At 63.0% G+C, this 115,343-nt stretch carries 72 protein-coding genes (2 of these 72 running past the window's edge); 26 read left to right on the forward strand and 46 right to left on the reverse strand.

Going from position 1 to position 115,343, the window contains the following annotated elements; genetic code table 11:
* The 10 genes from IPM16_01415 to hoxE form a co-directional block, all read right to left on the reverse strand.
* Positions 1-6,637, reverse strand: partial view of a PD40 domain-containing protein gene (locus IPM16_01415; protein MBK9121768.1) — the 5' portion only. Its footprint begins 1,655 nt before the window's first position; 6,637 of the gene's 8,292 nt are visible here — the first part of the coding sequence; it begins with the start codon at positions 6,635-6,637; its stop codon lies off the left edge, out of view.
* 408 nt (positions 6,638-7,045) lie between these two features.
* A complete protein-coding gene (locus IPM16_01420; protein MBK9121769.1) occupies positions 7,046-8,047 on the reverse strand; it encodes a dihydroorotate dehydrogenase-like protein in 1,002 nt (333 codons plus the stop codon).
* Positions 8,048-8,050: 3 nt separating this feature from the next.
* On the reverse strand, positions 8,051-11,611 hold the full coding sequence (gene nifJ / locus IPM16_01425) for a pyruvate:ferredoxin (flavodoxin) oxidoreductase (protein ID MBK9121770.1): 3,561 nt from the start codon (positions 11,609-11,611) through the stop codon (positions 8,051-8,053).
* 104 nt (positions 11,612-11,715) lie between these two features.
* Positions 11,716-13,983, reverse strand: coding sequence for a carbamoyltransferase HypF (hypF, locus tag IPM16_01430; GenBank protein MBK9121771.1), 2,268 nt, complete (start codon positions 13,981-13,983; stop codon positions 11,716-11,718).
* On the reverse strand, positions 13,980-14,447 hold the full coding sequence (locus IPM16_01435; GenBank protein MBK9121772.1) for a hydrogenase maturation protease: 468 nt from the start codon (positions 14,445-14,447) through the stop codon (positions 13,980-13,982). Before IPM16_01435 ends, hypF begins: the two co-directional genes overlap by 4 nt.
* A complete protein-coding gene (locus IPM16_01440; protein ID MBK9121773.1) occupies positions 14,444-15,856 on the reverse strand; it encodes a Ni/Fe hydrogenase subunit alpha in 1,413 nt (470 codons plus the stop codon). The genes IPM16_01435 and IPM16_01440 overlap by 4 nt, the downstream gene beginning before the upstream one ends.
* Before the next feature lie 20 nt (positions 15,857-15,876).
* Complete coding sequence (locus IPM16_01445) at positions 15,877-16,410, reverse strand: NADP oxidoreductase (GenBank protein ID MBK9121774.1); 534 nt, start codon at positions 16,408-16,410, stop codon at positions 15,877-15,879.
* Positions 16,407-17,117 (reverse strand): bidirectional hydrogenase complex protein HoxU, encoded by a 711-nt coding sequence (hoxU, locus tag IPM16_01450; GenBank protein MBK9121775.1) that lies wholly within the window; start codon positions 17,115-17,117, stop codon positions 16,407-16,409. Before hoxU ends, IPM16_01445 begins: the two co-directional genes overlap by 4 nt.
* On the reverse strand, positions 17,114-18,454 hold the full coding sequence (gene nuoF, locus IPM16_01455) for an NADH-quinone oxidoreductase subunit NuoF (GenBank protein MBK9121776.1): 1,341 nt from the start codon (positions 18,452-18,454) through the stop codon (positions 17,114-17,116). Before nuoF ends, hoxU begins: the two co-directional genes overlap by 4 nt.
* Positions 18,444-18,944 carry a bidirectional hydrogenase complex protein HoxE gene (hoxE, locus tag IPM16_01460; protein ID MBK9121777.1) on the reverse strand — a complete coding sequence of 167 codons (501 nt, stop codon included), beginning with the start codon at positions 18,942-18,944 and terminating at the stop codon, positions 18,444-18,446. The genes nuoF and hoxE overlap by 11 nt, the downstream gene beginning before the upstream one ends.
* 245 nt (positions 18,945-19,189) lie before the next feature.
* On the opposite strand from hoxE, the gene IPM16_01465 reads away from it, so the two are divergent.
* Positions 19,190-21,931, forward strand: coding sequence for a pyruvate, phosphate dikinase (locus IPM16_01465; GenBank protein ID MBK9121778.1), 2,742 nt, complete (start codon positions 19,190-19,192; stop codon positions 21,929-21,931).
* A gap of 75 nt (positions 21,932-22,006) precedes the next feature.
* Here the strand turns inward: IPM16_01465 and IPM16_01470 are convergent, their stop codons facing one another.
* From IPM16_01470 to IPM16_01480, 3 genes are all read right to left on the reverse strand, one after another.
* Positions 22,007-23,485: a HAMP domain-containing protein gene (locus IPM16_01470; protein MBK9121779.1), complete on the reverse strand. Its 1,479-nt coding sequence runs from the start codon at positions 23,483-23,485 to the stop codon at positions 22,007-22,009.
* 9 nt (positions 23,486-23,494) lie between these two features.
* Positions 23,495-24,175: a response regulator transcription factor gene (locus tag IPM16_01475; protein MBK9121780.1), complete on the reverse strand. Its 681-nt coding sequence runs from the start codon at positions 24,173-24,175 to the stop codon at positions 23,495-23,497.
* Positions 24,176-24,269: 94 nt separating this feature from the next.
* A complete protein-coding gene (locus IPM16_01480) occupies positions 24,270-26,153 on the reverse strand; it encodes a hypothetical protein (GenBank protein ID MBK9121781.1) in 1,884 nt (627 codons plus the stop codon).
* Positions 26,154-26,291: 138 nt separating this feature from the next.
* On the opposite strand from IPM16_01480, the gene IPM16_01485 reads away from it, so the two are divergent.
* The gene (locus IPM16_01485) at positions 26,292-27,077 is read left to right on the forward strand and encodes an alpha/beta fold hydrolase (GenBank protein ID MBK9121782.1); all 786 of its coding nucleotides are present in this window, start codon (positions 26,292-26,294) and stop codon (positions 27,075-27,077) included.
* Between the two features lie 137 nt (positions 27,078-27,214).
* Here IPM16_01485 and IPM16_01490 read toward each other — a convergent pair whose 3' ends face one another.
* Positions 27,215-28,054: a hypothetical protein gene (locus IPM16_01490; protein MBK9121783.1), complete on the reverse strand. Its 840-nt coding sequence runs from the start codon at positions 28,052-28,054 to the stop codon at positions 27,215-27,217.
* A 75-nt stretch (positions 28,055-28,129) separates the two neighbouring features.
* Positions 28,130-28,813 carry a PspA/IM30 family protein gene (locus IPM16_01495; GenBank protein MBK9121784.1) on the reverse strand — a complete coding sequence of 228 codons (684 nt, stop codon included), beginning with the start codon at positions 28,811-28,813 and terminating at the stop codon, positions 28,130-28,132.
* A gap of 144 nt (positions 28,814-28,957) precedes the next feature.
* Between IPM16_01495 and IPM16_01500 the strand changes: the two genes are divergently transcribed.
* Complete coding sequence (locus tag IPM16_01500) at positions 28,958-30,880, forward strand: amylosucrase (protein MBK9121785.1); 1,923 nt, start codon at positions 28,958-28,960, stop codon at positions 30,878-30,880.
* Positions 30,881-30,889: 9 nt separating this feature from the next.
* Positions 30,890-32,098 carry a cysteine desulfurase-like protein gene (locus IPM16_01505; GenBank protein ID MBK9121786.1) on the forward strand — a complete coding sequence of 403 codons (1,209 nt, stop codon included), beginning with the start codon at positions 30,890-30,892 and terminating at the stop codon, positions 32,096-32,098.
* On the opposite strand, the gene IPM16_01510 is transcribed toward IPM16_01505, so the two are convergent.
* Together IPM16_01510 and IPM16_01515 are read right to left on the reverse strand one after the other, a co-directional pair.
* Complete coding sequence (locus IPM16_01510) at positions 32,099-32,806, reverse strand: SDR family oxidoreductase (GenBank protein ID MBK9121787.1); 708 nt, start codon at positions 32,804-32,806, stop codon at positions 32,099-32,101.
* Between the two features lie 9 nt (positions 32,807-32,815).
* On the reverse strand, positions 32,816-33,985 hold the full coding sequence (locus tag IPM16_01515) for a M20/M25/M40 family metallo-hydrolase (GenBank protein ID MBK9121788.1): 1,170 nt from the start codon (positions 33,983-33,985) through the stop codon (positions 32,816-32,818).
* 178 nt (positions 33,986-34,163) lie between these two features.
* Here IPM16_01515 and IPM16_01520 point away from each other — a divergent pair, with 178 nt between their 5' ends.
* Positions 34,164-34,841: a winged-helix domain-containing protein gene (locus IPM16_01520; GenBank protein MBK9121789.1), complete on the forward strand. Its 678-nt coding sequence runs from the start codon at positions 34,164-34,166 to the stop codon at positions 34,839-34,841.
* Positions 34,842-34,919: 78 nt separating this feature from the next.
* On the opposite strand, the gene rpsT is transcribed toward IPM16_01520, so the two are convergent.
* From rpsT to IPM16_01565, 9 genes are all read right to left on the reverse strand, one after another.
* Positions 34,920-35,189, reverse strand: a complete 270-nt coding sequence (gene rpsT, locus IPM16_01525) for a 30S ribosomal protein S20 (protein ID MBK9121790.1) — start codon at positions 35,187-35,189, stop codon at positions 34,920-34,922.
* Between the two features lie 74 nt (positions 35,190-35,263).
* Positions 35,264-36,112 (reverse strand): hypothetical protein, encoded by an 849-nt coding sequence (locus IPM16_01530; protein MBK9121791.1) that lies wholly within the window; start codon positions 36,110-36,112, stop codon positions 35,264-35,266.
* A 90-nt stretch (positions 36,113-36,202) separates the two neighbouring features.
* Positions 36,203-37,300, reverse strand: coding sequence for a CHAP domain-containing protein (locus IPM16_01535; GenBank protein ID MBK9121792.1), 1,098 nt, complete (start codon positions 37,298-37,300; stop codon positions 36,203-36,205).
* 18 nt (positions 37,301-37,318) lie between these two features.
* Positions 37,319-38,173, reverse strand: a complete 855-nt coding sequence (locus IPM16_01540) for a hypothetical protein (GenBank protein ID MBK9121793.1) — start codon at positions 38,171-38,173, stop codon at positions 37,319-37,321.
* On the reverse strand, positions 38,166-42,125 hold the full coding sequence (locus IPM16_01545; GenBank protein MBK9121794.1) for a hypothetical protein: 3,960 nt from the start codon (positions 42,123-42,125) through the stop codon (positions 38,166-38,168). The genes IPM16_01540 and IPM16_01545 overlap by 8 nt, the downstream gene beginning before the upstream one ends.
* A 16-nt stretch (positions 42,126-42,141) precedes the next feature.
* Entirely contained in the window at positions 42,142-42,411 is a 270-nt protein-coding gene (locus IPM16_01550) for a WXG100 family type VII secretion target (GenBank protein MBK9121795.1), read from the reverse strand.
* Positions 42,408-42,707: a WXG100 family type VII secretion target gene (locus IPM16_01555; protein MBK9121796.1), complete on the reverse strand. Its 300-nt coding sequence runs from the start codon at positions 42,705-42,707 to the stop codon at positions 42,408-42,410. The genes IPM16_01550 and IPM16_01555 overlap by 4 nt, the downstream gene beginning before the upstream one ends.
* A 75-nt stretch (positions 42,708-42,782) precedes the next feature.
* Positions 42,783-43,808 (reverse strand): protein kinase, encoded by a 1,026-nt coding sequence (locus tag IPM16_01560; protein MBK9121797.1) that lies wholly within the window; start codon positions 43,806-43,808, stop codon positions 42,783-42,785.
* Entirely contained in the window at positions 43,805-44,389 is a 585-nt protein-coding gene (locus IPM16_01565; protein ID MBK9121798.1) for an FHA domain-containing protein, read from the reverse strand. Before IPM16_01565 ends, IPM16_01560 begins: the two co-directional genes overlap by 4 nt.
* Before the next feature lie 109 nt (positions 44,390-44,498).
* Here IPM16_01565 and IPM16_01570 point away from each other — a divergent pair, with 109 nt between their 5' ends.
* The 21 genes from IPM16_01570 to IPM16_01670 all read left to right on the forward strand — a co-directional run bounded on the left by IPM16_01570 (position 44,499) and on the right by IPM16_01670 (position 78,530).
* Positions 44,499-46,013, forward strand: coding sequence for a serine/threonine-protein phosphatase (locus IPM16_01570; protein ID MBK9121799.1), 1,515 nt, complete (start codon positions 44,499-44,501; stop codon positions 46,011-46,013).
* A gap of 11 nt (positions 46,014-46,024) precedes the next feature.
* Positions 46,025-48,139: a VWA domain-containing protein gene (locus IPM16_01575; protein ID MBK9121800.1), complete on the forward strand. Its 2,115-nt coding sequence runs from the start codon at positions 46,025-46,027 to the stop codon at positions 48,137-48,139.
* Positions 48,140-48,141: 2 nt separating this feature from the next.
* Positions 48,142-48,996, forward strand: coding sequence for a hypothetical protein (locus tag IPM16_01580; GenBank protein ID MBK9121801.1), 855 nt, complete (start codon positions 48,142-48,144; stop codon positions 48,994-48,996).
* Between the two features lie 169 nt (positions 48,997-49,165).
* Entirely contained in the window at positions 49,166-51,259 is a 2,094-nt protein-coding gene (locus IPM16_01585) for an ATP-binding protein (GenBank protein MBK9121802.1), read from the forward strand.
* Between the two features lie 12 nt (positions 51,260-51,271).
* On the forward strand, positions 51,272-51,931 hold the full coding sequence (locus tag IPM16_01590) for a DUF4255 domain-containing protein (protein MBK9121803.1): 660 nt from the start codon (positions 51,272-51,274) through the stop codon (positions 51,929-51,931).
* A 61-nt stretch (positions 51,932-51,992) separates the two neighbouring features.
* Positions 51,993-53,558 (forward strand): phage tail sheath family protein, encoded by a 1,566-nt coding sequence (locus IPM16_01595; protein ID MBK9121804.1) that lies wholly within the window; start codon positions 51,993-51,995, stop codon positions 53,556-53,558.
* A gap of 37 nt (positions 53,559-53,595) precedes the next feature.
* On the forward strand, positions 53,596-54,048 hold the full coding sequence (locus IPM16_01600; protein ID MBK9121805.1) for a phage tail protein: 453 nt from the start codon (positions 53,596-53,598) through the stop codon (positions 54,046-54,048).
* A 26-nt stretch (positions 54,049-54,074) separates the two neighbouring features.
* On the forward strand, positions 54,075-54,437 hold the full coding sequence (locus IPM16_01605; GenBank protein ID MBK9121806.1) for a phage tail assembly protein: 363 nt from the start codon (positions 54,075-54,077) through the stop codon (positions 54,435-54,437).
* Entirely contained in the window at positions 54,437-54,583 is a 147-nt protein-coding gene (locus IPM16_01610; protein MBK9121807.1) for a hypothetical protein, read from the forward strand. The genes IPM16_01605 and IPM16_01610 overlap by 1 nt, the downstream gene beginning before the upstream one ends.
* A 171-nt stretch (positions 54,584-54,754) precedes the next feature.
* Positions 54,755-55,222, forward strand: a complete 468-nt coding sequence (locus tag IPM16_01615; GenBank protein MBK9121808.1) for a phage tail protein — start codon at positions 54,755-54,757, stop codon at positions 55,220-55,222.
* 92 nt (positions 55,223-55,314) lie between these two features.
* Entirely contained in the window at positions 55,315-59,322 is a 4,008-nt protein-coding gene (locus tag IPM16_01620) for a hypothetical protein (protein MBK9121809.1), read from the forward strand.
* 14 nt (positions 59,323-59,336) lie between these two features.
* Positions 59,337-60,026, forward strand: coding sequence for a hypothetical protein (locus IPM16_01625; protein ID MBK9121810.1), 690 nt, complete (start codon positions 59,337-59,339; stop codon positions 60,024-60,026).
* Positions 60,027-60,030: 4 nt separating this feature from the next.
* The gene (locus IPM16_01630) at positions 60,031-61,791 is read left to right on the forward strand and encodes a hypothetical protein (protein ID MBK9121811.1); all 1,761 of its coding nucleotides are present in this window, start codon (positions 60,031-60,033) and stop codon (positions 61,789-61,791) included.
* Between the two features lie 13 nt (positions 61,792-61,804).
* On the forward strand, positions 61,805-62,197 hold the full coding sequence (locus IPM16_01635) for a GPW/gp25 family protein (protein ID MBK9121812.1): 393 nt from the start codon (positions 61,805-61,807) through the stop codon (positions 62,195-62,197).
* A 13-nt stretch (positions 62,198-62,210) separates the two neighbouring features.
* A complete protein-coding gene (locus IPM16_01640) occupies positions 62,211-63,599 on the forward strand; it encodes a putative baseplate assembly protein (GenBank protein MBK9121813.1) in 1,389 nt (462 codons plus the stop codon).
* Entirely contained in the window at positions 63,575-64,186 is a 612-nt protein-coding gene (locus IPM16_01645) for a hypothetical protein (GenBank protein MBK9121814.1), read from the forward strand. Before IPM16_01640 ends, IPM16_01645 begins: the two co-directional genes overlap by 25 nt.
* Before the next feature lie 5 nt (positions 64,187-64,191).
* Positions 64,192-65,076, forward strand: a complete 885-nt coding sequence (locus IPM16_01650; protein MBK9121815.1) for an FHA domain-containing protein — start codon at positions 64,192-64,194, stop codon at positions 65,074-65,076.
* Between the two features lie 12 nt (positions 65,077-65,088).
* Complete coding sequence (locus IPM16_01655) at positions 65,089-65,934, forward strand: DUF4157 domain-containing protein (GenBank protein MBK9121816.1); 846 nt, start codon at positions 65,089-65,091, stop codon at positions 65,932-65,934.
* A 25-nt stretch (positions 65,935-65,959) separates the two neighbouring features.
* Positions 65,960-72,529 carry a protein kinase gene (locus IPM16_01660; protein ID MBK9121817.1) on the forward strand — a complete coding sequence of 2,190 codons (6,570 nt, stop codon included), beginning with the start codon at positions 65,960-65,962 and terminating at the stop codon, positions 72,527-72,529.
* Entirely contained in the window at positions 72,526-74,640 is a 2,115-nt protein-coding gene (locus IPM16_01665; GenBank protein ID MBK9121818.1) for an FHA domain-containing protein, read from the forward strand. Before IPM16_01660 ends, IPM16_01665 begins: the two co-directional genes overlap by 4 nt.
* Positions 74,641-74,657: 17 nt before the next feature.
* Positions 74,658-78,530 (forward strand): SpoIIE family protein phosphatase, encoded by a 3,873-nt coding sequence (locus tag IPM16_01670; protein MBK9121819.1) that lies wholly within the window; start codon positions 74,658-74,660, stop codon positions 78,528-78,530.
* Between the two features lie 69 nt (positions 78,531-78,599).
* On the opposite strand, the gene IPM16_01675 is transcribed toward IPM16_01670, so the two are convergent.
* The 20 genes from IPM16_01675 to IPM16_01770 form a co-directional block, all read right to left on the reverse strand.
* Positions 78,600-79,922 carry a beta-glucosidase gene (locus IPM16_01675; protein MBK9121820.1) on the reverse strand — a complete coding sequence of 441 codons (1,323 nt, stop codon included), beginning with the start codon at positions 79,920-79,922 and terminating at the stop codon, positions 78,600-78,602.
* 213 nt (positions 79,923-80,135) lie between these two features.
* Positions 80,136-81,233, reverse strand: a complete 1,098-nt coding sequence (locus IPM16_01680; protein MBK9121821.1) for a LacI family DNA-binding transcriptional regulator — start codon at positions 81,231-81,233, stop codon at positions 80,136-80,138.
* 125 nt (positions 81,234-81,358) lie between these two features.
* Complete coding sequence (locus IPM16_01685) at positions 81,359-82,474, reverse strand: carbohydrate kinase family protein (GenBank protein ID MBK9121822.1); 1,116 nt, start codon at positions 82,472-82,474, stop codon at positions 81,359-81,361.
* A gap of 7 nt (positions 82,475-82,481) precedes the next feature.
* Positions 82,482-83,030 carry a D-lyxose/D-mannose family sugar isomerase gene (locus IPM16_01690; GenBank protein MBK9121823.1) on the reverse strand — a complete coding sequence of 183 codons (549 nt, stop codon included), beginning with the start codon at positions 83,028-83,030 and terminating at the stop codon, positions 82,482-82,484.
* A 20-nt stretch (positions 83,031-83,050) separates the two neighbouring features.
* On the reverse strand, positions 83,051-84,202 hold the full coding sequence (locus IPM16_01695) for a Gfo/Idh/MocA family oxidoreductase (GenBank protein ID MBK9121824.1): 1,152 nt from the start codon (positions 84,200-84,202) through the stop codon (positions 83,051-83,053).
* A gap of 6 nt (positions 84,203-84,208) precedes the next feature.
* Entirely contained in the window at positions 84,209-85,042 is an 834-nt protein-coding gene (locus IPM16_01700) for an aldolase (protein ID MBK9121825.1), read from the reverse strand.
* 3 nt (positions 85,043-85,045) lie between these two features.
* Positions 85,046-86,140 (reverse strand): aldose 1-epimerase family protein, encoded by a 1,095-nt coding sequence (locus IPM16_01705; protein MBK9121826.1) that lies wholly within the window; start codon positions 86,138-86,140, stop codon positions 85,046-85,048.
* Entirely contained in the window at positions 86,130-87,077 is a 948-nt protein-coding gene (locus IPM16_01710; protein MBK9121827.1) for a sugar kinase, read from the reverse strand. Before IPM16_01710 ends, IPM16_01705 begins: the two co-directional genes overlap by 11 nt.
* Positions 87,078-87,224: 147 nt before the next feature.
* Positions 87,225-88,289 carry a GTP-binding protein gene (locus tag IPM16_01715; GenBank protein ID MBK9121828.1) on the reverse strand — a complete coding sequence of 355 codons (1,065 nt, stop codon included), beginning with the start codon at positions 88,287-88,289 and terminating at the stop codon, positions 87,225-87,227.
* A gap of 13 nt (positions 88,290-88,302) precedes the next feature.
* The gene (locus IPM16_01720; GenBank protein ID MBK9121829.1) at positions 88,303-89,337 is read right to left on the reverse strand and encodes an SIS domain-containing protein; all 1,035 of its coding nucleotides are present in this window, start codon (positions 89,335-89,337) and stop codon (positions 88,303-88,305) included.
* Between the two features lie 141 nt (positions 89,338-89,478).
* Positions 89,479-90,348 carry a hypothetical protein gene (locus IPM16_01725; GenBank protein ID MBK9121830.1) on the reverse strand — a complete coding sequence of 290 codons (870 nt, stop codon included), beginning with the start codon at positions 90,346-90,348 and terminating at the stop codon, positions 89,479-89,481.
* A gap of 246 nt (positions 90,349-90,594) precedes the next feature.
* Complete coding sequence (locus tag IPM16_01730; protein MBK9121831.1) at positions 90,595-91,020, reverse strand: hemin receptor; 426 nt, start codon at positions 91,018-91,020, stop codon at positions 90,595-90,597.
* 86 nt (positions 91,021-91,106) lie between these two features.
* Entirely contained in the window at positions 91,107-91,520 is a 414-nt protein-coding gene (locus tag IPM16_01735) for a hemin receptor (GenBank protein ID MBK9121832.1), read from the reverse strand.
* A gap of 11 nt (positions 91,521-91,531) precedes the next feature.
* Entirely contained in the window at positions 91,532-94,690 is a 3,159-nt protein-coding gene (locus tag IPM16_01740; protein ID MBK9121833.1) for a tetratricopeptide repeat protein, read from the reverse strand.
* Between the two features lie 88 nt (positions 94,691-94,778).
* Positions 94,779-95,792: a GTP 3',8-cyclase MoaA gene (moaA, locus tag IPM16_01745; protein MBK9121834.1), complete on the reverse strand. Its 1,014-nt coding sequence runs from the start codon at positions 95,790-95,792 to the stop codon at positions 94,779-94,781.
* Between the two features lie 207 nt (positions 95,793-95,999).
* Positions 96,000-99,704 (reverse strand): pullulanase-type alpha-1,6-glucosidase, encoded by a 3,705-nt coding sequence (gene pulA, locus IPM16_01750; GenBank protein MBK9121835.1) that lies wholly within the window; start codon positions 99,702-99,704, stop codon positions 96,000-96,002.
* A gap of 96 nt (positions 99,705-99,800) precedes the next feature.
* The gene (locus IPM16_01755) at positions 99,801-100,976 is read right to left on the reverse strand and encodes an MFS transporter (GenBank protein MBK9121836.1); all 1,176 of its coding nucleotides are present in this window, start codon (positions 100,974-100,976) and stop codon (positions 99,801-99,803) included.
* A 4-nt stretch (positions 100,977-100,980) separates the two neighbouring features.
* Complete coding sequence (locus tag IPM16_01760) at positions 100,981-104,154, reverse strand: glycosyl hydrolase (protein MBK9121837.1); 3,174 nt, start codon at positions 104,152-104,154, stop codon at positions 100,981-100,983.
* Positions 104,155-104,323: 169 nt separating this feature from the next.
* Positions 104,324-112,126 carry a tandem-95 repeat protein gene (locus tag IPM16_01765; GenBank protein ID MBK9121838.1) on the reverse strand — a complete coding sequence of 2,601 codons (7,803 nt, stop codon included), beginning with the start codon at positions 112,124-112,126 and terminating at the stop codon, positions 104,324-104,326.
* A gap of 26 nt (positions 112,127-112,152) precedes the next feature.
* Positions 112,153-115,343: the end of a tandem-95 repeat protein gene (locus tag IPM16_01770; GenBank protein MBK9121839.1), read on the reverse strand. 5,473 nt of this gene lie beyond the right edge of the window; 3,191 of the gene's 8,664 nt are visible here — the last part of the coding sequence; its start codon lies beyond the right edge, outside the window; its stop codon occupies positions 112,153-112,155.

Below are 115,343 nucleotides of genomic sequence, written 5' to 3' on the forward strand. Positions count from 1 at the left end.
GGACGTCCTGCGTGAGCACGACCTCGCTATCCGCATTGACGACTGTCACCGTCTGCGGAAGCAGCATGTCGGTGCCGTTGTTGACGATCTGGAACGACGGCGTCTGCGCGCACACGTAGCTGGCGCTCAAGTCAGGGCTGACGCACTGCGTAAGCGCGTCGACTGCTGTGCCGAAGCCAAGCATGGCGAACGTGTAGCTGTCGTACGGGTTGAGGCCGGTCAAGTCGACGGCGACCGAGCCGCCCGACGGCAGAGACACCGAGCCGCTGGCGACCGTGACATTGCTGCTGTCGAGCACCGACCACGGCTCGCTCTGGAGCGCGTCGGCGCCGGTGTTGGTCACCGTGACCGCCACCGGGTATCCGCAGACGTTGGTCGCCGTGTATTCCGGATACTCGCAAGTGTAGTCGATCGTCAGCGAGTCGGCGTAGCCGTCAGACACCAGCGTATACGTCCCGTACGGGTCGTCGCTCACGGGCTGCGTGAAAGTGAACGACTCGCCGGTGTTGAGCATCAACGAACCGGAGTACACCACCTGCCCGTCACGCAGGATGTCGAAGTCCTGCGGCGACAGCATCGGCGAACCATTGTTGGTGATTGTGAAGTAACGCGGCGCCGCGCATGCCGATCCCGGCTCGAACTCCGGTTGGCCGCACGTATGCGGCTGGTTGAGCGTCGCGGCGAACCCGTTCGTCACGAACGTGTATTCGCCGTACGGGTTGAGTCCATTCGGCGCGGCCACGTCGACGCTTGCGCCTCCAGCAACCGTGAACGTTGCTGTACGCACGACCACCGCGCCTTGCAGGATCTGGTACGTCTGGCCGGTCAGCATGTCACCGCCGGTGTTCGTGATTGTGAAGACGCGCGGATCGCTGCATACACCTGCCACGGACAGATCCGGATTGGCGCAGTCGTGCGGCAGATTGATGGTGGCAGCAAACCCGCTGGTCACGAACGTGTATTCGGCATACGGGTCAACTGTCGTGGGAAGCGGCACCGTCAGCGGGAAGCCGGTCGCCGGCGAGAAGGATCCCGTCACGATCGGCGTACCGGAGCTGTCCTGAACCTCATACGGCTGCGGTTCGAGGATCGGCCCGCCGGTGCTGGTGATCGTGAACGCGCGCGGCCATGCGCAGACGGCCGATGCGGCGAGCACAGGCTGTGCACACGAGTCGGAGAAGTTGACCGTAGAGGCGAACCCGGTCGTCGAGAACGTGTACGTGTCGTACGGGTTCAGACCAGCGGGCACGTTGACAACGGTGCTGCTGCCGGACGGGATTGTGATGTTCCCGCTGGCGACAGTGCTGTTGCTGCCGTCGAGGATCGAGTACGCCTGCGCCTCAAGCATCGCGCCGCCGGTGTTGCTGACCGTGAACGAACGCGGCCACGCGCACGAGTACGTCGCGTTCAGCGCCGGGCGCTGGCACGCATGGGTCTGGCTGAAGGTGCCGACAACGCTGGCGCTGTTGAATGTGTACGTCGCGTACGGATCTTCGGCGTCCGGCACGACAAGCTCGATGAAGCTGTTGGCCGGGACTTGGAATGTACCGCTGCCCGAATACGACCCGCCCGTGATGGTGTACGGCTCGGGCCGAACCATCGGGTTGGCGCTGGTGTTGATGACGCGGAACACACTCTCAGCCACGCCGCCGGTCGTGCGGCAGAACGTGTCGAACGTCAGCGTCGGCAGCAGCGAGCACTGCTGTGACAGGTCGAACGTCCCCGTATAGCCGTTGCTGGCGAACGTGTACGTGTCGTACGGGTTGCTGCCGGGCGGTAGGGTCACGTCGACGGACGGCACACCGAGGCCAAGCTGGAAGGTGCTGTTGACGACCACACCGGAGGCAGCGCCCGTGATGGTAAAGCTCTGTGGGAACGGCATCGGGCCGTCGCTGGGGCGCGCGTTGGTGATCGTGAACACCGGCAAGTTGCCCGTGCAGACCACCGCTACGCTGATCTCGGGCGGGTAGAAGCAAAGCGTTGTCGCCGTGACCGCCGGGCGATCCGTCAGCCGGCCAGTGATGTTCCCGGAGACGTTGTTGACAGTAAAGTTAGCCGACTCGTTGGCGCCCAGCAGCACCGGTGCGATCAGCAGAACGTTGTTCGCCTCATCACGGATGATGATCTGGTCGGGGACGCTCATCGCCGCGCCGCTGTTGGTGACCGTGAAGGTTGCCGTCCGGTCTGCCGAGCACGAGGCCGACATGCTCAGGTTCGGCGTGCCGCCGAGGGGTGGAACGTAAGGTACTTCGCGGCAGTAGGTGCCAGTGGGCGTGCCGCCCGGACCGGCAAAGTCCATGCAGACGAGGTACTCGCCCGGTTGGCTGAACGACGTGTACTGATGGCAGATCTGGTTGTTGTTGTTCACCACGACGATGCTGCCGTCACCGAAATCCCATTCGGTCACGTCGACGCCCGGGTCGACCTGCGGCGTGAAGCAGAAGTAACCGCCGCCGTTGTCCTGGACCGTGAACGAGGCGTTCGCTTCGAAGATGCTGTAGGTGCGAACGGTGTTCTGCGCTGACCGGATGAACTGGCTGTTATAGACCGTCAAGAGCGGGCGGTAGGTCGTGTTTGGCGAACCGTAGGTGTAGCAGATCAGGTTCGGCGCGCCGCCCGGGCCGTATGTCAGGTCGATGGTGCCGTCGTCGTCGAAGTCCCACTCCCACAGCGTGATGTTCGTGCCGACGCTCAGGTCGGTGAAACAGGCATTGAGCGGAGCGACACCGAGATACGGGTTGACGCGGAAGGCCGCACGCAGGTCGTTGGCCAGCAGCAGTTCGAAGTCGAGCCGCGCGATCGTCAGGCCGAGCGGGCCAGTGCCGCGAACCTCTGCCGTGTACAGGCCGGCGGCCAACGTATAGCTCTGCGGGTTGCCGGTGTTGGGCCCGGCGATGAGGTTGCTGGTGCCCTGCTGGTAGATGCGCCACGTGTAGCCGCTGGTGATGTTCACGCCAGTGGCGGTGAACGTCTGCAGCGTGCCGCCGAAGTCCGAGCCGCTGCGGTTGATCAGAATACTCTGACGACCGTAGACGTTGAACGTACGGGTGAAGTTGTCTTCGAGGTCGAAGCCGCCATCGCCGAAGTTCGGCGTGTTGCCGTCAAGCCGGATGGTGTACGTGCCCGGCGTGTTGAAGCTGATACAGGCTGGCAAGTCCTGTGTCGTCGCAGACGTGATGCCGAGGCTGTTTTGGCCGGCTGAGCCGCTGATCGTCCACGTGTATTCGAGGGCTTCGGGGTTCGGTGCGCCGGCGCTGCCATTGGTGTCGTACGACGTGTTGGTGATGCAGACCGGTTCGTTGACCGGCAGGGCGGAGCGCGTCCAGCCGTTGCCGATCACGTCGTTGTACTGCACCTCGATCTGGCCGACGACGATGTTTCGCTGCAGGCCGCACGTGTAGGGCGTTACGAGCGGGTCGACGGCCGACACGTCAATGCGGATGATGTAATTGCCGAGTCCGTAGTTCGCGGTGAGCTGCGCCCATGTGAAGTTCAGTGATGGGGGCGGCGTAACGATGCCGTCCGCTGTGCTGTCGAAGAACCCGAGCGGTACGGTTGCGCCATTTGGTCCGATCAGCGTGTAGGTGTAACGGAGATTGATGCCGTTGCCATTGTCGACATCCAAGCGATACGGATAGACGTCAGACGTGCTAAAGACGGTCGGATCGTTGTAGATGCCGCTCTCGCCGGGGAATGCGTCGCAGTCGAAGGTGGTTTGTGGCAGTGTCACGTTGAGCGTACGGAAGTTCGTGCACGAGTCGCTCGGTACGCCATCAACCGACACGGTTTGCACGACACGATACTGCTGTCCTGGGATCAGGAACTCGTAGCTGATCGAGTTGCCGCTGACGACTCCCGGTGGATCGACCAACGTGAGACCCGGCATAAGATACAGCGCCATCGTACGCGTGACCGTACGCCCGAACACGTTGCCCGGGTTGCCAGCGGTGTAGATCTCCGTTTCGCCAACGACCGGTGTCAGGTCGCCGCTGATCGCCGCGCAGGTTAGCCGCGGCACGGTCGGCGTGACGTTCAGATTGCAGCTCACCGGGACCTGCGCGCCATCCGGGTTGGTGACGGTTGCGGTCAAGCTGACCGAGGAGTTGTAAGTGTAGGCCGGTGTAGACGCCCACAGGACGTTGGTGTCGTTGAGCGTCGGGTTGATGATCGTGCCGTTCGCGCCTGCCGCCCAGAACGGGTTGCTGACCGGACGGCCAGTTGTCGTGTAGACCACCGTGTAAGTCGCAAGGCCGCTGGACGAACCGACGTTGGGCAGCGGTGTTGCTGGCCCGCTGATCACGCAGACCGGGTCCGGGAACGGCACCGTCTGGAACGGAATTTCCTCGTAACACTCGCTCGTCTCGCCGCCGCCGTCATCGACAACCGCGTCATAACGCACAACCCAGTTGATCGGGCTTCCGATCGTCGCGATTTCATTGGTGAAGACGTACGGGATCGCACCGCTGCCGTTGGCAAACGGCGCGCCGTTGCGGGTGATCGTCCACGTGCGCGAGATGATCGGCCGGTTGGCCGGGTCGGTTAGCGTGCCGGTAAACGTATACTGATCGGCACTCGGGTAGAGCGGGTTCGGGATCGCCGGGTTGATATTGGCGACGCAGTTGATCGGCGGGAACGTCACGTTGACGGTCGTCGCCGTATTGCAAATGCTGCCGTCGTCCAGCGTAATCTCCAACGAGATCAGATAGCTGCCGGTGCCGTAGCCCGCCCAGTTGACGTTCAATGCGGGGTCGGTGACGGTGAGCGGAAGCCCTGCTGCCGGACCCGCAAGGATCCAGCGCTGTTCCGTCACTGTCCGCCCTTGCAGTTGGCTGGTTGTGTAAGTGTAGGCAGTCGGTCCCGTGCTTGGAACGACCTCGAGCGGGCCATTGATGACGCAACCCGCCTCAAGGTAGCTGACGACGAGAATCGCCTCGACAAACGACGTGCCGCCGGGGCCGGTCACTGTCAAGCGGATCGGGTTCGGCCCGAGCTGGGTAAACGAGATGCCGGTCGGGTTCTGCTCGTCGCTGTCCTCGACGCCATCGCCGTCGAAGTCCCAAGACCACGTGTCGATGACACCGGTACTGGCATCGACGAGGTCGATGAGCGTGCCGAGCGTGATCGAGTTGCCGGGGACGATGCTGAACGCGGCAACCGGCGCGCGTGTCACAGTGATGAACTGCGCATCTTCGGAGAAGCCAAAGCTGTTTTCGACACGCAGCCGAACCTCGACAACGCCCTCGGCCGGGTACTCCCAGCAGATGGTCGAATCAAGGCTTGTACTGTCAATCACGAGATCGCCGTCAAAGTCCCATGTCACAATCGTGTACGGGCCAACGCTTTCGTTGTTGAAGCAGACCTCGATGCCGCCGCCGGGCAGGTCGCGCCCGGTGAAGTAGTAGGTGAAGATAGCCGTTAGCGGCGCGACGTCAGGCTCGACAACCACCTGCTTGAACACGGTGCCGCCGCCGCCCGGGCCGCTGTAATCCATGCGGATCGTGAAGGTGGCCTCAGATGTATATGAATAGATGTGCGGGCCTTGGCCGGTCGCGTCGATGTCGAACGTCGGGGCCGTGTACTCGAAGTCCCACTCCCACGTTGTGATCGGGCCAGTGCCGAGGTCGACACCTTCGAATTCGACATCCAACTGACCTGCGGTCAGCGGGCCGGTCTGCGGTGAAAGAACGAAGTCGGCAGTCGGGGCAGGGGCGTTGATCGTTACGGTCTTGCCCGCGATGGCCTGGCTCGGTCCGACGGTCACCGTGAGGCGGAACTCGTACGATCCATACGCGGTTGCGTTGTAGCTGAAATCGCGGAGCGCGCTCGTGGCGACCGGTGTAACAAGGTCGGGAAGCTGGAAGACCTGCCACAGATATGTGGTGGTCGGTGCATCCGGTTGGCTCTGGTTAAAGGTCGAGATCGTCAGCGGACCATCCGCTTCGAGATGATGCTCAACGACATAATCCGGGAGCAGTTCGAACTGCGCGCTTGCCTGCGGGAGCACCGTGATGGTGCCGGTCAGGACGATGTTGGGCCCGGCGACGCTCGGCGTACAGGTCAGCGATACCGGGAAACTACCAGTGGTTGTGTACGTGTGGACGACATCGGCTGACGATGAGGTGCTGCTGTCACCGAAGGTCCAAGCCACGGACGCGATGTTGTACTGCTGGGTCGCGCGGAAACGGAACGAGAACGGATTATCGTCGCCGTTGTCCGTAATCTCCATGAGGCAGAACGTCTGATAGAGATGGGGGCGCTCGACATCGTCATCGGCCGGCTCGGTCGGATCCGGCGTGACAATCAGTACGGGGTCCTCGGTTGGTGCTTCCGTTGGCGCCTCGGTGGGCTGCTCGGGAGGGATTTCGGTCGGCTGCTGCGGCACATTGGTTGGCTGTTGTGGGACCTCAGTCGGCTCTTCCGGTACCGAAGTGGGTGGAACCGCGGTTGGTGCGGCGATCGTCGGTTGTGCCGTGGCGACGACCGTCGGCTGAGGAAGTTCGCCCGGACCTTCCGGCGTGGTGACGGGCCGGCCATTGCCCGGTTGGGAGTAGGTCGGGTTGGAGAAGGCGAAGACGGCAAGCGCGACCACGATCGGCGCTAGTCGTAACCACCACTGTCTCTGATTTCCAATGCGCATATAGACGTTCCTCAGCTCGCAGTACCATCAGACATAGACATGGCCGACATAACAAAGTCCGCGCATGTCGCGATAAAAACGACAGCGGTGCAAATTTCACCGCCATTGAAAACTATAGTACCCGGGTCATGCTTACACAATAACGGAATTGCAAAACGAATTGCATCCCGAACGCATAGTTCTTCCCGTAAACAGGAGAACGTGAACGAACCTTACTGTCTCAATGTTTGTACGAATATTGTTATGCTGCGGTTTGAATGTGTGCCTCTGGTCTCAAGTTTCGTTAATTTTGGATTGTCCGAATCCACGTAGCGACAACGCGGCGGCCTCACGACAGCCGACAAATCAAACAGGGGATGCGCCGAAGTGCATCCCCTGTTCAGTGTATTCTCGTGAGCCGAACGATGTCTACGAGAGACCAGTCGGGTAGTTCAGGATCGCGCGCATGTACTGCGCACGTTCGTATGCCGCCGGGTTTTCGGTGTGCATCTGGCTGAGTGCGCCGCGCATCTGATTGACCGACTCATACTCGTGCTGGGTCATGAACTCGCGCAGGCCCTGCTCGACCGTCTTCAGGAAGTCGATCCCGTTGCGCAGTAGGGCGGCTGCCATCATTGTGACCTTGGCGCCTGCCAGCAGCAGCTTGGCCGCGTCGCCGCCGCTGTGCACGCCGCTGGTGCCGGCGAAGTCGACTTCGACGCGCCCGTACATGATCGCGATCCAGCGCAGCGGAAGGCGCAGTGCCTCCGGCGTGCTGAGCGTCACGCCCGGCTTGACCTCCAGCAGCTCGAGATCGATATCGGGCTGATAGAAGCGGTTGAACATGACGAGACCCTTGGCTCCGGCTTCGGCAAAGCGTGCGGCCATGTTGACCGGGCTGCTGAAGAACGGGCTGAGCTTCACTGCGACCGGGATCGACAGCGTGCGGGCAACACTGCCCACGACCTCAAGGTCGGCCCGCTCGACCTCGTCGCCGGTGATCTGCGGCGAGGTCGGGATGCTGTAGAGGTTCATCTCGAGCGCGTCGGCGCCTGCCTGCTCCATCAGAGCGGCGGTACGCGTCCAACGGCCCGGCGTGGTGCCGTTCAGGCTGGCGATGATCGGGATGTTCACCGATTCTTTGGCCCGCCGGATCAGGTTCAGGTACCCGCGCGAGTCGGTGTGATATTCGCCCACCTCCGGGAAGTACGAGAGCGCTTCGGCGTGGCTGTCACTGTGATATGTCGTGTGGTGGAACAGCGCGAGTTGCTCCTGCCGGATTTGTTCCTCGAACAACGAGTACAGTACCACGGCGCCGGCACCGGCATCTTCCATACGCTTGATGTTGTCGAGCGACTCCGACAGCGGCGACGCCGACACCACCAGTGGGGATTTGAGCGGAAGTCCAAGATAACTGGTTTCCAGGTTCATCGTTTAGTGACCTCCATTGCTCGAGTTGGTGCCGTACGGACGATTGGCGAGGTATTCGTACATCGCCCAACGCGTGTTGACGTCATCCTGCGCGAGTTTGAACAGATCGGCAGCGCCTTCCGGATTGCTCAGTTCGAGCATCTTGAAGCGGTTTTCCATACGCAAGTAGTCCTTCAGGGCGATCTTGGGCGCACGGCTGTCGAGTGTCAGCGGGTTGTTGCCCTCTGCCGCGCGGTCGGGATGGTAGCGGTACAGCATCCACTGTCCGCTGTCGACGGCCGCTTTGTGATTCTTGAGGGCGGTCGTCATGTTGATACCGTGGGCAATGCAGTGGCTGTAGGCGATCACGATTGACGGACCGTCATAGGCTTCTGCCTCCATGATGGCGCGCAGAGCTTGGTCATCCTTCGCGCCGAAGGCGATGCGGGCGACGTATACGTTGCCATAGCTCATCGCGATCAGGCCGAGATCCTTCTTGGCTGCAGGCTTGCCGCCAGCCGCGAACTTGGCAACCGCCGCGCGTGGCGTCGACTTGCTCATCTGGCCGCCGGTGTTGCTGTAGACTTCCGTGTCGAGGACGAGGATGTTGACGTTGCGGCCGCTGGCGAGCACGTGATCGAGGCCGCCGAAGCCGATGTCATAGGCCCAGCCGTCACCGCCGACGATCCATACATCACGCTTGATGAGCGTATCCGCCAGCGCCAGCAAACGGGCTGCCTGCGGGTTGTCGATTGCGGACAGCCGCGCTTTGAGGGCCGCGACTCGCTCGCGCTGCTCATAGATGCCGGCCTCATCGCTCTGATTCGCGCCGAGCAGGTCGTTGGCCAGTGCCGAGCCGATATCCTCGGCCAACAGCGTCACCAGCTCGCGGGCTTCTTCGGCCTGCTTGTCGATGGCGACGCGGATACCGAGACCGAACTCGGCATTGTCCTCAAACAGCGAGTTGGACCACGCCGGGCCGCGCCCGTTGTGATCGGTCGTGTACGGGGTCGTGGGCAGGTTGCCACCGTAGATCGACGAGCAGCCTGTCGCGTTGGCGATCACCGAACGGTCGCCGTAAAGCTGCGTGATGAGCTTGACGTACGGCGTCTCGCCGCAGCCCGAGCACGCGCCGCTGAATTCGAACAGCGGGCGCTGCACCTGCTGCTGGCGGATGCTGCTGGACTTGATCATGCGCCGGTCAAGGTCTGGGATTTCCATGAAGAAGTCCCAGTTCTTGGCCTCGGTATCACGCAGCGGAGGCTGCGCTTCCATGTTGAGCGCCTTCTTGTTGAGCGCCGACTTGTTGCGCGCCGGGCACACGTCTACGCAGATCGCACAGCCGGTGCAGTCTTCAGGGGCGACCTGAATGGAGTAGGCCATGCCCTTCCATTCGGTGTCGCGCGCATCGGTCGACTTGAACGTCTCCGGCGCGCCGGCCAACACCGCCGGGTCGAACGCCTTGATGCGGATCACGGCATGTGGGCAGACCATCGCGCACTTGCCGCACTGGATGCAAATGTCCGGGTCCCAGACCGGGATTTCAGCGGCGAGGTTGCGCTTTTCGAACTGCGCCGTGCCGCTCGGATAGGTGCCGTCTACTGGCAGCGCGCTGACCGGCAGCAGATCGCCCTGCCGCATGATCATCTTGCCCAGCACGTCCTTGACGAACGTCGGCGCGGTCGCCGGTACCGGGCTGAGGAAGCCCGCAGTTGCGGTGACTTCGGCAGGAACCTTGACTTCGTGCAAGTGCGCCAGTGTGTCGTCGACTGCCTTGATGTTCATGGCGACGACCTCTTCACCCTTGCGGGCGTAGGTCTTCTCGATCGAGTGCTTGATCGCGTCGATTGCCTCGTCCTTCGGCAGCACGCCGCTGATGGCGAAGAAGCACACCTGCATGACCGTGTTGATGCGGCCGGTCATACCACTGGCCTTGGCTACGTCGTATGCGTCGATGACGTAGAACTTGAGGTTCTTGTCGATGATTGCGCGCTGGACAGGTTCGGGCAGGTTGCCCCAGACCTCATCCGCGCTCCAGAACGTGTTGAGCAGGAATACACCGCCGGGTACTGCGTCGGCGAGCATGTCGTACCGCTCAAGGAAGGTTTGCTGATGGCAGGCGACGAAGTTGGCCGTCGTTATCAGGTACGGCGAGCGGATCGGCTGTGGGCCGAAGCGCAGGTGCGAGACCGTCATCGAGCCGGACTTCTTCGAGTCGTACACGAAGTAGCCCTGCGCGTGGTTGTCGGTCTCCTCGCCAATGATCTTGATGGAGTTCTTGTTCGCGCCGACCGTGCCGTCCGCGCCGAGACCGTAGAAGATGGCCCGGACGACGTTCGCCGGTTCGACCGAGTAGGCCGGGTCGTAGTCGAGGCTGGTGTGCGATACGTCATCCACGATACCGACCGTGAAGTGGTTCTTGGGCTGTTCGGCGGACAGATTGTCGAAAACCGCCTTGACCATCGCCGGCGTGAACTCCTTCGAAGACAGTCCGTAGCGCCCGCCGACAATGCGCGGCGGAACGGCGAAGCGGTCGGTCTCGACCATGGCAGTCACGACATCGACGTACAGCGGTTCGCCCGCAGCGCCGGGTTCCTTGGTGCGGTCCAGCACGGCGATGCGCTTCACGCTCTGTGGCAGCGCGGCCATCATGCGAGCGGCGTCGAACGGCCGGAACAAGCGCACTTTCAGCACACCGACTTTTTCGCCGGTGGCGTTGAGCGCATCGACCGTCTCGTGCAGCGTCTCGCACCCTGAACCCATCGCCACGACAACGCGCTCGGCATCGGGCGCGCCGTAGTATTCATACGGCTTGTAGGCGCGGCCGGTCAGTTCGGCGAACTTCGCCATCACGTCTTCGACGATATCGAAGGCCGCGGTGTAATACGGATTGACCGTCTCGCGGGCCTGGAAGTACACATCGGGATTCTGCGCCGTGCCGCGTACCACCGGATGCTCCGGCGACAAAGCGCGGCGGCGGTGTTCGGCGATCAGTTTGTCGTCGATCAGCGCGCTCAGAATGTCGTCGGTCAATGGCCGAATCTTGGCGACTTCGTGCGAGGTGCGGAAGCCGTCGAAGAAGTGCAGGAACGGCACGCGCGAGCGCAGCGTTGCTGCCATCGCAATCAGTGCGAAGTCGTGCGCTTCCTGTACCGAGGCTGACGCCAGCAGCGCCCACCCCGTCATGCGTGCGGCCATGACATCGCTGTGATCGCCGAAGATCGAGAGTGCTTGTGCGGCCAGCGACCGGGCCGCCACGTGGAACACCGCCGGCGTCAGCTCGCCCGCGATCTTGTACATATTCGGCAGCATCAGCATCAAGCCTTGCGATGCCGTGAACGTGGTCGTTAACGAGCCTGCTTGCAGCGACCCGTGAACCGCACCCGCGGCCCCGGCCTCGCTCTGCATCTCGATCACGCGTGGAACGGTGCCCCACAGGTTCGGTTGACCCGCTGCTGACCACTCGTCCGACCACTCGCCCATTGCCGACGACGGTGTGATCGGGTAAATCGCGATCACTTCGCTCAGCTTATAGGCGACGCGTGCGACGGCTTCATTGCCGTCAAGGGTGATGTAGTCCGTCATTAGTGATCTCCTCTATTTCACCCGTATACTCAACGTTAGTTGCAACTCGCCGCGCGTCATGTTCCTCCTCGGTACAGCCGCGTCGCCGGCGAAACTCTTCTTGCCTACAGAACATCGCCGCATGCCGACGCGGCGAGCTGTCCAATCGCGATTGCGCCGTCGTTCGGCGGTAGAATGTGCGGCCACAGCACCTCGAACCCGGATGCCTTGAGCCGCGTCGATGTCCGCTCCAGCAGCAGCCGGTTCTGGAAACACCCGCCGCTCAGGATGACCGCTGGTTCGTCAGCCGCACGCGCCAACGCCACCGCCATTTCGGCGAGCGTGTTGTGGAACTTCGCGGCGGCTTCGCCTGCGGGCAGGGTGCGCGAGTCGGACATAATCCCCCGGACAATCGACTTCCACTCCATGATCCATCCTGAGGGCCGGTTACCGACAGTGAAGTACGTCACTTGGAACGGGTAATATTTGTCCGTGCTAACCGATCGGGCCGCGGATTCAAGCAACATCGCGGCTTGCCCTTCAAACGAACACGTCTGCGCCAAGCCGAGCAGAGAGGCGGCGGCATCGAACAGGCGCCCCATGCTGGTGCAGCGCGGGCTGTTCACGCTGCGCTCGATGGCGCGCAGCAGCACGCGTAGTTCGCTGTCGGTGAACTGCAGCAGGTCGGTTGGCGGCAAACCGTCAAAGGCGGCCCACAACGCGCCGAGCGCACTCCGGCGCGGTTCGCGGGCGGCAGCGTCCCCGCCGGGCAGCGGAAACGGCGCGAGCTGCGCGATGTGTTCCATCGGTTGACCCGGCACGACCCGAAATGCTTCACTGCCCCAGATCGTGCCGTCGAGGCCATAACCCGTGCCGTCCCATGCCAAACCCAGCGCCCGCCCCGAATAGCCGGTCTCGGCAAGGACGGCATACACGTGCGCGGCGTGGTGCTGGACCTGCTGCGTTGGCAGCCCATGGTTCCGCGCCATGTGCGACGTGGCGTAGTTGGGATGAAGGTCGCGGATGACGACCGCTGGCGGCGTGCGATGAAACGCGATCAAGTGGTCGATCGCCTTGGCAATCGATTGCTGGGTGCGGATGTCGTCGGCATCGCCGAGGTGCGGGCTGAGGCTGATCGTGCCGTCATGGCAAAGCGCCACTGTGACCTTCTGGTTTGGCCCGACCGCGAGCGTGCCGCTCACCGGGATGTGGGCCTTCATCGCTACGGCCTGCGAATAGCCGCGCGCGCGGCGCAGCATCAGTGTCTCGCCTGCGACGACGGTTACGACGCTGTCATCGACCGGCGTCGCGATGGGCCGGTTGTGCAGCAGCATCGCGTCAGCAATCGGCGCGAACTCGTCAAGCGCCTCGGCATCGTCGACAATCATCGGCGCGCCCGATACGTTGCCGCTGGTGCAGACCACCGGGAAGCCCAGATCCGCCATCATCAGATGATGGAGCGGGGTATACGGAAGCATAGCGCCGACGGTGTCCATCCCGGGTGCGATTTCGTCGGGCAGCGTTCCGCGCGAGTCGAGCAGCACGATCGGGGCTTGCGGCGATGTGAGCAGGTCGCGCGCTTCTGTCGATACGATGCACGCGGCTTCGATATCGGCGAGGGTCGCGAACATCACGGCCAGCGGCTTGTGCGGGCGATTCTTGCGGTCGCGCAGACGCTGGATCGCGTGTCCGCTGCGGGCATCACATACCAGTTGGTAGCCGCCGATCCCTTTGAGCGCGACGATCCCGCCTGCTCGCACGACGTCCTCGGCCCGCCGCAGCGCGTCGTCACCGCGGGCCACGTCCGCGCCGTCAATCACCAGCGTGAGCTGCGGGCCGCAGCGCGGGCAGGCGATCGGTTGAGCGTGGAAGCGCCGGTCTGACGGGTCGTGATATTCCGCGCCGCATTCCGGGCACAGCACAAACGCCGTCATCGTCGTGTTGGTGCGGTCGTAGGGCAGGCCAGTGACGATCGTCACGCGTGGCCCGCAGTGGGTGCAGTTCAGGAATGGATAACGGTAGCGCCGGTCATTCGGATCGTACAATTCGCGCAGACAGTCGTCGCAGGTGGCGAGGTCGGGCAGTACTTCCGCCGTCAGTGCACCCTCGACGCGGCTGTCGATGATGACGAACGCCGCTGCGCCGGTAGCAGGAAGCTCAACACGGGTTATGGCGTCGACGCGACCCGGCGCTGGCAGTTCGGCCGTCAGCCGCTGCTCGAACTGATCCAACAGATCCGCCGGGCCTTCAATCTCGACCGTCGCACCCTGCGGCGTGTTGGCGACCGTTCCGGTTAGTCCAAGCGACCGGGCGAGCGTATACACGAATGGACGGAAGCCGACCCCTTGCACGGCCCCGGTGACTATTAGGCGGCGGCGTGTGGACAACGTCAAACTGCGGCCGTGCCGCCGAGGGTGTGCAGGGCGGCGTCCACGATGGCTTCTGCTTGCGAAACGATGGCTGGCACTTGCGCGCGCAGCGCCGGCGACAATGACAGCCCAATCTCGAATGATTCGGCCCCAATCGAAAGCATCTGTGCGGAGGGCCGGCGTCCGTACAGCGCACCGGCGGAGCGCAGCAGCGACTCCGGCGAAACGTGATGCGTTAGCGCAGCGCGCGCATCACCTGCTGCAACAGGATCGACGCGGACCTGTCCGACCGGCAGGTCCGCGTTCGCGTCGACAAAGATCACGTGATCGGCACGGCTGATCGGCGCGGCAAGCTCGGGCATCAGTTGTGCCGTGGTGATAATCCGCACGTCCAGCGCGCTGTACCGTTCGTCCAGCGCTTGCGCAACGACATGCCCGATTGCGTCGTCGGTGCGCAGTGTGCTTCCGTAGCCGATCACGAGGATCATCGTGTGAGCACCTCCACGGTCTCGCCGCCCGGGGCGAGGAGTTCGACACGCATCGGCATTTGACCAACCGCATGCGTCGAACAGCTCAAGCACGGGTCGAACGCTCGAATGAGCGCTTCGACGCGGTTGAGCATGCCATCGTTGATGTTTCCGCCGCGAATATAGCGCTTGGCAACCTCGAAGACACCCCGGTCCATCGCGTAGTTGTTGTTGCCGGTCGCAATGATGAGGTTGGCGCGCGTGATCAACCCGTTCTCATCGATCTTGTAGTGATGCAGGAGCGTCCCGCGCGGCGCCTCACTGACGCCAACACCCCGCGACCGGTTCGGTTCCGCCACCGAGCGAATCCGCTTTTTCAGGATGCTCGGCTCGCGCAGCAGCATTTCGATCTTTTCCAGCCCGTACATGATCTCGATCAGGCGGGCGGTGTGGTAGTGGAACGAGCTCTGGGTATCCTGCTCGCGGAACAGGCCGAGGTATTCGTCGGCACGCGGCGTACCGCACCGGCCGACGATGTTCAGGCGCGCCAGCGGGCCGACCCGATAGACACCCTGCGGATAGCCCATTTGGCGGTAAAACGGAGTCTTGAGGAACGTCCACGGCTCGACCGCTTCCTGCAGGAAGCCGGCGTAATGGTCGGCGTTCAGGTTGTCGGCGACAACCTCGCCGGTGCCGCTGGTGATGCGTACGGGTCCGTGATAGAACTCCAGCGTGTCGTCGGCGTTCGTCAGGCCCATGAACAGCGTCTTGACGTTGGCGAATGTCGCGATCTCGTCCTCAAAGTACGGTAGAACGGTGCGATACCATTCCAGCGTGCGCCGTGCGATATCCAGTCCTTCGGGGATCATCGTAAGCATCGCATCGCGAGCATCCTCGCTCAGCGGCGCGCTGACTCCGCCCGGAACGACCCAGCTCGGGTGAATGCGCTTGCCGGCCATCAGTTCGATAATTGTCTGCCCGATCTGCCGCAGGCGCACACCATCGCGCGCCAGCACCGGGTCGACCTCCGCCACGCCGAACAGGCTGCGCTTGGCGGGGTCTTCATCCATGCCCAGCAGAAGGTCGGGCGATGACAGATAGAAGAAGCTGAGCGCGTGGCTCTGGATCATCTGCGCGAGGTTCAGGATCTGGCGCAGTTTAGTCGCCGTCTCAGGGATCTCGACCGCCAGTAGTTCGTCGCAGGCCTTCGCCGATGCGATGAGGTGGCTGACCGGGCAGATTCCGCAGATGCGAGCCATGATCGCTGGCATTTCATGGAACGGGCGGCCTTCGACGAACTTCTCGAAGCCGCGCACCTGCGTCACGTGAAAGTGCGCGTCCGCGACATCGCCAGCGTCGTTCAGCTGGATCGTGATTTTCGCATGCCCTTCGATGCGTGTTACCGGATCGATCACAATGCGCTGTGCCATTGTCATGTCCTCGTAGATGGCTAGGCGCCGAAGCGCGTCCGGTCGGAAAGGTCTGGCGTGCGTCCCTCAAGTAGTTCGGTCAGCGTGTACAGGATGGTCTTGGCCGACGGCGGGCATCCGGGGATGAACACATCGACCGGGACGACCGCGTGCACCGGTTTGACCACGTTCAGCAGTTTCGGCACGACCAGATTGGGCGCCTGAGCGGTGTGCAGATCAGGCTCGAGGTAGACGCGCCGCAGCACCGATTCGGCACCGACGCCGTTGCGCAGTGCCGGCACGTTGCCGGTTACCGCGCAGTCGCCGAACGAGACCAGCGTACGGGTATGCGCGCGAACCTTGCGAATCTTGGCGAGGTCGTCCTCGCTGCTGACCGCGCCTTCGATCAGCGTGATATCGACGCTGTCGGGAAAGTCCTTGCGGTCTACGAGCGGGCTGTAGACGAGGTCGATTCGGCTCGCGAGGTCAAGCAGCGCGCCGTCGATATCGAGAAACGACATGTGACATCCCGAGCATCCGTCGAGCCATACCGTTGCGATTTTTGTGCGGGTCATCGTCCGTCCTCCCGCGAAGCGGTCAGCGTCGCAAGGAAGCTTGCGCGCTTGGTCATCTCACCCACGGCCATGCCCTTCTCGAACAGCGCACCGGTCGGGCACACCTGAACGCACTTTCCACACGCTGTGCACGTTTCACTGTCTCCCCACGGCATATTGAGGTCGGTGATGACCGCCGAGTCGATACCACGGCTCATCAAGTCCCACGTGTGCGCACCCTCAATCTCGCCGCACACGCGCACACACCGCGTGCACAGCACGCAGCGGTTCGGATCGAGGGCGAAGCGTTCATGCGACGCATCGACGATACGCTTCGGGTAGAGATACGGTATGCGCATGTGGTCGACGCCCAACCGGATGGCGAGATTCTGCAGCTCGCAGCGTCCGTTGACGACGCATACCGAACACACGTGGTTACCTTCGGTGAACAGCAGTTCAATCGTCATGCGCCGGTACTTCTTCAGGCGCTCGCTGTTGGTCGTGACGACCATGCCTTCCGTGACGTAGGTCGTGCAGGCAGGAAGCAGTTTGCTGCTGCCTGCGACTTCGACCAAGCACAACCGGCAGGCGCCGACGGGAGTCAGGCCCTCCAGCGCGCACAGCCGCGGAATCTGTATGCCGTGCTCGATTGCGACTTCCAGTACGGTTTCGTCCTCGCGGCCGGTCGCGTCGATGTCGTCGATCTTCAGGGTGACAACGCGGGTCATTGGACGGCCTCCTTACGGCTCACCGGGCACACGTGCGCCGGACATGTCTTGTCGACGATATGCGCCATGTACTCGTCGCGGAAGAAGTGCAGCGTCGTGACGACTGCGTTGGGCGCGGCTTGTCCTAACCCGCACAAGCTCGTATTGGTGACCATGTCGCACAGCTCTTCGAGCATTTCCAGATCATCGAGCGTGGCCTCGCCTTCGCATATCTTCTCTAGCAGGCCATGCATCTGCGCCGTTCCGACGCGGCACGGGACGCACTTGCCGCACGACTCGGTCATGCAGAACTCGAGGAAGTACTTGGCGACATCGACCATGCATGAACTGTCGTCCATCACGATCATGCCGCCGGAGCCCATCATCGAGCCGACCTGCTTGAGCGATTCGTAGTCCACCGGCGTGTCGATGTGTGCGGCAGGGATGCACCCGCCGGACGGACCGCCCGTCTGCACCGCTTTGAACTTGCGACCGTCGGGGATGCCGCCACCGATGTCGTAGATGATCTCGCGCAAGGTGATGCCCATCGGGACTTCGATGAGCCCGGTCCGGGCGATGCGCCCTGACAGCGCAAAGACTTTCGTGCCTTTGCTGCGTTCAGTGCCAATTCCTGCGAACCACTCGGCGCCTTCACGCAGGATCGGGACGACATTGGCGTACGTTTCGACGTTGTTGATGAGCGTCGGGCATCCCCACAATCCGGACTCTGCCGGGTAGGGTGGGCGTGGGCGCGGCTGGCCGCGTCGGCCTTCGATCGAGGCCAGCAGGGCCGTCTCCTCGCCGCATACGAACGCGCCAGCGCCGAGCCGTACTTGCAGCGACAGGCTGAACGGCGTGCCGCTGATGTTGTGGCCGAGCAGACCGTGCTTCTCCGCCTGCTTGATGGCGTGCTTCAGCCGCTTGATCGCCAGCGGATATTCCGCGCGTACATAGAGGTAGCCTTGCGACGCGCCAACCGCGTAGGCGGCGATCATCATGCCTTCCAGCACGCGGTGCGGGTCGGCTTCCATAATACTGCGATCCATGAACGCGCCGGGGTCGCCCTCGTCGCCGTTGCAGACGACATATTTCTGAGCACCGAGCGCTTTTCCGACCGTTGACCACTTGAGGCCGGCGGGATATCCGGCACCACCGCGCCCGCGCAAGCCGCTGTTGCGGATCTGGTCGATTACTTCGGGGGGTGTCATCGACTGCAAGACATCGTTGAAGGTCGCGTAGCCGCCCACGGCCATGTACGACTCGATATCTTCCGGGTCGATCATGCCGGCGTTTTCGAGAACGATGAGCCGCTGCTTGCCGTTTTCGTCGGGCAATGCGCCGACTGCGTCACTTGCCATTGCTCATCCACTCCTTGACCCGGGATGCCGCCTCGTCAGGGGCGAGGTGGCCATCCATTACACCATCGTAAACGACCGCAGGCGCAAGCGCGCACGCGCCCAAGCAGCGAGCGACCAGCAGCGAGACTTTCTTGTCCGGCGTGGTTTCACCTTTACGAATGCCCGCGGCATTCTCGATGGCCTTGAGCACGTCCGGCCCACCCTTGATGTAGCACGCCGTGCCCATACAAACGACGCACGTGTGTTCGCCCTGCGGCTTGAGCGTAAACAGGTTGTAGAACGTGGCGACGCCGTATACCCGGCTCAGGGGTAAACGCAGGCTGCGCCCGACATATCGCAGCGCATCGTCATCCAAGTAACCGAATGCCTCCTGCGCGCTGTGGAGCGTCTCGATCAGGGCATCAGGCGCGAAACCGTGCTTACGCATCGTCGCCTGTACTATCCGCCAGCGTTTGTCGTCGCTGGGCGGTGTAATCGTGCTCGTTCGCATCGGGTCTACCTCCGCATCCGCGAACCGAATCGTTCTAAGTGTAGGATGTGACGTCCTTAACGCTCAGTGACAGGCGTCACGCCGGATTGTGCAATCCATCACAAACTTAGTAAAAGCGGGTAGCACGCCAATTTGCAGTTCTGACAAACGTCAGTTACGCGCATGACCTCTGACATTGGGAACTTCCGGCTTGCGGGCGTAACGTTGGGTGTAGCACCGTAAATGGAATGGAGGATAACCTCATGATGATTAAGGAGCCTGAGAAGTCGATCACGCCTACAAATGGGCAAAGCAAGGGTAAGAAGTGGGTCTTCCTCTTCGACCAGCTTGCCGAGATCCAGAAGCGGGCGACGACTTGGGATCAGGTCAAGTCGATTTTGGGCGGTAAGGGCGCGGGCCTGTTCGATATGACCCGTGCTGGTGTCCCGGTGCCCCCGGGCTTCACCGTTACCACCGAAGCGTGCAACGCCTACATGGCCGATGGCGGAACATTCCCCGAAGGCTTGTGGGATCAGGTTCTCGAAGCGCTGCGCAAGGTCGAAGAGAAGGCCGGCAAGCACTTCGCAGATCCCGCCAACCCGCTGCTGCTGTCAGTCCGTTCCGGCGCCAAGTTCTCGATGCCGGGCATGATGGACACCGTGCTCAACCTTGGCCTCAACGATAAGGTCGTCGAAGCGCTGGCAGAGGCAACGGGCGACGCCCGCTTTGCCTATGACGCGTACCGCCGCCTGATTCAAATGTTCGGCACTGTCGTGATGAACATGCCGGACGAGGCCTTTGAGGATATCCTGACCGAAACCAAGAAGACTGCGGGCGTCAAGCTCGACGTCGAACTGAATGCCGACCATTGGAAGAAGGTCGTCGCCGAGTTCAAGAGCGTGTATGAAAAAGAAGTCGGCAGCCCCTTCCCGACCGATCCGTACGCGCAGCTCAATGCAGCCGTCGAGGCCGTCTTCAAGAGCTGGAACGGCAAGCGCGCGATCGACTATCGTAACGCCGCTGGCATCCCGCACAATCTCGGCACTGCCGTCAACGTTCAGACGATGGTCTTCGGCAACCTCGGCGCGACCAGCGCGACCGGTGTAGCGTTCACGCGCAACCCGGCGACGGGCGAGAAGCTCCTGTTTGGCGACTATCTGATGAACGCGCAGGGCGAAGACGTGGTGGCCGGTATCCGTACCCCGCTGCCCATTGCACAGCTCGAGAAGGAAATGCCGGAAGCTTTCGCCGAGTTCATCGAGATCGTCGGCCGCCTTGAGAAGCACTATCGCGAGATGCAGGATGTCGAGTTCACGATCGAACGCGGCAAACTGTGGATGCTCCAAACCCGTGACGGCAAGCGCACGGCGCGCGCCGCAGTCAAGATCGCGGTCGATCTTGTCGCAGAAGGCATCATCAGCAAGCGCGATGCAGTGCTGCGGATTTCGCCGGAACAGGTCTCGCAGCTCCTGCACCCGCAGTTCGACCCCGATGCGTTGAACGAAGCAGTTCGCACCGGCCGCCGGATCGCCAAGGGCGTGAACGCGTCGCCGGGCGCGGCTGTCGGTATCGCCGCGTTTGACGCCGACATTGCCGAGAAGTGGGGCAAGTCGGGCAAGTCCGTGATCATGGTGCGGCCGGAGACCAAGCCGGATGACGTACACGGTATGCTGGCGTCCAAGGGTATTCTGACCAGCCGTGGCGGCGCGACCAGCCACGCGGCAGTGGTCGCCCGCCAGTTTGGCGTACCGTGCGTGTGCGGTGCGGAAGCGCTTGAAATCGATATTCCCGCCCGGCGGCTGTGGGTCGACGGCGTGATCGTCCACGAGGGCGACACCGTCTCGATCGACGGCACCACTGGCGAGGTCTATGTCGGTGAAATTCGCCGTGTCGAACCTGACTTCAACCGTGAATACACGCTGCACGAACTACTGGGCTGGGCGGACGAAGTCCGCAAGCTCAAGGTGTACGCCAATGCCGACTATCCCAAGGATGCACGGCGTGCCCGTGAATACGGCGCGCAGGGTGTCGGCCTGTGCCGTACCGAGCACATGTTCTTCCAGGACGAGCGTCTGCCGCTCATGCAGGCAGTCATCCTCGCCGAGACGGGCAGCGAAGAAGAGGCGGAGAACCTCGCCAAGCTGCAGCACTTCCAGCACGACGACTTCTACGGCATCTTCAAGGCGATGGACGGACAGCCCGTCATCATCCGCCTGCTGGATCCGCCGCTCCATGAGTTCATGCCTGACCACGAACAGCTTGCGCTGCGCGCTGCCGGCCTGCGGCTGGTGGGAGACCGGCCCAAGGAACTGCAGCGGGTCGAAGAGCTGATGACCGCGGTCGAGGGCCTGCGTGAATTCAACCCGATGCTCGGTCTGCGCGGTATCCGCCTCGGCATCCTGCGCCCGGCCATCACTGAAATGCAGATCCGCGCGCTGTTCGAAGCCGCCTGCGATCTGGTCGAGGAAGGCTACGCCGTCCACCCGGAGATCATGCTCGCGGTCACCAACCACGTCAACGAGGTCAGGCTCATCAAGGAGATGATCGACCGGATTGGCAAGGAAATCCTCGTCACGCGGTCCTGCAAGCTGGACTACAAGGTCGGAACGATGATCGAGCTGCCGCGTGCCGCCCTCACCGCCGACAAGATGGCTGAGGTCAGCGAGTTCTTCAGCTTCGGCACCAACGACCTGACGCAAACGACGTTCGGCATCAGCCGTGACGACGCCGAAGGCAAGTTCCTGCTGCACTACATCGAATTCGGCATCCTGCCCGAGAACCCGTTCCAGGTCATCGACCCCGACGGCGTCGGAGCGCTGATCCGCATCGCGGTGGAGAAGGGTCGCGCGACCCGGCCGGACCTCGAGGTCGGTATCTGCGGCGAACATGGCGGCGACCCGAAGAGCATCGCGTTCTGCAACAGCGTCGGCCTCGACTATGTGAGCTGCTCGCCGTTCCGCGTGCCGGTGGCACGCCTTGCGGCCGCACACGCAGCGCTCAAGTCGTAGCACGATACAGCACCACCCAGAATCACACCGGCCACCCTTTTTGGGTGGCCGGTTTCATTTTCGAAGCGAGGGATTCTAGCGGCTCGACGGATACTCCGGCATACGGACCCGCGGGAGTTTCTGATGCGTCGTCTGCCGCGAGGGATGACTGGCGTCGACTTCTGCATCGACCAGCGGCAGGCTAACGGTGAACGTCGACCCTTGCCCAGGCTGGCTGCGTACTTCGATCGCCCCGTTGTGCGATTCGGCGATCCAGCGCGACACCGACAGCCCCAGACCGAACCCGCCGGTGCCATCCTGCGTGCGCGACGGGTCGACCTGATAGAATCGGTCGAAGATGCGCTCCTGCTGCTCGGGGCTGATGCCGATGCCCGTGTCGGTGATCTCGATGCGCGCCATGCGGTCGACCCGCTGGATATTGAGCGACACCGTGCCGCCCTCCGGCGTGAACTTGATCGCGTTGCTGATCAAGTTGCCCATCAACTGCTGAAGTTGTTGTACGTCGCCGTAAATTCGCAGCGGCTCGATGTGCACGACCGACAGCTTGATCCCTTTGGCTTCCGCCAGTGGCCGTGCCGCGCGCACCGCATCGCTCACGACTTCGTCGGCGTCGAGCGGTGTCATGTGTACCGACACGCCGCCGTAATCTGCACGTGCCAGCATCAACAGGTCGTTGACGAGGCGCGACATACGCTCGGTGTCGGTGTAGATCGCAGTCAGCGATTCTTCGTCGGCCCCGATCTTCTTCATCAGATCGACGTTCAGCAGAATGCCGGTCAGCGGTGTACGTAGTTCGTGACTGATATCGGCGACGAACCGCTGCTGCACGCTGAACACGTGCTGCAGGCGCTCCATCATCTTGTTGAACACCGAGATCAGCCGGCCCAATTCATCATTCGGGCCGTTCCATGTAAGGCGAGTCGACAGGTCTGACGCGCCGACGATTCGCGCCGCTGCCGTCGTCAGTTCCTGCACCGGTTCGATCAGGCGGCGTGCCAACCAGCGGCTGAGGATCATCGACCCGGCCAGCGCGATCAGTGCGCAAATCAAGACCACAAGCAGCAGCGAACTCGTCGCGCTGTTCATGATCTCCAGCGAATGCGCGACCTGAATGCTGCCAATCGCATCGGACCCGAACCAAATCGGGCTGGTGTGTACGCGCCACCACGTGCCGTTGATGTTGACGGTTGAGAAGGTGTGCTCGTCCACACGCCCCAATGCCGAAGGATCGAGGGCGTTGGGCCAGTCTTCGAGGTTGGCCGAGGAATCGACCGGCGTATAGGTGCCGTTTTCCTTGACCCACACCTGTACTTCGGTGCCGGATGCGCGAACAAAATCCAGCTCAGGAAGCTGGACATGGTATCGAGACTGCATCAGTGGCAAGACCGCGAAGCGCGTATCGGCGTTGATCAAGTCGGCAGTGTCGACCAAACGCGAGTCGACATCGCGCACCATCGACCACCACATCAGCCCGACGACCGCGGCGCTCAGTAATGTGATCGTCAACGCGAGTAGGCTGGCGAACCCGAACGCCAGCCTCGTCTTCAAGGTCATGCGCGGTTGCTATTCCTCACGAAGCACGTACCCAACGCCGCGCACCGTGTGGATCAGGCGCGCTTCGTTGTTCGACTCCGTCTTCTGACGAAGGTAGCGGACGTAGACCTCGATGATGTTGCTCTCGCCACCGAAGTCATACCCCCACACGCGGTCGAAGATGACGTCGCGGGTGAGCACTTGACGCGGATTGCGCATGAACAGCTCGAGGAGTTCGTATTCCTTGGCGGTAAGGTCGATGGCGTGGTCGCCACGGTATGCCCGATGCGTGCCCGTATCGAGCGTGAGATCGGCAAAGCGCAGGATCTCCGGCCGGCTGGTCGGTGTCGCGCGACGGAACAACGCCCGGACACGGGCCATCAGTTCGTCAATGCTAAACGGCTTGACGAGGTAATCGTCCGCGCCGGTGTCGAGAGCCGACACGCGGTCACTGACGTCATCTTTGGCGGTCAACATCAGGATGGGCACGTCGCTAGCAGCGCGCAGGCGACGGCAAACCTCCAAGCCGTCCAGCCCTGGCAGCATCCAGTCGAGGATCACCAAATCAGGGGGATTGTCCCGGGCGATATTCAGGCCGGTTTGGCCGTCACGGGCGACATTCACGCGGTAACCTTCGTAGATCAAGCCGCGCTCGATAAACTGGGCTATGCGAGCCTCGTCCTCAATCACAAGGATGCGTTCGCCTGACATCATGGTTCATCCTTTTGGGGGAGCACCTTCAGATACGTTTCAGGTGCGCAGGGTAGCAAAGGCTTATGAGAACTCTACGCACTCAATATGAGAATCAACTGAATGGGACGAAGCGGATGCTTTCAGCACGTGCGGGCAGGGTGATTACGCTCTCTGCGGACAGAACCACACTGTAGACCGCCATGGTGCCCGCACCGCTGGCAAATCCGGCGAGAGTGAAGCCGTCCGGTGAAACGCGGGCGTCGTTCAAATATGGTACGACCGGAATGCTCACCGGTCCTTGCCCCGGTTGGATGTCGTATACGCGAAGCGGAGCCGGCAGGCCGTCGCTGCGGTTAACGATCACGCGGAACGCGCCGTTTGCAAGCTGCGCCGCGTCGCTGATCGTCCCATTCGGCGGCGCAAAGATTTGGACCGGTTCGGCCCGTCCCGGGTCGAGCACGTAAAGCCCGTCGCGCTGGCTGGGCGATACGGCGCCCAGCGCCAACAGCCGGCCATCGGGCAGCGGTCGCGCGACGCGGAAGCTCCCGAGACGTTGCACGTCGCCAGTTCCGATCGTATACAGCGCGAGATCGCCGTCGCTCAGCCGGGCGATCAGCGCGCCGCGCGCGTCGAAGAACATCGGCTCGCTGTAGCCTTCCAGCACACGCTGGGGCTCGCCTCCCGCCGCATCGACCAGATACACGCCGTCCGGCGCTGCATACGCGACTTGATCGGCGCTGGCGTTGAGGGCAGGATGCGTGATGCCGACCCCGGTGACCAACGGTGTTGCGATGTCGGGATTGGGGGTGAACAGCCACAGCGTCTCGCCGCTGACATACGCGACCGTGCTGCCGTCCGCGGCGATGTCGAAGCTCTCGATGCTCGAATCGTGCGCGGTAATCGGCTGAGCGGCGCTGCCGTCCTTGGTCAGCCGCCAAACCTGCCTGATGCCGGTGCCGTCGTCTCCCAAGAATGCGATGTCGGCGGTGAGCGGCATGTTGGGCACGCTCGGAAGGCGCAGCGCTCCCCACGCGACGGCAGCGACCTCTGTCAGCGGCAGGTTGAAGCCCTGCGCGCTGACCGGATCGACGACGGCGAGGACGCCGCCGCTGAGCGCAATCATGACCCGACCACCCGGCGCCCACTGCACGTTTGCCAGCTCGACGCTCTCTTCGCCGATTTGCTCGACCTCGACGCCGCGCGTCGTGGCGACGATCTGGTGCAAGTAGCCGGCAGTCTCCGTAATGCGCGTATCGTTCTGAGCACGTCCGAACACGGCCACCGTGCCGTCTTGCCGGCGCTGTGGAAGCGCGAACCGGCGTGTCGAGTCGGCAAGCTGGGTCTGCTGGTTGGCGTTCGATACGTCGAGGAGGAATAGTCCACCATCGGCCGGGGCGAACATCAACAGGTTGCCACTGACCCATGCGGTTCCGCGCGACGAGGGCAGGGCCGCGTGCAGAACGAGCGGCTCGGCGCTGTTCTGCTGCCGGCGATAGACCCACCAGATGTCGTCCTCCGCTTCGGCCGCCAAGTATTGACCGTCCGGCGACCAGTTCAAGCTGATCAGCGGGGTAATCGTGATGTCGCCAAACGTGCCGTCCAGCACGGCGACGCGCAGGCCGAACTCGGTGGTGTACGCGACGGCATCCCCTTGCGGCGACCACGCCACGCTCTGACCGCGCCCACGGTATGGCGGATAGCTCGCGCCGGTCGTGTCGAGCGGGCGCTGCTCACCGGTGCGCATGTTGTGCAGCCCGACTGCGCCGTCGGTACGGTATGCCATCCAAACGCCGTCCGGCGATAGGCCGAAGTCGAGAGTCAGGGCGCCGGGCGGGGTGACGTCCGAGGCGCCCGCCGCGCCAAGCCCAATGCGCTGAATCGTGCCGTCGCGCTTCAGCGTATACAGCTCCGCCGGCAGGTTCAGTCCATCCTCCTGAGCCGTTGCAGGGGCCGCCAGCATCAGCACGGCGATAAGCAGTAGGGCCAGTCGGCGCATGCGCGCTTCTCCCAACGTGTTGTTTCGGTACGCATGCTTATAGTAATCTCAGCGGGCAGGGCGTGCAACGACACTATTGTCCCGCCTCTAAAGGGAAGTCGACCGCCCGCACCTTTTTCGCGCAAAGGATTAATCCCGATGGCGCAATCTCCGATCATGCCCGGCGCCGAACCGATCTTCGCACGCGGCGGCCCGCTGGGCATCTTGCTGATGCACGGTTTCAGCGCGTCGCCTCACGAAGTGCTGTGGTGGGCGCAGCACTTGGCCGCTGACGGGCACACGGTGTATGCGCCGCGGTTAGCGGGTCACGGGACGAACCCGCGCAATATGGCACGCATGCACTGGCAGGATTGGACTGCGTCCGCGGCAGACGCGTATCACATGCTGGCGCAGCAGTGCGAGCGCGTGGTCGTCGGCGGTCTGTCGATGGGGGCGGCGTTGTCGCTCATCACGGCGGACTCGTTCGAGGTTGCGGGCGTGATGGCACTTGCGGCGCCGCTGGTGCCGTTTCCGAACCTGACGCCGCGCAAGATGCGAATCGCGAAGTTGTTTCAACCCTTCACCGATCAGACTGACCGCGGGCCGTTCGCGGATCGTGTGCTCGAACAGCAACAAGAGCGCGGCGAACGCCCATTGGGGCGCGTGCGTTACGGGCTGTGGTCGTCGGCCGCGGTCGAACAGCTCACGTTCGTGATGGCGAATGCGCGGGAAAGCCTGCCACACATCATGGCGCCGGTGCTGGCGGTGTACTCGAAGGGCGACGAAACAGTGAGACCACATCACCTCGACGCGCTGAAGACGGGACTGACGCGGAGCACCCGCGTCGAAACGCACCTGCTGGAGACGAGCGGCCACATCCTGACTCAGGATATCGAGAAAGAGACGGTCTTCGCACTATCGAGCGCGTTTGTCGCCAGTCTGTAAGAGACTATTTGAGAAGCGATTTCAGGTTGGGACGCTGTCCCAATCCCTGCTTCATGATTAGGGGGTCAAGGGGTGTAAGCCCCTTGTGGAGGTGTGGAGGCAACGCCTCCACATCCTTCTCGATTGGCTTGTAAGGGCTATCCGAGGCGCAGTGCCTGCTGCTGGACTTCTTCCATCGCGTGGATGGTGTCCTGCAAGCTGCTGACTTCTTCTTGAATTTCGAGCCGCATGCGCTGCATTCTGCCGCTGTCGACCTCGGACGTGCCGAGGCGGGACATTTGTGCGTAGATTGTGCCGAGCGATGCCAGCGCGCTCTCGAGCTGAATCTCGGCCCGTTTAGAGTTGTTGACCGCGGCCTGCAGGTTGGTGAGCTGCTGCTCGAGCTGGGCACGCTGCTTTTCCAGTTCGGAGACAACCAGATCGGCGCCGTTGCGCTTTTCAACCTCAATGCGCTGTGAGACCTTCGAGATGCGCGTCGGCACTTCCTTGACATCACGAGCGATCAACTGATTCTCGGCGAACTCGTCGAGATGCAGGCCGAGGTTGACCATGTGCCCGATCCACGCGTTGACGTCGTCGACCGTCTGCAGCAGGTTAGTCTTTAGCGACCCTTTAGCCTTCTTTGCAAGGTCGAGCATCTGCGTGCGGTATTCGAGCGCCTTCTGTATGTGCTGGCGGGCGACACGATTCTTCACACGGTCGAGCTGGAGTTTTTGCTCGAACATGCGGTTGACCGCCTCTTGCGCCGCTTCCGGATCGGTCACCGACGCGGCGAGGAACCCGAGCGCCGCCAGACCGCCACCAACCAGCCAATACCAGCTCTGCCAGTCAAACAAGGGCACACTGATGTTGTCGCCTACGAAGACGTACAGCGCGATGGTGAACGCGACCGTAAACAAAAACTGCGGGCTGCGCAGCGCGTTCGCCAGTATCGCGCCGATCGCACGACGGCGTAATTCGGACTGTTGTTCGGCCATGGTACGCAAGGCTCCGAGACGATTGAACAGGCGGGCAGCGACCGGGTATGTAAGCCGCTGCCCCCTGACGATGAACTAGCCCTGATTGCCCAGCAGGCGGGCGCGCCGCTCGGCCAACTGGCGTTCCAGTTCCGAGCTGCGCACGGCGTCGTCGATCTGGTCGGCGACGTTGCGCGTGGCTTGTTCGAGCCGCGCGTCTTCCTTGTCCAGCCGCGCCTTGATCTGTTCGCTCATGCTGCTGATCTCGGCGTCGCCGACGGTCGCGATCTGATCCAGCGACTTCATCGTCTTGGCGGCGATGCGCTTGCTTTCCATCAACTGCATCAGACCAAGCAGGTGTTCGCGCTCCTGCTTGATCGACACGAGGCGCGACTGCAGCTTCGAGCGCATTCCGAGCATCAGCTCGTACTGCTTGTTCTGCTCTTCCCACTGCTGATAGTATTCCTGCGCCAGCGACTTCTTGGTGTTGAGCTGGCTCTGCGCGGCGATCGCCAGATCGTCCTTGCCGGCCAATACCAGTGCGTCGATGTCGCGATCCAGCTTGTCGGCCGCGGCGGTAAACTCTTCGTACTTGCGGCGGAGCGTCTTGACCGTGCCGCCGACGTTGGCGGTCGATTCCTCAAGCTCCTCAAGGTTGCGTTCGACCTGACGGATGTACTCGTCGAGGACCTGCGGCGAGTTGGCCTGAAGGGCACGGTCGACGAGCCCGTGCAAGCTCGCGCTGATCAGCGTGTTGATTTTCTCAAACAAACTGGCCATGTAGGGATTGACCTTTCGATAGCGCTGACTCGGGTTGATTCGAAGCTAGCGTCAGTATAACACAGCGTGCCGCGCTGCGCGCTAAGTGTCGCCCCAATTGCTGAGTCACCGCGCTATAATGGCGTGGCGACTTTGGAGGCACAAATGATCGATCTTGACCGCGAGGCGCACGTTACCTACGAGCGCTTGGCGCCGCGCCTGCGTACCGTGTTGTCCGACGACGATTTCATCCACTTCGACCGGCGGCTTCAACAGCATTTTCCGACCGTGTTCAAGCTGCTCTCCAAGATCTACGGGACCCACTACGACTTCTTCTATCACCTCGAACAAATCCTATATACGGCGGCAGAGGCGTTTAAGTCGCGGTCTGCGGCGCTACGCGCGCGGGACGAGGAACGGCTGCACGACCCGCACTGGTTCCAATCGCACACCATGATCGGCGGCGTGCTATATGTCGATCTGTTCAATGACACGCTCAACGGCGTCAAAGAAGAGATTCCGTATTTGCGCGAGCTTGGCTTGACATACGTCCATCTGATGCCGCTGTTTTTGTGCCCGGAGGAGAACAGCGACGGCGGCTATGCGATCAGCAGCTTCCGCGACGTCAATCCGGCGCTGGGTACGATGGACGATCTGCGCGACCTGATCGACGCCTTGCGCGCCGAGGACATCAGCGTCGTGCTGGACTTTGTGTTCAACCACACGTCCGATGAACACACGTGGGCCAAACGCGCGCTGGCAGGCGAAGAGCGCTACCAGAATTTCTACAATATGTTCCCCGACCGCAGCCTGCCGGATCAGTATCAGCCGATGCTGCGCGACATTTTCCCGGCTCAAGCCCCCGGTGCGTTCACGTACGTCGAGTCGATCGACCGCTGGGTGTGGACGACGTTTAACACCTTCCAGTGGGATCTCAATTACCGCAATCCCGAGGTCTTTACGGCGATGCTCGGCGAGATGCTGTACCTCGCCAATCAGGGTGTGGAGGTGCTGCGACTCGATGCCGTCGCGTTCATCTGGAAGCAGTTGGGCACCACCTGCGAGAACCTGCCGCAAGTGCATACGCTCATTCAGGCGTACAACGCGCTCGCGCAAATCGTCGCTCCCGCCCTGATCTTCAAGAGCGAGGCAATCGTGCACCCGGACGACGTCGCCAGCTACGTCAGCCCGGGCGAGGCGCAGATCAGCTACAACCCGACCATGATGGCGCTGCTTTGGGAGGCGCTGGCGACGCGCGAAGTCAAGCTGCTGCGTCACGCCATGGAGCGGCGCTTCGCCCTGCCGGACGGCACGGCGTGGGTCAACTACGTGCGTGTGCACGACGACATCGGCTGGTCGTTTGCCGACGAAGACGCGCGCGATCTGTGGATCAACGGGTTCGATCACCGCCAGTTCCTGAACCGGTTCTACACCGGTCAGCACGACGGATCGTTCGCCGTCGGCCTGTCGTTCAACTTCAACCCGGTAACACTCGATATGCGGATTTGCGGCACGGCCGCGTCGCTGGCAGGCCTCGAAGCGGGCATGCGGCGGCAAAGCCCGGAATGGATCGACGCTGGCGTTAAGCGCGTGCTGATGCTGCACGGAATCATATTGGCTGCGGGCGGAATCCCGCTGCTGTACAGCGGCGACGAGATCGCGCAGCTCAACGATTACGGCTTCCGCGACCGGCCCGGCCAAGCGGGCGACGAGCGCTGGGTCCACCGGCCCAAATTCGACTGGGCGCGCCTTGAAGAAGCCCGCAGCGACCCGGCCAGCCCGCAGGGCAGGGTGTTTCACGGTCTGCTGCGGATGATCGCTATCCGCAAAGCCAATCCCGCGTTCGGGCCGGGCGCGACGACCTTCTTCGACAGCGGCAGCGCGCACGTCCTCGGTTTCGTGCGCAGCGAAAAGATCGTCGTGCTGGCGAACTTCAGCGATTATCCCCAGATCGTAACGTGGGAGGCGCTGTCACGCGCGTGGCAGGTGCCGCCGCAGGTTGTCGATTTGATCACCGACGAACCCGTGCTGACCAACCTTTCGCTGGTCATGCCCGGACATGGCATTGTTTGGCTCGCACACGCTTAGGAGCGTATCATGACGTTTGATGTGTTGGCGGTTCGCCGTCAGTTTCCCTCGCTGCACCGCCCATCAGAGCACGGTCGCACGCCGGTCTACTTCGATAACCCCGCCGGCACGCAAGTCGTCCAAGACGTGATTGACCGCGTCAGCGACTACTTCCTGACTTCAAACGCGAACAGCGGCGGCACGTTCGAGACGAGCCGGCGCACCGACGCGATGGTCGACGCCGTGCGCGCGCAGGTGGCGAAATTCCTCGGCGCGCCCAACCCGCACGAGATCGCTTTCGGTCCCAACATGACGACGCTCAACTTTTCGCTGAGCCGCGCCATTGCCCGCACGTTGAAGCCCGGCGACGAGATCATCCTCACGCGCATGGATCACGACGCGAACGTGTCGCCGTGGCTCCGCATCGCCGAGGATCATGGGCTGGTCGTGCGCTGGGTCGACTTGAACGTCGAAGACTGCACGCTCAATCTGGACAGCTTTGAGGCGGCGCTGACCGACCGCACCAAGGTCGTGTGTATCGTTCACGCCAGCAACGCCGCCGGCACCATCAATCCGGTCGCGCGCATCGTCGCAATGGCCAAGGCGGCCGGCGCGCTCACCGTGGTAGACGCCGTGCAGTCCGCGCCGCACATCCCGATTGACGTACAGGCGCTGGGGTGTGACTTCTTGATGTGCTCGTCGTACAAGTTCTTCGGTCCGCACCTCGGAATCCTGTGGGGACACTACGACCTATTGGCTGAACTCCCGGTGTATAAAGTTCGTCCGTCGCACGACGAGCCGCCGCACAGGTGGGAAACCGGCACCGGATGTTACGAACTCATCGCCGGGTTGGGCGGCGTGATGGACTACCTCGACCGCATGAACGGCGGACGCGGCCCGTCACCGGCGCCGTTCGTGGCCTACGAGCGCGAGCTGGCCGCCGCGCTGATTACGATGCTGGAACGCATTCCGGGCGTCCGGATCTACGGAATCACCGCCGCGGAGCGCGCCGCCGAGCGTGTCCCGACGGTGATCTTCGAGAAGGCAGGATATACCCCCAAGCAGGTGGCCGCGCATCTCGCCGCGCAGGACATCTACGTGTGGCACGGCAACTACTACGCTGTCGAGATCATGGATCGGCTCGGTAAGCCGGACGGGCTTGTCCGTGTCGGCTTGGCTCACTACAACACGACCGAGGAGATCGACCGGTTGGGCGTCGCGCTGCGGGCGCTGCCCTGATTACCACGGCAGACTGCGGCCGTTCCAGCGTTTGTAACTGCCGTTGTCGGCACGCGTCAGCCGTTCGATCACGCGCAGCAGCCCGAGCACCGATTCCTCGCGTTCAAGCGGCGCGTTGCGTCCGCCCATGTCCGTCTTGACCCAGCCGGGATCGATCGTCACGCAGACGATTCCCTGCCGGCCGAGGTCGGCGGCTAGCCCGCGCGTGCTCATGTTGAGGGCGGCCTTGCTCGCGCAGTAGGCATAGCTGCCGCCGTAGTTGCGTTGAGCGATGGAGCCCATCTCCGACGAGATGTTGATGATCCGCCCGAGGCTGCTGGCCTGCAGCAGGTCGACGAACGCTTGAGCAATCAAGAGCGGCGCGACCGTGTTGACGTGCAGCGTATGCAGCATGACGTCCGGGTCGATTCGGCCGAGGCGCTGCTTGTCGTCGTCCGGATCGATGCCCGCGTTGTTGATCAGGACATCGAGTACGTTGGTGTGCGAGCGCACGAATTCTTTAGTCGCGGCGATCTGTGCCGGGTCGGTGACCTCGAGCGGGATAGGGTGCACCGTTCCGCGTGCATTGGATGCCACTGCTTGCAGTTCTGCCGCTGCTTCCGGGTTGCGGCAGGCGGCATACACGGTGACTTTGGGCCGTTCGCTGAGCTGCCGGACAATCTCAAGCCCGATCCCGCGGCTGGTCCCCGTAACAAAGACGTGATTCATCCCGCGCTCCTATATCTTCGTCCACACAGCATCAGCATGTGATGCAGCGAGGATCAGTGTCATCAACTGCTGCATTCCCGATTCGACCGGGCCAATCTCGGCGAATTCGTCCAGCCGGTGGGCGTTGCCGCCGCGCGTTATTCCGACCGTCACGGCGGGACATCCGGCCGCCAACGGAATGTTTCCGTCCGTGCTGCCGGTTTCGAGGATGGCCTTTATGCCGACGGTTTCGAGCGCGTCGACGGCCATGCGAACCAGCGGGTGATCGGGCGGAATGCTTCCAGCCGGCCGTTCGCCGACCACTTCGACATCCAGCCCCACGTCGTTTGATTCAAACGACCGGATGATCTGCCGCACTTCGCGCTCAAGTGCTTGCAGCGAGGCCGTGTCCTCGGACCGCAAGTCCAGCCACATCGAGGCGCTGGCAGCGATCGTGTTGATCGACACGCCGCCGTCGATCAGACCGATGTTATAAGTGGTGCGCGGGTGCTGCGCGGGGCGGATTTCCGCGATGCGCGCGCCGAGCTGCATCAAGACGTGGATCGCACTGGGCCGCCCGAAATGCAGCCAACTGTGTCCGCCCGGCGCGCGTACGGTGATATGCAGCCGTTTGACGGCGATTCCGGCGTGGTAGATGTGGCCGAACGCCAAGCCTTCGATATTGATGACCGCGCCGACGCGATCCTTGAGGCGCTCGAACGCTGCACGAATGCCGCGCAGGTTGCCCAATCCCTCCTCGCACGTCGTCGCGACGAACCACAGGTCGCGGTCGGGCGTGATGGCGCTGTCTTGCAGCACGGCGATCGCGCCCAGCATACCGGCGACGCCCATACAGTTGTCGCCGATCCCGGGCCCGTATAGGGTAGTTGCGTCCCGGCCGTGCGTAAGTTCGACGTCCGGCCCGAACACGGTATCGGTATGCGCGATGATCATCAGGGCGGGCTTATGGGAGTCGAGGCCGGGCATACGCGCGTATACGTTGAAGGTGTCGTCGGTCGTCACGTCTTCGAGGCCGGCCTGCCGGAACTGGCGCTCGACATAAGCGGCGCGCTGCTGTTCGTGAAAGGTCGGTGCTGCAATCTGCTGGATCGTTGCCGCCAGATCGACCACTCGCGCCGCGTGTTGGGCGAGTTTATGGACATCCAACATGCGGTTAGCTTGCTCGATTAGGATTTTCATACGTGCCGTGTCCGTGAGGATAGCTTATAATCTGTCTTGTTCATCCCCGCCTTTGACGGTCCCAGCCCTCGCGCGGCGCAGCCTGTGCAGCCGTATTGAAGTCTCCGGGAATGAAAGTCGGAAGACGCTCGCATTATGACTCGGCGGGACCGGTTTGCGTACTAATGGAGCTAGACAGATGGAGTCTCGACCTTCGGTCCTGCTGATTGGCCGCCTGACGTCAAAAGGCGCGCAGTGGATCGAGGCGTTGGAGAAGCGCTACGCGATAACGATTGTCAGCAGCGGGAAGAGCGCGCTCGACGTACTGCCGTCGCTGGCTCCGAGAGTGGTGGTGTGGGACTCGGTTAGCCTGCGCACGCACGGTGACCGATCGCTCAAGCAGATTCGTGACGCGTTGCCTGCGGTCAAGCTGATCCGCGTGGTCCTAGCGGGCAACAAGACCGTCAGCACTGTGATCGACGGTACGATCAACGCACCCATTACGGCCCGCAAACTCACCAACCATATCGAGAAGCTTGTCAACCTGCCTGCCGATGAGGTGGTGTCCGCCGGCGTGTTCAGTATGCAGGTGCAGCGCCGCGTGCTGACCGTGAACGGACACGAACTGCTGCTGAACCCCAAGCTTGCCGCCCTGCTCGAGATGTTCATCCGGCACGCCAACCAGACGGTCGAACGTGCGACACTCATGAACGTGGTGTGGCAGACCAACTACATCGGCGATACGCGTACGCTGGACGTGCACATTAGCAAAGTACGCGAACTGCTGAAGGGGGTAGGCGCCGCACAGCATTTGCGGACGGTACGGGGCGTGGGATATCGGCTGGAAGTCAATACCGGCGAACCGGCAGCCCCGTGATGCCCGGGGGCGAAGTCATGCGCAAAACAAAACGGCCGACGTAAAACGTCGGCCGTTGTTGTTGGGTATCGCAGTGCGCTAGCTCTGCGCAGCGGCGAGCTGCTTCATCAAGCGGCTCTTGCGGCGGGCTGCGTTGCGCGGGTGGATCACGCCGCGGCTGGCGGCCATGTCCAAATCGCGAACGGCTGCCTTCACGGCTTCGACCGCGTCGGTCGTTTCAGGGGCCGCCTTGATGGCCGCGCGCGCCTTCTTGACGAACGTCCGCGCACGGGTGCGATAGGTCCGGTTGTACTCCCGGCGCTTCGCCGTTTGGCGGATGCGCTTGAGGGCAGACTTATGATTCGCCATCGGTGATTCCGTATCCTTCGAAAACTGGCTGTTCTATCGTGACGCAGCAGAGTATCACATCGCGCGCCGTTTGTCTATGCCGTGACTTTCACGAAAATCAGCGCAGCGGCGATGACGTTGGCAAGTACCAAACCAGCGAAGATCAGGCGCACCAGCACGGGAGCCTTGCGCGGCGCGCCCGGCAGCGAACCGGTGCGAATCCTGCGCGGGATCGCGTTGAACAGCGTGCCGGCATCGGCATCGTCGGGCACGTTAGCCATCGGGTCCGGTTTGGGCGGCTTGGCGGGCTTCGCCTTCGGCTTCTTGCCCTCCTCGGGCGACTGAGGCATCTCGACACCGCCGAACAGGTTTTCGAGGTCTTCTTCAAGTGGGCTGGAGGGCCGCGCGGTCTGCGTCGCGACCGGCGCAACCATCGGCAGATCGGGCGCGGAAGCGCTAAACGGCGCGTTCGCCGGGTCGATATACGAGTCCCCGAACGGGTCGGCGAAGGCGTCGCCCATCACGTCGTCGAACTCGTCGAGCGACACGTTAAACGGGTTGGTCGACGGGGTAGAAATCGCCGACTGGCGCATTTCGTCCAATTCCGCCAGCCAATCATCTCCGCTGGGCAAGTCGAAACCGGCAAACGCGTTCGGGTTGGATGGCTTTGGTTCGGTCTTGGGGCGGGCGGCGAGCTTGGCATCGAGCATTTCGAGGCCTTGGCGCGCGTTCTCGTTGCCGGGGTTGATGAACAGCACGTTTTGCAGGCACGTACGCTGGTCGTCTTCAGTTTCGACCACGCCGCTGAGCCAAAGCCACGCCTGTTCGTTGTACGGATCTAGATCGGTTGCGCGCTGCAGCAGCTCGCGCGCTTCGTCCCGATTGTTGGACTTCAGCGCGCGGACGGCATCTTTGACCATCGCATTTACGTTGTTTGTCGCCATAACACACTCTCGACACGCGTTACACGTGCGATCCGATTTGCCCCAAAAACACTATAACACAAGCACAAATGCACCGCCGCAATCCTTAGGTCACGCCTTGGTGTACCACGGCAGATACAGGTACTTGACGCGGTCGCCGGTCGTCTCGCTGGTGAGCGTATCGAGGCGCACAGGCTGGGCGTGGTTGTTGTCGGTGATCCATACGCCGCCCGCGCTGTCGACGTATTCCACCAGCGCCACGTGCCCGTAGCGGTCGTCGGCATACGGGTGATCGGTCTCCAAGACGAGGATCGAGCCGGCAAGCGGCGTATCCGACGTTCGGATTCCGAACCGGCTAAGTTCTGCTGCGCGCTCATCCCACAAATGCGCGTTCGCCGCCAGTTCGCCGGGGATTGGCACCCGGCTTGCGACATAGTTGACGCAGTCGCGGGTGTTGGCCAGCACATACGACTCGCTCTGGCCCCCTTCCAGCGATCGGATTACGGCTGGGTCGGCGGCGTCGGGCGGCGTGACGGCCAGCAGGCGCTGCGTCGTGCCCTCGATCCGATGCTCTAGCACGGTCGCCTGACCCGAGGCTTCCTCCGCATCGCGGGTCGCTGCCTCCACCGTCGCATCGAGTCCGCGCACGCGCGGATCGTTGAGGGCGGCCGCTTCCGGCGTCCCGTAGGCGACGAGTCGGTTCAGCAGCGCCCCGCGTTCTTCCAGCGCGGCCGTGCGGGCGGCTTCGGCCTCGGCGACCTGTGCGCGGCGGTCGGCGAGCTCGGCTTGATCGGCCAGCAGTTGATCATATAGCGGGCGGTTGGCACGCGAGACGTAGTTACCCAGTGTATAGGCCGGCGGCGCGGCCGTCGCCTCTGGCGGTCGCATGCTGATGCGTGCGCTGCCGCCCAGCCGATCCCACAAGATACCGAGCGGCGGACCATGCCAGCGTCCAGCCGATTCGATATCGTCGGCCGCACGGGCAAGCTGCGACGCCAGTCCGGCAACCGACTCGATCAGCGCGTCGAGCCTGCCGCTGTGCGCCAGCATCGCAAATGCGCTCGAACCCGACGGGTCGACCTGTGCGACCAAGCCATCGACTTCGGTATGAACGCGCTCTGCGGCGAGGCGCAGCGAATCGGCGCTGCGGGACATGTCGCTCGCGGCGGTGCGCAGGTCTTGAAGACGGGCGGACACGAGATCGTTCATGCGCACAGCATACCACGCCTAGTCGAGCGGAACACGGAGCGTTTGTGTGCCGCCAGCGCCGTTCGGTGCAGTGACGAGCAAACCGTCGATCGGCACGATCGCGGGTGCCTCGAACACTAACCAGCCCCGAGTCGTGACCCCCAGCGCGACCGCCGAAAGCACCGATTCGTTTTGGACGCGGACATCTGCGCGCGGGGGGATTACGCTTTGATCGCCCAACCCTAGCGCGAGTTCGGCCTCCGGCGGCGACTGGCAGATCGCAAGGCGGCACTCGAACGCCAACTCCACGGCGACGAAGCGCGCGCCCGGCACCGGCGTCAACACGCGCCCGGACGAGTCGAGGATGCGCTGCGAATCGTCCTCGACCGCGGTCACCTGAAGGATGCCGCCCTCGTAGCGCACGGTGTACAGGTCGGACGTCAGCGGACGGCTGAGATCGGGCAGCAGGGTCGGAGTGGGTGCGGGTGCGGCCTCGGTCGGGACGTCCGCGACAATAACATTGGTGCTGCGCAGATTGTTGACGTAGACGAGGATCAGCACACCAAACAGGATGACGACCGCCGCGACGACCTGCCAGCGGCGCACGATGGGCCGGGGCGGCGGCAGTTCGTCGCGTTCGAGGTCGAGCACGGTCTGGGCGAGTGCAGCGTACGGATCTTCCACCGGCACGCTAACGACCAGACTCTCAAGCCGGCGCAGGCGTTCCTCCTGATCGGCTTGGGCGTGGGCGTCTAGCCACAGCGCCATCGACGCATATTCGGCCGCGCCACCGCCTTCGGCCCGGTAATCTTGCAGCAGGCGGCGCACTTCCGCGTAGTCGCCGGTGAACAGCGCGATGTTGGCGCGAACCAGCGTGGGGTGCATGTCAGCCATTAGGCGTCCCCCGCAGCAGGTCGTCGATCAATCCGGCAGTGTCGATTTCGAGCGATTGCGGCGAGGGCGCCGGACTGGATGGCACACCGTTCTGCGATGCTGTGCGCTCAACGGCAGTGCCCCACCGCGCTGCGATGTGACCGGCGAGCGAATCGGCATCCTCGACCCACGCGATTTGAACAACCGTCAATCGGTTCTGCTGGACGAACACGGCGCGTCCGGGAAGCGTGAGATCGCCCGCATCGCCCGGCGGGCGCGCGCCGAGTACCGCCAGACCCTCGCGCCCTCCGAACGCAAAGCCGCTGCGCCGCATCAGCAGATGGCGAATCAACGGATCGCCGGCGCGGTCGAGATACCCGCCGACCCACACATAGGTGTCCTTGCGCAGCCGGATCGTGTCGCGCAGGGTGCGCAGCAGCGCGCCACCCTCCGAATTCAGGACGTCGGCGGCGAGGTCGTAGTCGTCGATGACCACCGCCGCGGGCCGGACGTCGGCGTTCAACATGGTGACCGCTTCTTCGAGCGCGGTCGGATCGGACGCGTACCAGACGTGCGGCAAGGCACTCAACGCACGCAGACTGCGCCCGCTGAAATCAACCACGACGATATCGAGAGCGTCGGGCGGGCGGACAGACGCGGCTTGCAGCGTGGCCGCCAGCAGCAGGTTGGTCTTGCCGCTGCGCCCCGGGCCGGCCGCCACGAAATTCGGCCCGTCGGCCGCCCAGTCGAGCACGAACGGAGACTGCGCGTCGTCATCCGCCACGCCCAACAGCGTGACGAGCCGATCGAGCGGTTCGCTCAACGTCAGCGGCAGCCGTACAGGCAGAGTGCGTACCGGCGGCGGTCCGCGGCGATCGGGCGGAAGCGCCGTCGCGGCGCGGCTCATATCGGCCGCGGTCTCGCGCAGTGCGAACGCCGGATTCTCGACCGGGAACTCGCTTGGCAGGCACACTTGAATGACCAACGGCGTAACGCCGGATATGACCCCTCGTCCGGGCGGCAGTGCAGCCGAGAGGCGCGGCGCTTCGGGTCCGACCGCTTGCACCCAGTCGGTCGGGTGCGCCGGGCGCAGCGCCAGCCGGTCGGGGAACAACGCCCGCAGTCGTTCCGGCAGCGCGCCGATGCTGGTCGCCGTCATCACACAGCCGAACCTCGTCGAGCGCCCGCCGCTGAGCAGACGTTCGAGATCTGCGAAGTGCACATCGTAATACCGGTCGCGGAAGGCTTCGAAGCCGTCGATCATGAGCAGGGTCGCGGGGTGGTCTCGCCCCGAACCCAGCGCAGCCGTCGCCGTTTGCAGCCGGCGGAACAGGCGCTGTACCCGCTCGGGCTCGTCGCCGCGCACGGTCGATACGTGGGGCAGCGAGTCCAGCACGTCCAGCGCGCCGGACATGCTCAAAACATAGACGTGCAGGCGATCCGGCCCGTGGCTGAGCGCCAAGCTCAGCGCCGCCGTCCACAGTGCGGTGGTCTTGCCGCTGGCGGGTGCGCCGGTGACGAGCAGGCGGTCACTCGGGTGGATGATCCGCGCCTGCTGGCTTCGCGCGGTCACGTCGTCCGTCAAGCCGATCGGTGCGCCAGCCAAATTGCCGTCCGGCCACGTCCGCCCGTTCCACGTTGCGATACCGGACAGGGTGTAGGCCGTGCGAAGGGGGATGCGGTCGCCCAACGGCGGCAGCAGCAGTGGCGCCATGAACGGGATTTCGTTGATTTGCGCATAGTCGAGCACGGCCTCGACGACGCCGTGCGCCACGGTATGAAACGCCTCGCTCTCCGGCTCGTCCATGGGCTGTGTGTCGTCCAGCAGGTCGATAACGCTGCCGCCTTCCGTGATCATTTCCAGCGTCATGTCTTCCGCGTCGGTGCGCTCCACCGGCGCATCGGCGCCGCTGAACGCCGTCTGGAACTGCCGGAACACGCCGCGCTCGCCCACCTGCAGATAAGCCCGGCCCGGCCAGTCGGCGGGGAGATACGCCGCGTCAGGCCGGCGGATCACCGCGCGGCTTGCCTCGATACTCTGCACCCGGAAGCACACGCGAAACTGTAGGTTCGCCGCCATCTCTTCGGTGACGACCTCTGCCGGCGACTGCGTGCCGAGGATCAAGTGCAGCCCGAGGCTGCGGCCAAGCTGCGCGACGCGCACCAATTCGGCGAGAAAGTCGGGAAAGTCGCGAGCAAGCTGCGCGAACTCGTCCACGATGACGAACACGTGCGGCAGCATGCGATACGACGGCGACGCCATCTGGGCCGCGGTGGTCGTATACGTGCGGTGGTACTGCGTGATATCACGCACGCCCAGTTCGCGCATGACCGCCTGCCGGTTCACGATTTCGGCCTTGAGGGCTTCAAGCACACGCTCGACCATCGCGCCGTCGAGGTTGGTCACCAGCCCGACCGTGTGCGGAAGCCGCGCGAAGTGGCCGAACGTACTTCCGCCTTTGAAGTCGATCAGCAGCAGCGTGACGAGGCGCGGGTCGTGTTCGATCACCAGCCCGCAGATCAACGTCTGCAACAGCTCGGACTTGCCCGACCCGGTCGTGCCGGCGACCATGCCGTGCGGGCCGTGCTGGCCTTCCGCCACGTCGAGGTCCACGACGCTGGTGCCGCCTTCGCGACCGATGCGCACGGGGCGGGGCAGGACTCCTCCGCGCACCGGCGCGCGCCACCGAACGCCGATCAGCGGCTGAAGGTCAGCGGGCAGCGACGCGCCGTACAGTTCTAGGAAATCGACGATGCGCGGCAGGCGGCCCTCGTCCGGCGCGTTGACCGGAACCGCCGCCATCGCGCGGGCGGCCCGCCCGGCATCTGCACCGCTGATGCCTTCTACCAAGCCGGAAATCTCTCGTCCGTTAACGAGGTACGCGGCGCGGAAGCGCCCGTCGGCAGTGACCGTGATCTGTGTGGCGCAGTCGCCCGGAAGCCCCTGCCCGGGTGGCGCGATTACCAATGCGGACGCGCCGAGCGCCGGGCCATCCAGCAGGATGCTGCGCAGTGCATCGACGCGGTTGGAGTCGTCCATGTCGATTACCAGCAGCAGGTGCGGCGTGCGCGTCACCGCCTCTCGCCGTTCGTTCAGCGACTGCATCAGTACTGCGCTCAGCGACCGGGCATTGTCGGGGCCAAACGCCAGCAGATCGGCGGTGCCGCCTTGCTGCGTGGTGCTGGCATGCGGCAGCCACTCCATCCATCGCCAGTCCTCGGCGGTGGCGTTCGGCGCGATGAGGTGGATGCGAAGCTCCGAAGGCGCATGCAGCAAGGCGAGCTGAATGACGGCGGATCGCACGACGGTCATCGCTTGCGCCCGCGGGCCGGCAATGCCCGCGCTGCCGTCCAACAGGCGCACAGCGGCAGGCGCGTTCGGCAGCATCCGGTACTGTTCGGCCAGCGCAAGCGCGTGAGTCAGCAGGGGATGGGCGCGGTCGGGGTCGGGGGCGGAAATCCGGACAGGCGACGGCAGCGATGCGGTGCCGACGCGGAAGGCTGCAAAGTCGGTGTCACCCGGCCGCCTAAGCACCAGCCTCCCGGCCCGATCTGACGCGGCATCAACCAGCACGTACGCCGGTGGAAAGGCGGCTTGCGAGATCGCGCGCTGTGCATCATGGGCTGCCTGCAAGCGCGCGCGCTTGTAATTGAGGCTGCGCAGGTAGCCGATCCGAAGCTCCTCACGGCGGCGATCGTACGAGCGGCGGCGGACGCGGCTGGCGTATACAGCGACCAGCACCGACAGCCCGGCCAGCGCGATCAACGGCAGGGCAGACTCAAGCCCGCCGCCCCCGCCAAATGCCCGCACGGTATAGAACAGCGCCAGCGTGCCGATCGCGGCCAGCGGAAGCACAGCCAGCAGCAGGCTCTGGTCGGGCGGGTCGGGATATGCAGGTGGAGCAGGAATTTCAACCGCGAGGTCGGGCAGCGGTGGAAGCGGCGCACGGGTCAAGCGAGGGGCTGGCGGCATTTCGGAAGCGGGAACGCTAGAACGACTCGTCGGCCAACTGGATGCGACGCGCCTGATCCTCAAGCTCGGCGGCGAAGCTTTCCAGAATGTGCACCCACTGCTCCATTTCCGGCAGCGTCTCGTTCCACACGGTGAAGAACCGTTCGGCGCGGCGACCCATCCACTGCAAGCTCTCGACGGTCGACTTCAGCGTGCGAATCTCGGCGCGGATGGTGTCGGCTTCCTGCCGGATGCGACCGGCACGGTGAACCAGTTCGGTGTAGGGGACACGAACCCAATCGCTCATAGTCGGCCTCCGGGCTGGCTGGCGCGCGACGCGATCTCGATGTCATCGGCCGAAGCATGCAGGCGATCACGGAACGCCGCCAGCTGCTCGAACGTCTCGCGCAGTTTAGGCGTTAGGCGGTAAAACTCGGCGCGGAACGCCTCGGCGCCGACGCTCATGAAACGATCCGGCCCCAGCGCGCGAATCTCGGTTTCAATCGCGTCGATGCTGCGCTGTACCTGACCGGCAGCACTGCCCAGTTGTTCTGCGGCGTCGCGCATTTGTTGGATGCGCGCGGTCAATTCTCCCGAGTTCATGGCGGTCATCCTCGTCCGTGGTGTCTATGAGCATACCACGTTCGCCCCCATCCCTGTCGAAATTGACTCGTGCGATCAGGCGGGCCGAGTCAATACGAGGATGGCGATCACAGCCGCGATTATGAGCACGGCGATCAGCCACACGGGAATCGATCGTGTGCGGCCCGCACCGACGTTAGTGTCGTAGAGCGCGCCGACCTCCTGCGCCGTGTGCGTGGCTCCGAATGTATCGGGCTGTGCGTCCGGTGCGTTGGACTCCAGCGATTCGGGAATGCATGCGCTGATCGCCAGCATCCAGTCGGCCAACGTCGTGCCGACTGCGCCAAAGTTGGTAAACGCGGCGGTGAAGAGGTCGTCCAGCCCGACCAGATCGGCGGCGCGCAGGTTGGGCGGAAGTTCGCGGGTCGGCACGCGCGACAGCCGTCGCCAATCGCCCGCCACAAGCCGGTCGCCAGCGCGCTTGCGCAAGTCGAGCGGGTCGATCTGACGATCCTTGGCCCGCAAGATCGGGTGCGCGCCAAACAAAATCTCGTAGGCGGTAATGGCGAAGCCGTAGTTGTCGCGCTCCGGCCCCAGCGGGATCTCTGGCGGCGGCAGGTACGCGGCGGTGCCCGCGTCTGGCTCAGGGGGATTGGGCGCGCCGGCAGAGCGCGCCACGCCGAAATCGATCAGAACTGGCGGGTCGGCAGTGGTGACGTGGGCCGGCTTCAGGTCTCCGTGGATTACCCCTTGCGCATGCAGAACGTCGAGCGTTTCGGCGATGGCGCGCAGGTCGGCGAGCCGTTTGCCAAGCGGGATATCCCACAACCGTGCAGCGCGCAGAAGATCGCCGTACGTCTCCGATGGTTCGGGTGTCATCACCAGAATGCCGGCATCGGCATTCCACTCGAGCACGCGTGGGATACTCGGATGATTGAGTTTGGCGAGCACAAACGCCTCGCGAGCAAGGCTGACGCGCGCTGGATCGGAGTCGGCAAAGGAGGCTTTGAGCGTGGCGTTCGTGCCATGCCGCCGCACCGCCCAAACCTGCCCCGCAGCCCCTTGTCCAACCTCGCGCACGGCAATCCAGTCGCCGAACGTGGCGCGGGTAGGCTTGCTCATACGCGGGTGTTCTGAACCGGTTCTTCCGTCGGGGCAGGGCGCTTGTCGCCGGGCAGCTCGAACCGGATCACGATATGCTGCCCGAACTGAATCTCGTCGCCATTGTAGATGCGGAAGCGTTGGCCGGGCGGGAGCGGCTGCAGCTTACCACCAGCCCGCAAGCCGGTCCCGTAGCTGCTGTTCAAATCGGTGAGCGTGTATTCGCGGCGCGAATCGACCCCGTCGAACTGTGCGTGGCGGCGCGAAATGCTGCGCTCGTCAAGCGCAACGTGGATGTTGTTCTCGGGGTGATAATAGCGCCCCATGATGAAGCTGCTGCTTGGAAGCGGAATCTCGTCGACATTGGCAAGCCCGCTCACGATCACGAGCTTCCCGCCGGTCACCGGGGCGGGCTGCTGCTTGGCGTCGATACCGGCCGGCCGGGTTGGCATCACCGGCGACGTGGGCTGCCGCACCGGTTGACTGCCGCGCTTCGGCACTAGCAAAGCGAGGTAGTAGAGCAGTTGCAGGAGCGCGATCGCCCCAAGCGCCGCTGCCCCAACCCACAGCACGTATGGAATTCCCCACTGCGTCGGAAGCATTAACGACTCCTTGCAATCGCGACCCGTATTCTAGCGTCCGCTTTCGCCGCATGCGAATTTAGTCCTAGAGCGTTATAGTTGCGCGAGTGTGCTGAACCCCGGGGAAGCCGTGAACGCACTCAGCAATCTACTCTACGCCTTTCAGCGGATTCTGCTTGCGCCGACCCAGTTGTTCCGCGGCATTGGTCACGGATTGCGCATGCTTAACCCCCTGCCGGTAATCAGGCAGCAGGGTGGTCTTGTGCGGGGAATCGGCAACCAATTCATGTCGCCGTTCCGCGTGCTCGGTCAGCGGTTAGGCATCGTCAAACCGGAGAAACGCGATGTCGGCGGCGACCTGCGGGATCTGTTCGTCACCGATGCCGAGCGCGCACGCCGGCGGCCGGTCGCGCAGATCGCTCAGGTCTCGCAGATTCACTTCATCGCCGGTGACGAGCGTTACATCAGCCACATCGGCAGCGGCGCTGCGCGGCCCAACTCGACCGTCGCGCTGCCACTCGATCAACACACCGTAACGCTTGAATTGAGTCCGGTCTCGACCAATGGCGCACGCGGCCCGGTTGCACTGACCGGCGTCCGCGGAGGGCCGGTGCCCAAGGTCAACAACGCCGTGCCCAAGCTGCCGTATGCGCTGCGCACTGGCGATACGCTGTCTGCGGGTGCCACCTCGTATCAGGTCGAGCTGCTGATGTTCGACCGGACGCCGGTGGTCACGCGGGTCGATGCGTCGTACGCCACCAGCACCGGCCCGATGCGCGAAAACAACGAAGACGCAATTGCCGTCGCGCAGCACCCGAGCGCGTATCTGTTTGCCGTTGCCGACGGGGTTGGCGCGGGGCAGGATGGCGACGAAGTCAGTGCCTTCGCGTGCAAGTATCTGCTCACGGCGTTTCATCAGAACGTGCCGTACACGCTGCCGTGGCCGGACGTGTTGACCGCCGCCTTCAACCATATCAACGCAGAAGTGCGAGCGTGGGTGCGCCGGTCGCCAAACCCGGCAGGGACAACCCTGACGGCCGTCGTCCTCAAGGACTGGACGGCGTACATCGCGCACGCTGGAGACAGCCGACTGTACCTGTGCCGCGGCGGCATCCTGACCCAGTTGACGCAGGACCACATGCAGCGGCGGCCCGTCGAACTGCCCACACAGCAAGCAGTCGAGCAGTTCGATCCACCACCCCTGCGCGATGTGCTCACCCGCGCGATCGGCAAAGGCGACGCGATCAACCCGCAGATGCTGACCGTCCCGTTTGTGCCGGGTGACAAGCTGCTGTTGTGCAGCGACGGCCTGACCGACGCACTCGGGCTGGACGAGATTGCCGAAGCCGTTCGCGGGACCACCGCTTATGCCGCTGAACTGCTCGTCAAGCGCGCAAATCAGAAGGATGCGAAGGACAACGTAACGGCCATCGTTGTCGAGGGCTTGGTCGACGCATACGTCGATGACATCTGGGAAGCACAGGGAAGCGATCGCGTGTTTGCTGGATACAGCCGGAACTGGTCGCTAAAATTGCGTAAGCCGGGCGACCCCGTTACCGAGGTCGGGCCGACCGGCGCGAGCTGTCTCAACATCTTGGTAGTTATTCTCATTGTCGCGGCTGCGATCTGGATCTTGAACCGGTGAGAGGCTTCTATATGCAATTCGTCCGTGCCGCAGCGGTGCTGCTGATCCTTGCCCTGCTGCTTATTGGCCCGGCCGCTGCGCAGCAGGCCGAACAGCCCGCTGTCGTGTTTGCGTATGCGTGCAGCTTCGAACGCTCCGAGAATCAGGTCGTGGCGCGGGCCGCCCTTCAAACGGAGGCAGGCCGGCCGATGGTGCAGGATGTGACACTGCTTCAGGTCCAGCAGCGCGGACAGACTGCGCCCTTGAGCAGCGATGACGTGATCGTGGAACCGCAGGCCGAACGTCCGCCGCTGCGGCTTGTGATCGTGCTCGACATTACCGACACCGTCCCGTTGGTCGAACTGACTGCCGTCCTGTCTGAAAGCCTGCTGGCCGAACTGCTGCCTGAGGACGAGGTTGCGCTCATTACGTTCGGCGATACGGTCGCACCGGTGACGCCGTTTACGGCGGACAAAGAGCAGTTCGCCGAGGACTTCTTGACTGGCCTGCGCGTCACGCCCGGCGATAACCGGCTGTTTGACGCCGTTGCCTCGGCGCTGGATGCGTTCCCGTTCGCGCCGGAAACCCGGCGCGCCGTGCTGGTCATCACCGACAGCGGGCGGCGTGTCCTCGAACAGACGCCCAGCGCGGCGATCATCGCGCAGGCCCGCCGCGACAAGACCCAGATCTTCAACGTGGCGTTCGTGTCGCGCGATCGGCCCGACATCGAAGAACTAACGACGATCAGCGCAGAGACCGGCGGCTACACGTGGTTTTATGGCGAGACTAACAATACACGGGCGTCGATCGCGTTGGCTGTCAGCGGCTACCTGGGCCAGTTTGTGCGTGCGCTCGACAGCGAAGTCGTGGTGCGGGTCAGTGCGCAGAACCTGATCCCGGACAGCGCCAGCCGTGCGACATTGGAGATCAGCGCGCTGCGCGACGATGCCAGCCCGGTCTCCGACCAGGTCGCATGCCCGATTCAGGTCTTGCAGCACGAGATCGCTTTCATCACCGATCCCGGCGGCGCGCCGGTGACCGGCCGCATCGACATCGGTGTCAACGCCCGCTCCGACCTCGGCCGCGACCGCACCCGCATCATTTTCCGAGTCAACGACGAGGTCGTGCAGACATCGAACGCCTCGGTATACACGTTCGATGCCACCAGCCTGCAGCCCGGCTTTTACACCATCGAAGCCGAACTGTGGGACAGCGCAAACAACACGCTGGCACGGACGCCGACTGCACTGCGCCTGTACGTGCAGCAGCCTTTGCAGTTCACCGTTGATTCCGACATGCAAGTTGAAGGCGGTGGGCTAGCGGGTCGTGTGTCCGGGCCGACGACCCTGATCGTCAGCGGAAGTTCCGACATCGCGCTGCCGGATGTCGAGTTCCGTGCGGCGCCGGTAGGAGAGCCGGATCGAAGCCAGATTCTCGGCACCGCCCCGTTCATCGACGGGACAGCATCGCTTCGGATCGCCGACCTCGCCGCCGAGCTGCGCCGCTTGTTCCCGGAAGCGGCAGGCGGTGGCAACTACGAACTGAGCGCCCGCGTTCCAAGTCCTTCGGCAGGCAGTCCGGCGCTGGCGGGCAGCAATCCGCTTCCACTCGAACTCCAGCCGGCCGTGATCCCCACGCCAGTGCCGACGCCGGTCGCGCCGCGCCCGCCCGACTGGCGAGTGACGATCGGCATTCCGTTGATCGTCCTGCTGGTTGCGCTGCTGGTCAACCTGCTGCTGCTGCGCGCCATTCGGCGGCGGCGGATTCAGCGGGTCATCCTCTACCCGGACAACACCGACCTCGGCCCGCAGTTGATGACCCTGACCGTTTTGCGCGACGGCGTTCGCCAAGCGCATCCGCTGACCAAGAAGACGGTGACGATTGGGCGCGGCTCGTCCAACGACATCAACGTCAGCGATGACGCCAACGTGTCGCGCCAACACGGCGCGATCTTGTGGCGCAAGGGCGATTGGTGGTATTCGAACCGCAAGGCGAATGCGCTGACGCGGATCGACGGTAAGGCTCGGCGCGGGTTCTACCTGCATCGGCTGGACGGTGTGACCGAGTTCCAGATCGGCGACGTGGTGATGATTTTCCACAGCAGTGCGCAGCAGGACATCGCCGACTTCATCAAGACCGATTTGTAGCCGTGCTTTTCAAGTTCCCGTCGGTCATCATCGTCAGCGCAGAGCAAGCGCGGGCGAATGTTGCTGCGGCGTTGAGCGCCGGCGAAATCGGACGGGTGATACGCGCGCACGTCCTCGAACTCGCGACTCCGCTGGCGATGGCGGATCGCGTCGGCGCCTGCGGCCTGACGCCGGGCGACCGTATTGGCATCCTTGTCAAGGAACCGCGCCCCGGCCCGTTTCCTACAGCGGTGATGACCGGCGGCCGCGAAGTACATATCACGATCGGCTCGACCTCGATTCACAGTCAAGGCAAACCGTCACTGATCGCCGGGGTCCCCGATCCGGCTTCGCAGATCGTGCCGGATGTCGACCTGCGGCTGGGCGCTCTTGGAAGCCGGGTCGCGCTGCTGCCCGATCAGTGCGCAGCCTTCATGTTCGACAATCGGTCGGGGCAGTGGTTCTTGGTGCCGACCGGTGGCGCGCGCGTGTTGCTTGACGATTACAGCATCGGGCAAGAGCCGCTGCCGTTGAGTGGTCAGCACACCGTCCGCTTCTTTACACCGCTCGATGACGTGGCGACGCAGCACGCGGTCGCCCAGCTCCAAGTGGCGATCGAGCGGCCGGCGGACGGCGGGACACCTCGCTTTGCACCGGGCCCGGTCGAGGTGCGCGTGCGGTTCGGTGTCGAAATCGGTCCCTATACTCTGCGCGCATCCGACAACGTGCGGGTCGGTCAGCTTGCCGATGGCCTCGCGCGGCAGGCTGAGATTGTGCTTGAAGAGTCTGCGCAAGTCATGCGGCTGCGCCTCGCCAAGCCGGAACTGAAGGCTGGCGAACTTCTGCCGGGCGAGGCCCTGTACGCTCCGCGCGGCTGACCGTTGGAGTCCATAGGACTATTGGGTGAGACACGTTACAGTCCTGATGTATTGAGATTGCGTTGGTTGCGCCGGATTCACGTTGTGCTAAACTGAGAACATCGGGTGCGGTACCGACCGCACATTTCAAACGCGCACACATTGACACTGTAAGTTACGGGGGCACTCGTTGGCGACCACCGAAACACGAGATGGCCGAGGGTCATCTGTTTCGTCAACAGGCAATCTCGCTTCACTGAATCGGGCGCTTCAGCATATCGAGGCGCTGCTGCGCACAGCCGTGGCACGCGCCGACTCTTCGGAACATGACCCGACCGATGCCCTGCGAGGTCTCGTCGTCACACCGGACGAGGTCGCCCGTTACCTCGAACATCCCGGGATGTCGGGGTTGTGGGCCGGCACCGATGCACATTTTGATGAACTTGCCCCGAACGTATTCGACGATCCAATCAGCGAAATCGCTCGCCTGAGCAGCACGCTCGATTTGCCCGTTGTCGATCAATACTTGCTGCTGATCGCGCTGGCGCCGGAGCTTGACCGGCGCTATGAGCGCATCTACGCCTATTTGCAGGACGATGTCTCGCTGCGCCGTCCGTCTATCAATCTCGCAATGAACTTGCTGGGGCGCGACCCGCACGAGCGTTTCTTGGTGTGGGTGCGGCTGATGGCCGAAAATCCGCTGCGGTACTGGGGACTGATCGAGCTGAATTCCGACCCAGCCCGCGCCAATGCCGCGTCGCTCATGCACCTGATGCGTGTCGAACCGCGCGTCGTATCCTATGTGATGGGCAGTGTGCTAGTAGACGAGCGCGTCCGCCGGATCGTGCACGTCGTTGACGACGCCGCGCCCCCGCCCGAACTTCAGGTCGGCCCGATTGCGGATGCGCTGCATGAGTGCCCAATGGTTTACTTCGGTGGGCTGCGCGAGCTTGGGCAGGTCGAAACGGCTTTCGCCTTGTGCCAGTCGGTGTCACTGCCTCTGCTGTCTATCGACGCCGGCTTGGCCACGCAGAGCGACCTGTCTGAAGACGTATTGGCGCGTGTCATTGTACGGGAAGGGCTGCTGCACGGCGCGGCGCTCTTTGTCGATCATTGGGATGCGCTGCTCGAGATGGAGTTCCGGCCGCTGTTGGCCGCGCTGTGGGACCGACTGAGCACCTATCCGCTGCCGGTGTTCATCGGCGGCGAGCGTGACTGGGAACCGCCTGAGCCGCTTCAGAACCGCCGTATGCTGCGTCTCGCATTCGAGCTTCCTGCGTTTCCGTATCGTGAAGCGCTGTGGATGAACGTCGCCAAGCAGATCGGTGCGCAGGCGGACGGTGAGGATGTCTCGGTACTGGCCGGCAAGTTCCGCTTCGGCGCGGCGCGCATCCGGCGCGCAGCGCAGACCGCCGCCGACATTGCCGCGTCGCGCGGCGCCGTACCTGACATCGATGACCTGTACGCGGGTGCGCAGGCCCATGCAACGTTGTCGTTGGGCCATCTGGCATCACGCATTACGCCGAAGACAGGCTGGGACGATCTGATCCTTCCGCCCGATCCGCTGGAGCAGCTTCGCGAGCTGTGCGACCGGATGCGGTTCGGCTACGTCGTACGCGATCAATGGGGTTTCGGATCGCGGTCGGTGCGCGGCATATCGGCGTTGTTCGCCGGTGAAAGCGGTACCGGCAAGACGCTCGCCGCCGAGGTCGTCGCGCACGAGCTCGGGCTTGTCCTGTACAAGATCGACCTGTCCGCCGTTGTCAGCAAGTACATCGGCGAGACCGAGAAGAACCTGAACTTGATCTTCAACGAAGCTCAGAGCGGCAACGCCATCCTGTTCTTCGACGAGGCAGACGCCTTGTTCGGCAAACGCAGCGAGGTCAAGGATGCGCGCGACCGGTATGCCAATATCGAGGTCGCGTACCTGCTGCAGCGTGTCGAAGCCTATGACGGCGTCGTCATTCTGGCGACAAACTTCCGGCAGAATATCGACGACGCGTTTACGCGCCGGCTCGACTTTCTGGTGGATTTCCCGTTCCCGACGCCGGAGTACCGCCAGCGCATCTGGGCCGCGCACTTTCCGCCCAACGCGCCGATTGGCGGCGATGTGAGGCTTCCCGAAATTGCAGAGGAATACCGGCTTGCGGGAGGAAGTATTCGCAATGCGGCCCTGGCTGCGGCATACTTGGCGGCTGCCGACGGTCAAGTCATTACGGCGCAGCACATCCGTAATGCCGTTCGGCGCGAAAATCAGAAGATGGGCCGGCTGCTCGATGCGTAAAGGGGAACGCTAATGCTGGACGATCTCGATAAGACGCTTGAGAACCTTCTGCGAGGCCGCGGTGGGATCGGCACCGATATCGAGATTGCATTCGATCAGCCGAACCGCGAGTGGTCTTCGCGCTTGAGCCGGCCGACCCTCAACCTCTACACCTTCGACATCCGCGAAAACCTCAAGCTGCGCTCGGTCGAGCGCGAAGTCTCGCGCAATGGGCATACCGCCACCATCACGCGGCCGGCGCGTCGTATGGATGTGTCGTATCTCGTCACGGCATGGGCACGCAAAATTGAGGACGAGCACCGTCTTCTGTGGCGCGGGCTTTCGGTCTTGAAGAGATTGCCGGTTATCCCTGTTGCTCAGACCGAGGGCGCATTGCGCTATTCCCGTTTGGATCTCCCGCTGTGGGTTGCGGAAACCAATCCCAACCACTCGGTGAATCTGGTGGACCTGTGGAGCGTACTGGACAACCAGATGCGCCTCGGGTTCACGCTGGTGATCACGCTCGAGCTGGATCTGGCGTTCGTAGAAGAAGCGCCGCTGGTACTCGATGCTACGATCCGTACAGGCCGCACGGAGGACGCGAGGACGAAGGCGTTCGACTCCGCGAGCGGCGAGATCAGAATTCCCAAGCGGCGCAAGAATGCGGAGGAGGGTGAATCGGACGAGAATTGACGCGATAACTTTCACCGCATGTTTTGCACGACTTCGTTAGAGGGAGCAAGGAGCCCAACCCATGCCAAGTTACTTATCTCCCGGCGTATACATGGAAGAGGTCGACCGCGGCTCGAAGCCGATCGAATCGGTCGGCACCGCAGTGGCTGCCTTCATCGGGTATACCGAAAAGGCGACCGACATCAGAAACGGGCAGCAGGTCTCCGTGCTCGGCAAGCCGACACTCGTGACCAACTGGAGCCAGTACGTCCAGAAATTCGGCGGATTCATCAAGGGCGCGTACCTGCCTGACTCCGTCTACGGATACTTTGCCAACGGTGGAAGCATCGCGTACATCGTCAGCCTCAAGACGCTGGGTGAAGCCGATCCCGAGAGCTCGACCGCGGCCAAGGCCACCGTCAACAGCGATGACGCCAAGCCGGCTAAATTGCTGGAATTGGCGGCCAAGAAGTCCGGCCCGAGCGGCAACAATATCGAGGTCGACATCAAGACGACCAAGCCCGAAGGCGACGACAAGAAGGCTGGCCCCGCCACGTTCACGCTGACCATCAAGGAAAACGGATCGGTCAAAGAAACGTTCCCCGACTTGACCACGGGCAAGGGCGACAACAACGTCCAGACCGTGCTCGAGACTAAGTCGCAACTGCTGACCGCGACCGTCGTCGGCAAGGCCGAGTTGGCCCCCGCGTCGGGTTCGTTCTCGCTTGCCGGTGGCGCCGTCGAAGAGAAGGCGATCACGCTCAAGGACTATCAGGGCAGCACGATCGAGCGTACCGGCTTCGGCGGCCTGGAAGCCTTCGATGACGTGACGATGCTGTGCGCGCCCGATCTGATGACCGCGTTTGAAGCGGGCGAGATCGACAAGAAGGGCGTTCAGGCCGTTCAGCAGGCGATGATCGACTACTGCGAACTGGTGCGCTACTGCTTCGCCATCCTCGATCCGCTGCCGAACTTGATGCCGCAGGAAGTCAAGGAATGGCGCCTGGAGGTCAACTACGACTCCACCCGAGCCGCCCTGTACTATCCGTGGATCGAGACCGCCGACCTGACCGACGGCGCAGGCCGCACCCGCCTTGTGCCGCCCAGCGGCCACATGGCCGGCGTATACGCCCGTGTCGACGGCACTCGTGGTGTCCATAAGGCACCCGCCAACGAGACCATCCGTACGGTGCTCGGCCTCGGCGTTCAGGTGACCAAGGGCGAGCAGGATCTGCTCAATCCGATCGGCGTCAACTGCATCCGTTCGTTCCCGGGCCGCGGCATCCGCATCTGGGGCGCGCGCACACTCAGCAGCGATGCGTCGTGGCGCTATATCAACGTTCGCCGCCTCTTCAACATGATCGAAGAGAGCATCGAGCGCGGCACCCAGTGGGTCGTGTTCGAGCCGAACGATGCGATGCTGTGGGGGCGTGTCACACGCGACATCACCGCGTTCTTGACGATGGTCTGGCGTACGGGCGCGCTGTTCGGCGCGACCCCGGACAAGGCCTTCTACGTGAAGTGCGACGCGGAAACCAACCCCAAGGAAGCCCGCGATCTTGGCCAGTTGGTCGCCGAGATTGGCATCTCACCGACCAAGCCTGCCGAATTCGTGATCTTCCGCATCAGCCAGTGGTCTGGCGACTAAGTGCAACCGCTAATCTACCGTACGTTGGAGGTGTAACATGGCAGATGATGCAGTCAACAGCGATCCCCTCGGTTCATTCCATTTCTCGCTAGAGGTGGGGCCCGTTACAGGCTACTTCACCGAGGTCAGCGGCCTCGGCTCGGAGAGCGAAGTCATCGATCACAAGATTATGGCCGAAGGCGCCAAGTCGACGATCATCCGCAAGATCCCCGGTCGCCTGAAGTGGGGCGACATCACGCTCAAGCGCGGCATCACGTCGAACATGGACATGTGGACGTGGCGCAAGCAGGTCGAGGATGGCGACGTGGCGAGTGCCCGTACGAACGGCACGATCACGATGTACAACCAGGCACTCGAACCGAAGGCCAGCTGGACCTTCACCGCGGGCTGGCCGTCGAAGATCACTGGCCCGTCGATCAAGTCCGACGCTAATGAACTGGGCGTCGAGGAGATCACGATCGTCCATGAGGGCATCAAGCGCGTCACATAAACGCGCCTGCTGCGATGTGAGGATACATGCTGCAAACGGAGTTCGCGTTCCAACTGCCCAAAGGCTATCAGGACGAGGCGGGGCAGGTGCACCGCGATGGCGCGATGCGACTTGCCACTGCGATGGACGAAATCACTCCGTTGCGCGATCCACGCGTTCGTGACAACGAAGCCTACCTGGTGGTGATCCTGCTCTCGCAGGTCATCACCAGGTTGGGCCCGTACAACCGTGTGACGCCAGCGATGGTCGAGCGTTTCTTCGCAGCGGACGTCACGTACCTGCAAGATCTGTATCGTCAGATCAACGATGTCGACGGCCATTTGATTGAGGCGGTCTGCCCCAGCTGTGGCCATGAGTTTGACGTGGAGATCCCCCTACTGGGGGAATAGTGCGCTACCCCGTAGAACGCTTGCGGGACGAGGTAGCGGTATTGGCGATGCATCTGGGTTGGTCCCATGACGACGCGCTCAAGCTCACTCATCAGGAGCGGCAGGCGTGGGTCGCGACCGTCGCACGGATGCAGGGCCGCAAGTAAACCGCGAGCGTAATGACACGGTTGTTGAAGTATGCCGTCATCACGCAAGAAGCTGTCGCCGGAAGAGTACCAGGCGCTAGTTCAAAAGATCGCGGAGCGCCTCTGGAGAAAAATGCGCCGCGAGCTGGTGAACCAGCATGACCGGCGGCCGCGTACGACGGAGAGACGTTGATGTTACCGGATTTGCTCGAAGTCCATGCCTCGCATAAGTTTGTCGTCACGATCGACGGCATCGACCCGCTCACGTTCACGGAGTGTCGCTTGCCGAACCTCGCCGTCAAGATGGACCCGGTCAACGAAGGCGGGCAAAACCTGTACGTTCATCAGCTTCCGGGGCGCGTCGAGGCCGGTACGCTTTCGCTCAAGGAAGCGCTGACCACGGATATGCAGCTCCTGAAGTGGTATGCGCAGGTGATGGCAGGTCAGGTCGTTGCGGCGTATCGCAACGTCACGGTGGCACTGGTCGCCGTCGACAATACGCCCATCATGGAATTTGCATTTCTACGTGCCCTGCCAAGCAAGTGGTCGGGGATATCGTTCAAGGCGGCAACAGCCGAGCTTGTGATTCAAGAGCTCGAACTGGTGTATCACGGTTTCACAGCGCGCAGCACCGCGCAGGGGTGGTTGCAGACCACGTAGGGGAGACGTCTTGTTTGGGGCGTCTTGATTGAGGAAGGGAAATGGCAGTCTTAGGGCGGCGGCGCAGCACAAGAGGAACGATGGGAACGCGGATGCGCGATTTCTCTCGTTCCGTCATGCGTCACTACAGCCCGCCGTCGACCGAAACGACGTCGCGCCCGGCGTCCGTCCCAGCGCCGCGCTGGTCGGCCGGCCTGCAAGACCCGGTTCCGAGCGCGCTTCCACCAGCAGTTCAACGTACGACTGCCGAATCTACGCCTGAGGCGACAGGCTTCGGTCAACCGCCGCTGCTCCCGATCGACCCGATTGGGACTGCCCCGCCCGCCGCGCCATCAGTTCCGGAATACGTGCCGCGCGAGGTATTTGTCGCCCAGCCGCGATCCGCTGCACCGATTCAGCGCGCCGAAGGCGACGACACCGCTACCGAAACGCTGCCGTCGCACGATCTCCCGACCGAATATCAGGGGCAGGCCATCCCGGTCGACTCCCGACCGGTCGATCCGGCGATCAAGAGACACATGCAGCTCACCCGGCAGCGTGAAGCCAAAGTCGTGCAAAACCGGGAACAGCGTCTCGACAGGCTCCTCTCCGAAGTGCCGGAACCGCCGGCGCCCGAAGAGACAGCGACTCATTCGGGACGGCGTATTCGTCCGCGCGGGCACATTGGCGTGGAATATGTGCAGACCAAGGCGTTGGCAGACAAGCGTGAGCCGACCGACCATGCGCCGTCGTCCACACCCGAACCGACGCCGCGCGAGCCGGAACCACGACCCGAGTCCGTGCAGCGCAGCGAATCGACCGACGACGATGAGGTGTCCACATCGGCACCGTCTGATGCCGGCACCAACCCGGACGCAATACAACGCGCCATAGAGGCCGCCGAAGCCCCTAGTGCGCACGAACCGCCCACATCCGATGCGGCAGGGCCGGCTGAAACCAACTCGCCGGATGCGTCACCGTCCGAGCAGTCTGCGGCCAGCCCGTCCATTCAGCGTGCGGTTTCAGTCGATGAAGCGCTTGCATTCGATGACGAACCGGGGCAAGCCGAGCCGGACCGTTCGTCCACCGAGGCCGCGCCCGCGCCCATCCAGCGTGCGGCGGATGCCGCTCCACCTGTACCGTTTGGCGAACCGGAACTCCCTGTGGCGCCGGAACTCTCGTCAGCGGCAGCGGACGAGGTCAACGCGACTCCACCCGAACCGCGTGATGCGGAACCAATTGCCTCAACGGGTGAAACCGCACCGCCGGTGTCACCGTCTATTCAGCGCGCACCGGCTCAACCACCGACTGCGGCGCTTCCATTTGATTCACCTGAGACAGCGCCCGATCGGCAGGCAGCCGCGCAACCATCCGACTCCGCACCGTCGATCCAGCGCCGTGACGAAGCGGGTACCCCGCCGACGCCAGCGGGACAAATCGTACACAGGTCGGCCTCATCTGAATCGTCGCGCCCTACGGTACAGCGTACGCCTAACCAAGCCGAGCCCGGTGCTCCGGCACCCGGTGAGCCGGCGGCGAGTGCGAAGCCCGCGCCCGCGCAGCCACAGGCAGTGCAGCGTGCACCAGATGCCGTTCCGCTCGTGACCGCGGCGACGTCCACGGATGCAGCGCCTCCCCCGGCCCATGTTCCGTCGGCCACGCCACCGAGTGTGCAGCGGACACCAGATGCGCCGGTCAATCTGCCATTTGACGACACTTCGTCACGTGCCGCGCCTATGACGCCGACGCCGGACGCGCCGATGCCTATTCAGCGCAGCGACGTCGAGGACGGGATATCAAAGCCGGAACATTCACAACCGGTCGTTGACCCTGCGCCAAGCGCTCCCGAGACGGCCGCGGCCTCCGTTCAGCGCGCACCCGATCTGCCCTCGTCGCTGCCCTTTGATGACCCGGAATCGACGCCGGAAACACAACCCAGCGCGGCCGCCGTGTCAGAGCCATCTCCGATACAGCGTGCCGTCGAGGACAGCACCGCCACCGGGGCAGTACCGCCGCGCGCCGTCGCGACCCATGCGCCGGATCGTTCGCCTGCCGTGCAGCGTACGGCGGATCAGCCGGCAGCACTGCCGGTCGACACGCCACCGTCCGCACCCGATTCGCGTGACCCGGAGCACGGTTCCACTCCGTCCATTCAACGGACGAAGAATGAGGACATGGAGGCGGTCAGCGCGACTGCGGCGGTCGAAGATGCGCCCCCAAGCGCCAGCGTACCACCCGCGCCCGTGGGCCAGCGTGCTCCGGACGCGCCGGCAGCACTGCCGTTCGATGCGGCGGATGTCTCGCCAGATGCGCCGTCAGGCGCACCGCCAGCGATCCAGCGTGTATCCGACGCTGATGCTCCAGTGGACGCCGGCGCGGAAGCGACTGTGCAGCGCACCCCCGACTCGTCGCATGTGCTGACGCCTGACATTTCTCCGGCCGTTTCGCAAGCCCGCCCAGCTGAACAGCAGTCGGTGCCTGACGCGCGGCGCGCGCCTGATACGGCGCCGTCGCTGCCATTCGATACGCCTGCGCCTTCGTCCGGCCCGGAGGCCCCTTCAGAACCAGAGCCGATACAGCATGCCGTCGAGGACAGCAGCGCAACCGAGCCCGATACGGCGCCGTCGCTGCCGTTCGACAAGCCTGACATTTCGTCCAACGCGGAAGCTCCCGCCGCTGTGCAGCGCGTGGCTGACGACCGTTCATCGCCAGCAGCGCAGAGTGACACGCCGGCGGTCCCCGCCAGCCCAAGCACAGCGCCCGACACCGTCCTTCAACGGACGCCGGAGCCTGCTCAAGCGCTGCCGTTCGACGCGCCGCGGGGATCGGATCAATCGACAGCATCTGCGCCCGATTCACCACTGGTGCAGCGCGACACCGCCGACAGCCAGCCCGGCGATGGGACGCTAGCAGATGCGGCGACCGAGTCGGTCTCGGCTGAAGCGACCGCACCGGCCGCGCCTGACGTAACACAGTCGCCGCTTCCGTTCGACGAACCTATGACATCCGCTGCGCCATCAGGCACACCAGATCCAATTGCGTCAGTGTCAACGGTTCAGCGCCTGCCCGACGCGCACGAGACATCGAAGCCCGAACAGGCTGCATCAGTGGCGGAGACTCCCCACGCGGTCGTGCAGCGTGCTGTAGACACGCCGGCGGTTCTGCCGTTTGAGGCCCCGGTCACTACGCCCGAAAGCCCAGCGCCTGTACCGGTTCAGCGTGACATGGACGACGACGGTGTGTCCGAGGCGCCGGCCGACGGTCTTACTGCCGCGGCGAGCGCGCCTGAGCAGCCACGGTCGGCCGTGCAGCGCGAACCGGATGTTTCAGCGCCGCTTCCGTTTGACGAACCTTTGGCGTCACGCACGCCGTCCAGCGCACCGACGCAATCGGCGTCGGCGCCACCGGTTCAGCGCGTGACTGACGTGCACGAGACATCGAGGCCCGCACCGGTCGCATCGGCCGCGGAGACGCCACCCGTGGCGGTAGAGCGCACGCCGGACACGGCGAGTGTGCTGCCGTTTGACGATCTGCCCACCCCGGCCGAGCCACCCACATCACAAGGCGCAGCCGGAACGGTACAGCGCCGAAAGGACTCGGTCGACGGACAGGTGTTCGCGGTGTCCAGCCCGCGCCCGGCGATTGACCGGCCCGATGCGCATCCGATCGGCCGGCCCAGACGTATCGCCCGCTCAACGACGGATGGGGCGCGGCGCGTTCAGCCCAGTGTTGAACCTTCCGAGCCGGTATCGCCGGAGTCGTTGCCGTTCGACCCGATCGAGCGTCCACGTCCGCCCGAGCCTCACGTGCAGCGCATGCCGGACGTGCCTTCACCGGCGAATCCGTATGCCGGAATGGACTTGCGACAGGCGATGATCGCGGCCGGTATGATTGCGCCTTCACCGCAGGTGTCCGCGGACCAGCCACCGGCGCAAGGTGCGAGTATCCAGCGTTCGGTGGCAGAGGCACCTGAACAGCCCGACGGAAACATCGGGGCCGGCACTGACGACACCACAAACGACATCGACCTCGATGTCGACCAGCTTGCCGAGGACGTGATGTATGTCCTCCGCAGGCGGCTCAGGAACGAATTCGACCGGCTGACCGGTTCGAGCAGGTAGGAGAGAAAGACGAGATGCCTACGACACGCGGCAACGTTGAAGCGGCCAAGATCACAAACCTCATTACCGAGGAGGTTGTCTACTTCCAGTTCAACCCGACCGACTTCACAATCAGCAAGTCGAACACGTGGACACCGCGCGTCGTGGCCGGTCTGAACCTCCCGTTGGTCTCCTTCAGTCAGGGCGGCCCGCAGACGATTTCGTTGAACCTTCAGTTCGACAACGCGATGGGGTGGCGGCTGCCGCCGACCGGCTCTGTCGACCCGGCTCCGACCGAGATCGTCGACGTGCGCAGTTTCACCCAACCGCTGTGGACGATGGCGCTCATTGACACGACCAACGTCGACTCGGCCGGAAAGGGATCGCCGCCGCCGGTAGCGTTCGAATGGGGCGATCTGTATTTCAAGGCGATCATCACACAGATCACCGAGAAGTTTCAGTTGTTCAGCCCTGAGGGCATCCCGATTCGCAGCTTGGTGACCATCAGCCTACAGCAGTACATCGACGAGACTGACGTTCCGCCACAGGTGGCTGCGGCGATGGCGGCCGAACAGAGCCAGACGACCCAGTTCACCGAGGGCGAACGGCTCGACAACGTCGCTGCGCAGAATGGCGGTTCCTCGTCAGACTACCGGACCGTTGCCGAGAACAACAACATCGACGACCCCAACAACGTGCCGGCAGGCACCACCCTGCGGGTATAGCCCTATGGTCTTGATTGACAGCTTCAACATCCTCATCGGCGGCACCGCCATGCCCGAGGCCAAAATGGACTTCGTCCGTCGAGTCGAGGTCGAATTGACGACGGACATGCCGGCCGCCTGTACGATCACGATGTATGCGGGGAAAGAAGATACGACGTTCGTCCCCTATGCGCTCGGCGATGCTCTGACGGTCCAGATGGGGCCGCGGGATGGCCAGCTTACGGATGTCTTCAAAGGCGAAATCGTCGGCTACGAGCACGTGTTTAACCCGGACATGACGATCGATATTGTCATGATTGCGCACGACAAACTGCACCGGCTCAATCGCGGCCGAATCCAGCAGTCGTTTCTCAACGTGACCGACTCGGATGTCATTACGCAGATCGTCCAGACGGCGGGATTAGCGGTTAACGTCACCGCAACCAGCACGGTTCACCCATCAATCGTCGCCAACAACGTCACCCCCCTGGAGTTCATCCAGTTTCTCGCGGCGCGCAACGGGTATACCGTGCGCTGGGACGTGACAGCCGACCAACTGAAAATTGAGATACCGGGCCAAGCGGCGGTATCGCTCGCGTATGGGTCGACGCTCGAGGAGTTTCGGCCGCGATTCACCGCTGCGCGCGGTGTGGGTACGGTAAAGGCGTTTGGCTGGGATCCTAAAGCAAAAGCGGTGTTCGCTGGAACACAAAAGACGGCCAAGACCGCCGGCGATCTGCCGACCGCAGCGGTTATGGGAAAAATCAACACGGCGATCGGCCAGTTCGGAACAACGATCGAACAGGTGACAGTTCTGGGCGCACCTGCGCTTGCGGTCGTCAACAAAGCGGCCGAAGCGCGCTTTGACGACTTGCGGCGACAGGCCTTTGAAGCCGAAGGGTTGTGTCGCGGCAACCCGGCGATCCTGCCCGGCAAGAAGTTGACGTTATCCGAACTCAAGGAATACAACGGCGACTATTACCCGACCGTCGTTCGGCACGTATTCTACGAAGGAATCTACGATACCCGGTTCTACATCGAAGGGCGTACGCCAAACGCCATCACACGCCTGATGCAGGCCAACACGCACTCCGACAGGTTATGGTACGGCGTCTATCCTGCCGTGGTGACCAACATCAACGACAGTGAAACCAACCTCGGACGTGTCAAGGTCAAGCTTCCGTGGTTCAGTGAATCAATCGAGACCGACTGGGCCCGAATTGCGATGGCCGGTGCCACGACCGCCGGGGGGCTGATGTTCAACCCCCAGGTGAACGATGAGGTCCTCGTTGCGTTTGAAGACGGGCAGTTCGACCGGCCGTTCGTCATCGGCGGATTGTGGAACACGACCAACACCCCGCCGGTCGCTGCTGTGGCGGATCTCGTTGCGGATGGCAAGACGCGCCTTCGCGGTCTGTATATGCCCGACGGCGCGAAGATTGAGTTTGTTTCGGCTGACAAAGCGAGTACAAAGAAGGGCTATTACCTCACCGACGCGGCGGGCAATAATATCAACGTCAATGCGACCGACAAATTCATGGAGATCAAGACGGTCGCCGGCTTTTTCCTGAAGTTGGACGACCAGAACAAGATAGCGGAGTTGAAAACCGCTGGCGGACTGTCCGTCAAGATGGAGGACAACGCTAAGAAGGTCACGCTGACGGCGTCCTCAGCGACGGTAACGATGGACGGAAACGGCAACAAGATTTCATTGAGCGCGGCGAACATCGAGATCAGCGGCAGCGGTAGCGTGACGATTTCCGGCGGCTCAGTCAAGATCAACTGACAGGGGAGGAACGATGGCAAACAGCTATGTCGGACGTCGCATCGGGTTCCCGATCCATTTGGGCGACCGCAATCAGCTTGCGACGGTTACGGACGATACGGCAATCCGGCAGGCGATCTACGTCATCGTGAACACCGTGCCCGGCGAGCGTGTCATGCGCCCAGAATTCGGCTGCCAGATCCACCGCTGCATCTTCAGCCCTGCCAACAACGAGACGGCGTCCATTGCGCAGCGCTACGTGCGCGAGGCGCTCACCCGTTGGGAACCGCGCATCGAGCTCAAAGCCGTCGACGTGACGCCGGGGAACTACGACTACGGCGAACTGCTCGTGGAAGTCTCGTATGTTATAAAGGGGGCGAACGACCCGCGCAGCCTCGTTTTCCCTTATTACCTGATCCCACAATAGAGGGTACGCACCTATGGGTTTCACCACACCTCGCCTTGACGACCGCGCGTTTGACGACATTGTCAACGAAGCCCGCGCGCGTATCCCGCTGTATACGCCGGAGTGGACCGACCACAACCTGAGCGATCCGGGCATTACGCTGATCGAGTTGTTCGCATGGATGACTGATGTCGTGCTGTACCGGCTCAACCGCGTGCCGGACCGGCATTACGTCAAGTTCATGGAACTGCTCGGCATGCGCCTTGAGCAGGCCGAACCCGCGCGCACGATGGTCACGTTTTGGCTGTCTGCACCACAGGCTACTACGATGACCGTGCCGGTGAATACCGAGGTGTCGACTATTCGCACCGAGGTTGACCGCGCGATCGTGTTTGCGACCGACGCCGCGCTGGCGATCGACGTACCGCAAGTCGGGTTCATCATGACCAGCGCCGGTGGCGACGAGCGGCGCGCCTTCCAGATGTACGGTGCGCGCAGTGTGACAACAGGCAGCGAGCCGTTCCCGGCCTTCGCATCCGAACCACCTTCGCAGAATGATGCGTTCTACATCGGCTTCACCAACCCGCTTAACCACCACATCATCGGCGTGAACATCGAGGTCGACACGGCGGAAGGCGCCGGCATCGACCCGAACCGTCCGCCGTATGTTTGGGAAGTCCTTAGCACGGGCATCGAACAACGGTGGGAGCCGGTCGAAGTCGAGTTCGACCGCACCATGGGCCTCAATGTCAGCGGGCAGGTGCGCATCTACCTGCCGGAGATGGTGCGTTCGGCGCGCAACGAGCAGACCGCATATTGGCTGCGCTGCCGCCTCGACATGACCGACACCGACAGCCGTTACAACGTCAGCCCGCGCATCAACCAGCTCACCGTGCAAAGTTGGGGAGGCTCGGTCAGCGCGACCAACGTTACGATCGTGAAAAATGAAGTGATCGGGCGTTCGGACGGCTCGCCGGGGCAGACATTCTTCCTCGTCAATAAGCCAGTGCTCGCCCGTTCGTCGTCGGAGCACCTGCTCGTGCGCCGCGAGGATGGTCTCGAAGAACGCTGGCAGGAAGTCGCGGACTTTTCAAACTCGCAGCCGAACGATCGGCATTACGCCATCGACAGCGATACCGGGGAGGTGCGGCTCGGGCCTGCACTGCCGCTGCGTGACGGCACCGTGCAGCGCTTCGGCGCCCTGCCGGCAAAAGGCGCGATGTTGATCATGACCGGTTACCGTCATGGTGGCGGATTGGTCGGCAACGTCGGCGCCAACACGCTCGTGCAGCTCCGTACCAGCATCCCGTACATCAGCCGGGTGACGAACCGCATCGGCGCGTCGGGGGGCTGGACGCGGAAAACCTCGAGACCGCCAAGCTGCGGGTGCCGCACTTCTTGCGCTCGCTTGGCCGTGCCGTGACCGCAGCCGACTTCGAGTATCTGTCCGTACAAGCTGCCCCCGGCCAGATCGGGCGCGTGTATGCGCTCCGGCCGCCGCTGACCGCGCCCGGCGAGGTCAAGCTGCTGGTGATTCCCAGCGTGCCGCGGCTCGGCGGGTTCCTCGTGCCGGAAAGCCTCGAACTGCAAGACGACCTGCGCGAACAGATCATCAGCTATCTCGATGATCGCCGTTTGATTTCGACGGTGCTGGATGTTCAGCAGCCCTACTACCAATGGGTGCAAACCGAAATCCGCATCCGCGTGACACCGGGCGAGAATGTCGAGCGCGTGCGGTTGGCGGTCGAGGCCAAGCTGTTCGAATTCGTCAATCCGCTGATCGGTGGGCCGGATGGCAAGGGCTGGCCGTTCGGGCGCGATATGTTCCCTGCCGATGTCATGGCGGTTGTCCTGACGGTGCCCGGCGTGAGCTTCGTGCGGTCGGTGCGGTTGTTCCCGGTCACCTATGACGATCGCCGTCAGTTCACGTTGGCGACCGAGGCCACCGAAATCCGGCTCCCGCCGCAGGGTGTCGTTGCCAGCTATCAGCACCTAATCATCAACGAGTAATCCGCATGGCAGACGAGATCCGCGCACTCTTTAGCCTGACCGGCCCCGAAGTCGACACTGACGAAATCGTCGTCGGCCGGCAGGGCCTGCGTGTCGGCCGCGGCTCCGACAATAACCTCGTGCTCAACCATCGTGAGATCAGTCGCCAGCACATGCGCATTGTGTGGCGTGAGGACGATACGTATCTGGTCGAGGACTTGAACAGCAGTAATGGCGTGTTCTTCAACGAGACGCGCATTCCTGCTCGTGTCGCGCAGGAAATCTCGGTCGGCGACTCGATTCGTGCGGGGCCGTTCGTGCTCAAACTCGAGCGGCTCATCCTGACACAGCGTGCGCCCGTTCCGCGCGCCAGCGAGCCTTCCGGGCCATTGCCGCCTATCGGAGCGTTGGATTTCGTGGTAGGGCACCCGATGGGCGTCCCGCGTGACAAGTCGACTTGGCTCAAGTACCTTCCTGCGATCTACAGCGACGACGAGTTTCTCGGCCGATTCTTGTTGATCTTCGAGTCGATTATGGCGCCCATCACGTGGACGATCGACGCGATGGACCTGTATTGGACGCCGGAGACTGCGCCGGCGGAGTGGCTGCAGTGGATCGGGAGCTGGTTCGATCTGTTGATCGTGCCGGAGCTGCCGCTTGAACGGCAGCGCGAAATTGTGCGGCAGATTGGCTGGCTGTTCCTGCGCCGTGGCACAAAAGCAGGGCTGGAACGGCTTCTTGAGTTATACTTCGGCGTAACACCGGAAATCATCGAAGATGCCCCGTGCCATTTCATCGTTCGGCTGCCGCTGCCGCAGAACGGATCGCCGGCTCTCGGCGCCGACCTGGCAGACCGGCTTATCGACGCGCAGCGCCCTGCGTTCGCGTCGTATCGTCTGGAAGTAGAGTAGGGAGATCACGTTATGTCTGACCTCAACCACGACAGCGAGCTGATCCGAAAGCGGCATCACGCACAGAAGGCCGAACCGGAAAACACCCCGCAGGCGGATACCAACCCGGTTGCCCGCTTGCAGCGCATGATTGGCAACCGTGCGGTTGCCCGCATGATGCTTCCCGGTGGCGGTACGGTCCAAGCCAAGATGAACGTCACGGCGGCCGATGACGCACAGGAGCAAGAGGCCGACGCGATGGCCGATCAGGCGATGCGCTCGATCAACGATGCGTCTGCCCAGCCTGCGAGCGTCCAGCGTGAAGGCGAAGAAGACGAGATGATGGCCAAGCGTATCCAGCGCGAGGGCGAAGAAGACGAGATGATGGCCAAGCGTATCCAGCGCCAAGGCCCCGAAGACGAAGAATTGCAGATGAAGCGCATCCAGCGTGAAGGCGAAGAAGAAGAACTTCAGGCCAAGCGCATCCAACGTGAAGGCGACGAAGAGGAACTTCAGGCCAAGCGCGCCCAGCGCAGCGAAGTCGATATGGCGGGGGCGTTCTCGGTCGGCGACGAGTTCGAGTCGCAGTTGAACAGCGCGCGCAGCGGCGGTTCCAGCATCGATGATTCGACGCGGGGCAAGATGGAGGGGGCGTTTGGCGCCGACTTCAGTGGGGTGCGTGTGCATACCGGCTCGCAGTCGGACGCGCTGAACCGTTCGATCGGGGCGCGCGCCTTCACGACAGGCAGCGATATTTTCTTCAAGTCCGGGGAATACAACCCCGGTTCCAGCGACGGGCAGCGCCTCCTTGCGCATGAGCTTACACACACCGTCCATCAGGGCGCCGTGCGTACCAAGCGCGAGGAGAAGCGCGATTAGCGACGAACGATAGAAATGGGCGGCAATGCCTGACGGGATGATCGGTAAGACCATCGAGCATTACCGCATCGACTTCATGCTAGGTCAGGGCGGGATGGCGGCGGTGTATCGCGCGACCGACCTGCGCCTGCAGCGGCAAGTTGCGATCAAACTCATGCACCCCCATTTGGCGGTGCAGCAGAGTTTTCAGCGCCGCTTTCTACAGGAAGCGCGCGCGGCGGCCAAGCTCGATCATCCCAACATCATTCGGGTGTTGTCGTTCAACAACCTGAATAACGATCTGTTCCTTGTCATGGAACTGATCACCGGCGGCAATCTGCGCCACTACATCAAACGCCTGTACGAAGACGGCCGGACGCTCGAATACCCGGAAGCCATCGAACTCGTTTATCAGGTCACAGACGGCCTTGCCTACGCGCACACGCAGGGCATGATCCACCGCGACATCAAGCCCGACAACGTGCTGCTCAAGCCCGATGCGGCCGGTGCGCGACTGAACTACCGTCCAATCCTGACCGACTTCGGCCTCGCCAAGCTGACGGCCAGCACCGAGTCGGCGGTTACCGAGCAGCAGCCGATCGGCACCTACCCCTACATGTCGCCTGAGCAGTGCTTGGCCGAGGAGGTCGATCAGCGCAGCGACATCTACTCCATCGGCATCGTGCTGTATGAGCTTACCGTCGGACGGCTGCCGTACAACCCGAAGTCTATTGCCGAGGCGGTGCGCTACCACACGCGCGAACCACTGCCGCTGCCAAGCGCGCTGCGCGCCGGGTTTCCGTCCGATCTCGAGGCGGTGATCGTCAAGGCGCTGCAAAAAGAGCCTAACAAGCGTTACCAGACCGCCGCCGAGTTCGCGGCGGATTTGCAGTCCATGCTGCGCCCGATCGTTCAGACTCCGGCGCCGGTTGCCGTACTCGCGGCGCCCGAACCCGACCCGACCGACGGCGTCATCATCACCGACCTGACGACGGCCACGATGGCACGGCCCCTGCCTGAGCGCATTCCGCCGGACTTGCCAGTGCCAAGTACCGACGCCGATGTGCGCATGATGGATCGGCTGGTGTTCTTCAGCCCAGCCCAGCCCAGCCGAATCGTGGCTTTCACCGATCGTGATTTCGTGCGCATCGGCCGGGGCAGCGATCAGGACATTGTACTGTTGGGCGAAAAGGTCTCGCGCGAGCATGTCACCGTTGAGCGCAAGCCCAACGGCCGCTACACGCTCACCGCCATGCACACCACCAACGGCACCTATTTCGGGTCGAATAAGCTCGAACCGGAGATTCCGGTACTGCTCAAGCCGGGCGACATCGTGCGCATTGGCGATTACTGGATGCAGCTTGAACTGCGATCGGTGATCGAAGCCGCCGACGACGAGCCGCCGGTCCCGCGTGATTTGACGGCGCTGAAATATATCGAAGGCATCGACGAGCACGAGCCGACCCCGCCGCCGGCCCCGCCGGTCGAGGAGGCCACCCCGCTTCCGGCGCCTGATCCTGCGCCTGCGCCGCCGGCCCCAGCAGCGCCGATGATGGGCGACCGAACGCTGGCTGTCCCGATGCCGATTGGCGAGGACGCGCCGACCCCGCCGCCGGACGAGCAGGTTACGCCGCCGCCCGCGCCAATTGAACCCGGCGGGGGAACGACGCTTAAGGTGCAGATGCCGCCCGAACCGCCAGCAGCGGCGGTGGCGCCACCTGCGACACCAGCGCCACCGGCACCTGCTAAGCCGGAACCCGCTGCGGCCGTGCCGCAGGCGCCTGCGGCGCCCAAGGCCAGCGCCGCCGATTCGATTCCGACCGACCTTCCGCCAGCCACGCTGGCGCTCGAGCCGCCGCACTTTACGCCGCCGCAGGCCGCGCCGGATCAGGTCGGCTTCGACCGCCTGATCTTCTTCAGCGAAAGCCGACCGACGGTGACCGCGTCGCTCAAGAAGGACCGCATGGTCATCGGGCGTGGCAGCGCTGCCGACATCGTGCTGGACGACCCGGCGATCTCGCGCCGCCACGCGCGGGTAGAGCGGTTGGGTGACGGTCGCGTCGTGGTCATCGACACCAAGTCCCGCAACGGCGTGTTGGATGGCGGTGTGCGTATCCCGGTCGATGAGCCGCTTCGCCTTGAAGCGGAGAAACCGCTGCGCATCGGCACCTACTGGTTGATGTTCGAGGCGCGCCGGCGTATCCCCATCAACCTGCTGACCGGCGTGCCGACCGTTGGCGCGGCCGAGGCCGAAGACCCCGATCGCACTGTCCAGATGGTCAAGCCGCTGGACGAGGAACTGCCACACTATTCGCCGCCGCCGCTGTCGGTTGACATGCAGGCGTCCGACCGGCTCGTGTTTTTCAGCGAAGATCACCCGATTCAGATCATCAAGCTGGACGAGGAAATCTTCACCATTGGCCGTGGCGAAACACAATCTGTGCAGCTCGACGGCAAGCGCGTGAGCCGCGAGCACCTCTTGCTCGAGCTCAAGCCGGACGGCAACCTGTACGTCACCGACAAAGACTCGACCAACGGGACGTGGGTCGGCGACACGCTGCTGGTGCCCAATACGCAGGTGCTGTGGGAAAAGACCGAACTGCTGCGGATTGGCAATTACTGGGTCAAGTTCGAGCAAGGCAATCGCATCTTCGACCCGCTGAGTATCGGCAGCGAGCGCGATCAGCGGCGGCTTGTCGGCACGCGAATCAAGAATTACCGCATTGACCGATTCGTCGGTCAGAACAACCTCGCGGCAGTGTACAAAGCCACCGAGCTCCCGCTGGACCGCGTCGTCGCGCTCAAGATCATGCACCCGAACCTCGCGGCCGATGATGCCCGCAAGCAGCGCTTCCTGCAAGAAGCCCGCATGCTCAGCCGCCTCGACCATCCGAACATCGTGCGCGTGCTGTCGTATGACAACGTCGACAACGAGCTGTTCATGGTGCAGGAGTTCGTCGCAGGCAACAGCATGCGGCGATACATCGGCGAGACGCGCCAGTCCAACAAGCAGATCGCCGTGCGCGATGCCGTGCAGATGGTGATGCAGATTGCCGATGGGCTGCATTATGCGCATCAGCAGGGCATGATTCATCGTTCGATGAAGCCCGAAAACCTCGTGCTGCGCCAATCGGCGGTGATCGGCCCGATCGTCAACTACACGCCGGTCATGACCGACTTCAGCGTGGCGCAGTACAGCGACAGCGGCGATATCTTCATCACCGATAAGCCGGAAATGGAGTACGCCTATCTGTCGCCGGAGGTGTGCCTCGGCGAGCGCGTCGACATCCGCACCAACATCTACGAGTTGGGCGTGATCCTGTACGAACTGCTGGTCGGTCAGCCGCCGTTCCAGCCCCGTTCGATCGCCGAAGCGATCCGCATGCACACGCATGAGCGCATTCGCATGCCGAGCGACACGCGCGCAGACGTACATGACGACCTCGAAAAAGTCCTGCTGCGGATGTTGGACAAGAACCCCAACAATCGCTATCAGACCGCGATCGACGTGGCACGCGCCTTGCAGCGCACGTCGACGGTGGCAGTCGACGACGGCGCGGCCAGCGCCGCCGACCCGAGCGTGGTGGTAGACGACTTGATGACGGCGTTGATGCCGAAGCCGATCCCCGACTCGATGCCGCGGCCGACGCGCGTCCCGAGTTTTGGCGGCGCTCGCGTCGATCAGCTCGTGTTCTACAGCGAGGAGTCGCCGACGCGTGTCGTACCATTCGACAAGCCGGTGCTGACGGTCGGTCGCGGCAGCGATCAGGATATCGTGCTGAACGGCGACAAGGTCAGCCGCAGGCATGTGCGCATCGAGCGCGGACTTGGCGACGTCTACCGGGTAATCGACCTCGGCAGCAAGAACGGGACGTTTCTGGGCGACTACAAGCTCGTCCGAGGCGTGGCCGAGACGTGGGATCGCGCCGAGTCGCTGCGGATCGGGAACTTCTGGGTGCGCGTCGAATCGCCGTTGAAGCCCGAGGAGTCCAACGGTCGCGGGCCGGGTCCGTACGACACGCGCACCAATGTCGAGGAAGAACCTGCGCCGATTCAAGTGATCGTCAAGCCGCTTGAACCGGAGAAGATCGGCGTCGTGGTCGGTTCGGCCAGCCTCAAGGTGACTCCGGGAAGTACGATCAGCCTGCCGATCGAGGTCATCAACCGGTCGGACGTGGTCGACCACTTTCGGGTTGAAGCCCTCGGTTTGCCGGCCGGGTGGGTGACTCAGCCGACGCAGTCGCTGTACCTGCTGCCCAATACCCGCGATTCGACCTCGATCACGTTTCATCCGCCCATGTCGTCGGCCAGTGCTGCCGGCGGTCATGCGGTCGAAATTCGCGTGTCGGCGCGCGCGCAGGGTATTTCGTCGTCGGCACAGCAAGTCGCGCTTGAGGTCACGCCGTACTACACGTTCACCACCGACCTCGACCCGCAGCGCCTCAACCGGCGCGGTCGGTGCGAATTGGTCATCAAGAACACTGGCAACACGGTTGCCAAGTACAGCCTGCAGACCCGCGACCGCGAGCAGATGGTGCGCTTCGACGCGGCCGGCAAGCAGTATACGCTCGCGCCGGGGCAGACCGAATACATCCCGATTCGGGTGTGGCCGAGCCGGCGTCACTGGTTCGGACAGACCAAGATTCTCCCGTTTGAAGTTCAGGTGATCCCGACGCCGACCGAACAAAGCGGCGGGCCGCGCGTGCTAACCGGCGAGCTGGTCGTACCATCGCGCTTGCCGACGTGGATTATCGGCGCGGCGCTGCTGCTGCTGATTCTATGCGGCGTTATCGGCGCGTTCGCCGCGACGCAGATCATCGCGTATCGTGACAGCCAAGCGACGATCACCGCGAATGCCGTAGCGACCTTCGTGGCCGAGACTCCCACGGCACTGGCCCTCGCAGATTCGGACGGCGATCAGCTTTCGAACATCCGCGAAGGCGAGCTGGGTACGCTGCCAGACAACCCGGATACCGACGGAGACGGCCTGACCGACGGTCAGGAAGTGCTGGTTTACGGGACGAACCCGCTCAAGCAGGATACCGACGAGGACGGAATTCCCGATGGCACCGAGATCGCCAACGGGACAAACCCGCTCAACGTCGACAGCGATGGCGACGAGATTCCTGACGCCGAAGACCCCTTCCCGATGATGCGGGCGACGCCGACCATCACGCCATTCCCGACGATCCCCGGCACGGTCGGGGACGTATGTCCGGGTTCGCCGGTGCCGTCACGGGTGGCGATCGGGATGCAAGCCATCGTCGAACCCGGCGGAGTCGCCAATCGGCTGCGTGCCGAGCCGAATCCGGAGGCGGAGATCGTAGGATTCATGCCGCCCGGGTCGGTGTTCATCATCAACGGCGGTCCGGAGTGCGACGACGTAGCGCAGCTGCGCTGGTGGCAGGTGCAGTTCGGCGACCTCAACGGGTGGACGGCCGAAGGCGAAGGGGAAGAGTACTATATCGCTCCGCCGGGCTTGGAAGGCGATGGCGAGGACGAAGAACAAGCCGCCGACGAAGAAGCCGCGCTCGCCAGCCCGGTGCGGGTGGCGAACCTGAACTCGCGCTTGATGGGTGTGCAGGTGAACTGGTACGTGCCGTCCGACCAGTGGCGGCAGGTGCTTGACTTTGCCGGTCCCGTGGGCGTGGGTTGGATCAAGATGCAGGCCGATTGGGGCCTGCTTCAGTCCGAGCCGGGGCGGTTGAGCGAAGGATTCCAGTCGTTTGCGGCAGCGGTGCGTGATGCCCGCACGCGTGGCTATCGCGTGCTCGTCAGCATTGCGAAGGCGCCGTCGTGGACCCGGTCGTCCAGCACCGGCCAAGCCGGTCCGCCTGACGATCCGCGCGACCTCGGCCGGTTCATCACGTTGATGTTGGAGCAGATCGGCACCGAGGTCGACGCCATCGAGGTGTGGAACGAGCCGAACATCCGCCGCGAATGGGATACGCGCGCATTAGAATTTAGCGGCGCGGGATACATGGAACTCTTCGACGCGGCGTATCGGGCTATCCGCTCCCATTCGAGCCGCACTTCGATCATCACCGCGGGCCTATCTCCGACGTCGACGACCGAAGGGTCGATCAACGACCGGCGGTTTTTGCGCGAGATGTACGAGGCTGGCCTAGGCGACTACGACGACATTGCCATTGGCGTGCACCCGTACAGTTGGAGCAATGCGCCCGGCGAGCGCTGCTGCGCGCCCGACGGCTCGGGATGGGACGACCGCGCGCAGTTCTTCATGCTTGACACGCTCTCGGCGTACCGGTCCCTGATGCGGCGCAACGGCCATGGCGACCTGCTCCTGTGGGCGACCGAATTCGGCTGGACGACGTGGGAGGATCTGCCCGGCACCGCGCCGGAACCGTGGATGGTCCGCCTGAGCGCAGATGACCATGCCGACTACATTCTCGATGCCTTTCGCATCGCGCAGGGGCTGAACTTCATGGGGCCGATGTTCCTGTGGAATTTGAACTTCGCCAACGAGTCGGCGGTGCAGTCGGCCAACGAGTACGCGGGCTACAGCCTGCTCTATACACCCTCCGAGACGACCGTGGTCGAGCGCCCGGTCTATCGTGCGTTGGTCGAACGGCGCACCGGCGGAGGCACGCCATGAAGCGCCTGATGCTATTCGTGCTGCTGCTCGTCGCGTTCTCGGCAGCGCAGGCGCAGTTCGACCCGCGTATCACTGTCCTGACTCCTGCCACCGCCGAGGACGATGTCATCTCGCTGTCGGTTCGACTCGAGGGCATCGACCCGCGCCAGTTGGGGGCGTTGAGCCCGCTCAACTTCAGCATCGACGAACCGTTTACCGACTTGTCCGTTACGGCCGATCCGCGCTTGCCGATGACGTTGGGCGTCATCATCAACTTGAGCGTGAACAGCGAGGTCGGGCTGATTCAGCGCACGCTGCGCGCCTACTTCGACTCGTACTTCCGCGACGGCGACGACGTGCAGTTTACGGTACTCACGGGTGTGGCGCCCCAGAATTCGACGGCGACCACCGCAGCCGAGATCGACGCACTGATCGACGGGTTGACGGTCGCGCGCGGCTACTTCCTCGTTGAGGATCCGCTTGTCGCCGCCGCAGGCGCGCTCGCCGAATCGGCCGCCGATCCGACGCGGGTGACGCAGGCGTTGTTCGTGACGTCGTTCATCAACGACGAAGACGAGACCCGGGCGGCAGATGCGTTCCGGTCTGCCGGTGTGCCTCTCAACATTGTGCAGGTCCATTCCTTCCGCGAGCCGTTTACCGAATTCTTGAGACGCATGGCGTCCGCGGCCAATGGCATCTTCGTCAACAACCTGACGGGATCGCTGGTGACCGACGATACGCCGCAAGCCATCGGCGCGCTGAAAGTGCTGTACGACGCGTTGGACGCCAGCCGTACTGTTTTCGATATTACTTATCGATCGACCGCGCTAGACCTCACGCCCGAACCGCAGCTGACATTGAGCGCGCAGGTCGGCTTCAACGAAGTCGTCAGCGTGCCGTTCAGCTACGAACGGCAGTTTGAAGCGCCGGTCGTCGAGTTCGCCAATCCGTCAATTTCGGCGGCGCGCCGGCCGCGCCGTGCCGACGACGGTTCGGTCAGTTACGACGTCAATTCAGCCGACGTTGCAGTCTATGTGCGCTTCCCCGACGCGGTCCCACGCGAACTCTCTGCGCTGCAGCTCGAGGTGACCGACGCCGCGCGCGGCGTGGTGTTGCAGTCACGCTTGGAAGTCGACCCGCAGCCAGCAAGCGATGGAAGTTATGTGATTCCGTGGGAACTTGCCGACTACGACGCACCGGGGACCAGCAGTTCGGTACGCGTAACCGTTACGGTGACCGACGAACTCGGCTTGACCGGAAGCGCCGATCAGTTGGCGACGGTTGCCGTTGCGGCCTTGCCACCCTTGCCGACCGCTACGCCGCTGCCTCCTACCGCGACCTTCACACCGGTTCCGCCCACCGCGACGCTCGTGCCGACCGCTGTGCCGACTGCCGTACCTATCGTCTCCGTCAGGTCGGCCAACACAGTGCTGGGCCAAAGCTCGAACGACCTCGTACGGGCGTTCGCCATCCTCGCTGTGGCGCTGTCCGGCATCACTGCCGCGCTGCTGCTTAGGCTGCGCAGGGTGCGCCGGCAGCTCGCCTACGATCAGGCCCGAATCGAGTCGCTGCTCGACATGCCGACGCCGCTGCCAGAGGACGGGTCGTCGCCGAAGATGGTCGCCGCGGATAGTGGCGACAACGGGGAGGTAAAGCCCGGCGTCGTCGTTGGGCGGCTGATCGTCAAGCGAGGGCTGCCGCCGCAGGAAGTCAAGATTGACAAGTCCGAGTTCACCATCGGACGCAAGTTGGCTGATGGAATCGACTATTCCATTGAGGCCCCGTTTATCAGCCCGAGGCATTGTGTGTTACAGTATCGAGGAGGGCGCTTCCTGCTGCGCGATCTAGGGAGCAAGAACGGCACCTTCGTCAACGGCGAGCGGCTGGCGCCTGAACGCGATGTCGTCGTGCCCAACGGGTCCGAGGTAGAGATCACGCGCAACGTCGTCTTTGAGCTGTGGGATCCGGATACAGTCGTTAACGTCGATTATCAGATGGACGACGTGGCGACCGAGCGGATGAGCACCCGGATCACGACGACGGTGGATACCGTGAGTTATCCGTCCGCGCTGGGCATTCGCGCCGCGGCCGATGACGACGCGGAAATTGGAGAGGATTACAGCCCGGTTTGACGCCGGGCTGATGAACCATGGCCGAGAAATTCACCGCCTTCAGCACCCGAGACATCGCCTCACGCGATCGTCTCGAGGACTACTCTGCTGATGCCGTCGTCACGACGGCAGGCGGCTTGACGCTGCATGTCGCCATCGTGGCGGACGGCGCGGGCGGTGGCGAAGCCGGTGAATTGGCCGCACGCCTGACCACCAAGACAATTCTCGAAGCGATTCAGATTTCGACCGAAACCCACGTGCCGCGTATGTTGGTGCGATCGGTCGAACGCGCCAACGCAGTCGTGTACAGCGAACTGCGCGGGGCAGGGACTTCCACGGTCGGTGTGTTGGCAGTTCATGTCAACGACACAGACCCATACGGCCGGTTGTACGTCGCAAGCGTCGGCGATACGCGCCTGCTTATGGTTCGAGACGGCAAGCTGGCGCGCCTCAACATCGACCATACGCTGGCGAACGAGTATATCTACGCCGGGCAGATGAGCGAGGAAGAAGCGCGTCTGCTGGAAAACGCAGAATACGTGACGCGCTCGATCGGCGTGAGCAACGATGTCCATGTCGACATCGGAATCTACGCGGAGCGCGGGCGCCCTTTCGTGACGTCGCGGCGTGCATTCCGGATCGGGCAGGCGGGCGTTCCGCTGCGCGAGGGCGACACGCTGCTCGCCGCGTCAGATGGCCTGTTCGAGGCCTCCAAGGCCGACAACAAACCATTCCTGCGCGAAGACGAAATCGTGCGCCATGGGCTCGACGACAACGTCGAGCGTGCCGGGCAGTCGCTCATGCGCTACGCGACGGGCCGCTCGCCGGGCGACAACATCGCCATATCGCTGTTGTTCGTCGACTCACCGCGCCGCCGCCCCGTCCGCTTTGGCGCGGGATTAACCCGTGCACAGCGGATCGGCTTCGGCGTGACCGCGGCGATCGTTTCGCTGGTCATCATCTTCCTGTTCACGCAGTTCCTCGCTGCCGAGTCGCGGCGGGTGACGATTGAGAACACGCAGACGGCGATCCAGGACGCAGTCGTGCGGTTGAGCTGGACGGCAACACCGTCACCGACCGCCAGTCCATCGCCGACGGCGACGGCGACGTTCACCGCCACCGCCCGGCCGACGCGTGTCTCACAGAACGAGGCCGGCATCCAGCGATTCCTGAGCGGAACCCAAGTTCCGGTCATCACGGGAAGACTGGTCTTCTCGCCCGAACTGAACTTCATGATTCTGGACGGGCTCGATCCGGTGCCGCCCGGACTGGTCCCCGCCAATGTGTTTCTTCAACCCGATACCCTCCTCGAGCTGTTCGGTGCCAACACCAGCATCGAGGGGGAGGAACGGCTCGACTTCGAGCTGTATCCGGAAGGCGATGTCTACATCAACGCCGGCACGTTCCAGAACGGCGGAATCGCGATGCAGTTCCAGCAGTCTGAGGACATCGCATTCGACGCCAAGACCGAGTGTTTGGCCGCCAAGCAAATCCCCGGCGACCTTGAAATCCCGGGCGACAACGACAAGCTTGCGCTGACGTGTTTCACCGGTCAGCGCGGCGACTGTACGTTCCTGCTGCCTGACCAGGAACCGCAGGAGATGAATCCTGGCGAGCGTGTGCTGCTCGATCTGGTCGATGAGACGGTAATCTCGCGCGGGCCGACCGTTTACGAAGAAGTGAAGCTATATTACGACTCGGTCGTCCTGCTTACCGGCAACGACGAACTGATTTCGTGCTTGGGCGACGCACTGGACCTCGACGGCGATACGGTGCCGTATCCAGTCGACCGGTGCGAAACCGAGCCCGGCCCGGTTGAAACGTTCGGGTGCCCCGATCCAGACGCCGATCTGGTTGCCAGCATCGACGATCTATGCCCCGAAGAAGCAGGGCCGCCGGAGAATCAAGGTTGCCCGCTGGCGACCTTCACGCCGGTCCCCGATATCGACGGTGATGGGGTCAACGACGTGGACGATGCATGCCCGTTCGAGGCCGGCGATCCGAACAACGAAGGGTGTCCTGAGGGCACGATCGTGCCGACCGATACCCCGGCGATTGTGGCGGGTATCGAGATCACCGTCAGCGGCACGGCCGTGACGATCACGTTTACGCCGACGCCCTCACGTTCGCCCACAGCAACGTCGGTGCGCACGTCGACAGCCACGCAGACTCGCACACCGACCCAAACGCCGACCCGCACGCCGATCATTCCACCGACTTCGACGCGCACGCCGGCGACTACCGCGACGTTTACGAATACGCGCACGAACACGGCTTCACCGACGCTGACCACGACTCCGTCGCTTACAAACACGCCAACTAACACGTTGTCGCCCACGCCGTCCAATACACCTACCGACACGCTTACGGTCTCTCCGACGCAGTCGAACACGTTTACCCCGACGTTCACGCGTACCTTCACGCCGACCAACACGTTCACCAATACGGCAGAACCGAACACCAATACGTTCACGCCGTCGTTCACGCCGACATTCACGCGCACCTTGTCACCGACGCCGACCTTCACGCCGTCCAACACGTTTACGCCGTCGAATACGTTCACGCCCTCGAACACGTTTACGTCGACGTTCACGTTCACCCCGTCGAATACCCCGACGTTCACCCGCACGCCCACCAACACGCTGACGGGGACGTTCACGCGGACGTTCACGCCGACACCGACAAACACGTCAACCGGCACGGTAACGCCAACTGCGACGAACACGCCGACAGCTACACCGACGTCGACAGCCACGAATACCTTGACGCCGTCAGCGACCAACACCGTCGATCCGGCATTCTCGCTGACTCCGTCGAATACGCCGACTAACACGCTGACACCGACGAACACGCCAACGGCGACGGATACGCCGTCGAACACCCCGACGTTCACGCGCACGTTTACGCCAACCGCGACGGACACTCCGACGTTTACGCCGACCTTCACGTTGGAGTTCACGAATACGCCGCTGCCGACGTGTACCCCGGGTGGGGGTGGCAATCCCGCACTGTGCCAGACCGTGCAACCAACGTTCACGTTTACGCCGACCGACACCCCGACGGCAACCAGTACGCCGAGCGACACGCCGACCTTCACGCGGACGTTTACGCCGACCGCGACGGATACGCCGACATCGACTCCGACACAGCCGACATCGACGTTCACGTTGACGTTCACACCGACCGCGACCAACACGCCGACGGCGACCGATACGCCGACCGCGACCAATACCGCGACGTCGACTGTGACGGGAACGGCTACGGAAACGCCGACAGACACGCCGACGTTCACGTTGACACCGACCTTTACGGAAACGCCGACGTTCACGCCGACGTTTACGGTGACCAACACCGCGACCGACACGCCGACCAATACCCCGACGAACACGTCGACGTTCACGCCGTCCAATACGCCGACCAACACGCCGACATTTACCGCGAGCTTCACGCTCGATCCGTCGATCTCGCCGACGATCACGAATACGCCGTCGTTCACGCCCACGGCGACGCGCACCCCGACCGAGACCAGTACGCTGCCGCCGGGTGTCACGCCGTCCGACACGCCGACCAACACGCCGACGTTCACGCCGACCAATACCCTGACGTTTACGCCGACGGAGACGCTCACAGAGACACCGACCGAGACGCTCACGCCGTCGATTACGTTCACGCCGTCCGACACGTTTACGCCGTCGAACACGTTCACCGCGACGCTCACGCGCACCTTCACGCCATCGATCACGTTTACGCCGACGGACACCGAAACGCCGATACCGTTCATGGGCGGTGGCATCCCGCCGCGACCTGTAGATCCGGCTCCGGGCAACGGCAGCAGTTCGCTTCCGCTCGTGCTCGTTCTTGGCGGTGTGGCTGGGGTAGTGCTATGGCCGCGACGGCGCGATACGCTGTAGGGCTAAGGACTGGAGAATAAAACAGGGGCCGCGCGGCCCCTGTTTTGTTGTTTGACGGTCTAGTGACGACTAGACGGGCTGATGGGCGATAACGCTCTGCAAGAAGCGCGCACTGGCCTTCGGTGTGCGCTTGAGTGTCTCGAAATCGACGTGCACGATCCCAAACCGTTTACTGTAGCCTTCGGCCCACTCGAAGTTGTCGAGCAGGCTCCACACGAAGAAGCCCTTGACCGGCACGCCCAAGTCGACTGCGGTCTTGGTCGCCTCGAAATGACCGTGCAAGTAAGCGACCCGATCCGCATCGTCAACGACGCCGTTCACCGGCGCGGGGTCATCGTAGGCCGCGCCGTTTTCGGTGATATAGATGGCCGCCGGTGCGTAGTCGTCTCTAAGCCTAACCAAGATGTCGGTCAGCGACTGCGGATGCACTTCCCAGCCCATCACCGTGCGGTGGACATCCGGTGTGCGGATTTCCTTGATGCCCAGCGGCGCATCCGCGTCGTAGGCGAACACATTCCGCTGGTAGTAATTGAGACCCATGAAGTCGATTGGCTGGGCGGCTTCGGAGATGGCGGCGAGGTCAAGCCCGTCCAGCGCGTCGCCAAGCAGCGGAATGAGGTCCGCGGGATACGTGCCGCGGAAGGCCGGGTCGAGGAACCAGCGATTGGCAAACGCGTCTTGTATCTGCGCTGCGCGCAGGTCCTCCTCGCGGTCGCTGGCCGGGGTGATGCCGTTCATGTTGATGGCGATGCCGACACGCGCGTCCGGAACGGCGGCGCGAATCGCCTTCACCGCCGCGCCATGCGAGATCATCACGTGATGCGCGACGCGGAAGGCGGCCTTGGGATCGTGCTTGCCCGGCGCGTGCGCGCCGATCAAGTTGCCCAAGAAGGCCGTACACCACGGCTCGTTGTGCGTGATCCAGTCTTTGACACGATCACCGAGCCTTCGGGCAGCGACCTCCGCGTATTCCACGAACCACTTGACACTGTCGGGATTCTCCCACCCGCCGCGGTCTTGCAGCGCCTGCGGCAGATCCCAGTGATAGAGGGTGAGATACGGTGTGATTTTCGCGGCCAACAGACTGTCGACAAGTGCGTCGTAGAAATCCAACCCTTCGGCGTTGACCGCGCCAGTGCCGTTGGGCAGCATCCGCGCCCAAGCAGTCGAGAATCGATAGGCGTGCAGACCGAGTTCTTTCATGAGCGCGACATCGTCACGGAACAAGTGCACGTGGTCGCAGGCGCGGTCGCCATTGTCATCGTTGACCACCTTACCCGGCGTATGCGAGAACCGATGCCAAATGCATTCGCCACGGCCACCGCCCACCGAGCCTTCGATCTGGTAGCTCGACGTCGCAGCGCCCCATACAAAGTCTTGCGGCAAACTCATATCAACCCCCTGAGGATGGGTGCAATAACGCAGAACCTGCTTGCCATTGCGCAAACATCGCGAATTCACGGGTGATACCGCTGCTTCACCTGTGGAGTGCTGTCTGCGCGCATCTTGCTCGCCAGCGGCGCGCGTCAGGCGGCGTTATCCGCCCGGCGGGATTGCGTACAACGTGATCGATGCCGCTGGGATCTCCAGCATGTCGGCTGACGCCTACTCGTCAATGAAGCTCGCATACTCCTCGAATGATCGCGTCGTGCCGGAATGGAGATGTGCCCCACAGCTCGTCCGAACGACAAGTTCGGTAGGCAGCAGAACGTGTGGTGTTTCGTGCTCGACCCCCTCAATGAGGTCGAGCAGAAGTTGAGCGGCGCGTGCTCCACGTTCTTGTACAGGTTGACGGACCGTCGTGAGTGGTGGCGAACTGTGCGCGGCCGCTGGCAGGTCGTCAAAACCCGTCACAGCAATCTGTTCCGGGACGTGCCGCCGCAGCTCGCTCAGCGCGTCGAGCACGCCCAGCGCTGCCTGATCGTTGGCAGCGACGATGGCATCCGCACCCCGCGTGACCAACGTTCGCGCGGCGAGGTACCCCGATTGCCGCGAGAAATTGCCGTCGGCAACGATGCTGGAGTCGTAGGGAATTCCGGCGTCGTTCAACGCATTGCGGTAGCCGATGAGTCGCTCAACCGCGTCTGGGTTAGTCAAATCGCCGCTGACCGTGCCAATCCGTTGGCGTCCCAACTGAATCAAGTGCTGTACGATCTGCTGAAACGCGGCGATATTGTCGATCGTGACGTAAGCGTGGTGCTCCAGCCCGTTTGGCGGGCGCTCGGTGAACACAATCGGGAGCTCGACGCGCGACAGTTGGCCGATGATGGCGCTCTTGTGACTGAGCGAAACGATCACCAGACCGTCGATTAGACGGTTCATGATGATTCGTTCGTAGAATCGCCGCGGATCGCCCTGATCTTCCTCGACCCAGAGCATCATCGAATAGTCGCGTGCGTTGATCACGGATGCGATGCCGTGCAGCAGCGCAGGAAAGTAGTACGGCTCGTTGAAGATCGTGCTCAGCCGTTGGGGGATGAGCACGCCAATCACCTGAGTGCGCTTTGTCACTAGCGCACGCGCGGCAGCGTTTGGCGTATAGCCGATCTCTTCGATGACGCGTAGTACCTTGGCACGTGTCGCATCGCTGACGTTCGGATCGTTGTTGACGACGCGGCTGACGGTGGACCGTGAAACGCCGGCACGCGCCCCGATATCCTCGAGGTTGAGTGCACGTTTGTCGTACAAGGGTTTATCGGACATACAAAAAGGATTCCCAAAAAACAGAAACGATTCACTACGTGTGGGAGCGCTCCCATATTCCTCAGACTCTAACACCCCATTTGAGGTTGTCAAATAACCATTTCGGCCGCGGGTCGCAGACTACCTTAGTCGGGAGTGCCAGCTAGGCGCTCCGGTCGGTGTGGCCACCCGGCCGAAATCCGGGCCGCTGTATCGGTCCAACTGCGCACACCGCTGACTGCATCAAGCGCTTCGCAGCAGCACGCCCCGACCGCACAGGACCAACGTGCCGCCTCATCGATCGACAATCCGCGCAAGGCCGCCGCGAGCAGCGCGGCATAAGCCGCGTCTCCTGCGCCGGTCGTGCCCGCGACACTGACCTGGTAGGCCGGCTGGTAGACGCACTTATCTTGCCAGTTTTCAAAGCGCAGCCCACCCGGTCGCATCCGGTCGAATCGATCGTCGGGCGCGGTCTTGAGAAACACGCCGAGTTCGCCCAGCTTGAACCCGACGACCGCCGGACCCATGGCGAGTAGTTCGTCGGCGAACGCGTCGAGGTATGCGTACGTCACGGAGTGCGACGGGTGGCCACTCCAGCGCGCAAAGTCCGCGCCGCGCAGCATATACAATGATTCTTCCAAGCTCGGCACGAAGATGTCGACGTGCTTGAGCGCGCCGCGCAGGATTCGCGGCCAGTCGGCCGTGCCCGCCTCGGTGGTGAGGTCAGGGAACGTCGTGTCGAGCGACGTGATCGCGCCGGCCTTGCGTGCCGTCTGAAAGACTTGAGCCAGTCCCCTACCGTCGTTTTCGATCAGCTTCGGGAGCAGTGGCGGATAGCCGAGGTGGAAGATTTTGGCACCGCGCAGTGACGACACGGTGACATCCGAGGCAGTGAACGCGGCATTGTTGCCTGTACAGTGCAGGAACAACCGATCTGACGTGCCCGGTGCGAGAACGATTGTGTACGAGCTCGCAAGTCCGGGCCTCACGACGATCATGTCTGCGCGTTCGCCGACCTGACTGCGGACATGGTCGAGGATGAGATGGCCGATCAGATCATCGCCTACGGTCGCGTGAAGTCCGACATCGACGCCAAGCCGATGCAGCGCGATGCCGGTGTTGCTGACCGCGCCGCCCGTCGCAACCTGCATCGGACCGACATCCACCATGCGTCCCGGCACGGCCAAGTCGCTCGGCGAGGCGCGCCGCATGTCCGGCAGCAAATCGAGGCATAGGTGTCCGGAGACGATGACGTCGACCATGATGTCGCTAGTCGATGACCTGCGGCGCGCGGACGATGCTCTTGTCGGTGAACAGATCGTTTTCGTCGGTACTGCGCGTGCTGAACTCAGACACGACCGCGCCCTCCGGCCCACCCTGGAACCAGTGCCAAGTCTCGGGGTAAATCGTGTACTGTTCGCCCGGGTTGAGGATGACTTCGTGCCACACTGTGTACGTGTCGGCGCGATGCGCGGGCGGCTTGGCAACCGGATTGGGCGTCGGCTTGCCCGAGACATACAGATACACCGTACCCCAGCGGCAGCGGAAGGTTTCTTCTTTGCCGGGCTGGCCGTTCACTGGCGGATGGAAGTGCTCTGGGCAGGTTTGGCCGGGCAGTAGAACCAGTTCTTTGGCACAGCATCGTTCGGTGTTGATGTACGTGACGAGCGCGAGGCCGGTGGTTTCCCACTCACCGAGGCCAAGGTCGGCGATCTCGATGTTGGCGGCTTCTGTAGGGGTTAGCACTATGCCGGCACGGTCGAGGTACGACTTCGCCAATGCCTGATAGCGTGCATGTTCTTCACGGCTGACTGCCATTTCTCAGTTCTCCTCAATAGTCACGAAATCTCGACGGCGTTACCGCGCCTGCCGCTCTCCAGCGCGGCGGTCAATACGCGGTGATGCTGATGCGCTTCTGCCGGTGTTGCACAATACGTGGGCTGGCGCATGTCATCGCGCCCGTGAACGACCTCGTCGCAGAACGCGGCCCACATCTGCAGCAGCGCGTCGCTGAAGCCGAACTCGAAGATACCGCCGGTGATCGTCGTATAGGCGGAGTCATACCCGAGGTCGATGCTCGACCACGCCTGCTCGCTGCCGGGCGTGTACGACAGCGTGCGGAGTGTTTTGGGGTACTTGGTCGAGAACTCTGCGCTGAACCGGGTGCCGATCACGCGCAGGTACCATGTATTCGTCTCGCCCGGAGCGATGCGATAAGTCTGCAGCGTCAATGGGAAGCGCTGACCGCCCGCGTCTACGGCACAGGTCAGCGTTGCGTTATCCCACGTTTCGCACGGGACAAGCTCGCCAGTGGAGTCGGGGCGCTCGGTGACGATGTTCTGGAGCGACGCATACACCCGTGACGGGTGCCAACCTGCCCGCAGCGGCACGTGCAGCGCGTGCATGCCGAGATCGCCCATGCACCCGTATTCGCCGTTGAACGCGACCATCCGCTTCCAGTTGATTTTCTTGTGCGGATCGAGGTCGCTGCTATGCAGCAGCCCGCAGCTTGCCTCGATGATGGTGCCGAATCGTTCCTCGCGGATGAAGCGCATGATACGCTGTGCGGCGGGGAAGAACGGGAACTCTGACGAGCAGGCGACGGTCAGGTCAGGGTGTGCCGCAGCCTCGGCGGAGATCGCAGCATTAGCGGCGAGGTCGACGCCGAATGGCTTCTCGCCCAGCAAGTGCTTTCCGGCCTTCAGGATGTCGATGTAGACCTGCCCGTGCAAGTTGTGCGGCACGGCGCAGTAGATCGCGTCGATCTCGCTGCTGTCAAGCAGATCGGTGTAGTCGGTAGACTTGACTCGAATGCCGGGGAAGTTTTGCTCGAACCAGCCGAACAGCGCTGGATTGGTGTCGCAAATGCCGGTCACGACCGGCTCGAAATCGAGGTCGAGCAGGTGGCACCACCGCGCGGCGGCGCTCCCGAACTCGCGGCCCATCAGGCCAAGGCCGATGATTCCGAACCGGATTTGCTGGCGGGCCATGGCGGTTTACTCCGAGAGATGCACGGCGGCCTGCTCGGGCGTCGCGCCGTCGTGGACGACCGCCATGAGGGCACGCGTCATCGCGGCGGGTCTATGGTGCTGAATCACGTTGCGGCCGTACACGATACCTGCAGCGCCTTGCTGCATGAGCTGATACGTGCGGGCGAGGATTTCCGTATCGCTGACGCGTCCTCCACCGCGGACGAGCATGGGCCGCCCTCCGGCGATTTCGACAACGCGATGATACTCGCTTACATCGTCGCACGGATCGGCTTTGATGATATCCGCGCCCAGTTCTACCGCTTGACGCACCAGCGGCAGGATCTTGTCGATTTCGCCATCGACCATGTATCCGCCAGCGCTGGCGTTGTCCTTCATCACCAACGGCTCGACCATCAGCGGCATGCCGTAACGCTCGCACTCCGGCTTCAGCGTGCAGATGTTGGCGATGCACGCCTCCATAACTTCCGGTTGATCGGGCAGGTTGAACAGGTTGACCACCACGCAGGCGGCATCAAGCCTGAGCGCCTGCTCAACCGGCGCGGAGATCATGCGACTGAACAACGTGCGCGGAAGCGACTTGCCGTACACGTTAGCGACATCGGTGCGCAGCACAAGTGCCGGTTTGCGAGGGCCGGGGATGTGCTGCAGCTTGGTTGCTTGACCCACCGTGAGCTGGATCGCATCGGGCATTGCGTCGACAAGAACGCGCACGACCCGATCCATGTCCTCGATGTCGTTCAGGAAGCCGCGTTCACCGAAGAAGCCGTGATCGACAGCGACGTCGAAGCACTTGCCGTCCGCGGCGAACAAGCGGTTGAAACGCGGGGCAATCGTCATTGCTTATGCAGTCTCCACAGGTGGATAGTCGCCGAGATAGCACGATGGGGTTGGCGAGCCGTTCGCGCGGTCTTTTTCCACTGCCGCGAGCGCAATGCCGACGGCGCGTTCGTCGGGCAGCACGCGCAAGCTCACGCTGACCTCGCGCGCCTCGCCCGGCGCGATCGTCTGCAAGCGGCCCGCATCTCGTGCCGCATTTTGGCCTTCGGGAATACAATTGCCGGGTTCGATCCCACACACGTACTGCCCGTAACCCGTGTTCTTCCACTGCGTCAGATAGGGCAGCGCGTCGTGTCGATAGCGCACATGCAGCCCGAAGTCACGATTGTGGACGACGACGTTGGCGATTCGCAACTTGTCGTCGGAGCGTACTGCGTGAAAGAACACCTGCTCGCGATAGCCGTGTGATGGCGCGTCGTAGGTATCCCACGCGGTCGCTCCGGCACGGGCATCGGCATCACGTGGATGGACAAGGCTTGCCGACGCCCATCGGGTTCCCGGACGTATCAGCGGAAAGCCGACGTTGATGTGGTAGAGCACCATCAGCGGGGCCGGGAGGTCGCCGATGTTGGTGATCTCGTCAGCCACGTGGATTTCCGGATAGCCCGCGGCGGATGTCACGCGGCGGTTGACGCGGAGGTGATACTGAAACAGCCGCGATTCGTAGACCGTCGCGCTGACCACGATGCGGCCATCCCGTTCAACGCGGACGTCCTGCGCGGACAGGCGCGTGTAGCTGCCGTGCAACCCGCGCTGTTCGCCAGTGTGTGTGTCGACCTCGGGTGGGCCGGCGTGGGTCAATCCACAGGTGGTCAGCAGGCCGCCGTTGAACTGTCGCAGCCAATCCGCGCCCCAGTCCGGTGGATGCGGAGAACCGGGCGCGATCCACGTTAAGGGTGTTCCGTTGAAGTGCGCGGCCCAGACATCCAAGCCGCGGTCGGGCAGCAGCGTGTAGGTCAGGCCGCTGCCGTTGTAGACATCGACAACGCGCATGCCGTTGGGCAAGGTGGCTTGCCGCGCATCCATGAACTGCCGGTTATCCAACGCATACGCCTGCCGTTCGGCATCGTTCAGCAGCCACGCCGGTTCAATTGACACGCTGCCCCTCCATGAAGATGCGCACAGTCTCCAGCGGCATTGCACCGGTCATTGGGCCTTGCTGCGTGACTGCCAGCGCCCCGCACGCGTTTGCAAAGCGCGCGGCCTGAGTTGGCGGCATACCGCGCATCCACCGGACAAGGAACCCCGCGCTGAAGCAGTCACCCGCCCCTGCTGCGTCGGTTTCGGTGACGCGGAAGCCGGGGACGCCGTCGTGGCCGTCGGCCGTGATGACCGACGAGCCGCGCTGCGCGCGCGTTACCAACCCGATACGACCGGGACGCTGTTCGGCCCAATCCAGCAGCCAATCGCTGGCGCTGTCGGCCCCGGTAAGCCGGCGGAAGTCGGTGCTGGTTGTACGGATGACGTCGGCTGTCTCGACAAACGGGGTGAGCATGCGATAGGCGTGAGCCGCGGCTGGTCCGGCGCCGACGACGAGATCAAGGCTGCGGCGGGCGCCCGCAAATCCGGCGTGTTCCCACGCGGTGTAGCCAGCCGCCAAGACGTTGTTGTTGAGCATGAGCGCACTGGCAGAGATGTGCAGGCAGCCGAGATCGTCCAGTAGGTCGAGGTTCAAGCGTGCCGGCAGTAGTTGGCCCGCCGCAGACTGTCGAACATAGGGCGCCGTCTCGGTGAGGTCAGGGTCGGACGTGTTGAAGACGACCGCGGTCGGGAAGTCATCGAGGACAACCAGCCCGCGCGTGTCGACGCCGTCGTACTCAAGCTGGTCACGGATGCTGTCACCGAACGGGTCGCTGCCGATCGCTGCAATGATGCCGGCACGAGCGCCCAGGCGCGCGGCTTGCACGGCTGTGATGCATGGGCCGCCGCTGGGATACGGGCCGCTGAACGTGCCCGGTTTGCTCAACGGGCGATCGATCTCGGTACGCGTGATCTCGACGTACGCCTCCCCCAAGCACAGTAGGTCAAGCGGCATGAATTCAACAGCCTTTCACCATCGTTCGGGCCGATCGAGATAACCGGCACAGCACGTGCGGGTCGACACCCCGCGCAAGTTTCCAGATAACATTACCGTTACGATGATACCCGACCCTGCCCGATGAGTCCGTAAATGTGTCGGCCTTCAGGCCGGCTTGTCGCTCGGACGCAGTTTGCGCAGCCACTCCAGCGCAGCGTTAGTCAGCCGTTCGATTTCACTGCGCGGCGCGTTCTCCGCGAGACAGCCTTCTAGCCGCGACTGCAGGGCCGCGGCGTCGAGGTTGCCCGCCGACGCAATGAACACCAGCTCGTTGTGCGGCGGCAGTCCGCCCCAAGTGCCGCGCTCGCCCAGCGATACACGCCGCCCCACGACTTGCAGGATGGCTGGTGCGTCGGGCTTGTCGGCGAGGTACAGCGTGCCTTTCACGCGGTAGATCGCAGGGGGGAGTTGTTCGATCGCCCGCTGCAGCGCCTTGAGCGAAACCGGCCGATCGTCCTGCCATGTCCATGTGCTGAACACCGTCGTGTGGTCCGTGTGGTGATGGTCGGGTTGGTGCCCCGCCTCGTGTACGTGGATTTCGCTGGCCTCGCGCATCGCAAGCCGGGCTGCGTCAAACATGCCGACGTTGAGGATGAGGGGCAGCGGCACGTCGCAATGCGACGTCTCGATGACGCGCGAGTTGGGGATGACCCGGTTGATGTACTGCCGGGCGCGTTGGAGCGTGTCCGCGTCTGCCAGATCGGCCTTGTTCAAGATGACGATATCCGCCATGCCGACCTGATTCATCGCCAGCACGGCGTTCTCGCGCTGGAGAGACTCGATCTGCTCGGCGTCGATCACCGTGAGGATGCTGTCGATGGTGACGGCATTGACGGCACGCAGCGTCAGCGCGACTTCCAGCGGATCGCTAACGCCGGACGTCTCGATGATGATGTACTCCGGCGATTCCGGACGGCCGAGCGCGTCGCGTACAGCTTTGACAAGGTCGTCACGGATGGTGCAGCAGATGCACCCGTTCGAAAGGCTGTAAGTCTCGCCTTCTACATTGACCACCAACTGCGAGTCGATGTTGACTGCGCCGAAGTCGTTGACGAGTACGGCGATCCGCAAGCCGTGGTCTGCGCTCAAAATGCGATTGAGCAGGGTGGTCTTGCCGGCGCCCAGAAAGCCGGTGATGATTGTGAGTGGAGTTGGGTTGTTGACGTCCATATCCGTTCCGCCGTCAGCGGGTGACTGTGACTTTGGTCAGGCCGCGGGGCTGATCGACCGAGTGGCCCTTTGCGTGCGCCAACCTCAGCGCGAAGACCTGCCCGGGGATGACGCTGACGATCGGTGTCAGCCACTCGGGAATGCGCTGAGGAATGGGCATGCGCACTTCCGCCTTGGCCAAGGCGTCCTCCGAATCGGAGATGACAAGGCGGCGGGCCTGTCGTTCGCCCAGCTTGTCAAGCAGATCGAGCATCGCGGGCAGAGTCGCCCCGCTCGGTGCGACCGCAATTGCCGGAAATGCCGGTTGGATAATGGCGATCGGGCCGTGACGGAAATCCGCTTCGCTGTATCCGCTGCCAGTGACGTAGCACAGCTCCTGCACCTTGAGCGTAATCTCGAACGCCGTGGCGTAGTTGTAGCCACGGCCGATGACGGCGAAATTCGGCATGTAGGTAAACGGCGCGGCATCGATTCCCGCCGAAAGGCCCAACGTCTGCGCCGCCCACGACGGAACCTGTGCAATCGCGGTATGGTCGTTTGCATCGCCGGTGAATGCTGCCGCAAGCATGGCGACCGCCGTCAGTTCGGCGGTGTAGGTCTTGGTCGCCGCGACGCTCTTTTCGATGCCCGCGCTCAAGTCGATGTGATGATCGGAGACCTGCGCAAGCGGCGATGATGCATCGTTGGTGAGGCTCAGGGTCAGCGCGCCTTGCGAACGGGCGTGTTCGACCACGCTTCGAATGTCGACCGACGCTCCGCTTTGGCTGATACCGACGACCAGCGCACGCCGGAAGTTGATGGATGCGTGATATAGTGAGTTGACCGATGGCGTCGCCAGCCCGACGTATAGCCCGCACTTGATGCCCCACACGTACTGCGCGTAACGCGCTGCATTGTCGGAGGTGCCGCGCGCGGCGATCACGACATAGTCTGGCGCAAAGGCACGGATCGCCTCTGCCGCCGCGGTAACCGCGGCCTGCTGCGACTCGATCAGGCGCGCAAGGCTGGAAGGTTGTTCGTGGATTTCAAGTTCGAGGGTCGTGGTCACGCCGCTGCTCCGCTGTTGCCGAGGTTATTCGATGACGACGATGATCTTGCGCACCCATCGTCATCGGTCATGGCTTAATGCTATCACAGTGGGCCGCGGGCGCGTCAGCGTGGGTACGCACTTGAGGTGTTGAACCGGGTGCTAGGCAAGCGCACTTACCAGCGCGACCACGAACACAATTCCCAGCACGCCAAGCAGAACGAACCCAGCGACTGGCCCGATCATCTCAGCGGTCGTGAATTTCACACCTGCCGCGCGCTGAAACAGCGTTGCCAGCGTGATAAGTGGCACGAGCAGTACGATGAGCACAAGAAGCGGGAAGGCGATCACGATGCCAAGCGGGTCGCTTTGCAGGAGTAACAGCCCAGCGATAATGGTGGATGGTGTGATTACTGCCAGATCGAGCGCGTAGGTCACCGGGGTTGTGTACGTGTCCAGCCGATCTGGCAGCGCGTTCTTGCTCAGCGCCGCCACCAATGGCGCGCCCCACACAATCAACGTGATAAGCCCGCTCGCAATTAGGAAAACCGCTAATGGCTGGATCGGTGCGCCGCTGTTGAAGATGGCGCCCAACGCGGCGCGATCGACTGACACGAATGATGCGACGAATAGAAACAGGCTCAAGGATGTCAACGCTACGTACAGCAGGAAAAGCCGGTTGTAAAACGCGCCAAACGCCATTGATGCGTACACGTAAAGAAAGTAACCCAGCACCCCGACGAGAAGCAGGTGACCTGCCATCGAACCACCGGCGCTAAGTAGAATTGCGACGAGCAGCAGCGGGCATCCCAAGAACAACGTGACTGAATCCTGCGCACGGAAACCCGCCCCGATCAGAACCGTGTCGTCGCGATAGAGCCCCCGTCCGAAGATCTGTGCGGTTACACCGCGATGTGTTACGACCTCGTAGGATTGTCCCGGCGATTTCCAGAAGAGACCCATTCCCGAAGCGGCACCAGCCAGTGCCGCGATCAGTACCGCCAGTACATAGATCGCCAGAGGCAGCGTCATGACTCGATTGCCCTCAAACTGTGGAAACGAACACTCTGAGCATAGGCTGGTCCACAGCACTGCCGGTAGTGCGGAAGGTCACGAACCAGCCCTGAAGAAGTGCAGTTCGGTCCGTTGCGTGGCGGTCGTTCGCGCGCTTTGCGCAGCGCTGCCTCGAGGCCGATCATGAACCCATCTTGTGAATCGCCGTGGAATCGAACGCCCGGCCTGTAACGACCGGGCGCTCGAAGTGTGACTGAGGTGGAATTAGTTGAGCTGCAGCTCGTACAGGTCGGCCGTCACCTTGTTGACGAGAGTCGTGTACAGCGTGACCCATGCGTCCTGCGCTTCCGCCGTAAATGACTCGCCCAGCATCGTGCTCAGCGTCGTGATCAACGCCTGTCCGACCGTGTTGTAGTGGTCGGCGGTGACACCGTAGCCGACGTGCCGCGAACCCAGCGCATTGAGCGGCCCATCGAGGCTGTCCAGGTTGCCGACGTTGACCAATGCCACGCTCAGCATCTGCATGAGCTTGCGGCCCTGCTCCTTCATGTCACCGCGGAACATTGGACGCAGGGTGGGGTCGAACTCGAAGAGGAAGCCGTAGAATGTTTCGGCAACCGCGTCCGCATTCGCCGCAATGATGGGTGTTGCACTTTGAATGATCTCAATTTGACGATTAGAAAGGGACATCTGAATGGCTCCGTGATCACTGTTCTATGCGATGGTCAAACAGTAATCCGCGATCGTTCAGAAATCGTCTAGAAGCCGAAATACCCTCAGCGCGCTCCGCTGATAGCCAACCCTGCCAGCATGTCGTACGTTTTCTGCCATGCTCTGGTCACCGGCGTCGTCATTATTGTCGGGCACACCTCGCGCATCGCCCAGATGAGTGCCTCGCCAACGGTTGCATAGTGCCTATTGTGAACACCGTAGCCGGCATGCCGCTGGCCAAGTTCACGCGTAGCTTGCCCCAGCGTATCCGGGGTGTCGAGCGCGTTCACGAGGCTCGCCAACATCTGCATCAACTTGGCCCGCTGCAGATCCATGTCGCTCACAAACAGCCGTTCAACTTCAGGATCGAGGTCGAACAAGCGTGCATAGAACAGCTCGGCGATATCTTCGTTCTGGGGCGCAATGTACGTGAAGCTGTGTCGAACGAGGTTCTTTTCGTATTCGCTAAGGGCTTCCACGGTTCTCTCCTTTAGCCGTGTAATGACGATAAGGAGGTAACGGCAAGGCGGACGGCGAGCTCGCCGGCGGCTTGGCGGGTTATGGGTGGACGGGTCACCGTGCCCGGTACAGTATCGAGAACGAGGCGACAGGCCTCGCGAGCATCGGCCTCGCTGCGCGGTTCATCCAGCACGACACGCGCGAGATCCACAGCATCATCAACCTGACCCGAATGAAGCAGCGCCTGAGCTAGCGCGCTGAGCGCCCCCATCTGCAATGGAACGGCGCCTATGCTCGCCGCGAGATGGGCGGCCAATGCCGCTGCCTGTATCGGCTCGGCGCGCCGGTCGACGCCCGGCAGTGCGCGCATGCGCTGAACGAGCGCTGTCAGCCACGCGCTTTGCAGCTCGGATGCGATGCTGGACGCTTTGTCGAGGTGGAAACGCGCGGCGGTCATCTCGTTGAGCCGCCAACTCACGCGGACGAGATGGGCCAGCGCGAACGCCTTGCCCCATCGGTTTTCGATTTCCTCGGCCTGTGCCACGCTGCGCTTGAGGTAGTCGCGCGCTGCCGCATAATCGCCTAGGCCGTACGATGCGCGGCCAAGCGTTGCAAGGGCCACCGCCCGCTGCACCCGGCTTCCGATCATCGTGCCGGCACGCAGGGCCGAGTCGGCGTCGCGCAGCGCGGCCTCATAGTCTCCCACTTTGCAGTCGACATCCGCCAGCAGGTTGAGGAAGCGAACGCGGTCGTTGGATGTTGCGGCGTCCTCGTTGAACGCAAACCCCTCCATCAACAGGCTGCGCGCTTCCTCGTAGCTTCCATAGACGGCCGCGATATCGCCCAAGCGGAACAGGATCAACGCCGCCGTCTGGTAGTCGTCCATCTGTTGCGCGTAGTCGAGGGCGTTCTCGAAATCGACCTTTGCGGCCTCGAAGTCCCCCTGACCGTAAGCTGCGTGAGCGAGGGCCGCGTACGATTGGCGGCGCAGCAGCAGGTCGTCCGGCGGGAGTTGTTCGATCGCTGCGGCAAGCGCCTCACGTACTTCGGAATAGCCGCCAGTCGCCGTAAGCAGGATGTGATAGTACGCGCTCACCCGTGCGTACAGCCGGTGATCTCGGGCGCTGTCGAACACGTCGAGCGCCTGCTGGAGATGACGCACGCCTTCGCTGTAGTTGTTGAGCGCCTTGTAGTAGTAGAAGAACCCTTCGGTCAGCGGTTCGACCCAGTCGGCTCGCCGGCGCTGAATGGCATGCTGCCATGCGCTGTTGAGGTTGTCGATATCCTGAACGAACTCCGCCAACGAGTCGTTGGCCGCATAGTTGGCGAGCTGCGGGACGATCTCATGGCACCAGTTCACCATCTCGTCGCACAGCGCCTCGACGGCTTGCTCATATATCTCTGGATCCGCGGCCAGTTTTTCGGCCAAGAAGCCGCGCAGCAGGGGATGAACATGGCACCGCCCGCCGCGTACGGACATCAATGACCGGTCTGCCAGCGAGGTTAGCACCAGTGCCGGCTCGCCAGTCACGGCCACCGCGGTATCGAGCCAAAAGTCGCCGTTGAACACAGCCAGTTTGGTCGCGGCACGCCGATCGCGCTCGTCCAAGTGCTGCCATGTCCACTCGAACACCGCGCGCATCGATCGCTGCCGTTCGGGCACATCGGTACCGGTATAGGTCAAGAAGTCGCCGCTTCGCCGGATTTCGTCGAGAATCTGCGCGGTAGGCATCAGGCGCGTCCATGCCGCCGCGAGCTCTATCGCTAGCGGATTGCCTTCGACGACGCGGCACAGTTCGATGACATCGTTAAGCTCCTCGGACAGATCCACGTGCCCGCTCAACCGCTCTACAGTCAAGGCGAACAAGCGTACCGCCGGATAGTCTGACGCGGCCGCGGCCGCTTCGTCCGGCGCTTCGAGGCCGTCGACGGCGATGACGTGCTCTGCTTTGATATTGAGCCGTGTCTGGCTCGTGACCAACACCTTGATCGATCGTGCGGCAGTCACAAGCCGTTCGACGAGATCCGCGATGCCGACGACCTGCTCGGCCGTATCGAAGATGAGGAGCAGTTCGCGCCCATACAAGTGCTCGATCAAGCGCCGCTCAAGCGGGAGTTCAGACGTGCTGAGACGCAGCGTTCCGACAATTGCGGCGATTGTCCCGCCGGCATCCTGCACGTGATCCAATGCCACGACCGCCGCTCCATCCGGAAACTGATCGGACAGCCGCGCGGCACTGTCCAGCGCTAGTCTCGTCTTGCCGCTTCCACCCGGCCCGACCAGCGAGACGACGCGCACGTCAGGGCGCGCGAGCAGTGAATCGAGCCGCTGCTGCAGGGCCGGCCGCGCCACAAACGGCAGATCTGGGAGTGCGATGGGGCCGAGCGAACTCGCTTCTTCCTGCGGGGCCAACTCGCCGCTGGCGATCTGCTCCATGACCTCTTCGGTCTGTGCGTCGGGCTCAAGGCCGAGTTCCTCGTCCAGCAGCTTCACGCACGTTTCGTACTGTGCAAGGGCTTGGCTGCGCTGGCCGGTGAGCGCGAGCAGCTTGATGAGCGCGCGGTGCGCTGGCTCCCACAGCGGGTCGATCTGCAGCGCACGCATTGCAGACTCGATGCCCTGTTTGTACAACCGTTTCGCGATTGCGTAGTCTGTCAGGCGGCCGTACGCCTCGATGACGTGCCCGCGAATGCGTTCGGCTTCCAGCAGGTACCAGCCTTCGAACCCGCGCGCAGATTTGATCGCAAACCCGCGCAGGAAGTCCCCGGTATACAGCAGCAAGGCATCTTTGAGCTGATCGGCAGAAACGGCGGATAGCGTCTCGTGCAAGGCGACCGTGCGGTCGGCTTGATTAAGCGCCTGCACGACGCTGCCATAGTCGACCCATACCGGCGCGGCGGGATCGATGCCGACCGTGTAACGCGAGATCGCAAGATACGGGCCAAGCTGCTTTTGCAGGTCGGACAGGGCCGTGCGCAAATTGCCCATCGTCCGTTCTTGTGTCAAATCGTCCCACAACATCGCGCCGAGGGCCTCGCGCGGGTGTTCACGCCGCGTGCAGGCGAGATACACCAGCAGGGCATCGACCTTGCGAGAGATGAACGGCTTGATGGGTGTACCACCGACCTCGGCCGAGAATCCGCCAAACGTCGTGATGCGCAGCGGATGCAGCGTTGGGGATGACGTCATGGACTGTCCTACAGGTTGCGCACCATGCGCCGGAGCGTAAGCTCCATTATAGGACACTTTTGGGGGAAAACGCCGAGACGTTAACGGTTTAGCCGCCGATGTAGTACATCTCGATCTTCTCGCCGTCTTCGACACGGCCGCGCAGTTCCGAGTAGCGGTCGGTGCGCTTGCGCCACATCGACTGGATGAGGTCGGTCAGCTCGGCGTCAGACGCGCCTGCGCGCAGCGGGTCGCGCAGATCTGTGCCGTGGATCGCAAACAGGCATGTGTAAAGCTGACCTTCTGGCGATAGCCGCAGGCGCGAACACGCGCCGCAGAACGGCCGCGTGACCGAGGCGATCACGCCGATTTCGCCGGCACCGTCGGCGAATCCGAACCGGAGCGCCGTTTCGCTGTCGTAATTGCGGTCGAGCGGCGCGAGCGGCAAGGCGGCGCCCACCCGTTCGACGATCTCGTCGGCCGGCACGACATGATCCATCCGCCACCCGTTGCGGGTGCCGACATCCATATACTCGATGAAACGCAGGATGTGCCCGTTGTCCTTGCACCAGCGCGCCAGGTCGACCATCGTGTGGTCGTTTACGCCGCGCTTGACCACGGCGTTGATCTTGATTGGGCCGAAGCCGGCGTCGACTGCCGCGTCGATCCCGCGCAGCACGGCGTCCACGTCTGATTTGTCGCCGTTGAGTGCACGGAAGGTCGCATTGTCGAGGCTGTCGAGGCTGACGGTGATGCGCTTCAAGCCAGCGTCACGCAGCGCCTTCGCCTTGTTGGGCAGGAAGTAGGCGTTGGTCGTCATGGCGATGTCTTCGATACCGCCGACGTTCGCCAACATCCCGACCAACAGCTCGAGGTCATGTCGCATCAGCGGCTCACCGCCGGTCAGCCGCAGCTTGGTGACACCTTGCGTGGCCATCAGTGCAGCGACACGTGCGATCTCCTCAAACGTGAGCAGTTTTTCGCGCGCGAGGAACTTGTAGCGTTCGCCGAAAATCTCCTCCGGCATGCAGTACGAGCAGCGGAAATTGCAGCGGTCGGTGACCGAAATCCGCAGGTCGCGCAGCGGGCGTTTGAAGCGATCGACAACAGGGTGTTCCGTCATGTCTGACTTTCAGATAAGGTCCGACGTGAAATGCATGATGCCATGGTACGCGAAGAATCGATTGATGTCACGCAGTCGTAGTCCAGACGCGGCGTGCGCCCGACTCCATACGTCATTATAGAACATTCGTACGGAAAGTGTTGGGCGGATCACGTGAAAGCAGGCGGCAACCGGGCTGCGGCTGCCGCCCGCCTGCATACCACGTGTCTATTGGTTGACGACGAACACCGATGTCGTCAGGGCCGGGACGGTGAACGTGCCCGCTGCGCTGTCAAACGTCGCCGTCTGTGCGACTGCGTCGGCACTGGATTGCTGTACCGGGTGAAGCGTAAACGTTTCGCCGGCGAAGCCCGCGTCGCCTATGGTGACCGGCTCGTCGCTGCCATTGAACACGACCACGAACTGCTCGAAGGCCGGGTCGATGTCATCGCCGATCAGGTCGGACAGGTACATCACGATGACGCCGGGCTGCTGATCCGGCCCGGTGTTCAAGAACGTCAGGCGCGACTGGATCGCGTCAGCGGTCTGCAAGCGGAACAGCGGAGAGCTGTACCGGATTTGCAGCATCTCGCGGACGACCGCGGCGTTAAGCGCGATCTGCTCGGGCGATGGGTAGTAGTCCGCATTGGTGAGGATCGTCGCCATCGTCTCCCACCTTTCTTGATTGTCGCCGGCGGGCGGCAAACCGACACCAAAGTTGTTGGTCTGGCCGGTCCAGTCGATGCGGTTGAACCAGTCGCCGCTGTTGTAGCTGTTGCGGTCGAGCGATTTGCTTCGCAGCAAGTCGCTGCCGGCGTGCAGGAATGGCACGCCCTGCGCATACAGCACGTAGCTCAGGCTCAGGTTTTGCATGCGTACGATGTCATCGGCGGTCGAGCCCGGTGGCAGTCGGAACAGCATATTGTCGAACAGCGTCTCGTTATCGTGCTTCGACACATAGACGATGTGCTCCTGCGGGTCGAGCGTATAGCCGCCCGGCGACCCGTTGTAGTCCGTGTCGTAGCCGGTGATCATCTCGCCCGATGCGCCGACGAACTGATAGTCGCGCAGGTTCCCGGCGAGCCCGGCGCGCACAATGTCGGTAAGACGCAGCGTGCGGTCGAGGTCTTCGTTGACCGGATTGAGGCCGTTCGAATCGGTGTAGATCCCGTTGCCCAATCCCTGCTCGTCGCGCCCGCCGAACGGGCTGCCGCCGCGCACGGCATCGCGCAGGCGGTCGCTGAACGTGCCGATGCCGGTACCGGCAAGGTTGAACTGCGTCGCGTTCATGCCGCGCGCGCCGTCCTGCACTTCGCCGAAGTTCCAGCCCTCGCCGTAGATGTAGATCGACGCACCATCGACGCCATCGTTCTCGATCGTCAGTGCGTCGAGCGCCGCGCGAACCGCGAGCATGTCGTCCACCATATGATGGCCCATCAGGTCGAAGCGGAAGCCGTCGATCTTGTACTGTACGGCGTTCAGCACTACGGTGTCGACCATCAGGCGGCGCATCATGTTGTGCTCCGTGGCAGTGTTCTCGCAGCACGTCGAGCGCGTGACCTGACCCGCCGCGTCAAGGCGATGGTAGTAGCCCGGCACGACGCGATCAAGCACGCTGCGCGCGGCCTGCCCGCTGGCGTTGGTGTGATTGAAGACCACGTCCTGCACCACGCGCAAGCCGGCATCGTTGATGGCCTTGACCATCTCGCGATACTCGATGATGCGGGCGGTGCCGGTCGTCTCGGTGGCGTAGCTGCCTTCCTGCGCCATGAAGTGGAACGGATCGTAGCCCCAGTTGAAGCCGTCGAGGTCGCGAATGCGGTCGTACGCGGCTTGCTGCTCGGGGCTGTCGGGCGGATACGTCGCCAGCAGCGCGTAGTCCGGCTCGAAGTGACGGGCGCGGTTCTCGTTGATCGTCGCGATATCGAAGCTCGGCAGCAGGTGCAGATGCGTCAGGCCGGCCTCCGTGAGCGACTTCAAATGCCGCATGCCGGCGCTGTCCTCGACCGTGAAGGCGAGGTACGTGCCGCGCAGGTCTTCCGGCACGGTCTCGTCAAAGATGCTGAAGTCGCGGATGTGCAGCTCGTAGATCGTGATGTCTTCGAATGCATCGCCGTAGTCAGGTTTCTCGTAGGTCAACCAGTCTTCGGGCATCAATTCGGGTGCAGACAGATCGACGATTTGGCTGCGGCGGCTGTTCTGCGACAGGTTGATCGAATACGGATCGGTGACCTCGTTATCGACCATGGCTAATTCTGTTGGGGCAAACACGCGTACCGCGTAGGTGTAGAACTGGCCCATCCAGCTTGCGTCGCCGGTGACGCTCCACACGCCAGACACATCGTCGCGTGCCATGTCGATGACCGTAGGCACGGTGTCTGTCCCGGCGTCCGCATACAGGTTGAGCGCGACGCTCTGGGCAGTCGGCGCCCACACCGAAAGGGTCGGTACGCCGTCAACAATCGTCACGCCGAGGTCGCCATTATAGGTGTACAGATCGTCGAGCACGCCGGGAATTTGCAGACCGGCGAGGTTGACCAGCGTATCGCCGGAATACGCGGCGATGGCGAACTGACCCCGCAGGATGTCGGGCGCGGCGTCAAGCGCTTCGGCGCTCAGCGTGAAGGCCTGATAACCGGCGAGGTGTGGGAATTTGGCCTGAATCGCCTCGGACAAGCCGGCGTCGCTAGCCGATACCGGGTAGCTCACGAAGTCGCCGCTGATGCCGAACACGGAGACCTCGATGCTGCCATCTGCACTGTATAGCAGGCGGTAGTCCTCGCTGTCGCTGGGCTCAATGTCCCACGCGATCGTGTCGGCCGAGACCCAATGCGCGCGGCGTTCGCGCAGGTTAGCGCCGGTCACCGACCCGCCACCTGCCGTCACGACCATGACGTTGAGACTCGAGTCGAACGTGAAGTTGACCGTTTCGCGGTCGGTCGGCACGTTGAACGTGATGTTGCCGCCGCCGGGCTCACCGCCGGCGCCGTAGTTGACATCCCATGTGCGTCCGACGGCCGCCTTCACCTCGTAGTCTCCCGCGGGCACGGCGCTGGTCGAGAACGTGTAGATCCCGTCGCCGTCGACGTCCTTGAGCCACGACAGCATGCAGTCGGGCATCCAGTCTTCGGCACAGCCAAGCTCGCTCTGGAAGCTGCCCGGCGCGGTGACGATCAGATGGCGCACGTCGTCCATGATCCACTTGCTCGCCGGATCGTAGAGGAACGTCACCGCACGGTCTTCAGCGATGTTGAGCGGGATGTTCGGACCACCGGGATCGGCAAAGGCCCCGTAGTTCTCGCCCCAACCGCCGTCGATGGCGACCTTGTACTCATACGTGCCAGCGGTCATATCGAACGTGCGCTCGAAAATCTGGTAGGCCTCGATGTAGTCCAGTACGGTCGCCGGGCAGTCCGGTGCCCATTCGCCCGGGCAGCCCAGTCCCGGCTGAATCGTGCCGGGGATGTTGACCATGGTCGGTATCGTCACTTCCTGCTGGACTGGCGCAGGTGCTGGCGCGGCCGACGCGCCCCCGCCGACGCTGTCGGTTACGACGCCAGTCGCGTGATCGTACGTGAAGGTTACGTCCGTATCGGCGTCCAGCACGAGCGGGATGTTGGGGCCACCGGCCGCGGCGCCCGCCCCGTAATTGCGATCCCAACCGCCATCAAGCGCGACTTTGTACTCGTAGCTGCCGGCGGGAATACTGAACGTCCCTTCCCACAGTCCGGTGTCCGGGTTGAGTGTCAGCGCAGTGGCCGCGCAGTCGGGCTGCCACTCGCCCGGGCAGCCTGCTTCGTCCTGAAACGATCCGGGAACGACAACCATCTGCGGTTCCGGAAACCCATCCTTGTTCTCTTGTGCGGCGGAGTAACCGACCGCCAGCAGGGCGGCCAGCATGACGACGCCTATCAACTTGCGTGACGTGCTCATATCCAATCATCAGCCTCATACGTCAAACAATGGACTGGAAACCAACCCGTAGATTGTAACGAATTGAGATGAGAAACGAGTGCCGTATCAGTAGACCTAGGGGGTCGCTGCAAGTCGTTTGCGGCCGAGGGGTAAACCGAGGACGACGGCCGCGACGACCAGCGCGACAGCCAACCCGTACAGCACCGGCGTGAAGCCGACGACGCCGATGATCGCGCCGCAGACGACCGGCCCCACAACCTTGCCAAGATTCTCCATCATGCCGACCAGTCCCATGCCGGCACCGAGATTTTTCCTCGGGATTTGCTGCGTGACGAGCGCCGCGGTGGAGGGGAAGATCAGCGCCTGCGCGACACCGAGCAGTACCGATGGGAGTAGCAGGGCCGCGCTGTCGGCCGCCGGCACCAGCATCACACCCGCCGCAAGGGCGACCATACCGGTCCGGATGGCCGTGATGTAGCCGAAGCGTTGACCGAACCATCCACCGCCGGGGCCGGTGGCGATGTGAACAGCTTCCTGAATGGAAAAGAACGCGCCGATCAGCGCGACGTTGATGCCGGCGGCCAAGCCGTACACCGGTAGGAACGCCTTGATCGTGTAAAGAGCCACAAACACGCCGGCTTCCAGCCCGCCCGATAGCCAAATTCCCGGAGTCCGGCTTCCAGCGGCGAGCGACGCGCGCATTTGTCTGAGGATCGGCGGGAACTCGTGTTGGGTTCGGACGGTCGGTTCCGGCAGGCGCAGCACGGGGATAAGCGCGACGGCGCTGATCAGGCCGATTGCCGTGAAGATCGTCACTGGATCGAGCGAGAGCAGCAGCCAACCCGCCAGCGCCGGCCCGACAATGTATCCGCCGGAGCGCGCTAGTCCGAACCAACCTAACCCTTGAGCGACCGTGTTCGGCATCCGCTCGGCGATATACGCGAAAGTCACCGGCCCGTAGATGGCGGTCGATACGCCGTGAATGACACGAATCAGAAAAAGCTGCTCGGGCGTGTGCACCAGCCCGTAAAAGAACGGGACGATCACGAAGAACAAAGTTCCGATCAGGAGCCAGAGCCGTCGGCCCCAGCGGTCGGAGAGCACGCCAATGAACGGTTTGAGCACCAGCCCGCTGACAGTCGATACCGAAACGATGATCCCCAGCAGGGCATCGGTCGCGCCCAACGCGGCGGCAAAGATGGGCAAGAGCGGAGTCTTGCCCATCTGGTACGCCGTGCGCACGATGAAATCGGCGGCGGTCAGCCGCCAGAAATCACGCGTGTGAACCATGCCCCTAGCCGATCGGGTTGATCTGGTACTGCTGGAGCATGGCGTTGAACTCGGCCAGATCTCCGTCGAGCAGGTTGTCGAACTCCGCCAGCTTGGCGTCGACCTGCTCGGCGAGACCTGCGTAAACCTCATGCGCCTGGTCGGTCGGCCGATAGTCGCCGGCGTTCACGTCGTATTGCAGCGCGGCCAGCTTGCGGGAGATCTGTTGGCCGGAGTTCAACATGCCGGGCCAGCCCTTCTTGAGGCCGGGCTGCAGCAGCGTCTTTTCGACGGCGAGTACACGGTCGCTCAACTGCGATGCGCTCTGGGCGAGTTCAGCCGTCTGCGCGGCGCCGCTGAGGCGTTCGCACCACGCGTCCAACTGCCCGCGCACCTTGCGCATGCGGTTAATGCCGCGGTTTGCGCTCGAGAGTTTGTCGCGAATTTGCAGCAGCATAGCGTACTGCTCTTCGAGGTCCTCTTGCGGCGTGTCGCTGTACGGGTCGGCGACGACCGTAATCTCCGCAGACAGGGTTTGATCGAAAGCCTGAAGCGTCACGACGTACTTGCCGGGGGGCACGATCGGGCCCATCATGGTCCCGCCAAACGGGTCATGCGCGTCGAGGCGTGCCGCCTCCTCGCAGCGCATGTCCCAAACGAACCGGTTCCAGCCCGCCGCTGACGTCAGATGCAGCGGCTTCGGTGCGCCTTCGGGCAGCTCGCTCTCGGCCTTTCGGATGTCGTCGTTGGTGCTGGTGAAAGTGCGCAGCACCCGGCCGGCCGCATCGCTAAACGTCATCACGATTGGCGTTTCAGGAGCGCTGGCGAGGTGGTAGTGAATGATCGCACCGCGCGGCGGGTTGTCTCCCGAATCGAGGTACGTGACGACCGTATCGTTTTCCGGCGTCGACGTGGCGGTAAACGCCGCCACGACACCCAGTGTCGCCATATAGTTCTTGCCCGGCGCACTGGTGAACGCCCCTTCGAAGATCTTGGGCGTGAAGCGGACAACGTCGCGGGGTTGGAGCAGCGCTGCGGGCTGTCCGTACAGATCGTCGTGCAGTTGATGCAGCGCGGTCAGGTCGTCGAGAATCCAGAACGACCGCCCGTGTGTCGCCGCGATCAAGTCGCTCCCCTTGACCTTCAGATCGTAGATGGGCGACACGGGCAGATTGAGCTGCAGCGCCTGCCAGTGGCTGCCGGCGTCGAATGAAACGTATACGCCCGTCTCGGTGCCGCAGTACAGCAGGCCCGCTCGTGAGGGATCTTCGCGGATAGCTCGGGTGTAGTCGCCATCGCGGATACCATCGACGATGCGCGTCCAAGTCGCGCCGTAATCAGTCGTCTTGTAGAGGTACGGCGCCGGATCGTCCAGCTTATAGCGCGTCGCCGCCATGTAGACGGTAGCCTTGTCGTGGGCCGAGGGTTCGATCATGCTGATCATGGTGCGCTCGGGCAGATCGGGCGGCGTGATGTTCGTCCACGTTTGGCCGCCATCGCGCGAGATGTGAACCAGACCGTCGTCGGTGCCGGCCCACAGCACGCCGACTTCATGCGGCGATTCGGCAAATGCCCACACCGTTGCATAGACCTCGGCACCAACGGAGTCACGGTTGATCGGGCCGCCGCTGGGCTGCAGGGTCTCGGGCGTCGCGCGAGTCAGGTCCGGGCCGATCGGCTGCCAGCTTTGGCCTTCGTTGGTGCTTTGGAAGATGACGTTGCCACCCACGTAGATCTTGTTCGGGTCATGGGGCGAAATGACGATCGGGTACGTCCACGCAAAACGGTACTTGTGGTTGATCGCGCCCTCTCCGCTGGTCGCTTCCGGCCACGTGCTGATTAAGCGCGTTTGCTTGCTGCGATGGTCGTAACGCTGGAGGCTGTTGCCGCCGCCCGGCGAACTGCCGATCGCACCGACGTACACGATATTCGGGTCGTCCGGCTTGACGGCGATGTAGCCGCTCTCGCCGGTGCCGGCGAGGAAGCAGTCCGTCCACGTGATCGAATTCCACGGGCTGCGGCTCGGCACGGCGATGCTGCTGTTGTCCTGCTGTGTGCCGTAGACGATGTACGGGTCGCGGCTGTCAGTATCGGCGTGATAGAACTGCGCGGTGGGCTGATTGTACAGCGTCGACCACGTATCGCCGCCGTTGAACGACACGCACGCCCCGCCGTCGTTGCCCTGCACCATGCGCTTCGGGTCGTTGGGATCGATCCACAGGTCGTGGTTGTCGCCGTGCGGAGTCGAGATTTCGGTATAGGTCTTGCCGCCGTCGGTGGACTTCCACAGGTTGAGGTTGTTGACGTAGACGGTTTCCGGGTCTTTGGGGTCAGGCGTGATGTGCATATAGTACCACGCACGCGAGATCAACTCGTCGTTCTGGGCGATGTACGACCACGTATCGCCATAGTCGTCGCTGCGGTACATACCGCCTTTCTCGTTTTCGACCAGCGCCCACACGCGCCCCGGCTGTGCCGGCGATGCCGCTACGCCGATCTTGCCCAGCACACCGCTCGGCAGGCCCTTATTCTGCGTGATGTCCTGCCACGTCTCGCCGCCGTCCATCGACCGCCAAAGGCCGCTGTCCGGCCCGCCGCTGGAGATGTTCCAGAAATTGCGAAAGGCCTCCCAGACCGCGGCGTAAATGATGCGCGGGTTGTTGCGGTCGATGGATAGGTCGACTGCGCCGGCCTTCTCACTCTTGAACAGGACGTGCTTCCAGGTCTTACCACCGTCGGTCGACTTGAACACGCCGCGCTCTTTGTTGCGGCCGAACGCATGCCCGAGCGCCGCGACGTATACCGTGTCGGGATCGGTCGGATGGACGCGCACCTTGCCGATATGCCGTGTCTCGGCCAAGCCGATGTGCTGCCACGAGCGCCCCGCATCGGTCGACTTGTAGACACCATCCCCGTACGACACGTCGATGCGGATGGTCGATTCGCCCATGCCGGCGTAGATCACGTTCGGGTCGCTTTCCGCGACGGCCAGCGCGCCTACGGAAGACGTCTTGAGGAAACCGTCCGAGACGTTCTGCCAGTACGTGCCGGCGTCTTCGGTCTTCCAAACGCCGCCAGCGCATCCGCCGAAGTAGAACACGCCGGACCGGGTCGGGTCGCCAGCGACCGCGACGACACGGCCGCCGCGAAACGGACCGATGCAGCGCCAACGCAGCAAATTCTCTATGTTCGAGGTCATTTTGAGTGCTCCTGCAAGAACAAGACTGCCGGAGAGTGTAGCGTAACTCGGCCCGTCAGGTATGCCGCAGGTGAGTCCACTTGATGAGAGGATGAGGTCTTGCCTTGGAAAACGAAACCGCCGCGCACTCCTGCGCAGCGGTTTCGCAAGCGTTAGTTTTTCGAACGGCCTACCCGCGCCAGCCCGGCGCTGCCGCGTCTGGCACCGGAAGCACGTCCGGTACCGGCAGCGTTGTGCTGCGCGCCGACGTATCGAAGCCGATAAGCTCGATGTCGTCGACCCAGTACTTGCCAGCGCCGGTCCCGAGTTTGATCTGAATCTTCATGTCGATCGGTGTGCCGGTCGTGACCAACGATACCGTTTGCAGGACGTAGTCGTACGTACCTGTCGGCACGAAGATCTTGAGCTTATCCTTCGTCCCTTCGACGTGATCGATTATGAGCGCGATCTGGCCGTCGCCCACGAGGTTGTTGGCGCGTATAAAGGCGCTCATCTCGACTGTGTCACCGAGATCGAAGTTGATGAACGCGAAGCCTTGCGTGGCCTTCGACGTAAGCGTGGCTTGACCTCTCACTTGCAGCGAGCACTCGCCAGAGTTTGCGAACAACTTGTCGGCCGTCCCGTCGCCGTCCTTGTCCTTATTGCACTTGCGCTTGGCGTTGGACGATGCGGTCGCATCCCAGCTGTCTGCCCTGGTCAGCGTCAGGCCCGGGATCTCGAAGCCGGCGTTCTGCAGGAAGAACTCAGGCGGACTCACCGGGTTGACCGTGAGCGAGACGGTCGCAACGTTCGAGTCGACCGTGCCGTCGTTGGCGTGATACGTGAAGCTGTCCGGCCCGAGGTAGTCGGCGTTTGGCGTGTAGGTGAAGCTGCCGTTCGGGTTGAGCGTCAGCGAACCGTTCGCCGGACCGATGTCCAACACCACCGTGAGCGAGTTCCCGTCGACATCGCTGTCGTTGACCAGCACGCCCGGTGCTGCGATGACCAACGCCGTGTCCTCGCTCGCCGTGTAGCTGTCGTCAACCGCCACCGGCGCGTCGTTGACCGGGTTGACGGTAATCGACACGGTGGCGACGTTCGACTGAAGCGAGCCATCGCTGGCGCGGTAGGTGAAGCTGTCCGGCCCGTTGTAGTTGGCGTTCGGCGTATAGGTGAAGCCGCCGTCGGCGTTGAGCGCGAGCGAACCGTGGATCGGATTGGCTACCACTGCGGCCGACAGCGCACTGTTCTCGACATCGGTGTCGTTGCCCAGCACGCCCGGCGCCGCGACGATCAACGGTGTGTCTTCGTCCGTCGCGTACGCATCGGCGCCAGCCGTCGGCGCATCGTTCACCGCGTTGACCGTGATACTGACCGTCGCGATGTTCGACGTGAACGTGCCGTTGTCTGCACGATAGGTGAAGCTGTCCGGCCCGTTGTAGTTGGTGCTCGGCGTGTAGGTGAAGCTGCCGTTCAGGTTGAGCGTCAGTCCACCGTGTGCCGGGCCGGAGACGAGGATCGCCGTGAGTGGCAGTCCGTCGCCGTCGACGTCATTGCCGAGTACGCCCGGAGCCGTCACGTTCAACACCGTGTCCTCGTTGGTCGAGTACGAGTCGTTGTTCGCATCCGGGATTTCGGTCGCATTGCCGACCGAGATGAACACGGTAGCGACGTTCGACTGCAGCGATCCATCGGTGGCCCGGTAGGTGAAGCTGTCCGAACCGTTGAAGTCAGGCAGGGGCGTGTAGGTGAACCCACCCGTGATCGTCAGCGTTAGCGAACCGAACGACGGTGGAGCAACGAGCTGTACCGTAAGCGAGTTGCCGTCGACATCGCTGTCGTTGGTCAGCACGCCCGGGTTCGGTTCGATCAGCGTGGTGTCTTCCGTCATCGAGTACGAGTCGTCCACAGCCACCGGCGCATCGTTGATCGGGTTGACCGTGATGGTCACCGTAGCGATGTTCGATTGCAGCTGGCCATCGCTTGCACGATAGGTGAAGCTGTCCGAGCCGTTGTAGTTGGCGTTCGGCGTGTAGGTGAAGCTCCCGTTCGGGTTGAGCGTGAGCGACCCATGCGCCGGACCCGTAGCCAAGACCGCCGTTAGCGCCGACCCTTCGATGTCGCTGTCGTTGCCGAGCACGCCCGGCGCGGTGACGTTGAGCGCGGTGTCCTCATCCGTCGAGTAGCTGTTGTTGACAGCGACTGGCGGATCGTTGACCGCGTTCACGGTGATGTTGACCGTAGCGACGTTCGAGTTAAGCACGCCGTCGTTGGCGCGGTAGCTGAAGCTGTCCGAGCCGTTGTAGTCGGCGTTCGGCGTGTAAGTGAAGCTGCCGTTCGGGTTGAGCGTGAGCGATCCGTGCGCGGGACCGGTCGACAGGATGGCTGTCAGCGGGTTGCCGTCGACATCGGTGTCATTGCCCAGCACGCCCGGCGCCGCGATGTTGAGCGCTGTGTCCTCGTTGGTCGTGTAGCTGTTGTTGACAGCCACTGGTGCGTCGTTGACCGGGTCGATCGTGATGGTCACCGTCGCGACGTTCGAGTCGGCAGCACCGTCGTTGGCGCGGTATGTGAAGCTGTCCGAGCCGTTGTAGTTGGCACTTGGCGTGTAGGTGAAGCTGCCATCCGGGTTGAGCGTGAGCGACCCGTGGGCAGGACCGGAGACCAACGCGGCATTCAACGGATTGCCGTCGATGTCGCTGTCGTTGGTCAGCACGCCCACCGCGGGTACGGTGAGTGCCGTATCTTCATTGGTCGTGTAGCCATCGTTGACGGCCACCGGCGGGTCGTTGACCGGATCAACGGTGATCGACACAGTTGCGACCGGCGAGTTGACGGAACCGTCGTTGGCGCGGTATGTGAAGCTGTCCGAGCCGTTGAAGTCGGCGTTCGGCGTGTAGGTGAAGCTGCCGTTCGGGTTCAGCGTGAGTGACCCGTGGGCGGGTCCGGCGGCCAACACGGCGGACAGCGGGTTACCGTCAATGTCGGTGTCATTGCCGAGCACGCCCGGCGCGGCGATGCTGAGCTGCGTGTCCTCGTCAGTCGCGTAACTGTCGGCAACGGCAACCGGCGCATCGTTGACCGGATTGACCGTGATCGTGACGGTTGCGACGTTCGACAGCAGCGAGCCATCGCTTGCGCGGTAGGTGAAGCTGTCCGGCCCGTTGTAGTTGCTGTTCGGCGTATACGTGAAGCCGCCGTTTGCATTAAGGCTCAACGTACCGTTCGTCGTCGTGGCGACCAACTGCGCTGTCAGGGTGCTGCCTTCGACATCGTTGTCGTTGGCAAGGATACCCGGCGCGGCGATGGTGAGCACGGCATCCTCGTTGACGTTGTACCCGTTGTTCTGTGCCACCGGCGCATCGTTCACCGGGTTGACCGTGATTGCAACGGTAGCAACGTTGGAGGTCAGCAACCCGTCGCTTGCCACATAGGTGAAGCTGTCCGGCCCGTTGTAGTTGGCGTTCGGCGTATAGGTGAAGCTGCCGTTCGGGTTGAGCGTCAGGCTGCCGTGATCCGGCGTATCGACGACCTGTGCCGTCAGCGGATCAAGGTCGACATCGCTGTCGTTGCCCAACACACCCGGTACAAGTACGGTCAGTACGACATCCTCGTTCGTCGAGTAGCTGTCATCCACCGCGACCGGCGCATCATTTACACCACCGATCGAGATCGTCACCGTGGCGATGTTCGAGTTGACGGTGCCGTCGTTGGCGCGGTAAGTGAAGGTGTCGACGCCGAGGTAGTCGGTGTCCGGCGTGTACGTGAAGCTGCCGTCGGAGTTAAGCAGCAGCGTGCCGTTCGACGTAGTGGAGACCAGGACCGCGGTCAGCAGATCGAGATCGACATCGGTGTCGTTGCCGAGCACGCCCGTAGCCGGGACGATCAGCGCGACATCTTCATCTGTGCTGTACCCGTCATTGACTGCGATCGGGGCGTCGTTCACCGGGTTGACCGTGATCGTCACCGTCGCCACGTTGGAGTCCGCCACGCTGTCGCTGGCCACGTAGGTGAAGCTGTCGGAGCCATTGAAGTTGGCGTTCGGCGTATAGGTGAAGCTGCCGTCGGTGTTCAGTGTCAGCCCGCCGTTGTTCGGCGCATCGACCACCTGCGCGGTCAATGGCGACGCTTCCGTATCGCTGTCGTTGCCCAGTACGCCCGACGCGGGGATGTTGAGCACGACATCTTCATCGGTTGAGTAGCTGTCGTCCACGGCGACCGGCGCATCGTTGACCGCATTCACCGTGATGGTGACGGTCGCGATGTTCGAGTCGGCCGTACCGTCGTTGGCGCGGTACGTGAAGCTGTCGGAGCCGTTGAAGTTGGCGTTCGGCGTGTAGATGAAGCTGCCGTCGGCGTTTACGGTAACGGTACCGCTGGACGGATCGGTGACCTTGATTGCGGTCAGCGGGTTGCCGTCGATGTCGGTGTCGTTGTCGAGAACACCCAGAGCGGCGACGTTAAGCGCCACGTCTTCGTCGGTCGAGTAGGCATCACTTACGGCCACCGGCGCGTCGTTGACCGGGTTGACCGTGATCGTCACCGTCGCGATGTTCGAGTTGGCGATGCCGTCGTTGGCGCGGTAGGTGAAGTTCACGCTGCCATTGAAGTTCGCTGCCGGCGTGTAGGTGAAACTGCCGTCAGGATTAAGCAACAGCGATCCACTTGCCGGGCCAGTGACGAGAACCGCGGTCAACGGGTTGCCGTCGACATCGCTGTCATTGGTGAGTACACCATCGGCCGGGACGTTGAGCGCCACGTCCTCATCGGTCGTATAGGCATCGCCCACCGCGACCGGCGCATCGTTGACCGGGTTGACGGTGATCGTCACCGTTGCGATGTTCGAGTCGGCGGTGCCGTCGTTGGCGCTGTAGGTGAAGCTGTCCGAGCCGTTGAAGTTCGCGTTCGGCGTGTAGGTAAAGCTGCCGTCCGAGTTGAGGTTCAGAACACCGTTGGTCGGGCCGGTAGCGAGCACCGCAGTCAGCGGATCGAGGTCGATGTCCGTGTCGTTGGCGAGGATACCCGGCGCATCGACGCTGATTACGGCGTCTTCGTTGACGTTGTATCCATTATTCACAGCCACCGGGGCATCGTTGACCGGGTTGACCGTGATCGACACCGTCGCGATGTTCGACAGCAGCGTGCCGTCGCTGGCGCGGTAGGTGAAGCTGTCCGAGCCGTTGAAGTTCGCGGCCGGCGTGTAGGTGAAGGCGCCGTCTGCATTGAGGCTCAACGTACCGTTCGTCGTCGTGGCGACCAACTGCGCTGTCAGGGCGCTGCCTTCGACATCGGTGTCGTTGGCAAGGATACCCGGCGCAGCGATGTTGAGCACGCCATCCTCGTTGACGTTGTACCCGTTGTCGGCAGCCACCGGCGCATCGTTGACCGGGTTGACGGTGATCGTCACCGTCGCGACGTTCGAGTCGACGGCGCCGTCGTTGGCGCGGTAGGTGAAGCTGTCCGAGCCGTTGAAGTTCGCGGCCGGGGTGTAGGTGAAGCTGCCGTTCGCGTTCAGCGTCAAGACACCGTTGGTTGGCCCAACGGCCAGCAGCGCGTTCAGCGGATTGCCGTCAGCGTCGCTGTCATTGGTGAGTACACCATCCGCCGGAACGTTGAGAACCACGTCCTCATCGGTCGCATAGGCATCGTTCACGGCCACCGGGGCATCGTTAGCCGGGTTGACCGTGATCGTCACCGTCGCGACGTTCGAGTCGGCGGTGCCGTCGTTGGCGCGGTAGGTGAAGCTATCCGAGCCATTGAAGTTCGCGGCCGGCGTATAGGTGAAGCTTCCGTTGGCGTTCAAGGTCAGCAGACCGTTGGTCGGTCCATCCACGAGCGCCGCGGTCAGGAGGTTGCCGTCGACATCGGTGTCGTTGACGAGCACGCCCGTCGCGACGTTGACGATCAGCGCCACGTCCTCATTCGTCGCGTAGCTATCGTCTACCGCGACCGGCGCATCGTTGACGGGGTTAACCGTGATCGTCACCGTTGCAGGGGCCGCCGAGTTTGCCGTGCCGTCGTTGGCAAGATACGTGAACGTGTCGGTGCCGTTGAAGTTCGCGGCCGGCGTGTAGGTGAAGCCACCGTTTGTGCTGAGGCTCAACGTGCCGTTCGACGTCGTGGCGACCAACTGCGCTGTCAGGGCGCTGCCTTCGACATCGGTGTCGTTGGCGAGCACGCCCGTCGCGACGTTGACGACCAGCCCCACGTCCTCATTGGTCGAGTAGCTGTCATCCACAGCGACAGGGGCGTCGTTGACCGGATTGACCGTGATCGTCACTGTCGCGACGTTCGAGTCGGCGGTTCCGTCGTTAGCGCGGTAGGTGAAGCTATCGCTGCCGTTGAAGTGGGCGGCCGGCGTGTAGGTGAAGCTGCCATCGCTGTTGAACGTGACGGCGCCATTGGCCGGGTCGCTGACCTTGACTGCGGTGAGCGGATCCGTCTCCACGTCGGTGTCGTTGGCGAGCACACCGGTACCGATGTCGACAACCAGCGCCACGTCCTCATTGGTCGAGTAGCTGTCGTCGACAGCGACCGGCGCGTCGTTAACCGGGTTGACCGTGATGGTCACCGTTGCGACGTTCGACAGCAGCGTGCCGTCGCTCGCGCGGTAGGTGAACGTGTCACTGCCGTTGAAGTTCGCTGCCGGCGTGTAGGTGAAACTACCGTCAGTGTTGAGGTTCAGGATACCGTTGATCGGCCCAACTTCAAGCACAGCAGACAGCGTATCGAGGTCGACATCGGTGTCATTGACGAGCACGCCCGTCGCGACGTTGACGACCAGCGCCGCGTCCTCGTTGGTCGAGTAGCTGTCATCCACGGCGACCGGCGCGTCGTTGACTGCGCCGACGTTGATGGTCACTGTTGCGACGTTCGAGTCTAGCACGCTGTCGCTAGCATTATACGTGAAGCTGTCGGATCCATTGAACCCGGCGTTTGGCGTGTAGGTGAAGCTGCCATCGGCGGCAAGAGCCAGCGTACCGTTGGTGACATTGGTGACGAGCTCCGCGGTCAGCGTATCGAGGTCGACATCGCTGTCGTTGGCGAGCACACCCGTCGCGATATTGACGACCAGCGCCACGTCCTCATTGGTCGAGTAGCTGTCATCCACGGCGACTGGCGCGTCGTTGATCGGGTTGACCGTAATGGTCACCGCTGCAGGAGTCGCTGAGTCTGACGTGCCGTCGTTGGCGAGATACGTGAACGTGTCGGTGCCATTGAAGTTGGCATTCGGCGTGTAGGTGAAGCTGCCGTCGGCGGCGAACAACAGCGTGCCGTTGGTGACGTTCGCGACGAGCACGGCCGTCAGCGGGTTGGTCTCCGCATCCGTGTCGTTGGCAAGCACACCGGTAGCGATGGCGACAACCAGCGGCGTGTCTTCGTCCGTCGAGTACGCATCGTCCACAGCCACCGGCGCATCGTTGATCGGGTTGACCGTGATGGTCACGGTCACCACGTTGGAGTCCGCAAGCGTGTCATTCGCCTTGTAGGTGAACGAGTCAGTGCCGTTGTAGTCAGCGTTCGGCGTGTAGATGAAGCTGCCGTCGCTGTTGAGCGTGACAGCGCCATTGGCCGGGTCGCTGACCTTGATCGCGGTGAGCGGGTCGGTCTCCGTGTCGGTGTCGTTGCCGAGGACACCCGGAACAGCAACCGTCAGCGGCGTGTCTTCGTCCGTCGAGTAGCTGTCGTCCACGGCGACCGGCGCATCATTCACCGGGTTGACCGTGATGGTCACGGTCACCACGTTGGAGTCCGCAAGCGTGTCATTCGCCTTGTAGGTGAACGAGTCAGTGCCGTTGTAGTCGGCGTTCGGCGTGTAGATGAAGCTGCCGTCGCTGTTGAGCGTGACAGCGCCGTTGGCCGGGTCGCTGACCTTGATCGCGGTGAGCGGGTCGGTCTCCGTGTCGGTGTCGTTCCCGAGCACGCCCGGAGCCGCCACGTTGAGCGGCGTGTCCTCGTCGGTCGAGTACGCGTCAGCAGTTGCGACCGGCACATCGTTGATCGGGTTGACCGTGATGGTCAGCAGTTGTCGCCTGCCACCGGCGCATCATTCACCGGGTTGACCGTGATGGTCACGGTCACCACGTTGGAGTCCGCAAGCGTGTCATTCGCCTTGTAGGTGAACGTGTCGGTGCCGTTGAAGTTCGCGTTCGGCGTGTAGGTGAAACTGCCGTCGCTGTTCAAAGTCAGCGTACCGTTGGTGACGTCGTCCACGAGCACGGCCGTCAGCGGGTTGGTCTCCGCGTCAGTGTCGTTGCCGAGGACACCCGGAACAGCAACTGTCAACGGCGTGTCTTCGTCCGTCGAGTAGCTGTCGTCCACGGCGACCGGCGCGTCGTTAACCGGGTTGACCGTGATGGTCACCGTTGCGGGCGCCGCCGAGTTAGCCGTGCCGTCGTTGGCGAGATACGTGAACGTGTCGGTGCCGTTGAAGTCCGCGTTCGGCGTGTAGGTGAAGCTGCCGTTCGCGTTCAAAATCAGCGCGGGGTTGGTGGTGTCGTTGCAGGAAGTCTCGAGCGTCACCAGGCGACGGGTCGTTAACGGACCTATGGTCACTGTTGCAGGGGCCGCCGAGTTGGCTGTGCCGTCGTTGGCGAGATACGTGAAAGTGTCGGTGCCGTTGAAGTTCGCGTTCGGCGTGTAGGTGAAACTGCCGTTCGCATTCAAAGTCAGCGTACCGTTGGTGACGTCGTCCACGAGCGCGGCCGTCAGCGGGTTGGTCTCCGCGTCGGTGTCGTTGCCGAGGACACCCGGAACAGCAACCGTCAACGGCGTGTCTTCGTCCGTCGAGTAGCTGTCGTCCACGGCGACCGGCGGGTCGTTGACCGCGCCGACGTTGATGGTCACTGTCGCGATGTTCGAGTCCAGCAGGCTGTCGTTTGCGTTATAGGTGAAGCTGTCGGACCCATTGAACCCGGTGTTCGGCGTGTAGGTGAAGCTGCCGTCGAGTGCGAGGAGGAGCGTCCCATTGGTCACGTCGGTGACGAGGACCGCGGTCAACGGATCGAGGTCGACATCGCCGTCGTTAGCGAGCACGCCGGTAAGCGCATCGACGATCAGTTCGACGTCCTCTTCGGTCGCGAACGTGTCATCCACGGCGACCGGGGCATCGTTCACCGGCTCAACTGTGATCGTAACCGTCGCTTCGGTCGAGTCCACCGTCCCATCGTTAACAATGTACGTGAACGTGTCTTCGCCGTTAAAGTCGGCGTTCGGCGTGTAGGTGAAGCTGCCGTCGAGTGCGAGGAGGAGCGTCCCGTTAGTCACATCGGTGACGACCGTGGCTTCGAGCGTGTCAAGTTCGACGTCGGTGTCATTAGCGAGGACACCGGTAGCGATGTCGACATCCAGCGCAAGGTCTTCATCGGTCGTGTACGTGTCATCCACGGCGACCGGCGCGTCGTTGATCGGGTTGACGGTGATAGTCACCGTTGCGTCTGCCGAGTCGATTGCGCCGTCGTTGGCCTTGTACGTGAACGTGTCGGTGCCGTTGAAGTCGGCGTTCGGCGTGTAGGTGAAGCTGCCGTCACTGTTCAGCGTAAGCGCGCCGTTGGTCACGTCGGTGACGAGCACCGCCGTTAGCGGGTCGGTTTCGGCGTCGGTGTCGTTGGCGAGGACACCGGTTGGTGTATCGACGACCAGTTCGGCATCTTCGTCAGTCGTGTACGTGTCATCTGCGGCGACGGGTGCGGTGTTGGATCCGGCGTTGAACGCCAGCTCGACGAGCTGAAGCTCGGGTGAGTAGATCGGATCGGTTGTGCTCAGCGTTGCACGATACTGCGCGTAGCGCGCTGACGCGCCGATCGATGCATTGTTCGAGATCGCGGTCCAGCCGCTCCAAGAGCCGTCAGGAGTCGCGGTGTCGCCGGAGCGCACTTCCATGGCGATTGCCGTGCCGGTTGGCTCGGTGCTCTGCCAGCTCATCAAGCCCCACGTACCCGCACCGCCGCCGTCGAACACCCGCGACGTGAACGTGCAGGGTGAGGCGACCGGCGACATGCGCATCCAGTCGACGACGAGGTCGAGGGTCGCTTCGCCTGCGCTGTTGTTGAAGTCACTGAACATCGGGCGCATCGATGTCGTCGGATCTGTGCCCGGAAGCGTGACGGCGAGTTGATAGACTTGCGCGCCATCCACATAGAACGTCACAAGGTTTGACAGCCACTCGATCCGATACACATGCGGCGTGCCGATATAGGCGAACGAACCCGGTATCGCGACCTCGGCCGTCGATCCATTCTGATTCACACGCGCGTAGATCGTGTCGACTGAACCGCCTGTGCTAAACATGACCCAAGACTGCGGAGTGGGGCTGAAGTCATAGGCGAAGCCGAGATGCTGGAACGTATCTGCACTGAACGTCGCGCGCGCCTCGAAGACGTGACCGGCCTCGTAGAACGTGGAAGTGGCAAGCAGGACGTCGTTAACGGCGACCGAGCCGCCGCTTACCGTCGCACTTGGCGTGTTGAATAGACCTTGCCAATTGCTGACCGTCCAGACCGGGTCGAGTGCAGCACCGCTGAACTCGTCGGACAGCGACGCCGCAAGACTCACGGCGCCATCGCCGCTCGGCCAGACGACGCAGTCGCCCGAACCAGCACCGAAGTCGACAACAGTCGTATCGGTCAGCGAGATTGGCGGCGCATCCTCGGTCGTGAACGTCCACGTGTCGGGCGCGCCCAGCGGGTTGCCCGCTAGATCCGCGACCGACGCGGCGACCGTGACCGTGTAGGTGGTCGCGAATGCAAGGTCGGCGTCCGGATCGATGGTGACCGTTGCCAACACACTGTTGTACGTCACCGTCGCAGGCACATCCGATGGCGCACCTTGTGCACGCAGCGTGAACGCGCCGGTGACACTGGCCGGGTCGAGCAGTTCATCGAAGCCGACCACGACCGACGTGCCAACAGGGACGCTGGTCGCAGACTGCACCGGCGAGCGCGAGATGATCGTCGGCGGGGTGACATCCGGGCCGGCGTTGTATTCGATCGAAACGAGTTCGAGCACCGGCGTAACGAACGGGTCGGTGGTGCTGAGAGTCGCTTCATATTGGATGTAGCGGCTGTTGACGCCCACCGTAGCGCCATTCGTGACCGGCTGCCACGCGCTCCATGAACCGTCAGGTACGACCGTTTCGCCCGTGCGTACGCGCATTGTGATCGCGGTGCCCGCCGGTTCGGTGCTGATCCATGAGATCTCAGCCCAGTCGG

Origin of the sequence: Candidatus Flexicrinis affinis, assembly GCA_016716525.1 — a bacterium.
Classification (GTDB): domain Bacteria; phylum Chloroflexota; class Anaerolineae; order Aggregatilineales; family Phototrophicaceae; genus Flexicrinis; species Flexicrinis affinis.

What these genes read in the sequence shown, in the direction of transcription:
- IPM16_01420 (MBK9121769.1), bottom strand. Translation starts at nt 8,047, where the DNA reads ATGAACCTGGAAACCAGTTATCTTGGACTTCCGCTCAAATCCCCACTG.
- nifJ (MBK9121770.1), bottom strand. Translation starts at nt 11,611, where the DNA reads ATGACGGACTACATCACCCTTGACGGCAATGAAGCCGTCGCACGCGTC.
- IPM16_01435 (MBK9121772.1), bottom strand. Translation starts at nt 14,447, where the DNA reads ATGATCCTCGTGATCGGCTACGGAAGCACACTGCGCACCGACGACGCA.
- IPM16_01440 (MBK9121773.1), bottom strand. Translation starts at nt 15,856, where the DNA reads ATGGCACAGCGCATTGTGATCGATCCGGTAACACGCATCGAAGGGCAT.
- IPM16_01445 (MBK9121774.1), bottom strand. Translation starts at nt 16,410, where the DNA reads ATGACCCGCACAAAAATCGCAACGGTATGGCTCGACGGATGCTCGGGA.
- hoxU (MBK9121775.1), bottom strand. Translation starts at nt 17,117, where the DNA reads ATGACCCGCGTTGTCACCCTGAAGATCGACGACATCGACGCGACCGGC.
- nuoF (MBK9121776.1), bottom strand. Translation starts at nt 18,454, where the DNA reads ATGGCAAGTGACGCAGTCGGCGCATTGCCCGACGAAAACGGCAAGCAG.
- hoxE (MBK9121777.1), bottom strand. Translation starts at nt 18,944, where the DNA reads ATGCGAACGAGCACGATTACACCGCCCAGCGACGACAAACGCTGGCGG.
- IPM16_01465 (MBK9121778.1), top strand. Translation starts at nt 19,190, where the DNA reads ATGATTAAGGAGCCTGAGAAGTCGATCACGCCTACAAATGGGCAAAGC.
- IPM16_01470 (MBK9121779.1), bottom strand. Translation starts at nt 23,485, where the DNA reads ATGACCTTGAAGACGAGGCTGGCGTTCGGGTTCGCCAGCCTACTCGCG.
- IPM16_01475 (MBK9121780.1), bottom strand. Translation starts at nt 24,175, where the DNA reads ATGTCAGGCGAACGCATCCTTGTGATTGAGGACGAGGCTCGCATAGCC.
- IPM16_01480 (MBK9121781.1), bottom strand. Translation starts at nt 26,153, where the DNA reads ATGCGCCGACTGGCCCTACTGCTTATCGCCGTGCTGATGCTGGCGGCC.
- IPM16_01485 (MBK9121782.1), top strand. Translation starts at nt 26,292, where the DNA reads ATGGCGCAATCTCCGATCATGCCCGGCGCCGAACCGATCTTCGCACGC.
- IPM16_01490 (MBK9121783.1), bottom strand. Translation starts at nt 28,054, where the DNA reads ATGGCCGAACAACAGTCCGAATTACGCCGTCGTGCGATCGGCGCGATA.
- IPM16_01495 (MBK9121784.1), bottom strand. Translation starts at nt 28,813, where the DNA reads ATGGCCAGTTTGTTTGAGAAAATCAACACGCTGATCAGCGCGAGCTTG.
- IPM16_01500 (MBK9121785.1), top strand. Translation starts at nt 28,958, where the DNA reads ATGATCGATCTTGACCGCGAGGCGCACGTTACCTACGAGCGCTTGGCG.
- IPM16_01505 (MBK9121786.1), top strand. Translation starts at nt 30,890, where the DNA reads ATGACGTTTGATGTGTTGGCGGTTCGCCGTCAGTTTCCCTCGCTGCAC.
- IPM16_01510 (MBK9121787.1), bottom strand. Translation starts at nt 32,806, where the DNA reads ATGAATCACGTCTTTGTTACGGGGACCAGCCGCGGGATCGGGCTTGAG.
- IPM16_01515 (MBK9121788.1), bottom strand. Translation starts at nt 33,985, where the DNA reads ATGAAAATCCTAATCGAGCAAGCTAACCGCATGTTGGATGTCCATAAA.
- IPM16_01520 (MBK9121789.1), top strand. Translation starts at nt 34,164, where the DNA reads ATGGAGTCTCGACCTTCGGTCCTGCTGATTGGCCGCCTGACGTCAAAA.
- rpsT (MBK9121790.1), bottom strand. Translation starts at nt 35,189, where the DNA reads ATGGCGAATCATAAGTCTGCCCTCAAGCGCATCCGCCAAACGGCGAAG.
- IPM16_01530 (MBK9121791.1), bottom strand. Translation starts at nt 36,112, where the DNA reads ATGGCGACAAACAACGTAAATGCGATGGTCAAAGATGCCGTCCGCGCG.
- IPM16_01535 (MBK9121792.1), bottom strand. Translation starts at nt 37,300, where the DNA reads ATGAACGATCTCGTGTCCGCCCGTCTTCAAGACCTGCGCACCGCCGCG.
- IPM16_01540 (MBK9121793.1), bottom strand. Translation starts at nt 38,173, where the DNA reads ATGGCTGACATGCACCCCACGCTGGTTCGCGCCAACATCGCGCTGTTC.
- IPM16_01545 (MBK9121794.1), bottom strand. Translation starts at nt 42,125, where the DNA reads ATGCCGCCAGCCCCTCGCTTGACCCGTGCGCCGCTTCCACCGCTGCCC.
- IPM16_01550 (MBK9121795.1), bottom strand. Translation starts at nt 42,411, where the DNA reads ATGAGCGATTGGGTTCGTGTCCCCTACACCGAACTGGTTCACCGTGCC.
- IPM16_01555 (MBK9121796.1), bottom strand. Translation starts at nt 42,707, where the DNA reads ATGAACTCGGGAGAATTGACCGCGCGCATCCAACAAATGCGCGACGCC.
- IPM16_01560 (MBK9121797.1), bottom strand. Translation starts at nt 43,808, where the DNA reads ATGAGCAAGCCTACCCGCGCCACGTTCGGCGACTGGATTGCCGTGCGC.
- IPM16_01565 (MBK9121798.1), bottom strand. Translation starts at nt 44,389, where the DNA reads ATGCTTCCGACGCAGTGGGGAATTCCATACGTGCTGTGGGTTGGGGCA.
- IPM16_01575 (MBK9121800.1), top strand. Translation starts at nt 46,025, where the DNA reads ATGCAATTCGTCCGTGCCGCAGCGGTGCTGCTGATCCTTGCCCTGCTG.
- IPM16_01590 (MBK9121803.1), top strand. Translation starts at nt 51,272, where the DNA reads ATGCTGGACGATCTCGATAAGACGCTTGAGAACCTTCTGCGAGGCCGC.
- IPM16_01595 (MBK9121804.1), top strand. Translation starts at nt 51,993, where the DNA reads ATGCCAAGTTACTTATCTCCCGGCGTATACATGGAAGAGGTCGACCGC.
- IPM16_01600 (MBK9121805.1), top strand. Translation starts at nt 53,596, where the DNA reads ATGGCAGATGATGCAGTCAACAGCGATCCCCTCGGTTCATTCCATTTC.
- IPM16_01605 (MBK9121806.1), top strand. Translation starts at nt 54,075, where the DNA reads ATGCTGCAAACGGAGTTCGCGTTCCAACTGCCCAAAGGCTATCAGGAC.
- IPM16_01615 (MBK9121808.1), top strand. Translation starts at nt 54,755, where the DNA reads ATGTTACCGGATTTGCTCGAAGTCCATGCCTCGCATAAGTTTGTCGTC.
- IPM16_01620 (MBK9121809.1), top strand. Translation starts at nt 55,315, where the DNA reads ATGCGCGATTTCTCTCGTTCCGTCATGCGTCACTACAGCCCGCCGTCG.
- IPM16_01625 (MBK9121810.1), top strand. Translation starts at nt 59,337, where the DNA reads ATGCCTACGACACGCGGCAACGTTGAAGCGGCCAAGATCACAAACCTC.
- IPM16_01630 (MBK9121811.1), top strand. Translation starts at nt 60,031, where the DNA reads ATGGTCTTGATTGACAGCTTCAACATCCTCATCGGCGGCACCGCCATG.
- IPM16_01635 (MBK9121812.1), top strand. Translation starts at nt 61,805, where the DNA reads ATGGCAAACAGCTATGTCGGACGTCGCATCGGGTTCCCGATCCATTTG.
- IPM16_01640 (MBK9121813.1), top strand. Translation starts at nt 62,211, where the DNA reads ATGGGTTTCACCACACCTCGCCTTGACGACCGCGCGTTTGACGACATT.
- IPM16_01650 (MBK9121815.1), top strand. Translation starts at nt 64,192, where the DNA reads ATGGCAGACGAGATCCGCGCACTCTTTAGCCTGACCGGCCCCGAAGTC.
- IPM16_01655 (MBK9121816.1), top strand. Translation starts at nt 65,089, where the DNA reads ATGTCTGACCTCAACCACGACAGCGAGCTGATCCGAAAGCGGCATCAC.
- IPM16_01660 (MBK9121817.1), top strand. Translation starts at nt 65,960, where the DNA reads ATGCCTGACGGGATGATCGGTAAGACCATCGAGCATTACCGCATCGAC.
- IPM16_01665 (MBK9121818.1), top strand. Translation starts at nt 72,526, where the DNA reads ATGAAGCGCCTGATGCTATTCGTGCTGCTGCTCGTCGCGTTCTCGGCA.
- IPM16_01670 (MBK9121819.1), top strand. Translation starts at nt 74,658, where the DNA reads ATGGCCGAGAAATTCACCGCCTTCAGCACCCGAGACATCGCCTCACGC.
- IPM16_01675 (MBK9121820.1), bottom strand. Translation starts at nt 79,922, where the DNA reads ATGAGTTTGCCGCAAGACTTTGTATGGGGCGCTGCGACGTCGAGCTAC.
- IPM16_01680 (MBK9121821.1), bottom strand. Translation starts at nt 81,233, where the DNA reads ATGTCCGATAAACCCTTGTACGACAAACGTGCACTCAACCTCGAGGAT.
- IPM16_01685 (MBK9121822.1), bottom strand. Translation starts at nt 82,474, where the DNA reads ATGGTCGACGTCATCGTCTCCGGACACCTATGCCTCGATTTGCTGCCG.
- IPM16_01690 (MBK9121823.1), bottom strand. Translation starts at nt 83,030, where the DNA reads ATGGCAGTCAGCCGTGAAGAACATGCACGCTATCAGGCATTGGCGAAG.
- IPM16_01695 (MBK9121824.1), bottom strand. Translation starts at nt 84,202, where the DNA reads ATGGCCCGCCAGCAAATCCGGTTCGGAATCATCGGCCTTGGCCTGATG.
- IPM16_01700 (MBK9121825.1), bottom strand. Translation starts at nt 85,042, where the DNA reads ATGACGATTGCCCCGCGTTTCAACCGCTTGTTCGCCGCGGACGGCAAG.
- IPM16_01710 (MBK9121827.1), bottom strand. Translation starts at nt 87,077, where the DNA reads ATGCCGCTTGACCTACTGTGCTTGGGGGAGGCGTACGTCGAGATCACG.
- IPM16_01715 (MBK9121828.1), bottom strand. Translation starts at nt 88,289, where the DNA reads ATGGACGTCAACAACCCAACTCCACTCACAATCATCACCGGCTTTCTG.
- IPM16_01725 (MBK9121830.1), bottom strand. Translation starts at nt 90,348, where the DNA reads ATGACGCTGCCTCTGGCGATCTATGTACTGGCGGTACTGATCGCGGCA.
- IPM16_01730 (MBK9121831.1), bottom strand. Translation starts at nt 91,020, where the DNA reads ATGTCCCTTTCTAATCGTCAAATTGAGATCATTCAAAGTGCAACACCC.
- IPM16_01740 (MBK9121833.1), bottom strand. Translation starts at nt 94,690, where the DNA reads ATGACGTCATCCCCAACGCTGCATCCGCTGCGCATCACGACGTTTGGC.
- moaA (MBK9121834.1), bottom strand. Translation starts at nt 95,792, where the DNA reads ATGACGGAACACCCTGTTGTCGATCGCTTCAAACGCCCGCTGCGCGAC.
- pulA (MBK9121835.1), bottom strand. Translation starts at nt 99,704, where the DNA reads ATGAGCACGTCACGCAAGTTGATAGGCGTCGTCATGCTGGCCGCCCTG.
- IPM16_01755 (MBK9121836.1), bottom strand. Translation starts at nt 100,976, where the DNA reads ATGGTTCACACGCGTGATTTCTGGCGGCTGACCGCCGCCGATTTCATC.
- IPM16_01760 (MBK9121837.1), bottom strand. Translation starts at nt 104,154, where the DNA reads ATGACCTCGAACATAGAGAATTTGCTGCGTTGGCGCTGCATCGGTCCG.